This window comes from Nitrosopumilus ureiphilus, from assembly GCF_013407185.1.
Classification (GTDB): domain Archaea; phylum Thermoproteota; class Nitrososphaeria; order Nitrososphaerales; family Nitrosopumilaceae; genus Nitrosopumilus; species Nitrosopumilus ureiphilus.
This window is the reverse complement of record NZ_CP026995.1, coordinates 343,904-459,246: the sequence shown is the minus strand read 5'-3', so window position 1 is coordinate 459,246 and position 115,343 is coordinate 343,904. Positions and strand designations below refer to the sequence as shown.

The 115,343-nt window shown below is 33.7% G+C and carries 107 protein-coding genes, 3 tRNA genes and 1 rRNA gene (1 of these 111 cut by a window edge); 56 read left to right on the top strand and 55 right to left on the bottom strand.

Features of this window, described 5'->3' with window-relative positions; translation table 11 throughout:
• The first annotated feature begins 45 nt into the window (after positions 1-45).
• Positions 46-133: transfer RNA gene (locus tag C5F50_RS02510), tRNA-Gln, on the top strand.
• A gap of 24 nt (positions 134-157) precedes the next feature.
• On the opposite strand, the gene C5F50_RS02505 is transcribed toward C5F50_RS02510, so the two are convergent.
• From C5F50_RS02505 to C5F50_RS02460, 10 genes are all read right to left on the bottom strand, one after another.
• Positions 158-757 carry a 30S ribosomal protein S7 gene (locus tag C5F50_RS02505; RefSeq protein WP_179372132.1) on the bottom strand — a complete coding sequence of 200 codons (600 nt, stop codon included), beginning with the start codon at positions 755-757 and terminating at the stop codon, positions 158-160.
• Positions 758-759: 2 nt separating this feature from the next.
• A complete protein-coding gene (locus C5F50_RS02500; protein ID WP_109876420.1) occupies positions 760-1,197 on the bottom strand; it encodes a 30S ribosomal protein S12 in 438 nt (145 codons plus the stop codon).
• Between the two features lie 3 nt (positions 1,198-1,200).
• Entirely contained in the window at positions 1,201-1,665 is a 465-nt protein-coding gene (locus C5F50_RS02495) for a NusA-like transcription termination signal-binding factor (RefSeq protein WP_179372131.1), read from the bottom strand.
• A gap of 63 nt (positions 1,666-1,728) precedes the next feature.
• Positions 1,729-2,052, bottom strand: coding sequence for a ribosomal L7Ae/L30e/S12e/Gadd45 family protein (locus tag C5F50_RS02490; protein ID WP_179372130.1), 324 nt, complete (start codon positions 2,050-2,052; stop codon positions 1,729-1,731).
• A gap of 73 nt (positions 2,053-2,125) precedes the next feature.
• A complete protein-coding gene (locus tag C5F50_RS02485; protein ID WP_246282113.1) occupies positions 2,126-3,682 on the bottom strand; it encodes a tetratricopeptide repeat protein in 1,557 nt (518 codons plus the stop codon).
• Positions 3,683-3,763: 81 nt separating this feature from the next.
• Positions 3,764-4,945 (bottom strand): hypothetical protein, encoded by a 1,182-nt coding sequence (locus C5F50_RS02480; RefSeq protein WP_246282112.1) that lies wholly within the window; start codon positions 4,943-4,945, stop codon positions 3,764-3,766.
• 44 nt (positions 4,946-4,989) lie between these two features.
• Complete coding sequence (locus C5F50_RS02475; RefSeq protein WP_179372128.1) at positions 4,990-5,220, bottom strand: LSM domain-containing protein; 231 nt, start codon at positions 5,218-5,220, stop codon at positions 4,990-4,992.
• Positions 5,221-5,233: 13 nt separating this feature from the next.
• Positions 5,234-9,025, bottom strand: a complete 3,792-nt coding sequence (locus C5F50_RS02470; protein WP_179372127.1) for a DNA-directed RNA polymerase subunit A' — start codon at positions 9,023-9,025, stop codon at positions 5,234-5,236.
• Positions 9,025-12,372: a DNA-directed RNA polymerase subunit B gene (locus C5F50_RS02465; protein WP_179372126.1), complete on the bottom strand. Its 3,348-nt coding sequence runs from the start codon at positions 12,370-12,372 to the stop codon at positions 9,025-9,027. Before C5F50_RS02465 ends, C5F50_RS02470 begins: the two co-directional genes overlap by 1 nt.
• Positions 12,372-12,623, bottom strand: a complete 252-nt coding sequence (locus C5F50_RS02460; RefSeq protein ID WP_048117695.1) for a DNA-directed RNA polymerase subunit H — start codon at positions 12,621-12,623, stop codon at positions 12,372-12,374. The genes C5F50_RS02465 and C5F50_RS02460 overlap by 1 nt, the downstream gene beginning before the upstream one ends.
• Positions 12,624-12,801: 178 nt before the next feature.
• Between C5F50_RS02460 and C5F50_RS02455 the strand changes: the two genes are divergently transcribed.
• From C5F50_RS02455 to C5F50_RS02440, 4 genes are all read left to right on the top strand, one after another.
• Positions 12,802-13,635 carry a PEFG-CTERM sorting domain-containing protein gene (locus C5F50_RS02455; protein WP_179372125.1) on the top strand — a complete coding sequence of 278 codons (834 nt, stop codon included), beginning with the start codon at positions 12,802-12,804 and terminating at the stop codon, positions 13,633-13,635.
• Positions 13,636-13,698: 63 nt separating this feature from the next.
• Positions 13,699-14,556, top strand: coding sequence for a PEFG-CTERM sorting domain-containing protein (locus tag C5F50_RS02450; RefSeq protein ID WP_179372124.1), 858 nt, complete (start codon positions 13,699-13,701; stop codon positions 14,554-14,556).
• A gap of 124 nt (positions 14,557-14,680) precedes the next feature.
• Complete coding sequence (locus tag C5F50_RS02445) at positions 14,681-15,493, top strand: PEFG-CTERM sorting domain-containing protein (protein WP_179372123.1); 813 nt, start codon at positions 14,681-14,683, stop codon at positions 15,491-15,493.
• Between the two features lie 72 nt (positions 15,494-15,565).
• On the top strand, positions 15,566-16,366 hold the full coding sequence (locus C5F50_RS02440) for a PEFG-CTERM sorting domain-containing protein (RefSeq protein ID WP_179372122.1): 801 nt from the start codon (positions 15,566-15,568) through the stop codon (positions 16,364-16,366).
• On the opposite strand, the gene C5F50_RS02435 is transcribed toward C5F50_RS02440, so the two are convergent.
• From C5F50_RS02435 to larC, 3 genes are read right to left on the bottom strand one after another with little or no spacing between them, the layout of a single operon-like run.
• Entirely contained in the window at positions 16,363-17,529 is a 1,167-nt protein-coding gene (locus tag C5F50_RS02435) for a cysteine desulfurase family protein (protein WP_179372121.1), read from the bottom strand. The genes C5F50_RS02440 and C5F50_RS02435 overlap by 4 nt on opposite strands.
• Positions 17,526-18,323 carry an ATP-dependent sacrificial sulfur transferase LarE gene (larE, locus tag C5F50_RS02430; RefSeq protein WP_179372120.1) on the bottom strand — a complete coding sequence of 266 codons (798 nt, stop codon included), beginning with the start codon at positions 18,321-18,323 and terminating at the stop codon, positions 17,526-17,528. Before larE ends, C5F50_RS02435 begins: the two co-directional genes overlap by 4 nt.
• Positions 18,310-19,545, bottom strand: a complete 1,236-nt coding sequence (gene larC, locus C5F50_RS02425; RefSeq protein ID WP_179372119.1) for a nickel pincer cofactor biosynthesis protein LarC — start codon at positions 19,543-19,545, stop codon at positions 18,310-18,312. Before larC ends, larE begins: the two co-directional genes overlap by 14 nt.
• Positions 19,546-19,634: 89 nt before the next feature.
• Here larC and C5F50_RS02420 point away from each other — a divergent pair, with 89 nt between their 5' ends.
• The 3 genes from C5F50_RS02420 to C5F50_RS02410 all read left to right on the top strand — a co-directional run bounded on the left by C5F50_RS02420 (position 19,635) and on the right by C5F50_RS02410 (position 23,003).
• Positions 19,635-20,549: a malate dehydrogenase gene (locus C5F50_RS02420; RefSeq protein WP_179372118.1), complete on the top strand. Its 915-nt coding sequence runs from the start codon at positions 19,635-19,637 to the stop codon at positions 20,547-20,549.
• Between the two features lie 33 nt (positions 20,550-20,582).
• The gene (gene larB / locus C5F50_RS02415) at positions 20,583-21,359 is read left to right on the top strand and encodes a nickel pincer cofactor biosynthesis protein LarB (RefSeq protein WP_179372117.1); all 777 of its coding nucleotides are present in this window, start codon (positions 20,583-20,585) and stop codon (positions 21,357-21,359) included.
• Positions 21,360-21,422: 63 nt separating this feature from the next.
• Positions 21,423-23,003, top strand: coding sequence for a B12-binding domain-containing radical SAM protein (locus tag C5F50_RS02410; RefSeq protein ID WP_179372116.1), 1,581 nt, complete (start codon positions 21,423-21,425; stop codon positions 23,001-23,003).
• Here C5F50_RS02410 and C5F50_RS02405 read toward each other — a convergent pair.
• From C5F50_RS02405 to C5F50_RS02395, 3 genes are read right to left on the bottom strand one after another with little or no spacing between them, the layout of a single operon-like run.
• A complete protein-coding gene (locus C5F50_RS02405; protein ID WP_179372115.1) occupies positions 22,998-23,321 on the bottom strand; it encodes a hypothetical protein in 324 nt (107 codons plus the stop codon). The two genes, C5F50_RS02410 and C5F50_RS02405, sit on opposite strands and share 6 nt — an antisense overlap.
• A 55-nt stretch (positions 23,322-23,376) precedes the next feature.
• Positions 23,377-24,465, bottom strand: a complete 1,089-nt coding sequence (locus C5F50_RS02400) for a CFI-box-CTERM domain-containing protein (RefSeq protein WP_179372114.1) — start codon at positions 24,463-24,465, stop codon at positions 23,377-23,379.
• Positions 24,466-24,520: 55 nt separating this feature from the next.
• Entirely contained in the window at positions 24,521-27,721 is a 3,201-nt protein-coding gene (locus C5F50_RS02395) for a peptidase (protein WP_246282192.1), read from the bottom strand.
• Between the two features lie 101 nt (positions 27,722-27,822).
• On the opposite strand from C5F50_RS02395, the gene C5F50_RS02390 reads away from it, so the two are divergent.
• Both C5F50_RS02390 and C5F50_RS02385 read left to right on the top strand, forming a co-directional pair.
• Positions 27,823-29,175 carry a cation diffusion facilitator family transporter gene (locus C5F50_RS02390; RefSeq protein ID WP_179372113.1) on the top strand — a complete coding sequence of 451 codons (1,353 nt, stop codon included), beginning with the start codon at positions 27,823-27,825 and terminating at the stop codon, positions 29,173-29,175.
• A 161-nt stretch (positions 29,176-29,336) separates the two neighbouring features.
• Complete coding sequence (locus tag C5F50_RS02385; RefSeq protein ID WP_179372112.1) at positions 29,337-29,840, top strand: hypothetical protein; 504 nt, start codon at positions 29,337-29,339, stop codon at positions 29,838-29,840.
• On the opposite strand, the gene C5F50_RS02380 is transcribed toward C5F50_RS02385, so the two are convergent.
• Positions 29,832-30,143: a hypothetical protein gene (locus tag C5F50_RS02380; RefSeq protein WP_179372111.1), complete on the bottom strand. Its 312-nt coding sequence runs from the start codon at positions 30,141-30,143 to the stop codon at positions 29,832-29,834. The genes C5F50_RS02385 and C5F50_RS02380 overlap by 9 nt on opposite strands.
• Before the next feature lie 365 nt (positions 30,144-30,508).
• Between C5F50_RS02380 and C5F50_RS02375 the strand changes: the two genes are divergently transcribed.
• From C5F50_RS02375 to glmS, 3 genes are read left to right on the top strand one after another with little or no spacing between them, the layout of a single operon-like run.
• A complete protein-coding gene (locus tag C5F50_RS02375; RefSeq protein WP_179372110.1) occupies positions 30,509-31,036 on the top strand; it encodes a 30S ribosomal protein S13 in 528 nt (175 codons plus the stop codon).
• Between the two features lie 9 nt (positions 31,037-31,045).
• Complete coding sequence (locus tag C5F50_RS02370) at positions 31,046-31,618, top strand: 30S ribosomal protein S4 (protein ID WP_179372109.1); 573 nt, start codon at positions 31,046-31,048, stop codon at positions 31,616-31,618.
• 50 nt (positions 31,619-31,668) lie between these two features.
• Complete coding sequence (gene glmS / locus C5F50_RS02365) at positions 31,669-33,429, top strand: glutamine--fructose-6-phosphate transaminase (isomerizing) (protein ID WP_179372108.1); 1,761 nt, start codon at positions 31,669-31,671, stop codon at positions 33,427-33,429.
• Here the strand turns inward: glmS and cobT are convergent.
• Genes cobT through C5F50_RS02350 form a run of 3 tightly spaced genes read right to left on the bottom strand, consistent with a single transcriptional unit; the run spans position 33,416 to position 35,740 of the window.
• The gene (gene cobT, locus C5F50_RS02360) at positions 33,416-34,480 is read right to left on the bottom strand and encodes a nicotinate mononucleotide-dependent phosphoribosyltransferase CobT (protein WP_179372107.1); all 1,065 of its coding nucleotides are present in this window, start codon (positions 34,478-34,480) and stop codon (positions 33,416-33,418) included. The two genes, glmS and cobT, sit on opposite strands and share 14 nt — an antisense overlap.
• A 7-nt stretch (positions 34,481-34,487) precedes the next feature.
• On the bottom strand, positions 34,488-35,096 hold the full coding sequence (locus tag C5F50_RS02355; protein ID WP_179372106.1) for an MBL fold metallo-hydrolase: 609 nt from the start codon (positions 35,094-35,096) through the stop codon (positions 34,488-34,490).
• The gene (locus tag C5F50_RS02350) at positions 35,093-35,740 is read right to left on the bottom strand and encodes an NAD(P)H-hydrate epimerase (RefSeq protein WP_179372105.1); all 648 of its coding nucleotides are present in this window, start codon (positions 35,738-35,740) and stop codon (positions 35,093-35,095) included. The genes C5F50_RS02355 and C5F50_RS02350 overlap by 4 nt, the downstream gene beginning before the upstream one ends.
• Before the next feature lie 446 nt (positions 35,741-36,186).
• Here C5F50_RS02350 and C5F50_RS02345 point away from each other — a divergent pair, with 446 nt between their 5' ends.
• The 5 genes from C5F50_RS02345 (at position 36,187) to C5F50_RS02325 (ending at position 39,800) form a co-directional block, all read left to right on the top strand.
• A complete protein-coding gene (locus tag C5F50_RS02345) occupies positions 36,187-36,699 on the top strand; it encodes a hypothetical protein (RefSeq protein WP_179372104.1) in 513 nt (170 codons plus the stop codon).
• 47 nt (positions 36,700-36,746) lie between these two features.
• Complete coding sequence (locus C5F50_RS02340; protein ID WP_179372103.1) at positions 36,747-37,976, top strand: PKD domain-containing protein; 1,230 nt, start codon at positions 36,747-36,749, stop codon at positions 37,974-37,976.
• A 3-nt stretch (positions 37,977-37,979) separates the two neighbouring features.
• Positions 37,980-38,120: a hypothetical protein gene (locus tag C5F50_RS02335; RefSeq protein WP_179372102.1), complete on the top strand. Its 141-nt coding sequence runs from the start codon at positions 37,980-37,982 to the stop codon at positions 38,118-38,120.
• A 51-nt stretch (positions 38,121-38,171) separates the two neighbouring features.
• Positions 38,172-38,999, top strand: coding sequence for an exonuclease/endonuclease/phosphatase family protein (locus tag C5F50_RS02330; protein WP_179372101.1), 828 nt, complete (start codon positions 38,172-38,174; stop codon positions 38,997-38,999).
• A 186-nt stretch (positions 39,000-39,185) separates the two neighbouring features.
• The gene (locus C5F50_RS02325) at positions 39,186-39,800 is read left to right on the top strand and encodes a translin family protein (protein WP_179372100.1); all 615 of its coding nucleotides are present in this window, start codon (positions 39,186-39,188) and stop codon (positions 39,798-39,800) included.
• A gap of 15 nt (positions 39,801-39,815) precedes the next feature.
• Here C5F50_RS02325 and C5F50_RS02320 read toward each other — a convergent pair.
• Positions 39,816-39,900: transfer RNA gene (locus C5F50_RS02320), tRNA-Leu, on the bottom strand.
• 52 nt (positions 39,901-39,952) lie between these two features.
• On the opposite strand from C5F50_RS02320, the gene C5F50_RS02315 reads away from it, so the two are divergent.
• The 9 genes from C5F50_RS02315 to C5F50_RS02275 are packed head-to-tail and all read left to right on the top strand — an operon-like array spanning position 39,953 to position 48,017.
• Positions 39,953-40,189, top strand: a complete 237-nt coding sequence (locus C5F50_RS02315; protein ID WP_179372099.1) for a DNA-directed RNA polymerase subunit N — start codon at positions 39,953-39,955, stop codon at positions 40,187-40,189.
• Between the two features lies 1 nt (position 40,190).
• The gene (gene eno / locus C5F50_RS02310; RefSeq protein WP_179372098.1) at positions 40,191-41,429 is read left to right on the top strand and encodes a phosphopyruvate hydratase; all 1,239 of its coding nucleotides are present in this window, start codon (positions 40,191-40,193) and stop codon (positions 41,427-41,429) included.
• A gap of 7 nt (positions 41,430-41,436) precedes the next feature.
• A complete protein-coding gene (gene rpsB / locus C5F50_RS02305; protein ID WP_048117790.1) occupies positions 41,437-42,060 on the top strand; it encodes a 30S ribosomal protein S2 in 624 nt (207 codons plus the stop codon).
• 23 nt (positions 42,061-42,083) lie between these two features.
• Positions 42,084-43,025 carry a mevalonate kinase gene (gene mvk, locus C5F50_RS02300; RefSeq protein ID WP_179372097.1) on the top strand — a complete coding sequence of 314 codons (942 nt, stop codon included), beginning with the start codon at positions 42,084-42,086 and terminating at the stop codon, positions 43,023-43,025.
• Between the two features lie 23 nt (positions 43,026-43,048).
• Positions 43,049-43,801: an isopentenyl phosphate kinase gene (locus tag C5F50_RS02295; protein WP_179372096.1), complete on the top strand. Its 753-nt coding sequence runs from the start codon at positions 43,049-43,051 to the stop codon at positions 43,799-43,801.
• Entirely contained in the window at positions 43,794-44,444 is a 651-nt protein-coding gene (gene idi / locus C5F50_RS02290) for an isopentenyl-diphosphate Delta-isomerase (RefSeq protein WP_179372095.1), read from the top strand. Before C5F50_RS02295 ends, idi begins: the two co-directional genes overlap by 8 nt.
• Positions 44,431-45,411, top strand: coding sequence for a polyprenyl synthetase family protein (locus C5F50_RS02285; RefSeq protein ID WP_179372094.1), 981 nt, complete (start codon positions 44,431-44,433; stop codon positions 45,409-45,411). The genes idi and C5F50_RS02285 overlap by 14 nt, the downstream gene beginning before the upstream one ends.
• 20 nt (positions 45,412-45,431) lie before the next feature.
• Positions 45,432-47,141, top strand: a complete 1,710-nt coding sequence (gene gltX, locus C5F50_RS02280; RefSeq protein WP_179372093.1) for a glutamate--tRNA ligase — start codon at positions 45,432-45,434, stop codon at positions 47,139-47,141.
• A gap of 6 nt (positions 47,142-47,147) precedes the next feature.
• Positions 47,148-48,017, top strand: a complete 870-nt coding sequence (locus tag C5F50_RS02275) for a fumarylacetoacetate hydrolase family protein (protein WP_179372092.1) — start codon at positions 47,148-47,150, stop codon at positions 48,015-48,017.
• On the opposite strand, the gene C5F50_RS02270 is transcribed toward C5F50_RS02275, so the two are convergent.
• A complete protein-coding gene (locus tag C5F50_RS02270; RefSeq protein ID WP_179372876.1) occupies positions 48,014-48,790 on the bottom strand; it encodes a GNAT family N-acetyltransferase in 777 nt (258 codons plus the stop codon). The two genes, C5F50_RS02275 and C5F50_RS02270, sit on opposite strands and share 4 nt — an antisense overlap.
• A 51-nt stretch (positions 48,791-48,841) precedes the next feature.
• On the opposite strand from C5F50_RS02270, the gene C5F50_RS02265 reads away from it, so the two are divergent.
• Genes C5F50_RS02265 through C5F50_RS02250 form a run of 4 tightly spaced genes read left to right on the top strand, consistent with a single transcriptional unit; the run spans position 48,842 to position 50,630 of the window.
• Positions 48,842-49,150, top strand: a complete 309-nt coding sequence (locus tag C5F50_RS02265) for a Rieske (2Fe-2S) protein (RefSeq protein WP_179372091.1) — start codon at positions 48,842-48,844, stop codon at positions 49,148-49,150.
• Positions 49,151-49,185: 35 nt separating this feature from the next.
• Positions 49,186-49,455, top strand: coding sequence for a stationary phase-response protein (locus C5F50_RS02260; RefSeq protein ID WP_179372090.1), 270 nt, complete (start codon positions 49,186-49,188; stop codon positions 49,453-49,455).
• A gap of 25 nt (positions 49,456-49,480) precedes the next feature.
• Entirely contained in the window at positions 49,481-50,242 is a 762-nt protein-coding gene (locus C5F50_RS02255) for a class I SAM-dependent methyltransferase (protein ID WP_179372089.1), read from the top strand.
• 40 nt (positions 50,243-50,282) lie between these two features.
• Complete coding sequence (locus C5F50_RS02250; protein WP_179372088.1) at positions 50,283-50,630, top strand: hypothetical protein; 348 nt, start codon at positions 50,283-50,285, stop codon at positions 50,628-50,630.
• Between the two features lie 229 nt (positions 50,631-50,859).
• On the opposite strand, the gene C5F50_RS02245 is transcribed toward C5F50_RS02250, so the two are convergent.
• The 4 genes from C5F50_RS02245 to C5F50_RS02230 all read right to left on the bottom strand — a co-directional run bounded on the left by C5F50_RS02245 (position 50,860) and on the right by C5F50_RS02230 (position 57,812).
• Positions 50,860-55,965 carry a hypothetical protein gene (locus C5F50_RS02245; RefSeq protein WP_179372087.1) on the bottom strand — a complete coding sequence of 1,702 codons (5,106 nt, stop codon included), beginning with the start codon at positions 55,963-55,965 and terminating at the stop codon, positions 50,860-50,862.
• The gene (locus tag C5F50_RS02240; protein ID WP_179372086.1) at positions 55,962-56,180 is read right to left on the bottom strand and encodes a hypothetical protein; all 219 of its coding nucleotides are present in this window, start codon (positions 56,178-56,180) and stop codon (positions 55,962-55,964) included. The genes C5F50_RS02245 and C5F50_RS02240 overlap by 4 nt, the downstream gene beginning before the upstream one ends.
• 78 nt (positions 56,181-56,258) lie before the next feature.
• On the bottom strand, positions 56,259-57,632 hold the full coding sequence (locus C5F50_RS02235) for a hypothetical protein (RefSeq protein ID WP_179372085.1): 1,374 nt from the start codon (positions 57,630-57,632) through the stop codon (positions 56,259-56,261).
• A gap of 24 nt (positions 57,633-57,656) precedes the next feature.
• Complete coding sequence (locus C5F50_RS02230) at positions 57,657-57,812, bottom strand: hypothetical protein (RefSeq protein WP_179372084.1); 156 nt, start codon at positions 57,810-57,812, stop codon at positions 57,657-57,659.
• Between the two features lie 682 nt (positions 57,813-58,494).
• Between C5F50_RS02230 and C5F50_RS02225 the strand changes: the two genes are divergently transcribed.
• On the top strand, positions 58,495-58,803 hold the full coding sequence (locus C5F50_RS02225) for a hypothetical protein (protein WP_179372083.1): 309 nt from the start codon (positions 58,495-58,497) through the stop codon (positions 58,801-58,803).
• A 513-nt stretch (positions 58,804-59,316) separates the two neighbouring features.
• Here C5F50_RS02225 and C5F50_RS02220 read toward each other — a convergent pair.
• The 3 genes from C5F50_RS02220 to C5F50_RS02210 form a co-directional block, all read right to left on the bottom strand.
• Complete coding sequence (locus tag C5F50_RS02220) at positions 59,317-62,130, bottom strand: phospholipase D-like domain-containing protein (RefSeq protein WP_179372082.1); 2,814 nt, start codon at positions 62,128-62,130, stop codon at positions 59,317-59,319.
• Complete coding sequence (locus C5F50_RS02215; RefSeq protein ID WP_179372081.1) at positions 62,127-65,126, bottom strand: fibronectin type III domain-containing protein; 3,000 nt, start codon at positions 65,124-65,126, stop codon at positions 62,127-62,129. The genes C5F50_RS02220 and C5F50_RS02215 overlap by 4 nt, the downstream gene beginning before the upstream one ends.
• 124 nt (positions 65,127-65,250) lie before the next feature.
• Positions 65,251-72,066, bottom strand: coding sequence for a hypothetical protein (locus tag C5F50_RS02210; protein WP_179372080.1), 6,816 nt, complete (start codon positions 72,064-72,066; stop codon positions 65,251-65,253).
• 101 nt (positions 72,067-72,167) lie between these two features.
• On the opposite strand from C5F50_RS02210, the gene C5F50_RS02205 reads away from it, so the two are divergent.
• The gene (locus tag C5F50_RS02205; protein ID WP_179372079.1) at positions 72,168-72,452 is read left to right on the top strand and encodes a hypothetical protein; all 285 of its coding nucleotides are present in this window, start codon (positions 72,168-72,170) and stop codon (positions 72,450-72,452) included.
• A gap of 339 nt (positions 72,453-72,791) precedes the next feature.
• Complete coding sequence (locus C5F50_RS02200) at positions 72,792-73,118, top strand: hypothetical protein (RefSeq protein ID WP_179372078.1); 327 nt, start codon at positions 72,792-72,794, stop codon at positions 73,116-73,118.
• Between the two features lie 259 nt (positions 73,119-73,377).
• Here C5F50_RS02200 and C5F50_RS02195 read toward each other — a convergent pair whose 3' ends face one another.
• On the bottom strand, positions 73,378-73,941 hold the full coding sequence (locus C5F50_RS02195) for an OsmC family protein (RefSeq protein WP_179372077.1): 564 nt from the start codon (positions 73,939-73,941) through the stop codon (positions 73,378-73,380).
• Between the two features lie 91 nt (positions 73,942-74,032).
• On the opposite strand from C5F50_RS02195, the gene C5F50_RS02190 reads away from it, so the two are divergent.
• Entirely contained in the window at positions 74,033-74,692 is a 660-nt protein-coding gene (locus tag C5F50_RS02190; protein ID WP_179372076.1) for a hypothetical protein, read from the top strand.
• A gap of 17 nt (positions 74,693-74,709) precedes the next feature.
• Here C5F50_RS02190 and C5F50_RS13370 read toward each other — a convergent pair whose 3' ends face one another.
• Positions 74,710-74,922 (bottom strand): transposase, encoded by a 213-nt coding sequence (locus C5F50_RS13370; protein WP_425340051.1) that lies wholly within the window; start codon positions 74,920-74,922, stop codon positions 74,710-74,712.
• A gap of 431 nt (positions 74,923-75,353) precedes the next feature.
• Between C5F50_RS13370 and C5F50_RS02185 the strand changes: the two genes are divergently transcribed.
• Positions 75,354-76,160 carry a TIGR02391 family protein gene (locus C5F50_RS02185; protein WP_179372075.1) on the top strand — a complete coding sequence of 269 codons (807 nt, stop codon included), beginning with the start codon at positions 75,354-75,356 and terminating at the stop codon, positions 76,158-76,160.
• Positions 76,153-76,701: a hypothetical protein gene (locus tag C5F50_RS02180; protein WP_179372074.1), complete on the top strand. Its 549-nt coding sequence runs from the start codon at positions 76,153-76,155 to the stop codon at positions 76,699-76,701. Before C5F50_RS02185 ends, C5F50_RS02180 begins: the two co-directional genes overlap by 8 nt.
• A gap of 6 nt (positions 76,702-76,707) precedes the next feature.
• Here C5F50_RS02180 and C5F50_RS02175 read toward each other — a convergent pair whose 3' ends face one another.
• Complete coding sequence (locus C5F50_RS02175; RefSeq protein ID WP_179370586.1) at positions 76,708-76,914, bottom strand: hypothetical protein; 207 nt, start codon at positions 76,912-76,914, stop codon at positions 76,708-76,710.
• 228 nt (positions 76,915-77,142) lie between these two features.
• Here C5F50_RS02175 and C5F50_RS02170 point away from each other — a divergent pair, with 228 nt between their 5' ends.
• Together C5F50_RS02170 and C5F50_RS02165 are read left to right on the top strand one after the other, a co-directional pair.
• A complete protein-coding gene (locus tag C5F50_RS02170) occupies positions 77,143-77,571 on the top strand; it encodes a DUF2971 domain-containing protein (protein ID WP_179372073.1) in 429 nt (142 codons plus the stop codon).
• Complete coding sequence (locus C5F50_RS02165; protein ID WP_179372072.1) at positions 77,568-78,719, top strand: hypothetical protein; 1,152 nt, start codon at positions 77,568-77,570, stop codon at positions 78,717-78,719. The genes C5F50_RS02170 and C5F50_RS02165 overlap by 4 nt, the downstream gene beginning before the upstream one ends.
• A gap of 1,316 nt (positions 78,720-80,035) precedes the next feature.
• Here the strand turns inward: C5F50_RS02165 and C5F50_RS02160 are convergent.
• The 3 genes from C5F50_RS02160 to C5F50_RS02150 form a co-directional block, all read right to left on the bottom strand.
• Positions 80,036-80,383, bottom strand: coding sequence for a hypothetical protein (locus C5F50_RS02160; protein WP_179372071.1), 348 nt, complete (start codon positions 80,381-80,383; stop codon positions 80,036-80,038).
• Positions 80,361-80,816 (bottom strand): hypothetical protein, encoded by a 456-nt coding sequence (locus C5F50_RS02155; protein WP_179372070.1) that lies wholly within the window; start codon positions 80,814-80,816, stop codon positions 80,361-80,363. The genes C5F50_RS02160 and C5F50_RS02155 overlap by 23 nt, the downstream gene beginning before the upstream one ends.
• 156 nt (positions 80,817-80,972) lie before the next feature.
• Positions 80,973-82,001, bottom strand: coding sequence for a hypothetical protein (locus C5F50_RS02150; protein WP_179372069.1), 1,029 nt, complete (start codon positions 81,999-82,001; stop codon positions 80,973-80,975).
• A 126-nt stretch (positions 82,002-82,127) separates the two neighbouring features.
• Here C5F50_RS02150 and C5F50_RS02145 point away from each other — a divergent pair, with 126 nt between their 5' ends.
• Positions 82,128-83,093, top strand: coding sequence for a hypothetical protein (locus C5F50_RS02145; protein WP_179372068.1), 966 nt, complete (start codon positions 82,128-82,130; stop codon positions 83,091-83,093).
• Positions 83,094-83,248: 155 nt separating this feature from the next.
• Here the strand turns inward: C5F50_RS02145 and C5F50_RS02140 are convergent, their stop codons facing one another.
• Both C5F50_RS02140 and C5F50_RS02135 read right to left on the bottom strand, forming a co-directional pair.
• Positions 83,249-83,647, bottom strand: coding sequence for a hypothetical protein (locus C5F50_RS02140; RefSeq protein WP_179372067.1), 399 nt, complete (start codon positions 83,645-83,647; stop codon positions 83,249-83,251).
• Between the two features lie 97 nt (positions 83,648-83,744).
• The gene (locus tag C5F50_RS02135) at positions 83,745-84,653 is read right to left on the bottom strand and encodes a hypothetical protein (protein WP_179372066.1); all 909 of its coding nucleotides are present in this window, start codon (positions 84,651-84,653) and stop codon (positions 83,745-83,747) included.
• A 60-nt stretch (positions 84,654-84,713) separates the two neighbouring features.
• On the opposite strand from C5F50_RS02135, the gene C5F50_RS02130 reads away from it, so the two are divergent.
• Both C5F50_RS02130 and C5F50_RS02125 read left to right on the top strand, forming a co-directional pair.
• On the top strand, positions 84,714-85,451 hold the full coding sequence (locus tag C5F50_RS02130; RefSeq protein ID WP_179372065.1) for a hypothetical protein: 738 nt from the start codon (positions 84,714-84,716) through the stop codon (positions 85,449-85,451).
• Positions 85,452-85,475: 24 nt separating this feature from the next.
• A complete protein-coding gene (locus C5F50_RS02125; protein ID WP_179372064.1) occupies positions 85,476-85,898 on the top strand; it encodes an AAA family ATPase in 423 nt (140 codons plus the stop codon).
• 88 nt (positions 85,899-85,986) lie between these two features.
• Here C5F50_RS02125 and C5F50_RS02120 read toward each other — a convergent pair whose 3' ends face one another.
• Complete coding sequence (locus C5F50_RS02120) at positions 85,987-86,619, bottom strand: tyrosine-type recombinase/integrase (RefSeq protein WP_179372063.1); 633 nt, start codon at positions 86,617-86,619, stop codon at positions 85,987-85,989.
• 67 nt (positions 86,620-86,686) lie between these two features.
• On the opposite strand from C5F50_RS02120, the gene C5F50_RS02115 reads away from it, so the two are divergent.
• Entirely contained in the window at positions 86,687-86,956 is a 270-nt protein-coding gene (locus C5F50_RS02115; RefSeq protein WP_179372062.1) for a hypothetical protein, read from the top strand.
• A gap of 226 nt (positions 86,957-87,182) precedes the next feature.
• On the opposite strand, the gene C5F50_RS02110 is transcribed toward C5F50_RS02115, so the two are convergent.
• The 4 genes from C5F50_RS02110 to C5F50_RS02095 all read right to left on the bottom strand — a co-directional run bounded on the left by C5F50_RS02110 (position 87,183) and on the right by C5F50_RS02095 (position 91,902).
• Positions 87,183-87,404 carry an SHOCT domain-containing protein gene (locus tag C5F50_RS02110; protein WP_179372061.1) on the bottom strand — a complete coding sequence of 74 codons (222 nt, stop codon included), beginning with the start codon at positions 87,402-87,404 and terminating at the stop codon, positions 87,183-87,185.
• A gap of 159 nt (positions 87,405-87,563) precedes the next feature.
• The gene (locus C5F50_RS02105) at positions 87,564-88,085 is read right to left on the bottom strand and encodes a hypothetical protein (RefSeq protein ID WP_179372060.1); all 522 of its coding nucleotides are present in this window, start codon (positions 88,083-88,085) and stop codon (positions 87,564-87,566) included.
• A gap of 263 nt (positions 88,086-88,348) precedes the next feature.
• On the bottom strand, positions 88,349-90,775 hold the full coding sequence (locus C5F50_RS02100; RefSeq protein ID WP_179372059.1) for an AAA family ATPase: 2,427 nt from the start codon (positions 90,773-90,775) through the stop codon (positions 88,349-88,351).
• Positions 90,775-91,902, bottom strand: a complete 1,128-nt coding sequence (locus tag C5F50_RS02095) for a metallophosphoesterase family protein (protein ID WP_179372058.1) — start codon at positions 91,900-91,902, stop codon at positions 90,775-90,777. Before C5F50_RS02095 ends, C5F50_RS02100 begins: the two co-directional genes overlap by 1 nt.
• 163 nt (positions 91,903-92,065) lie before the next feature.
• Between C5F50_RS02095 and C5F50_RS02090 the strand changes: the two genes are divergently transcribed.
• The 3 genes from C5F50_RS02090 to C5F50_RS02080 all read left to right on the top strand — a co-directional run bounded on the left by C5F50_RS02090 (position 92,066) and on the right by C5F50_RS02080 (position 93,411).
• Positions 92,066-92,509 carry a ParB/RepB/Spo0J family partition protein gene (locus C5F50_RS02090; RefSeq protein ID WP_280924481.1) on the top strand — a complete coding sequence of 148 codons (444 nt, stop codon included), beginning with the start codon at positions 92,066-92,068 and terminating at the stop codon, positions 92,507-92,509.
• 86 nt (positions 92,510-92,595) lie between these two features.
• A complete protein-coding gene (locus C5F50_RS02085; protein ID WP_179372056.1) occupies positions 92,596-92,736 on the top strand; it encodes a hypothetical protein in 141 nt (46 codons plus the stop codon).
• A 420-nt stretch (positions 92,737-93,156) separates the two neighbouring features.
• A complete protein-coding gene (locus C5F50_RS02080) occupies positions 93,157-93,411 on the top strand; it encodes a hypothetical protein (protein ID WP_179372055.1) in 255 nt (84 codons plus the stop codon).
• A 188-nt stretch (positions 93,412-93,599) separates the two neighbouring features.
• On the opposite strand, the gene C5F50_RS02075 is transcribed toward C5F50_RS02080, so the two are convergent.
• Complete coding sequence (locus tag C5F50_RS02075; protein WP_179372054.1) at positions 93,600-95,237, bottom strand: hypothetical protein; 1,638 nt, start codon at positions 95,235-95,237, stop codon at positions 93,600-93,602.
• A gap of 68 nt (positions 95,238-95,305) precedes the next feature.
• On the opposite strand from C5F50_RS02075, the gene C5F50_RS02070 reads away from it, so the two are divergent.
• From C5F50_RS02070 to C5F50_RS02050, 5 genes are all read left to right on the top strand, one after another.
• A complete protein-coding gene (locus C5F50_RS02070) occupies positions 95,306-95,476 on the top strand; it encodes an AbrB/MazE/SpoVT family DNA-binding domain-containing protein (RefSeq protein WP_179372053.1) in 171 nt (56 codons plus the stop codon).
• A 517-nt stretch (positions 95,477-95,993) separates the two neighbouring features.
• Positions 95,994-97,766, top strand: a complete 1,773-nt coding sequence (locus tag C5F50_RS02065) for a hypothetical protein (RefSeq protein WP_179372052.1) — start codon at positions 95,994-95,996, stop codon at positions 97,764-97,766.
• Positions 97,767-97,842: 76 nt separating this feature from the next.
• A complete protein-coding gene (locus C5F50_RS02060; protein ID WP_342448759.1) occupies positions 97,843-99,381 on the top strand; it encodes a DNA polymerase in 1,539 nt (512 codons plus the stop codon).
• Positions 99,344-100,573 carry an HD domain-containing protein gene (locus C5F50_RS02055; RefSeq protein ID WP_179372050.1) on the top strand — a complete coding sequence of 410 codons (1,230 nt, stop codon included), beginning with the start codon at positions 99,344-99,346 and terminating at the stop codon, positions 100,571-100,573. Before C5F50_RS02060 ends, C5F50_RS02055 begins: the two co-directional genes overlap by 38 nt.
• Complete coding sequence (locus tag C5F50_RS02050; protein ID WP_179372049.1) at positions 100,570-102,063, top strand: hypothetical protein; 1,494 nt, start codon at positions 100,570-100,572, stop codon at positions 102,061-102,063. The genes C5F50_RS02055 and C5F50_RS02050 overlap by 4 nt, the downstream gene beginning before the upstream one ends.
• Here the strand turns inward: C5F50_RS02050 and C5F50_RS13045 are convergent.
• The 6 genes from C5F50_RS13045 to C5F50_RS02025 form a co-directional block, all read right to left on the bottom strand.
• On the bottom strand, positions 102,031-102,492 hold the full coding sequence (locus tag C5F50_RS13045; RefSeq protein ID WP_246282111.1) for a CRISPR-associated endonuclease Cas1: 462 nt from the start codon (positions 102,490-102,492) through the stop codon (positions 102,031-102,033). The genes C5F50_RS02050 and C5F50_RS13045 overlap by 33 nt on opposite strands.
• The gene (locus tag C5F50_RS13040) at positions 102,486-103,070 is read right to left on the bottom strand and encodes a CRISPR-associated endonuclease Cas1 (RefSeq protein WP_246282110.1); all 585 of its coding nucleotides are present in this window, start codon (positions 103,068-103,070) and stop codon (positions 102,486-102,488) included. The genes C5F50_RS13045 and C5F50_RS13040 overlap by 7 nt, the downstream gene beginning before the upstream one ends.
• Complete coding sequence (locus C5F50_RS02040) at positions 103,067-103,420, bottom strand: hypothetical protein (protein WP_179372048.1); 354 nt, start codon at positions 103,418-103,420, stop codon at positions 103,067-103,069. Before C5F50_RS02040 ends, C5F50_RS13040 begins: the two co-directional genes overlap by 4 nt.
• Positions 103,405-103,749 (bottom strand): hypothetical protein, encoded by a 345-nt coding sequence (locus tag C5F50_RS02035; protein WP_179372047.1) that lies wholly within the window; start codon positions 103,747-103,749, stop codon positions 103,405-103,407. Before C5F50_RS02035 ends, C5F50_RS02040 begins: the two co-directional genes overlap by 16 nt.
• 189 nt (positions 103,750-103,938) lie before the next feature.
• The gene (locus tag C5F50_RS02030; RefSeq protein WP_179372046.1) at positions 103,939-105,303 is read right to left on the bottom strand and encodes a tyrosine-type recombinase/integrase; all 1,365 of its coding nucleotides are present in this window, start codon (positions 105,301-105,303) and stop codon (positions 103,939-103,941) included.
• Between the two features lie 37 nt (positions 105,304-105,340).
• Positions 105,341-105,412, bottom strand: a tRNA-His gene (locus C5F50_RS02025).
• Between the two features lie 271 nt (positions 105,413-105,683).
• On the opposite strand from C5F50_RS02025, the gene C5F50_RS02020 reads away from it, so the two are divergent.
• Entirely contained in the window at positions 105,684-106,709 is a 1,026-nt protein-coding gene (locus tag C5F50_RS02020) for a magnesium transporter CorA family protein (RefSeq protein WP_179372045.1), read from the top strand.
• A 12-nt stretch (positions 106,710-106,721) separates the two neighbouring features.
• Here C5F50_RS02020 and C5F50_RS02015 read toward each other — a convergent pair whose 3' ends face one another.
• Complete coding sequence (locus C5F50_RS02015; RefSeq protein WP_246282109.1) at positions 106,722-107,456, bottom strand: hypothetical protein; 735 nt, start codon at positions 107,454-107,456, stop codon at positions 106,722-106,724.
• 197 nt (positions 107,457-107,653) lie between these two features.
• Here C5F50_RS02015 and C5F50_RS02010 point away from each other — a divergent pair, with 197 nt between their 5' ends.
• Positions 107,654-107,926 (top strand): hypothetical protein, encoded by a 273-nt coding sequence (locus tag C5F50_RS02010; RefSeq protein ID WP_179372044.1) that lies wholly within the window; start codon positions 107,654-107,656, stop codon positions 107,924-107,926.
• 56 nt (positions 107,927-107,982) lie between these two features.
• Here C5F50_RS02010 and fsa read toward each other — a convergent pair whose 3' ends face one another.
• The 3 genes from fsa to C5F50_RS01995 are packed head-to-tail and all read right to left on the bottom strand — an operon-like array spanning position 107,983 to position 111,286.
• Positions 107,983-108,651 (bottom strand): fructose-6-phosphate aldolase, encoded by a 669-nt coding sequence (gene fsa / locus C5F50_RS02005; protein ID WP_179372043.1) that lies wholly within the window; start codon positions 108,649-108,651, stop codon positions 107,983-107,985.
• Positions 108,648-109,622: a transketolase family protein gene (locus tag C5F50_RS02000; RefSeq protein ID WP_179372042.1), complete on the bottom strand. Its 975-nt coding sequence runs from the start codon at positions 109,620-109,622 to the stop codon at positions 108,648-108,650. The genes fsa and C5F50_RS02000 overlap by 4 nt, the downstream gene beginning before the upstream one ends.
• Positions 109,619-111,286 (bottom strand): ribulose-phosphate 3-epimerase, encoded by a 1,668-nt coding sequence (locus C5F50_RS01995; protein ID WP_179372041.1) that lies wholly within the window; start codon positions 111,284-111,286, stop codon positions 109,619-109,621. The genes C5F50_RS02000 and C5F50_RS01995 overlap by 4 nt, the downstream gene beginning before the upstream one ends.
• A 76-nt stretch (positions 111,287-111,362) precedes the next feature.
• On the opposite strand from C5F50_RS01995, the gene C5F50_RS01990 reads away from it, so the two are divergent.
• Positions 111,363-111,740, top strand: a complete 378-nt coding sequence (locus tag C5F50_RS01990) for a thiol-disulfide oxidoreductase DCC family protein (RefSeq protein WP_179372040.1) — start codon at positions 111,363-111,365, stop codon at positions 111,738-111,740.
• A 36-nt stretch (positions 111,741-111,776) separates the two neighbouring features.
• Positions 111,777-113,249, top strand: a complete 1,473-nt coding sequence (locus C5F50_RS01985) for a leucyl aminopeptidase (RefSeq protein ID WP_179372039.1) — start codon at positions 111,777-111,779, stop codon at positions 113,247-113,249.
• A gap of 2 nt (positions 113,250-113,251) precedes the next feature.
• Here the strand turns inward: C5F50_RS01985 and C5F50_RS13170 are convergent, their stop codons facing one another.
• Together C5F50_RS13170 and rrf are read right to left on the bottom strand one after the other, a co-directional pair.
• Positions 113,252-113,380 (bottom strand): hypothetical protein, encoded by a 129-nt coding sequence (locus C5F50_RS13170; protein WP_280924466.1) that lies wholly within the window; start codon positions 113,378-113,380, stop codon positions 113,252-113,254.
• A 54-nt stretch (positions 113,381-113,434) separates the two neighbouring features.
• Positions 113,435-113,554, bottom strand: a 5S ribosomal RNA gene (gene rrf, locus C5F50_RS01980).
• A gap of 93 nt (positions 113,555-113,647) precedes the next feature.
• On the opposite strand from rrf, the gene C5F50_RS01975 reads away from it, so the two are divergent.
• Positions 113,648-115,343 carry the 5' portion of a ribosome biogenesis/translation initiation ATPase RLI gene (locus tag C5F50_RS01975; protein ID WP_179372874.1) on the top strand. It continues 92 nt past the right edge of the window, so the window shows 1,696 of its 1,788 coding nt (coding positions 1-1,696); the start codon lies at positions 113,648-113,650; its stop codon lies beyond the right edge, outside the window.

Sequence of the window (115,343 nt, the reverse complement as noted above, 5' to 3'; positions counted from 1 at the left end):
GAACAACAAATGAATATATTCTAAAACAGCAAAATTTCTTCAAGTAGCCCGATAGTCTAGCGGTCAAGGATTCTGCCCTCTGGATCTCAAGAGTGGATAGGCGGAGACGGCAGTTCGAATCTGCCTCGGGCTACTGAAAAAATGTCTAACTAATTATCTATCTGGATGCTTGTGCTATTCTTTCTAGCTCATTTTTCTTCTTTACAGAAGGAGCATTGGGATCATTTGCTGCTGCAAGCATTAGTTGTTCTGCCATATGTTCTTCGATTGGTTTTGGATTGGAAAATGTTGCCTCTTTGATTGCATCGGCGATGAACTTTAGTGCCAAGTCTACTCTTCTGATTGGGGCAACATCAACGGATACATGATAAACAGTGCCACCATAAACGATTCTAGTAGTGTCCTCGTTTGGTGCAGAAAATTCAATTGCTCTAACTAAAACTTCAACTGGGTTTTGTCCAGTCTTTAGAGCAATAATATCAAAAGAAGTTTTTACAGTGTTTAGAAGCTTGGTTTTCTTACCAGTCATTCTACCTGTGTTCTTTGCATACTTCTTTCCAAAGTGCATTGTTTTGTTGATTAATCTCTCAACAATGTTAACATCTGCTTTGTTGAATCGCTTCAATGCTGAACGACCATAAGTGTAAGGCAAAATTTGTTTTCTCAAAGAGATGGCAGTCTTGAGTCCAGGATCTTTAATTTCAATATCAGATAAATCCCACTTTCTAAATAATAACAAGTTTTTAGTTTGTGCCATTTCTATCTCCTTGGTTTCTCTTTCTTTCCAATTACTAGTTCGTGAAGTGATGTACCGTTAACTTTGAAAACTTTGAATCTAACACCAGGAATATCGCCCATTGCACCACCTTGTGTTGCACCCATTCCTTGAATATGAACTTCGTCGTGTTCATCAATAAAGTTCATTGCGCCGTCTCTTGGCAAGAATGCTGTAACTGTTTTACCGTTTTTAATTAGTTGAACTCTAACACATTTTCGGATAGCAGAGTTTGGCTGTTTTGCTGCAATACCTACTTTTTCTAAAACAATACCTCGTCCTTGTGGAGCCCCTCCAAGTGGATCTGCTTTTTTATCAATTCCGAGTTTTCTCCTCTTGTATGTAGAGATTGCCCATCTCTGTCTTTTCTTTTTAGTAGTTAAAACTCGGCCAGCAAATAATCCAAGTGGTGATTTTCTCATATATTACATCTCCATAGTAGCACGTTCAGGACTGTTAATCAGTACGCTGGTAATATCAAAATATCGTTTTGCAAGAAGTCTTGCTTTCTCAGCATTTCTGCCTTCCCGTCCAACTACGATTCCTTTCTTTCTTGGGTCTACCATAACGATTGCCTGTTTTGTCCCATCTGCTCGTGTATTTATTTTTACTTCAGAAATTAGTTTTGAGTTTAGCAAAGAAGCCAGGAATTTTGCGGGATCTTCGTCAAATTCCACCAATTCTACATTCCTTTTAACAATATTTTGTAATGATTTGATATGAACGCCGCCTTTACCAATTGCTAATCCCATTTTACCAGAATTTACTACAAAAATTACTCTATCTTGTTTTTCATCTTCGACACAATCACGTGCAGTTGCACCAGTTACATTTTGGAAAAGGGACATCATACGCATTTGATCTGTTGTGAGTTTAATTGACTGTGTCATTAGAAATCCTATTTATCTCCGACTAAAATTGTCTCATTTAAACTTTCATTAACAAAAATACAACTAATCATTTTTTTCCTCAGCTTCTGTATCTTTTAAAATTGATTTAATGTTTGCATCAGGTATTGAGGTGAATGAAATTGTTGAAATTCTAAATTGCAAGCCGCACAGTCTTCCTAGTGCGACTGAAGTCCCTTGAAAGTTTACTAGAGGTACTTTTTCTTTTTTTGCATCAGATTCAATTTTCTCAACCATCTCTTTACTCATTGATTGAGATAACACAATTAGCTTGGAATTTTTTATAGAGTTCAAAACTTGTTTTGTACCCATTGTTAATTGATCTTCTTTTCGGGCATCCTTTAATGATTTTTCAAGTAATTTACTCATTTGCGTTTCCTTAAGTCGATCGTCATCACAGGGCTTTATAGGTTTATTGAAAAATTACGCACAATATCAGAAATTAGTTTAGAAAATCAAACATTGAACCCAAAGTAGAAAACACTGCACCAATTTCATCAAAAAAGGTAATTGGTTTTTCCTCCTCTTTATTAATTGGGCTGGTTACTGTAGGTAAAACAGATTCAGAGTAAACTGTTTTTTCAATACTTGGTTCTATTGGCACATCCACTAAAGTTACAATTGGAGTGTTTAGGGATAACACAATTTCAAGATTTTTTATAGCAGAAAGATAGTTTGGATTTTTCTTTAAAATTTCTTCATACAATGAAATAGCACCATTGTAATCTTTCAAATTTGCAAGGGCATTTGCCTTGTTGTTTTTGGCAGGCAGGAATTCAGGATTAATTTTGATAGCATGATCATAATACACTATTGCCTCAGTAAAATATCCCAATTTTCCCAAGGCAGAACCTTTGTTTACAAGAATTTCTATATCGTTTGGATTATCAATTAGGGATTCATTAAAGAAATTCAAAGACCCATCAAATTCACATAATCGATACAATGCAGGCCCCATTCCATCATAGTATGATAGGGTATCAGCAAGCACACTTTTGTCACATTCCAGATTTATTTGGTTTAGCATCAATCCTAATTCGATATCCTCAACAGTGAGATTAGTTTGTTCTTTGATTTCAGTTGGAACAGTTCTTTTTGGATTAATTTTTTCATTTATTTTTTGAGTATCAGGAGTTTTTGTTTTTTGAGGAATTTTTTCTTGAATAGTTTTTTTAACTACCGAAGTATGTTCAGGTTTTGATTCTGGATTTTGCGAAGGTTCTTTGATTGAAGATTCAGCAATGAGATTGGAGTTATCAACTTCTGTTTTAATTGTTTCATCAATTGTTTCATCAATTGTTTCATCAATTGTTTCATCAATTGTTTCTACAGTTACATTTTGAGATTCTTTGTAATAATCAAAAAACGACATGGTTTCAGATTCCCCATAATGAGCTTTAATTGAGTATGTTCCTTCAGTTCTAAAATTGACACCATCTTTTACAAGAAAACTAGTTGAAAATTCCAAATCAGAGTTTATTGTACCAAAATAAAATCCCGCAGGCATTCCATAGGGATCATAAATTCCTATCAATGCAGTAGGAGAACCCAATGCAGAAACAAGACCTGTGATGTATATCACATCATTGTTTGCGTATTGATTTTTGTCCGTGTAAAGAAGAGAAATTTTGGGCTCTTCGTTTATCTGAACAGGAACTTCAGTTTCTTCTGATGTGTCACCTATTGTAAAATAATGATTTTCAGAGATTTGTCCATAGTCTAGTTTTATGTGGTATTTCCCAGTTTTTTCATAAAATGGAGAGTCAAGATGAATAGTCTTTGTGAATGTTTTTTCAGGTAAGATTTCCAGATTGTTTGCAGATAAAATTTTTCCATCAGGATCATATACACTCATAGCGATTACTGGCATTCCAAAATCAAGAATTTCACCTGAAACAGTAAGGGAATCACCGACGTTGTAGGATTGCTTATCAGTATTTACGAGAAATGTTTCTGCAAAAACATCTGAGAAAACGAAAGATGATAGTATGGTTAACACTAACGTTATTCCAAGTAAATGTCCTAACACACAAAAAATTTTGTAATTTTGTATTTAATAATCACGTAGAAATCATACTTTTCATTCAACTGTGATCATAGTGGACATTATTGGTGCCAATACAGTTGGATCTCCAAGAGAGTTCCAGACAAATGTCTCAATTTTGTAAATACCAGATTTTTTTGGAATCCATGATTGTGAAACATCAAGACTTTGTGCTGATGACAATTCACCTTGAACCCAAGAGATCGACTCTACAAAATTATTGTCATTTTTTACTTGAAACAAGTAGACAAATTTCTGATCAAACTCATTTGGATTAACTATAGTTCCAACTATTTGCAATTGATTATTTGGTGAAAATGATTGCAATGAATTTCCAAGTGCGTCAGAGAATTTGATTGGGAGATTGTCTATTCTTTCTATTGGAGGAACAGAAGAGTCAACTAGGGCAAAGGTTTCAATCTGCAGATTGTCTGTAATGGAATACGGTTTTGGTAAAGTATAATCATCATATTTTGCAAAAATTTTATCGCCAGATACTGAATAAAGTCGACTTCCACTAGTAGTTGAAGTCTGAGATAAAGAAATTGTTGCGACAAACATTCCAGAACTTTCTGATGTCTCAATTCCATCAACTTTTATTCCTGCAATATCAGAATCTGAAGAAACTTGAATTGGAATATGATCTAACGTTTCAGGATTCAGATTCATATCAGAATCAATTATGCGAACAGTTACAGCATCATCTAAGAGAAAAATTTCTTGGGTAAATTGAATGGTTCCAACGTTCCAACTTACAGGTGCTGATTCAGTTAAGATTACTCCATCTGCAAATTCAAAGGATATGGTAACTGCTGAATCCCTACCAACTTCTAAAAATCCACTAGTTGGACCAGTACCCATAGTTCTTGGAGTGGTATCAATATTACCATCACCATCTGCATCATGTGCAAATCCTGTAAGGATTACTTCAGCTGTGAATACTCCGGAATTGGCATCAGTTTCTGTAAATCTATATGGTTCAAGCGAATGTTCTCTTGTTGAAATTTTAATTGGATGGTCTTGTGTGTTCCCAATTGAATCAATCAAATTTTTATCAGTATTCCAACTAGGGGCAATGATTGTCATTTTTATTTTGTCAGTCCAAGTGTACAAAGGTTTGTCTGTAAATATTGGAGCATATGGTTTATTATAATCAGGAATTGGTTCACCAAATGCTGGAAGTAAAATCAAGGAAATCATCATGAAAAAAAGATACATACCAAAAATTATCAAAGATTGAATTTAATGTTTGATGTATTAATCTAAGATTTGTCTTCAGGAAGAGAAACTAGTAAAATGTTATCTCCACGTAGTAGGGTTTTGCCAATCTTTTCATGCTTTTCGTCAGTGACATCTTCAGCATCCTCTAATGTCAAATTCATGTGAATATCAAAGTCTTTTAGAATTCCTTGAATCGTTCTTGAGTTTCTTAGTCGAAGTAAGACGACCTTGTCCTTGCTGTTGTTCATTAGAGTAGTAATTTCATCGGCCATAATTATTACCAGTTTATTTTTTCTTGCTTACTTGCATGTATAGATCAACAGTTCCACTTCCAATTGGAATGTTGCTACCGACAATTACATTTTCAGTGATGCCTTTGAGTTGTTCAACTTCCCCTCCAAGTGCAGCATGTGCAATTGTAGGAACTGTAATTTCAAATGCTGCTCTTGCAAGAACACTGTCTTTGGTACCGGCAATTCCGTGTCTACCAATTTGTTGCATGTAACCTCTTGAGCACATCAAGTCAGATACTAACATGATGTATCTATTGTCTACCTCTAATCCTTGGTCGCCCAGAGTATGATTGAGTTCGTTAATCAATGCGTTTCTTGCAGCCTCAATTCCAAGAGTTCCTGCGATTTCAAACACATTGTTTGTTCTGACGTTTGTTTTGTCAATGCCCTTTACTTCAAGTACTTTGGCAATGTTAGAACCAGTTGTTTGAATAACCCATTCATCATCTTTTTGAACAAGGGTCACACGTTCAATGTCTGGAACTCCCTTCACTGTAGTGTTTAGAACTTTATTTCTAATTGCAATAACTGTTGCAGTATCAGACTCTTCAACTAGTTTGAGAGTAATTAGTTCACCAACAGTCTCCATTTTGAATTTCTTGTTTGATGCAAGTGATGCTTCGACTTCAGCAATTGAGCATCCTCTTTCTTTTAGTCTGTTTTCACTTAGAATTAATTTAATTTCGGTAGCATAGTCAGTTTCACTGTTTGCAATTAATGCACTGATTTTAGTTTGCAATACATTTCTTGCAACTTCGATTGCTTTTTCTCTGGATTTCTTTGATTCGTTGTCAAGATAGATATCCATAGTTGGCGTAACTGGCTTCTTTCTTGCATCAACTAGTTCAATTAATCTTGGAAGACCCAAGGTTACGTTTCTTTCTTTAATTCCTGCAAAGTGGAATGTTCTCAAGGTCATCTGAGTACCAGGTTCACCAATTGACTGAGCAGTGATAATTCCTACTGCTTGTCCAGGTTCTACTTTGGCTTTGTTATAAAGTGATAGTCCTTTCTTACAAACTGCCTCTACACCATCTTTACTTAGACTAGATTCATGCAAGGCTTCAGATACAAGTGATATGAGTCTTGGACTGAATGTCTTTGTGTATTTTTTAATCAAAGTATCAATCTCATCTTTTGTTGCCTTTTTACCAGAATCAATCATGGTTTGGGATTCAGCTAATCTATGAGCGTTGAATGCTTCACCATGATCACTTTTTGCAACATCTATTCCATCTTCACCGTAAAGGAATTGTACTATGTGCCCATGTGGATCTCTTACTGTCCCATCATATTCTAATCTAATGTGTTCTAACGCATTGATCAATCTACGCTGCATGTAACCACTTTGTTGTGTTCTAACTGCAGTATCTACAAGTCCTTCACGACCACCCATTGCATGGAAGAAGAATTCTAGTGCAGAGAGACCTTCTCTGTAATTGGATTTTACAAATCCGTGTGCGTCTGGATTATTATCATGTTCTTGGAAATGTGTCAATGCACGATTGTGGTAACCATCATGAAGTCTGTTACCTCTTCTTGACTGTTGTCCTAATGCACCTGCCATCTGACCTACATTAAGTGAGGAGCCTCTAGCACCAGTTGTGGCCATAATTTTACCAGCATTGGAATTATCAAGGGAATGGTTTGCAGTAGAACCAGCTTTGTCTCTTGCTTTACCTAATTCGTTTACGATGTATGCCTCAAGTGCTTCTTCAGGTCTCATACCTCTTGTGAGTTTGAGAGTTCCTTTTTCATATTGATTAGTCAAATCAGAGACAATATCATAAGTTGCTTGAATGTCATCGAGAATCTGTTGTTTTTCTTTTTCTGGCACTTCAAGATCACCGAACCCATAACTGAATCCATAACTTGTGATGAATTGTTTTACCATAATGAGAATAGAGTTTAAGAAATTCTTTCCAACTGCATTTCCATAGTCTTTTGTAATTCGGTGTAAGACACTTTCTGGTTCTTCTGCACCAATTGATGTTTTATCAATTACACCGCTGATTAGTTCACCGTTTTTAATTACAACATCTTTTGCAGGGCCATTTGTTCCCTTTGACCATTTTGATGTAAGGACATAGTTGAAGTCTTTTGGAAGGAATAGTGAGAATAGTTGTTTTCCAGTGTATGCTGGTCCGTCTTTTGTTTTAGTAGCAGGTTTTGGAAGTGTATCTTTGTAACCACCAAGCATTGCAAGGTTTGAGAATTCTTGAACAGAGAGAGTTGTTTCGTCTTTAGTTAGAAGGTATGCACCAGTTACAAAGTCTCTGAGTGCCCCAATAATCGGACCACCGTATCTTGGAGAGATTAATTGATCTTGAACCCTCATCAAAAGAATTGCTTCTGCTCTTGCTTCCTCACTTTGAGGAACATGAAGGTTCATCTCATCTCCATCAAAGTCTGCGTTGTATGGAGGACAAACTGAAGGATGCAATCTGAAAGTTTTACCTGGAAGTACTCTAACATAGTGAGCCATGATAGACATTTGGTGAAGTGAAGGTTGTCTGTTAAACATAACAATATCACCATCTGCAAGATGCCTTTCAATTAGATAACCAATTTCAAGAGTCTCTGCAATGGTAGAACGGTCTTCTACGAAATCTAATCTAATCTTTACACCGTCAGGTCTAACGATATAGTTTACACCTGGGAATTTTTCAGGTCCATTAATTACAAGTTTTCGCATTCTCTCAATGTTCCATTCTGTAACAATTTCAGGAATTGTTAGTTTCATAGCAACTTGTTCAGGAACTCCAACTTCGGACAGATCCAAGTTAGGATCAGGTGAAATTACAGTTCTACTTGAAAAGTCAACTCTCTTTCCAGATAACGAACCTCTAAATCTCCCTTCTTTTCCTTTGAGTCTTTGAGTTAACGTTTTGAGTGGACGTCCAGAACGATGATGTGCTTGAGGAATTCCAGAAACTTCATTATCAAAATATGTTGTAGAGTGATATTGTAGCAAGTCAACTAGGTCTTGTACAATGAGTGGCGGAGTTCCTGCCTCTTTACTTTCTTTTAGTCTCTGATTAACTCTGATGATGTCAACCATTTTGTGTGTCAAGTCATCCTCAGATCTAATTCCTGTCTCAAGAATGATTGATGGTCTTACAGTTACAGGTGGGACAGGTAATGCCTGGAGAATGAACCATTCAGGTCTTGCAGTAACAGGATCATATGACAATAGCAGTAAATCTTCATCAAGAATTTGTGAAAATCTTTCTCTGATAGTAATTGGGAGCAATCTATGTTCACCAATCTCTGTCTTTTCAACGAAGATAGTGGGTTTTGTAAAGACTAGTTCATACTGTGTTTTTCCACAATGAGGACATTCTTTTGCCTTCTTTGCTTTTTCTATAATTTGTTCTGGAATACGTTTTTGGGAAATTACAGTGTATGCAGCATGTTTGTCTTTGATTTTTTTGAATTCATCTAGATCTTCTTGCGGAACTTTGAGTCTTGCACAAGAACGACATGTTGATTGTAATAGTTTGTAGATGTTATCAATGAATGCAATATGCAATATTGGTTCTGCAAGTTCAATGTGACCAAAGTGTCCAGGACATCTAGCAGCTGTATTTCCACAAGTTAGACATTTTTGTCCAGGTTCAAGAGTACCGAGGCGTCCATCCATAAGGCCTCCTTGAACTGGCATTCCATCTTCATCATATGTTTCAGGTGCAGTAATTTCAGCAACAGAGTATTTTCTAACTTCTGTTGGAGACCATACTGAAAAACGAATTCCATCAATTGATTTGATTGCTTGAAGAGACATTAGATTTTCTCCTTGATTAATAGACGTGGTGCAACATTAAGACTCTGCATTTCTTGTAAGAGTAGTTTGAATGCATATGCTACTGATACTGAAGAGACTTTGGCTTTGTCACCACAAACTCTACAGACATATTTTCTTTGTTTAACATCATGATAAGCTACTAATCCACACCTTTCACATACAAAGATATCAGATTTGTCAGATTCGTCCAATAATCTATCTTTTAGGATCATTGAAGCGCCATAAGCAATCAAGCAGTCTCTCTCCATTTCACCAAATCTCAATCCACCACCTCTTGCTCTACCTTCAGTTGGTTGTTTAGTTAGCATCTGAACTTGTCCACGTACTCTTGCATGGATTTTATCTGCAACCATGTGATGGAGTTTTTGATAATACACGACCCCAATAAAGACATCAACTGGGAATGGTTTTCCAGTTATTCCGTCATACATTATTTCTTTACCAGAATATTCGAAACCATGTGCATCCATTACTTCTTTTACTTCATCCATTTTTTCTCCAACAAATGCTGAACCATCAAATCGTTTTCCACGAAATGCAGCAGCTTTGCCACAAATAGATTCCATCATCATTCCAACAGTCATTCTTGATGGGAATGCATGAGGATTAATCAAAACGTCAGGAGACATTCCTTCTGCGGTATATGGCAAATCTTCGGCTTTAGCTAAAATTCCAAGTACACCTTTTTGTCCGTGTCTTGATGCAAACTTGTCACCAATTTCAGGAATCCTCATATCTCTTGCTCGAATCTTGTACATTTTTCCACCTTCATTTGATTGAGTCATAACTACAGTATCTACAACACCAGTTTCAGATGGTCTAACACCAATAGAAGTATCTCTTCTGTATGGGCCAGAGGATTCAAACTCCCTATATTCTTCCATGAATCTAGGAGGACTAGTCTTTCCAATTAAAATATCTCCACCCTTTACTGGAGCTTCTGATGCAACAACACCATCTTCTTCAAGTAATCTGTATGCACGTTCTCCCTTGTAACCTCTAATGTTATCTTCAGCGTTAGGGATTTCAAAAGTATCACGCATTCCACCTGGGTATTGTTTTGCCTCAGCATCATAAATTCTATAGAAGAAAGTTCTTCCCAAGCCCCTATCAACAGATGCTTTACTAAGTACAATTGCATCTTCGATGTTATAACCATCAAATGGAAGTACTGCAACGACACAGTTCTGACCGGCTGGTCTATCTTCCAATCCTAAAAGCTTCATTGCTTTTGTGTTTACAATTGGAACTTGTGGATATAGCATAAAGTGTTGTCTAACATAGGTACTAGTGTTCATCATTGGTGTTGAGAATCCCAAACTTTGTTTTGCCATTGCAGATTCGTATGTATTTCTTGGAGACTGGTTATGTTCAGGATATGGAATGATAGAAGCTCCTGCACCTAAGATTGCTGGAGGAAATACTTCAAGGTGAGTATGTTTCTTTGTATCTTTTTCATCTAAAGTGACATAGCAGTTTTCTTCTTCATTGGCATCAATCATTTCTAAAACACCCATTCTCAATAGATCAGTCCAAGAAAGTAATTTCTTTGAAATTTTATCTAAGAGATCTTGTGTTAACAATGATTTGTTATCCTTGATAATTATTAATGGTCGCAAAACTCGGCCAGCATTGCAATTCACATAAAGCCTTCTTGTTGAACCTTCAATGTCAGATTTATGAAATGATACTCCAACGTGAGGATGAATCTTGGAGTTTCGTCTTAGATCCCTTAGAGATTCAGCTAGTTCTTGTCCATCTTTGAAATATCCAATCAGACGACCATCTACAAATACTCGGGTTCCGTCTTTTTTCAAATCATCTTTTGCATCAAAGAAATGTACAGTTCCAAGATCATAGAGTTTTTCTACAATTTCTTCAGATGGAACATTTACTGAAATAATTCCAGATAGCGCAAGATTTTTTACCAAACCACAGTTTGAGCCTTCTGGAGTTTCACTTGGACAAATTCTTCCAAAGTGAGTTGCATGCAAGTCTCTTGCCTCAAAGTTTGGTTGGGTTCTACTAAGAGGTGATTGAATTCTCCTAAGATGACTGATTGTTGAAAGGTAGTTTGTTCTATCAAGTAATTGGGTAACACCTACACGTCCTCGTCCCCAGTTCCCTGTTGCAATTGCATTGTTTAGTTTATCAGTAATAATTCCCGGACGAATTGCAGCAGCTACTGCGTTGATTCCTCGTTTTTGACCTGATCTTTCTAATTGGTATTTCATATCTCTTACCAAATTTCTAAATGCAGTTCTAAAGAGATCTGCCAACATTTGTCCTGCAAATTTGATCACTTTGTTTCCATAATGATCCTTGTCATCAGGAGTAATCCAACCAAGTTTTAGTTCTAATAATTTACAAGCAGCCTCACCTAAGAATTGTGCTTTCTCTTTTCTGTTCTCTGGATGTTTACCCAAATGTGGTAATAGTCCCCAATCAAGCAAAGTCTCAGCACGTTTGATTTGGAATTCCTCTAACATTCCAGGCGCAATTCTTTTACTGATGTAAACAATAGCATCTTTAGATGTTGGAACATCACCTGCTTTTTCAAAGGAGCCTTCCAATTCATCCTGAAGATCATCTACCAATGAAACTACTGCAGCGATTTCTCTATCAGATTCCAATCCAAGTGCTCTCATTAATGTGACAACTGGAATATCAACTGGAGAACCAGGAATTCTAGCTACAATCAAACCATCATTTTTCATTACAAGTTCTAATTTTGCACGATACCCAACAATTGATGAATATACTTTAGCTTTGAAAACAATGTTTCCACCAACAGTTTCTCTATCAACAATAATTTTGTTGTAAGAAAGATCTTCTAATCCTACAATGACTCTTTCAGAACCATTAATGATAAAGTAACCACCAGGATCATTTGGATCCTCACCATGTTCAATTAATTTTTGAGTAGAGAAATTATGCAAGATGCATGCATTTGATTTTGCCATTACTGGTACGTCACCAACATGAACAAATCTTGATTCTAAAATTTTTCCATCCTCTACAACACTTGCTTCCATCATTACAGGTGCAGAGTATGAAACATTTCTCAGTCTTGCCTCAGCTGGAGTGATATGAGTAATCGAACCATCAAGTTCCATCATTCTTGGTTGTTGAAGTTTGACTTTTCCCAGTTGAATTTTGTAGGGGTATTCAGCGTTTTCAATATCAATTTGTCCCACTTCATTGATAATACTTTGTAGCCCTCTTTCTAGAAATTCATCAAATGAGTTTAGATGTTGACGTGCAATACCCTCACGTTTTAAAATATCTTGAATTACCGGCCAACGTTTTGTAGAGGGATCTGCCATTATACTTCCACCACGTATCTGTAATAGAGACTCTCACCGGCAGTTGGACTTTTTCTGGTAATCTTTATCATATCGCCAGGTTTTATACCAAGTCCTAAAATTGCAGGATCGTTTACAAAGATTAAAGGTAATTCGGTGGGTTTACAATTGTATTTTTTCAAAACTTCTTCAGCTTCTTGTTTTGAAATAATCTCGTGTTTTGGGACATAGATATGATCAGGAACTAGAACTTGATTTTTTTTAGTTGCCATCTACAAACCCCCACTTAGAACATTAAATGTAACTGTAAATAATACACACAAACTGTCAAAATGTCACGCTCGGGTTAATATATATCTAATCTGAAATTCGTCAAAGATTGTGTTTTTTTCTTTTTAGTCAATAAATTTTATCGCAACCTTAAATAGCACAATTTTTCGCCTAAAATTGATGAAAGATCATCTAACGGTGTTTACCTTATCTGCAATTTTGATTGCAAGTATTGGTATGGCGCCAGCATTTGGACAAATACAAAACTTGATTGTTGTTACTACGGACAAATCATCATATTCAGAAGGTGAAATAATTCTAGTAACAGGTGAAGTGAAAGATCTGTATTCTGGCACTCCAGTTAGTGTAATTGTCAAGGCTCCTAATGGAAACTTGGTATCAATTGCACAGGTGACAGTTGGTGTTGACAAAAAATTCAGTACTGAAATTACCGCCGGAGGAGCATTAATGAAAGCAGAAGGATCATACACAATTACAGTTCAATATGGAACTGAAAATCGATCAGCTGAAGCAACATTTGAATTTGGAGGATCTACAACGATCCCACCTAAAGGTGATTCTAATGTAACTGACAAAACAGTTGCAATTCCAGGTTCTTCTGATTTGATCGGATATGAGATCACAGGCGGAAAATTACTTAGTATCATACCTGATGTGGAATCAAATTCACTCATTGTATCTATTGATGCGACAAGTGATGGTTCACTAACCCTGACAATCCCAAGATCTGTGTTGGATGCAACAATGGATGGTAAAGATGACGTTTTCTTCGTCTTAATTGATGGAGAAGAAGTAGACTTTGATGAAACAACATCAGCAACGAACAGAGTCCTTACCATAGCATTTCCAGCAGGAGCTGAAGAGATCGAAATTATCGGTACATTTGTAGTTCCAGAATTTGGTACAATTGCAGCCATGATTCTAGCAGTAGCAATTATCTCAATAATTGCAGTATCTGCAAAGTCAAGACTTAGCATTATGCCAAGATACTAAATTTCATCTTTTTTTCTATTTTTAAATATACATAAATAACAAGATATCTGAAGTTGAATTAGGATGAATTTTAAACGTTCTACAACATCAATGGCGATAGCCCTCATGGTATTGTCATTAATTTCAATGACCTCAATTCAACAAGATGCTTTTGCTCAAAGTCAAGGAATGAGTATTACAGCCAAAGCTGATAGAAACTCAGACACCATCACGGTAACAGGCAAGACAATTTCAAAAATTACAGATGTTACATTTAGAGTAACATCTCCAAGTGGAAATAATGTAGTAGGAATTGCTCAAGTTTCGCCAAATGTCAATGGAGAATTTGCAACTGAATTCAAAATAGGTCCAACATGGACTGAAAATGGATTTTATACAATCAAGGCTATGCAAAGCCCACAGCAAAATTCATTGTACACACTAAAGGTGCTTGTTGAAGTAGCAAATGGAATGGCAAAAAAAACTCTTGTGACTGAAACCAATATGGAATCAGGAATAGTGTATGTCACTCCAAATGTTGCAGTAGATAAAGGAATTGAAATTTATGCAGATGCTGTTATAGGATCTACGACAATCAATATAGAAGGTACAACTGACAGAGTAAGTCAAGATGTTACTTTGACTATAACTGCACCAAACGGAAATGTAGTATCTGTAGCCCAAGTATCACCAATGCTCGATGGAGAATTTACTAAAGCAATTACCACTGGCGGACCACTATGGAAACAAAATGGATTTTATACTGTAAGTGCAAAACAATTTGACGATCCAAAATATACCGCTTCAATTCAAGTGGATATAAAAGACGGAGTCGTAGTACCAGAATTCGGTACAATTGCAGCCATGATTCTAGCAGTAGCAATTATCTCAATAATTGCAGTATCTGCAAAGTCAAGACTTAGCATTATGCCAAGATACTAAGTTCACACAACTTTTTTCTCTTTTTAAATATACATAAATAGAGACAGATTCAATTCGCAACAAGATGAACAGTCGTACGTCGTTCGCGCTACTAGCCATATTGACTGCAGTCGGTACCTTAACTATGTCATCAGCATATGCGGCAGAACTTCCACCAGCATGTGTAGGATGTGCTCAGGATGAGGCCAAAGCATCAGCAAAGAAAATGTTGATGGAGGCAATCCCAATATCTGTTTGGACAGATAAAACAGAGTACAATCACAATGAGATAATTACGGTAATAGGCCAAGTAGCAAATATAGCATCTGGATATCCAGTCACAGTAACTGTTGTGAGTCCGCTTAACTCCATTGTTACAGTTAATCAAATTACTGTAGCAGAAGACAAGAGTTTTGAGACTACATTAAACACAGCAGGTGCAATGTGGAAATACGACGGTACTTACACCATTAAAGTAAACTATGGCAGTGTTGAAAAAAGCAACAGTGCAAAAGTTGAACTAATTGGTGGAGTTGTAAAAACACCAACAACAATGCCAAGTAAATGTGGGGTTAATGAAATAACCGCAGATGGTCAATGCATACCATTTACCATTTCAGGCGGAGTAGTAAAAAGTGCAACTCTCAATACTAATGACAAATCAATTGTCATTAACATCGACGCTAAAAATGACGGAACATTAACAGTAACTCCATCCAAGAAAGTCCAAGACGGTATCTTCATGGTACTTGTTGACGGAGAACAATGGGATGATGTTGAAATTGACGGAAACAAAGTAACAGTCATGTTCCTAGCAGGCGCCGAGAAAATTGAAATTATAGGTACCTTTGTGATACCAGAGTTTGGTACAATTGCAGCCATGATTCTAGCAGTAGCAATTATCTCAATAATTGCAGTATCTGCAAAGTCAAGACTTAGCATTATGCCAAGATACTAAAATCACACAACTTTTTTCATTTTTTCATTTTTTAGTAGTAAAGAAAATATACAAATGAGCATTTGAGACTTTGTGGAGTTTAGAATATTTTATGCATTATTACCACTACTAATAATTTCTACAGGGACTACTTTTGCACAAGAATCTTTGCTATCTATTGAAACTGATGATAACAACTATGATGAAGGAGATACGATTGTAATTTTTGGTAATGTCAATACAATAATTGGAGAGACACCAGTATTAGTACAAATTATTCATGAGGGTGCAATAATAGAGATTGCACAAATTACTGTTGGCCAAGATGGAACATTTACAAAAATAATTATCGCTGAAGGAGGAGTATGGAAAAAAGGCGGGGAATATACAATTAGAGCATTCTATCAAGAACATGTTGCAGAAAGTACGTTTTCATTCATTCCAAAATCAGAAGCAATTGAAATTACAACTAATTTTGAAGTAGATGCAGGGAGTAAGGGAACATTTGATGTAAAATACACCATCAGAGGAGGAGCAGTAAAAAATATGATAGTAGATTCTGAAATGTTTGAATTGATTGTACAAATAGATGCAATAGATGAAGGAATGATCACACTAGATCTACCCAGAGAGTTCATAGGAGCAGAGAAACAAGACGGCAAAGATGAAAAGTTCATTATTCTCATAGACGGTATAGAAGCACTACATCAAGAATCTGTAGTGGGTTCAGATTCAAGAGTAATAACAATTAATTTTGAACAAGAAGATTCAGATATCGAAATTATTGGAACTTATGTAGTTCCAGAATTTAGTACAATTGCAGTTATGATTCTCATAGTAGGAATTATGGCAACAATTGCAATGACTAGAAATAAAATTCAAATAAAGATTTAGTTTAGTCTGAAAGAATATTTTTCTTTGAATGGTGAGACGGATCTAAGTTCTTTGACAACTTTTTTGAGAACCTCAACGGTTTGATCAATTTCTTTCTCATTGTTGAAAATTCCAATAGTTAATCGTAAAGAACCTGTTATTTGTTCTAGTGAAAATCCCATTGCTTCTAAAACATGTGAAGCCTTTTGGGTATTAACAGAGCATGCAGATCCAGTGGATGCTGCAATTCCAAATTCATCAAGTTTGATAATTAGATCCTCTCCATTAACACCAAGAAATGTAAAATGAACATTATTTGGCAGTCTAGATTTAGAATGCCCATTTAGAGTAACTTCAGGTATTTCATCTAGTACTTTTTTAATCATATGATCTCGTAGTTTTTTCATATTGGACATGTTTTCATCTAAATTGATTTTTGCGATTTCACACGCTTTTCCAAATCCGACAATGTTTGCGACATTTTCAGTTCCAGAACGTAAGCCATTTTCTTGACCGCCTCCCAAGATGACAGGATCAATGGAAATTCCATTTTTGATGTATAGTGCACCTACGCCTTTAGGGCCATAGAGTTTATGAGATGAAATAGACAGCAAATCTATGCCTAATTCTTTGACATCAATTGGAATCTTTCCAACTGCTTGAACCGCATCAGTATGAAATGGGATTTTTTTTTCATTGCAGATTTTAGCAATTTCAGAGATTGGTTGGATTGTACCCACTTCGTTATTTCCAAACATAATTGAGACAAGACATGTTTCCTCAGAAATGTGATTTTTAAGTTCCAAATGATCCATCATACCAAATGAATCCACCAGAAGATAATCAATCTCAAATCCGCTTTGAGATAATTTTTTGCAAGGTTCCAAAATTGCATCATGTTCAATTAAAGATGTAATAATCTTACACGGGGGATTTTTCATGGCAATTCCTCTTAATGCAGTATTGTTAGATTCTGTACCCCCAGAGGTGATAAGAATTTCAGAAGGTTCAGCATTGATTAAAGACGCAATTTGTTTTCTGGCCTTTTCAATGGCTTTGCGAGATAATCGACCATAACGATGAATAGATGATGGATTACCATACTGTTCTTTGAGATAAGGTAGCATTGATTCTAAAACATCATCGTGAATTTTAGTGGATGCAGCATTATCAAGATAAATCAATCTGCAATCACATTAATTTTTCCTGGTTTATACCCTTCCGGATCAATTTCAACTGTACTAAATCCAATCAGTTTTAGTTTTTCAGAAATTTGATCCAAAATGGATTTATCAAAAATACATATCATTTCTTTGTCAACTTCAATTTTGGCAGTGCCATTAAGATCTCGAACCCTAACTTGTTTTAGTTTTGTTAGTTGTTTGACAATTGTTTCACCAAATTCTATTCGAGTTAATTTTTCTGCAGTTACTCTTTGTCCCCAAGGGATGCGAGATGCAAGGCAAGAATTAGATGGCTTGTCAAACACAGATAATCCAATTGATTTTGCAGTATCTCTAATTTTGGATTTTGAGAATCCTGTCTCGACAAGTGGACTTCTAATTCCATTCTGTTTTAAGGCCTCAAGTCCAGGCCTATAATCACCTAAATCATCAATATTTGTGCCATCAACAATAATCTGTACATTATACTCTTTTGCCAATTCAATTAGATGATTTCCTAATTCCATTCTACAGTGAAAACATCGATTAGAATCATTTTTTGTAAAATCTTCATTTTCAAGTTCATCATAATCCAAAAAGAGTTGTTGAATTCCTATCTCAGAGCAGACATCTTGGGCAGTCTTTAGTTCTTCTTTAGACAAAGTTTTGTAATCAGCAGTCACTGCAATTGCATATTTTCCTAATTTTTGAAAAGCAGCGTATGCAACTAGTGCACTGTCAACACCCCCAGAAAGTGCAATCATTACTTTATTTTTGTCCTCAAACCAATTTACAAGGTCATCAAGATTTGTCATGGGGATTCTCCAATTTCTCAATTTCTTTTCTTAGTAATGATTCTGTTTCTTTAATGGATTTATCAATGGTGTTTGATATTTTCTTTAGGTCATCAAATTCTATTTTAAAATCAGTTTTTCCTTTAAAGGTAGATTTTTTGTAATTAACTTTGAAAGATTGTCCATGCAATGTTAGAGAAACATCATGAATTGTTCTAGGAACAGTAAATCGATTAGAATCAGAAATTCTAATTCCCAAAGTTCCAGTTTCTAACACCAAGGTATCAACTATATCATCTACATTTTCATCATCACATATGACAGACACAAGATTTGTAGGCCTTCCTTTTTTTGTAATGCCATGATAAATTGAAACGTCTCTTGCGCCCTTATCCATGATTTTTTCAATAAGATTTCCAAGTATTTCTCCGGAGACATCATCCACGTTTGTTTCAAGAATCTTTACTGAATCAATATCAAAATTATTTTGAGAACCACGAATGATTTTCAGAGAATTTGAAAAAGTCTCGAAGTTTTTTTGTCCTGCACCATAACCAATTGAATCAATTTTCATAGATGGGTAATACTCCACAGCATTATTTGCCAAATTTACTAAAATACATGCACCAGTAGGAGTTGTGAGTTCTTCTTTTGCATTATCGCCTTTGATTATTAAATTTGAGTTTTTGAAAATCTCAAGAATTGCACTTGCTGGATTTGACATGGTTCCATGTGAAAAGGTCACAATTCCCCCACCAACAGAAACAGGCAAGCATACAATTTTCTCATCAAATAAACCTAAATCTTCTAATGCAATTGTAACTCCTACAATGTCTACAAGTGTGTCAATACTTGAGGCCTCATGAAAGTGGACAGAATCTTCAGGAATTCCATGAATTTTAGATTCAGAAGAAATTAGAGTATCAATACAAGATTCTGCAAATATTTGTGATTTTTCTAAGAGTCCTATCGCTTTGGTTGAATCAGTAATTGCTTTTTTGATTTCTGAACCTTTTCGTTCATGTGGTTCTTCATTAATTTCTAAAACTAATTGAAGGCATTCAATTCCATGTTTCTGAATTTTTTGAAAATCAATTTTATTAATTGTTGAGTTTGAGAGAAATTTTTCAGATGCCTTAATTCCATCTATTACCCTTTTTTTATCAGCACCCAAATCAACTAATGAAGATAGAAGCATATCTCCAGATATTCCAGCAATCTGTGGATCAATTACTACAACCATGATTAAAAATTATCAAAAATACTTATAAATTCGTCTAAAAGTTTGAGAATTTCATTAGATTTAATTATTGAAAATCAACGATGATTTTCATGATTACGATTATTGGTTCTGGAAAAGTAGGTGGAGATGCAGCGCTATTCTCAGCACTAAAGAGATTAGATGATCAAATTTTGCTACTTGATGTTGCCGAAGGACTTCCACAAGGGGAAGCAATGGATATCAACCACATGCTATCAGAACAAGGAGTTGATGTAGAAGTTAAAGGATCAAACGATTTTGCAGATATGAAAGGCTCAGATGTGGTGGTGGTAGTTGCAGGTTCCGGAAGAAAACCAGGAATGACAAGAATGGATCTTTTGAAAATCAATGCATCAATTGTAAAGAGTGTTGTAGAAAATATCAAAAAATATGCTGATAATTCAGTGATAATTCCAGTTACAAATCCGCTTGACCCAATGGCATACATTACTTACAAAGTTTCAGGATTTGACAGAAGTAGAGTATTTGGAATGGGGGGTATGCTGGATTTGTCAAGGTTTAGGCAATTTATTCATGAGGCAACTGGACATTCTCGTGATTCAATCAGGGCATTAGTAATTGGAGAACATGGTGAAAATATGTTACCACTACCAAGATTTTCATCGGTATCAGGAATTCCATTATCAACATTTCTTCCAAAAGAAAAATTAGATGAATTAGTTCAAAATACAAAACAAGTTGCAGCCAAAGTAATCGAATTGAAAGGAGCAACAGTGCACGCACCAGGAAATGCAATTTCTGCAATTGTAGAATCAGTAGTAAGAGACAGAAAACAAGTCATTCCAGTTGCAACATATCTTGATGGTGAATATGGTCATTCTGATGTGACAATTGGAGTTCCAGCAATAATTGGAAGAAAAGGAGTGGAAAAGATTATCGAATTAGATCTAAATGATGAAGAAAGGCAGGTTTTCGATAAAGGCGTTGAAAGTGTTAAAAGTGCTATTTCAGGTATTGAGATCTAAGCATTTTTTTATCCTAACAAAGAAAAATCATCATTGGAAATTAATGAAATTTTAGAGTCATTAAGCGCAGGAAAAATTTCAATCAACAACGCAAAAAAGCTTCTTTCATTATATTCAATTGAAGAAGTAGAAGGATTTGCAAAAATTGATATCAACAGGAGAAAAAGAAGAGGGATTCCAGAAGTAATTTTTGCAGAAACCAAAGAAATAGACGAGATTAAAAAAATTGTTAAAAAAACTTTAGAAAAATCAAATTCAGTAATAATATCAAGAATTAAGAAAAAGGATTATACAAAGATTTTAGCATTTGCTAAAAAATTAAAAATTACAATAAAAACTGGAAAAAACTCATCAACATTATTACTATTTAAAAAACCAATTACATTCCATGGAGGAAGGGTAGGGATACTTACAGCAGGGACTTCAGATATTGGAGTTGCAGAAGAATCCAGATTAATGTGTGAGGCAATGAATTGTAAATGCATTACAGGTTATGATGTAGGGGTTGCAGGAATTCAAAGAATTTTCCCAATTTTAAAAAAAATGATTAAAGAAGATGTCGATTGTATAATAGTTGCTGCAGGAATGGAGGGGGCTTTGGCCACACTTGTTTCATCCATGGTAGACATTCCAGTCATAGGAATTCCAACATCTGTAGGATATGGGTATGGAGAAAAAGGAATTGCTGCATTAGCATCAATGCTTCAAAGCTGTTCTTTGGGATTATCAGTGGTCAATATCGATAACGGAATTGCTGCAGGTGGAATTGCTGCAAATATTGCAAACAGGTCAATTAGAAAAAAGAATTAAATTACAACCAGTAATAATCTGCCTCGTAAATGATATATAACATACTTTGACGAAGTCTGGTAGTTGGCCGGCAAACGTGTTGTTCTTACTGCTGATCGTAGCTTAATGACAAATTACAGAGGAAATTTCCTTTATGGATTCATTGCATGCGGACCATACGAGGTACTGCCTGAATGGGTATTTGACAAAGTGTTTTGTCCTTCAGTAGAAACAGATCCAATCACAGGAGAGGTCAAAGTTGCGCAAGTAGGATTAAGAAGAATTGAAAGTTCGTTGATTCAAGGAGGATACAAAAGGGAAGATGTTTTCATGGCACATCCTGAAATGCTTCACAAATCAATTGGACCTGATACCAAAGTTGTAGGAATTAATGTAATGGATCCGTTAGGAATGGCTCCCGTAACTACAACAATGTCACCTGAAAAATTATCCTATGTTGCTATGAAGTTTAAAAAAATGTGTGCAAGCATTATTCAACTCAAAAAGAAATATGATTTCAAAGTGGTAGTTGGTGGCAACGGTGCATGGGAATTAGCTAAATCAGATAGAATGAAAATACATGGAATTGACACAGTTGTTGTCGGAGAAGCAGACGAGTTGGCAGTAGATTTATTTCAAGACCTAGAAAAAAATGATGCCCCAGAACTAATGCATTGTTTTGTTAGAAATCTTGAAAATATTCCAGTTATTGAAGGACCCACAATCAATTCATTGATTGAGGCCATGAGAGGTTGCGGAAGAGGTTGCGACTTTTGTGATGTAAATAAAAGATCAAAGAAAGACTTGCCTTTAGAGAGATTACAGCATGAAGCAAAAACAAACTTAGATTATGGATTTGATTCAATTTGGTTACATTCGGATGAAATGCTACTTTATGGATGTGATAATAGGGATTTTGTTCCAAACAGAGATGCCATTGTTGACTTGTGGAAAGGACTCAAAGGATTAGGGGCAAATTTTGTTGGCACTACACACATGACATTTTCAGCAGTTGCAGCAGATCCTACATTAATGCAACAAATTTCACAAATCAATGAGCAAGACAAAACAGGAAGATGGCTTGCAACCAATTTAGGAATTGAAACAGTTGCACCTGCAATGGTAAAGAAGCATCTAGGTGTTAAGACAAAACCATTTTCACCTGAAGAATGGGGAAGCGTAGTTAGGGAGGGAGCAAAAATTCTAAATGAAAACCACTGGTTCCCAGCTGCCACAATCATTATTGGCTGGCCTGATGAAACTCCAGATGATATTCAATATACTATTGATATGATGAGTGATTTTAGAGAGATGGACTTTAGAGGATTAGTAGCGCCATTGCTTTATCAAGACTTTAGTGAAAAGAACTCAATGCACTTTGGTAACTTGAATGAAGCACAATTTACACTATTTTGGAAATGTTGGGAAAACAATCTGCGAGTAATTAACGACATCATTCCAATTATTCTCAGAAATAAGACATATGGACCACCAATGAAGGTATTCATGTACGGAATTCTCAAAGCAGGTACTTGGGCAATTATGAGATATCTAAGAGGATTGTGCAAAGATCTCTTCAATGGTAGAACTCCAGATGAAATAATTGACAAATATGCACGAAATAGATCAGTGTCTGCGCCTAAAATTCAAACTAAGAAATTATAGAGTTTCAATGGCAGAATCTGCCAGAGTATTTCGTTTTGGCGTTAAACAGATAAAGTAAACTTTGTCTGCTCTTTCAATTCCTTCTACTTTTTTGTAAGATTTTGATGAAACGTCAAATTCATAAATTCCCGGTTCAAGGGAACCACTGGCATAAATCATCAGATATGTTTCGCCAGTTGCAGGGCTAAGTGGAATAAATGCCATCACATATCCTTTGTACGAATTAATTGGCATTGTATTTTTCATTGGAGGAGCTGCAGATGCCATATACATGAACATGTCTTCAATATTTTCAAATTCTTCATATTCAGTATGCATTACAATTTGTAAAGCGTCTCAATATAATAAGTTACTAGAAGGGAATGTGATAAAATTATTTTCTGGATTTAAGGTGTTTGTGAACTTTAAATCCAACTAATGCGGGTGCTGCAATATACATTCCCAAGTTGAGAGCAATTACAGAAATTCCAAGTCCTAAAACTTCAACTTCTGAACCAGTGTCAGCTAACGTCATTATTGACAATGTTGAAACCATTGGTGTGATGAATACTTTAACTGATTCTTTGAATATAGGATTTTCTCGCTCCCAATCAGCAACGGTTGGAGCAAATGAGTAGTATAATGTGTTAAATCCAGCCATAAATGTTGAACCAGATGCAGTTGAAAGGACAGTGTTGTCTCTAACTTCTCTAAGTAATTGAATTTGCGGAGCTAATTCAGTTCCATAGGCAGCTGTTGCAATCAAACATGAACCGCCAGGTGGTTCTTTATCATCAGGTTTAGTTGGAATTATTTGGCAAATTCCATTTGCGTCGGGTTCAGTTCCAGGACCACATACAATTTGCTCAGGTTCGTTATCGATACATTGCCCATTCACTAATTGTTGATTAGAGGTACATGTTACTGGTGGTGGTGGTGGCGGAGGCTCGTTATCGATACATTGCCCATTCACTAATTGTTGATTAGAGGTACATGTTACTGGTGGTTCAGATTTCTTATCAATACAAACACCATTTATCAATTGTTGATTAGAGGTACATGTTACTGTACTAACTACTAATTCTCCACCCACATAATCAAGAACAAGTTCACTAGTATTTCCACCATATTTTGTTTCAACAACATAATCTCCACTTAATTTCCATAATTGGCCACCTGCGATGAATGAAAATTCAAAAGTTCCATCAGAATCCGGAACTAATTGTCCTATAGTTACAAGATTATTTTCTGGAGACTTGACTACATAAGTAACTGCGCCAGCAGATGGGGATAATGGATCATAATCTTTTAAGGAACCAGAAATGACAACGTTTGCGCCATTTGCAACAATGTTCATATTTGAAGAAGTGTTAACTGGTAAAAGATCATGGCTATCAGCAAAGATAGAACCATTAACGCCATAAGACAAGACAGATATCGATAGTAATGTAAATACTAAGAATGCAGTTAGTCTCATTTTCATTTTGATTCATGAGTTGAGGGTATTTATGTTTTCAACGAAACAAAAATTGACCAGATTATACTCTAATGATACCTTTTTTGATTAGGAATTGAAGTGATTTAACAAACTCTTCATCAGATATTTTCCCATCAGCCCACCATAATGCATTATTTTTGATCCAATCCGGAATTGTCTGTTTGAAGGTAGAAGCACTTTCAATAGAAGGAATGACAATGATGCCTTCTTCAATTAGATATTCGATTCCATCAATAAATTCAGAATTTGATATAGAAGTAGAAGCCCATGATTTTGCATTATTTTTGATCCAATTGGGAATTTGAGGAGAAATAACTTCAAAGGAGATTGAACCCAAATCAAAATTATTATGAGATAATTGAATTTCATAAAGTCCGGATAAAGAGTTTGCATTAATTGAAATTATAGATCTATAACCTCCACTACTAGAAAGAGTTGCTCCAAAATTCTGGGATTTTCCATCAGGAGAAATGATAGTTACATCCAATGGGATTCCACGTCTATGATTATTTACACTTCCCGAGAGAACAATTTCCTCAGTTTTTCCTGAAAGAGGTTTGATTATTTCATATGAGCTAAGTTGTGGTGAGCTAGAAAAAGAGGCATAAGATTCGCTTCTCAACAAACTAAATGTATTTGCATTCCCAAAACTATCTCGTGAATCATAATATTTTGCATCAAGACTCCCTCCCGCTGAAGAAATTAATGCGGTTCCAGACTTGTTACAAATTTTCGAAGGCATTTTGAATACACCCTCAAAAATACCAGTACTTGGACCAGTTTCAACTAGAGTAAATCCAGTAGAACCAAGACCACCATACTCAACACCATCTACAGTACAACGCTTGTAACGAATGTCTTTAATCAAAACTTCAAGCAAGATAACTCCGTCCTTTCCAACTGTATCAACATTATCAGAATTTGGATCATTAATTACAAAATAAATATCGACTAGATCTTTTTTCAAGTTAAGATCAGGATCTTTGAGAGTAATTGTTACGGGTTGTCCAAATCGAAATGTTTGTGAAGAAGTTGCAACATCACCAGAATGAGTTTTAAAATCAGATTGTACAGAAGTGGTAGTTGCAACACCAGTCACATCAAGATCAGAATAAGATATAGTAATACCAGATTCATCAATAAATCTATTGGTAACAATAATTTTTATCTCATCATCAATAGTTTGTATGGTTTGTATGAAATTAGGATCCAGTATATTCAATTGATTTGTGACAGCATATTCCAAAGTACCTTCAAAAGTTGAAGAGTTATCACTTGTTTCTTCTAATTCAAAACGATAGATAGAATTGGTTATACTTTGACCATTTTTTAATCCAAAAGAAAATAAATCAAAAATAATTGGTTGTTTTTTGGTTTCACTTGAAATATCAATCAAGCCAGAGTCATTATTGGAAGAATCAAAATCAATTACAAGAAATACGTTTCCACTTTCAGCTAAGATAGCATTTACATCAGAATTATCAATTTGGATGAATCCCTGTGCAGATGAAATATCACCTGCGTCAACAATAGTAATTGGTGATGAACCAAGTGCTCCAAAAGTCATATTAAATGAAGTGTCACTAAAATCTGAAACCCCCAAATCTTTTTCAAATGATCTTAAATCATAATTTATCCAGTTTGTGCCACTTGTATTAGATTCAGAATCATCAAGTAAAATTGAAGCAAAGGAAGAGGCAGCAATTCCCAAGTTTACTGAAAAAACTTCGTATGAGGCATTTCCTACAGTTACAGTATCAATATGTAATCGGTCAGAATTAGAGTCAGGCACTGATGAATTTGCATCAAACCCGGCAGGAAATGTAGAGGAGGATGAATGAAATTTGGCAGTATTTGCTTTTTCCAAAGTGATTGGATTTCCAATAGTAATTGTAGGAATGATAGCTGTCTCTCTAAATACATCCAAATCATCATTAGCTCCAGTATTCAGATTTTGATCGGGATCTATCAAAATTACAGGATACTCAGTTCCAGGACGTAGATTATTTCCGTTTCCAATTGTTAGAGATGGACCATCATCATCAAGGGAAACAGAAGCAGTTGAAGATCCAGTCAAGACAGAAACAGATTCTCTATTGTAACTGATTTGTCCAGCTTGTCCACGAGGTGCATTTGTAAGTATACCTATTACAGATTGGTCATTAGAATCAAAGCTTTCAAAAATTCCAGAATTTGGTTGTTGTTCAACTAATGTTACTATTTCTGAAAATGTATTTGCTCCCCCATTATTTACAGAAGAGGTAGGTTGATCATCGTTTGTTTTTAATTTTAGAACATTTCCAAGTACCAGAGAAAGCTTTCCATTATTTTTAAATCCCAAAGTAGAAAGACTAGGTACCAAATCTACTAAACCTGGGCCTTCATTTGCAGAACTTGATCCAGAATTATCAAATGCTTGATAAAATGTGGATGCACTAGAACCAACATCAAATGTCCAAGAATCCTCATCAGTAGGATCCTGATTTAATTGAAAATCATTAACTGTTAGAAATACTTCTGCATTGTTAGGATAAAGATCTCTATCAATATTCAAAGAGATGTTTTGCATTTCATCGTATTCAAGTGAAACCTTTTGCGCGGGACCCCCAGGATTATATTGAATTATCACATCATCAAAGGAATAAAGTTGAACCAATGGCCATGCATTGGAATTCAAACCAATTTGCCCAACAGGAATATTTGAATTAGTGTTAATCGATTTTGCTTTTTTAACCACATTATTCAAATTGGTAGTAGACCCGGGAGTACCAGTACATGCATTAAAAGAAGAATCACCATTGGTGGAACCAACCAAAGAACCTATTCGAGGTACTGCAAATCCATCAGTTTCAGAAAGAGAAATCCCAAACACTGAAGTCGATGTATTTCTACTGCAGAAAACACCAAAGTCTAATCCTTTTCCATCTGAACCAACTGTAGAATCTGCAGCCTTTGCCTTCTCAACATTTGCAAAATACGCATACCAATTACCATCAGTTGCCTGAACCATTCTTAGTATTTTCCCATTGATGGTAACATCAGGTTCACCCTTTCCCTGATCGGTATCATGAAGATTAGGATCATTTACTACAACTTCAATTACCATAGAACCTGAAAAATGATTGGCAAATTGAGAATTTTCAGCAGATACAAACAGATTAGGATTGGTTGCAGCCTCAGCACCCATAATAGGAATTAGAGACATCAGTGAAAGAATTGCCAAAATATAGAAAAATTTCATGCCCAACATTTTAAAAAATCACCTAATCACAAATAACATTGTCGCATCATTTCTTCTTAGAAACTTGTAATACATGTTGAGAATTATCAAAAAATAAGAAAATGTATGTTCAAAGAACCAAGGTATTACAGATTTCACTGTTAGCGATATTTTCAGCATTTTTAGTTGAATTAATTTTTGGCTTAATCTCAAATAGTCTTGCCCTAATTACAGATGGCATTCATGCATTATTGGATAGTGTAGTAACTATGGTCTTGCTTTTGGCTGCAAGAATGGCAATGAAACCAGCGGATGCAGAGCATACCTACGGACATGGAAAAATCGAATCATTAGGAGGAATGATTGGAGGAATTGCAATTTTTTTGATTGCGTGTTTTTTTATTTATGAATCAATTAACAGATTGCAAAGCCCACCTCCAGACATTTTACCGGGATTGTTTGCAATCATTGCAGGATTATACACAATTGGAATTGATATTTTTAGATTAGGCCTATTAAGAAATTCAATTAAGAAAATTGGAGGAGCCACTCTCAAAGCAGATTTTTATCATGCATTCATGGATCTTGGATCTACTTTAGTTGCAATTATTGGGATAGTTTTAGTGTCATATGGATGGTATTTTGGAGATTTTGTTGCAGCATTAATCTTGGGAGTATTATTAGCAGTACTCAGCATTAAACTAGTATACAAAACTGCCCTTGATTTAACAGATATCATTTCGCCGGAACTTGTAGATGATGTTAAGGAAATTGCAGCCTCTACAGAAGGAGTAATTAACGCAGAACCGGTATTAATGAGAAGATCAGGAGATACAATTTTTGCAGACATTACAATATCATTAAGAGCGGACACTAGTTTTGACAAAGCTCACGAAATTAGCAATAATGTTGAGAGAAATATAAAAAATAAAATTTCAAATTCAACCATCACTGTCCATTTCGAACCAAATTGGCAAGATGTTCCACTAGATGCAAAAATTCTAGAAATTGCAAAAAGGGTGAAAGGTGTTAAAGAAGTTCATAATGTAAGTACACATAAAACCAAAGGAAAAACATATTCGAATTTACACGTAATGGTAGATAGAGAGATGAATCTTTTATCTGCCCATAAAATTTCTGAAGTTATTGAGCAAGAAATTCATAATAATATTCCAGAAATAGAGCATGCTACAATCCATTTAGAGCCTTTTGTCAAAATACCTGAAAATTTCAACTTGGAGGATAAAATCACTGAAAATCAAATCAAGACAATATTAGAAAAATATCCAGAAATTAAAAAGATTGGAAGAATAGTGTCTTTGAATTTTGAGAATATTCTAAAAATAGACATCGACTGTTCATTTGATAAAGAATTATCAATTGAGAAAGTTCATGATTTGATATCAGAAATAGAGCACATCATCAGAGCAAAAATTAACAATGCAGTAATTACAATACATCCAGAGCCAGACTAGATCAAAATACTTGTAAGATACATCACTAGCATTCCTACTGCAAATCCAGATACAACTGAAAAACTGGACATATTATTCTCATTTTCTTCTCTCATCCATTGCACAATAACAAAAACTACTTGAAAAATTAGGTTTAAACTAAAGAAAATCAATGCTAGCTTGTGCAAAAATTAGGAATAGTGGTAGTTGGATCAGGAGTTGTAATTATTATAGGATTATTTCTATTAGTTTTAGGAAATCAAGCCATACTAGAAGGAATTATTCAAGATAATGGAAAAGTGAGTTCAGAGCAAACACTATCAATTTCCAATGATTTTGATTCACAAATAACATCTATTGGGATTTTTGCAGTTCAGATAATAGAATTCCAAGAGAATGCATTTTCTGCAAAAATATTGGATCCGTTTGATATCGAAATAGCATCTCAAGAAATTAATGAAGAAAATATTGAAGAAGAGTTCAAAGTTTTAGAGACAGGAACTTACAAACTAATTATTCAAAGTAACAGTAATGATGAAACTCAAGTATTCGCAGCTATTGGACCACTGCCGGATTCAGGGAAGAAAATTTTAGGTTTTATTCCAGTTTATGTGATTGTTGCTGGAATGATAGGTTTAGCAGGAGTTGGAATCCTTGGCATTAAAAATAGAAAAAGGTCAGTTTAGATAACTATCCATTTTTTCAAGACCGCTAATTGTAGCATCAAAATTATCACTGTTTTCAACTATACTATTGAGTTTCTCAGAATTGGCTGAGAGTAGATATTTGCCCCCATCAGAATTTTTAAAAATGAATTCATGTTCAATCAAATAAGAAAGTCTATCAAGAACATCGTGTTCGGATATCGAAGATTGTTGTGCCAAAAATGAACATTCTTTTTCGCCATCTTCAAGATCTGCCAAAATTGAAGAGGTGATAGGATCAAACATACAATCCACAACTTTTTCTCTATCAAAAGCATTACCCATTTGCATATAACATAAAAATTAGAAATTATTAACTTTTTGAATATATTACTCCAATAAGATAATTAAGAAAAAAGAGTTTGTACAATATCATGCAAAAGCTTTGTAGTCAAGATCCATCAGGTAAAGGTGAACACTGTTTTTGTATAGATATCGATGCTCAACGAGGAATCAAAAAATGCTGTAAATGCAACCTATGGAACGTTCAGGGAAATGATTGGACAGAGGATGAAGACTTTAGATAATTTGAATCAAAAATATGCCAAAATAAAGCCGTGAAACTAATTCATATCTAAAAAATATCGAAAAATCATTCAATTTGGTGCCTAGCATAGTTTTTATCGGGGTTTCTTTGAATTTTTGAATACTTGAGTACTCAAGAATATAGACACATTGTAAGGATTGTGGGTAATGATATCCCCGGAGAGCGAAAAATGCTTGTAGGATTGACCCAGATCAAAGGAATAGGATATAATTTTGCCACAGCAATTCTAGATACATTAAAAATTAACACAAATTCCAACATAGGAAATCTTACTGAAGAGAATGTTCAGGCAATTGAAAAATTGATTACAGATCCAGTTGGAGGAAATTTCCCAACATGGTTTCTTAATAGAAGAAAAGATATTGAAACCGGAGCAGATTTGCATTTACTAACATCAGATATTCCATTTACATTAAGAAATGATATTGAAAGAGAAAGAATAACTGCAAGTTGGAGAGGTTATCGTCATCTTAGTGGTCTGAAAGTTAGGGGACAAAGAACTAGAACATCAGGTAGAAAAGGTGGAGCAGTAGGAGTTGCAAAAGGAGGAATGGCAGCACCAGTAAAGAAGGGAGGCGCAGGAGCTCCAGCAGCAGAAGCAACAGCTCCAGCAGCGGAGAAATCAGAGTAGGTGTTTTGAATGGGAGATCCAAAATATCCACGAAGAGTTTGGAGAAAACCCAAGAGACCACTCAATTATGAATTAAAAATGGAAGAGCTCAAAACTCTCGGTACATTTGGATTAAGAACAAAAAGAGAATTATGGAAAGCACACACAGAATTATCACGTGTAAGACATCAAGCAAGATCATTGCTTGCGTTAAGACAAGAAATTAGAGAAGAGAAAGAACCAATTTTAATGAAATCCCTTGCAAGAATTGGATTAGTAAGTAGTGATGCAACATTGGATGATGTACTTAATCTAAATGCTAATGATTTACTTTCACGCAGATTACAAACTATTGTAACAAAGAAGTTAGGATTTAAGACACCATATCAAGCAAGACAAGCAGTTATTCACGGTCACATTATGATTGGAGAAAGAAAAGTAGACATTCCATCATATACCGTAACAGTGGCAGAAGAGGACAGTATTCATTTTACACCAGAATCTAAAATTCCAGAAATGTTAGAGAAGACAAAATCTAAAGAACCTGTAGTAGAGGCTGCTGCTGAAGAAACTGCAAAAGATGAAAGTTCTTCAACAGAATAATCAAAAAAATAGGTTATCAGTAAATAACCCCAATTATCAGAGAGAATAACATGTGCTCAATTATCGGCTACTATGGAAAGATTAACGCAGCACCAATTCTTGTTAAGGGATTAAAAAGAATGGAGTATCGCGGATACGATAGCGTTGGTGTTGCAACAGAATCAGAGAACAAAATTGAACTAAAGAAAGGCATCGGAAAAGTGGATGAAGTAAATTCAAAAATCCAATTAGACATCATGCCAGGAAAAATCGGCATAGGCCATACCAGATGGGCAACTCATGGAAAAGTAACAGATACAAATGCACACCCTCATCCAAGCAATTCTGGAAAAATTGCAATAGTGCATAATGGAATTATAGAAAATTTTGAGGAATTAAAACGACGATTAGAAAATGAAGGGTATAGTTTCAAAAGTGAAACAGATAGTGAAATAATTGCAAATTTGCTTCAAAAAAATTATGAATTAACAGAAGATGTTAAAGAAACAATTATGAAAACAGTTTCAGAAATAAAAGGACATTATGCATTTGTTGCAATGTTTGAAAACGGTCAGCTTGCAGCAGCAAGATATCACGAACCATTAATCATTGGAGTTGGAAAAGATGATTTCTTTTTGTCAAGTGATGTTTTGGGATTCATTGAATATACAGACGATGCAATTTACATGGAAAATGGAACTTTTGTGATTTTAGACAAAGATAGATTTCAAATTTTAGATTTTGATGGTAATCATGCAAAATATGGAATAACTAAAGTATCAAAAGAATTCGGAGATGCTTACAAAGGCGATTATGCACATTTTACGTTAAAAGAAATTTATGAGCAACCTGAAACAATTTTGAAGGCCGGAGAAAAAACGGCAGAAGCAATTGAAAAGACGGCAGATTATCTCAGACATTCAAAAAACATCTACATTACAGGAAGTGGGACAAGTTACAATTCTGCATTAATTGCAAAACAAATACTTTCAAAATATGCAAAAATCAAAGTTGAGCCCATCATGTCAAGTGAACTTCAGTTTTCACCAGACAGTATTGAGGAAAATTCAATCCTGATTGCAATATCTCAAAGTGGTGAAAGTGCAGATGTGTTAGAAGCTGTAAAGATTGCAAAAAAAGCAAATTGTAAAATCATATCTATTGTAAATCTACTCACATCATCACTTGCTCGTGAAGCAGACGTAATTATTGGAATGAATTGTGGGCCAGAAATTGGAGTTGCAGCAACAAAGAGTTTTACAGCACAACTTGGAATAATTTACAAAATAGTAGAGAAACTAAGTAATGATGAAATAAAGATTGATTTTGACAGGATTTCAGAATCAATTTCAAAAACATTGAACAAACCCATAAGAATTCAGATAGTAGCACAAAAATTAAAAAATATTTCAGACATCTATGTTCTAGGAAGAGGAGTACATTATCCAATTGCAATAGAGGCAGCCTTGAAATTAAAAGAGCTCACATACATTCATGCGGAGGGAATTCCTGGCGGAGAATTAAAACACGGACCGCTTGCATTGATGGATGAAAGCGTATTTGTGTTAATTATCAATCCAAATGATTCAACATATTCAGATACTCTAACTAGTGCAAGAGAAATTAAAGCTCGAGGAGCAAAAATTATTGGAATTTCAGACGTAGAAAGTGACGTATATGATTATTGGATAGAGATTTCCAAGGTTGAAGAATCAATGTATCCAATTTCAGAAATAATTCCGATACAATTGCTGTCGTATTATGCAGCACTTGAAAAAGATACAGACCCAGATTATCCTAGAAATTTGGCAAAATCAGTTACAGTGAAGTAAATAATCGACGATATTCTTTTTCCACCAAGTCTAAATATTTTGTAGAATCATTTCCAGTTTTCATCATGGAGGAAATTATGCTTCCACCAGCACCTACTCCTTCTTTTGCAAATCCTTCTGAAAACGCCTTTAGACCGGAATATTTAGAATTTTCTAAACCAGGATTTACAGAAATTGCAGGTATGTCGGCAATTTTTTTAACTAGATTCGTAAAATTTGCACTTTCATCATTTGTAATGTATGAAGTAGTTCCAATTACAGTATTTTCTTCATTGAACCCAATTTTGGATGCAAATGCCAATACGGCAGTCATCTGAGTTCCACCTGCCAGCATAACCTTAGATACATCAGCGGCAGAACTTAACATTCCAGCAACAAAAGGAATCATGGGGTCACCTACTTTTGCCACAATACTGTAAGGATGGTCAGAATCAATTCGTTCAATTGCAGAATCAGCAATGTGATTTTTCAACTCTACAGGGTTGTTTGGGATACTAGAACTGACTTTAGCATCAAACCCCAATCCTCTCAATACAGCCAATGCAGTTGTAGTTCCTCCAGGAATGCTCTCACCAATCACTAGGCAATCAGTAAGCGATGCTAAACTCCTCCCAACTATTCTACCATAATCTACAGCGTGAGATACTTGAGAATCAGTCATTGCATCATTAGTGGAAATATTTTTTCCGAATTGTAAACCTGTTTCAATAAATGGCAATTGCGGCAAAACTTTACTGCCAGCATTAACAGTCAAATGAGGAATACTAGAAGATTCTAATGCAGTTTTAGTAAGTAAACCAGGAGTAGGTTTCCCATCTGGAGTCATTGGAATTTTATCTATAGTTTTACAATATCCATAGTGAAGATATTCTGCATCAGCTGGTGGTGTAAATTGAATGGAGTTCATATCTGCACCAGCAAAAGTAATTCCAGGAATTTCACAAGTTTCAGTATATGATATGACAAATGAAAAAAGAAATCTACCAGATTTCATAGTTTCAATAAAATTATTGGCTTGATCTATATTCCCATGCAGTTCAAAATTTTCCAAGAAATCACTATCCCATCATTTCAACAAATTGTTGTTCAGTTCGTTTTTGCATAACATGATTTGTGATCTTTTCTTGTCCAATAGTAGATACTTCAGAAGGACCATAATTATGACCAGAATACAATACCATATTATCATCTAATGAATACAGAACATCAAATAGACTGTGGTATAGCTCCTTTGCACTACCTCCAGGTAAATCAATTCTTCCGCAATTTCCAACAAATAACGTATCACCTGAAAAAATTTTACCATCACCTACTAGACATATGCTATCTTTAGAGTGACCAGGAGTATGAAATACTTTTAATTTTGAATTGCCAAATTCTATAAAATCACCATCTTTTACAGTAATATCATGCTTCAATTCAGAATATTCATGTTGAATAATTGGAGCATTAGTTGAGTCAGACATTGCTTCATTTCCTAGAGTATGATCAAAATGATGATGAGTATTTACAACGTATTTAATTTTCAGATCATTTCTTTTAATGATCATTTCTAATTCTATCAGATCCCAAGAAGGATCAATAATTATTGCCTCGCTTGTATCTTCATCCACTACAAGATAGGTAAAATTTTGCATATTTCCAACTTGGATTTGATGAACTTTCATAAGATGCCCTCTTCAGCTTCTGGAGGAATTCCAATTTTTTCCACATACAATTCACCGGTCAAATCTTTTCTCTTAGGAATTCCTTGTTTCATTTTATGAAAGGTGACTGTCATGTCACATTTTGTACAAATGTTTGCGGTTTCACCTGTTTGAGGATCTAATCCAGATGGAACATCAACTGCAAATTTGTAACAGTCTATTTCATTGATGAAATTAATTGCAGATGCATATGGTTCTCTAATTTCTCCCGAAATACCTGTTCCCAAAATACCATCTACTATAACGTCGGGTTTAAAATCAAAATTAAAAGAATCGCCAGTCGTCAATTTGACAGAAGGCATTTTCTGCAATATTGACCAATTCCAGTTGCTTTCTTCAGTTTTAATCTTTTCAGGAGTTCCAAGAAGCATGACTGTAACTTTTGCACCATAACCAGCCAAGTGCCTTGCCATCACTAAACCATCACCACCATTGTTTCCCAACCCTACAAAAATCAAAATGTGTTTAGATTCTACACTACCAAGTTTGTCAACTAATCTTCTAACTGATGCTGCACCTGCATTTTCCATCATAAATTTTTTTAAAAATCCCATATCATGACCTTTATTTTCAATTCGGTACATTTGATCTACAGTAATTTCCATACGATAAATGAAAATCATATCCAAAATAAGAGTTTGCAGAAACAGACTGATCAGTTAAATTCTACCCTCCGTCTCAGCATCAGATGATGGTAAAACAGTACTATATTGTATTAGAAGAGTTTGATTCACAAAAAGATTATGGAATCACCATTAGGGAACAGTATGCAAAATGTTTGTCAGTGTTAAAAAAAGGAGAAAAAATCAATTCTGCTGAATTCATAAATGAACATTTCAATGAATTTACTAGAAAACCACGATCTAAGGATACAAATTGTCAACCTAGAAAACACTGTTGATAATCTTAATGCAATAATTACGGAACAAATTAAAGTAATTTATGATTGGATTCTTTCAAAATAGATTATCTTTTAATTTTTTTCTTGTTATGTTCTCATAACTGATATTCATAATTACATCTTTTATTGTTACTTTCATACTATGATAATATGGGAGAAATTCCAGAAAGAGCTAACAAATTGAATCGTGCATTTTTACAAATATTTACCGATGGGATGAATAGCATCAAGCCTGATGATTCGTCTGCACAAGATTTTGGTACACAAGTAAAAGCATGGAATCATGCATTTGCATTTAATGAAAAATTAAAGTATTATGTTAATGATCGAATAAGTAATGTCATAAGTCTTGCAGGACAACCAAAACGAAGCGATGAGTATCAAAAAGACGTAGATAAACTTGTTAAAGAACTCAATGATCAACTCAATTCTAGTGAATTTGAAGAAATGATGAATATTGCAAGACCACGTTTGCCTACTGATGACCCTAACTATAATGAAAAAATGAAAGCGTGGGGAGGTGCATTTACCTTTCCACAAAAGCTAAAAGATTTTGGAGCAGAATTAGAAACATTACTTGTAAAGCATGATGGAAGAATCCCAATTGGCATATTCTATATTTCAGTAGATAGCCTGATTAAAAATCTTGAAAACCAAAATTAATAAAAGATTAAATAATTTGTGAATATATTATAATGTGATACAATTTGGTGACTAAAGAAGACGCAATTGATAAACTTCAACAATTAACTGATGAATTTAATATGAAAACCTCTGAACAACTACTTTCAAAACTTCAACAGGAGGGATTTGACATTGCAAAATTAAGCAAGGAGGAAACTAGATTTATTGAGAATGCCACATCAAAAACTGATAATACATTTGAACTAAAAGAAATTTCAAAAAAATCTAAATATTTTGGAGAGCGATTAAATAATGCAAATTTAGATTCATTTGAAAAAGTTGAATTAATGTATCTTGTAGGATTCTTTACTGGCGTTGTGTTAATTTTATCAGCAATAGGAATTTTTGTTCACAATGCTATAAACGGCGCAACAGGTGAAGCTGCCACCTCTGGAAATATTCTATCAGCAGTTTTTGGCAGTTTGGGCGTAGCAGATATGCTGTTGTTACTCTATACACCAGTTAGAGAACTTCAGAAAAGCAGAGGCAATATATCAAAACTCTCTGCATTGTATAATGAATGGCAATACATTTCAAATTGGACAGGAAAAACTTACAATGTTCTAAATGAAAAATTAAAAACAAATCAAGAATTAGAACCAAAACAGGAAAAACTTATCAACGAAATGAGATGGCTCATTGACCTAAAATCAGACACTACTACTAAACTTGCAAACCTTATGACCCAAATGGTAACACATAGTGAGACAAAAAATCTAGCAGTATCAATTTCATCAAAACCTGAAGCACCAGAAGTAAATTCAAAAGTAGAACTAGAAGCTGATGTTCACGGCATATCCGCATCTGAGGTTGATAAAATTACTTATCTATGGAGTGAGGAATCTGGAAATATCACAATGGATAAAAAAAATAAAAGACAAGCAGAATTCGAGTATGACAAAGCTGGTGAATTTACTTTTAAAATTGATGTAAAGTCTGGAGACAAAACTGGAAGTGCTGAATCAAAAATCACAATCAAGCCTAAAATCTCAGCTATTGCAGAACCTACAAAAGTCCAAAAAAATAACAAAATCAAACTCATTGCCAAAGTAGACGGATTAGATGATGAAGAAGAAAAGAAACTCTCTTACAAATGGAAAGAAACTAGTAAATCATCTACTACCATTTCTTCTGACGATAAAGAAGAAACCGAGATCACCCCTACAAAAGAAGGTAAACTAAAGTTCAAAGTTACAATTACTAAAGATCAAAAAAAATTTGCAGCCAAAGAAGTTGAAGTAGAAGTTACTGCTTAAACTATGCCACCATTTTCTAAACCAAAGAACGTTGATTTTGAATGGGACAATAATGTAGAATTAAAGGCAATAATTGATTTACAAAAGAAAAGTGACTATAAACTCCCAAAACCCAAAAGCAATCAAATTCTATGTGCAACTTAGAATATTGCAAATTTTGATAGTCAAAAAAGACCAGAATCTGCATATGAACTAGTGGCAGAAATTCTAAAACCGTTTGATCTTGTTGCCATTCAGGAGGTTAATTCTGATTTATCTGCAATTTATGCAGTAATGGAGTTCCTGCCTAGTCATGGCATAATTTTCACGGATATTGCTGGAAACAAGGAAAGATTATGCTATATTTTCAAGAAAAGTAAAATCAAACTTACATCCCATGTGGGAGAATTGGATATTCCTCCTTCTGATAGAAGGCATTACAAAATGACTTTTCATGATGATAATGGAGATCCATGCATTCATCGTTTCTCAGGATTTGACAGAAATCCATATGTGATTAGTTGGAAATTCAAAGAGCATACATTTTCAACATATAATTGTCATATCTATTTTGGTGATGAAAAAGAAGATGATGTGTTAAAATTCAGGAGAAGGATTTTAGAAATATTTTCACTTGTAAAATGGGTTACCTCTAAAACCAATCACAAAAATGGATTTGTGTTTTCACCAAACGTTATGCTACTTGGAGATATGAATGTTCCAGCAATGACTAAAGATGATGAGGTTTTCAAACAAATTAACAATAAGACTTTCACAGCTGTTGACTATACTGATTATCTTACTCCGTATTCTAATATTAAAAATGACAAGACATATGATCAATTGGTTATTGCAAAACCATTTGCAGAAAAGATGTTATTAAAAACACATGGGATATTTGCTTGGGATAATGCTATGTTTAATGAATTGTGGCTAGACTTGAAGGAAAGATTTGGCAAAAAAGCAGCATCCAAGTTTCAAGCATATGCTAAATGGGCAATATCTGATCATAGACCGTTATGGTGTCTATTTGAGTTTGATTAAATCAAAAACAGGATACCATAACGAATTTCTTAAAAATAAAATTTGTTGAAATTATTTCAATTTCTTATACGAATTTCGTTTTGTATTGTGCCTGAAAAGCCATACATAGAAATTTTAGTCTTGTTAATATTTAGGACATTAAGAGTTTAGCAAACGGCTTTATCCTAGTTTTTAGATATTTTTAACATGACTTTAAAGAATGTTAAAATATCATTAAATAAAATTTCAAAATCTTTAGGGAGTGTACAGGACGCAAGAGAATTTTTATTAAAAAATACAAGAGAAATCATCATTCTCTGTAGCAAATCAATTATCGCTGTTCATAAAGGAGAACTAGAGACAGGAAAAAACAATTTAAAACAGGCAGATATTCTCTTAAAAAAATACAAGAAAAAAGCAACTGGCGGTCTTGAGAGATACCTAATTACCCCAGAGCAAGAATTTGTAGAGGCAGCATGTCTTATTGCAATTGTTGAAAAAAAAGAAATTCCTTCTGACAAAAAATTATCAGTCATGCCAGAATCATATGTCTTAGGATTACTTGATTGTATTGGAGAACTAAAAAGAATGGTATTTGACAAAATTCGAATTGGAAAAATAGATGAAGCTACGCGAATTTTTGATGTAATGGAGAATTTGTATCTAAATTTGTACACTTTTTCATTGTATGACAAAGTAGTCAAAGAGGCTAGAAGAAAGATAGATGTCAATAGAATTCTAGTAGATGATGTTAGATCAGCAATTACAGAAGAGAAAAGACGTAGTGAATTGATCAAAACTTTACAAAAACTAGAAAAATAATTTTCAAAATTCTAGTGCGGGCGATGGGATTTGAACCCACGAACTCCTAAGAGACTAGCCCCTCAAGCTAGCGCCTTTGGCCAGGCTGGGCGACGCCCGCAAAGGAACTTCCTTGCATGGTTTTTATAATCCTTGATTGCTTTTTCGTTCGTATGTTAATACCTGTTAGATGTTTTACTTGTGGAAATCTAGTTGCAGATAAGTTTGAGGATTATCAAAATAAAATTAAAGCAGGAGAAGATCCAGTTAAAACTCTGGATTCTTTAGGAATTGAGAGATATTGTTGCAGAAGAATGCTTTTGACGACTGTAGAAACAATTCAACAAGTAATTCCATTTTATGAAGCAATTCAGAGAAGAAAACAAGAAGTTCAATCTGAGTTAGAGTAACTTGGCCAAAATATCCTCAATTGAGGGACGTGTTCTATACAATAGCAGAGGAACAAAAACTATCGAGGTAGATATAGAATCTGATGGAAAATTTCTAGGCAGAGTCTGTGCACCTTCAGGAGCAAGTGTAGGAAAATATGAAGCAGTTAGTTTTCCCAATGGAAAACCAGAAGTGAGCCTAAAAATTCTAAAGGAAAATGCTCAAAAATTCATTGGTTTAGAGTCCTCAGATCTTAAGGAAATTCATGATGCTCTGAAAAGTTTGGATAGTTCTTCAAATTATTCGAGTATAGGTGGAGCATTAGCTTTTGCAGTTACAATTGCATCAATGGAATCAGCATCAAAAGCTTTAGGTCAGGAACTGTTTCAAACATTATCATCAGAATCATCATTCAAATTTCCATTTCCAATAGGAAATATTCTAGGTGGCGGAGCACATGCAGGTCCTGGAACACCTGATATTCAAGAGATTCTGATTTGTGCTACAGGTTCAAAAACAATCGAAGATGCAATTGAAACAAATTTGTTAGTTCACAAAGAACTACGTAGTGTTTTAGAAAAAGAAGATCCTCATTTTACAAATGGGAGAGGAGATGAAGGAGGATGGGCACCAAAATTAGAAAATATAAAAGCATTAGAAGTTTCTACAAAAGCTTGTGAGAATTTAGGATTCACATTAGGTAAAGAAGTATCATTAGGAGTAGATTTTGCATCATCCACACAATGGAACGAAGAAAAAGGAAAATATGTTTATGATAGAGCAGGATTCGAAAATTCTCCTGGAGAACAAATAGATTTTGCAGCAGGCATTATTGAAAAATTCAAACTGATTTATGCAGAGGATGCAGTTCATGAAGAGGCGTTTGAGGATATGGCAGAATTGACAGCAAAATTCCCAGACATGTTGGTTACAGGAGATGATTTAACAGTTACAAATAAAGACATTTTGACAAAAGCAATTGGCTTAAAATCATGTAATGCTGCAATTCTCAAAGTAAACCAAGCAGGTAGTCTTTATGATGCACTTGAATTTGCCAGTGTTGCAAATCAAAACAATATCAAATTAATCACATCACATAGATCGGGTGAATCTAATGATTCACAGATTTCCCACATTGGTCTTGCTACAAAGTCAAAAATGCTCAAAGTAGGAGTGGTGGGAGGAGAAAGAGTGGCAAAATTAAATGAATTATTGCGCCTCTCAGAGCATGATTTAATACGCGGTATGGTAGAGATTTAAAATCGTCATGAGCCAACAAGCAGAGACAACTGACATTAAAAAGAAGATCCTAGCTACTGGAATCAGAGTAGGAACTCAAGTAAAGACAAAATTCATGAAATCATTCATCACCAAAGCCAGTCCTGAAGGACTTTACATGCTTGATTTAGACATCACGTTGGAGAAAATTAAAACTGCAGCCAAATTCATCAACAGATTAGGAGCAGATAATCTCATAGTTTGCTCAGGCAGGCAATATGCAGAAACACCAATTGAGAAATTCTGTGAGATGTTAAATTCAAAGAAACTTCTTGGAAGATTTATGCCTGGAACATTAACAAATCCATCATTACCATATTACATTGAACCAAAATTAGTCTTAATTTCAGATCCTCAAGTTGATGAACAAGCCATTATTGAAGCAACCAATGCAGGAATTCCAATCATAGGAATTGCAAATACAGATAACATTACATCGAATCTAGATGTAATTATTCCTGCAAACAATAGAGGAAGAAAAGCTCTTGCTACAGTTTACTGGTTACTTGTACGTCAAGTTCTCATTGAAAGAGGAGAGTTAAAGGAAGACGAATCAATGAAATATGAAATTGATGATTTTGAAACAAAGATTACCGAAGAGGAAATCGAATAATTCAATCAGAATTTAGTATTCACTTGAAATCTAAAGCTTCTGCACCAGGAAAAGTAATTCTTTTTGGAGAACATTTTGTAGTATATGGAATCAAAGCTATTCTTTGTGCCATAGATAAAAGAATCACAGTTACTGCAGAAAAAACAAAAGAGAGAAAAATTTCTATCAAATCGAACATTGGGAAATTAGAATTAGAGAAAAACATATCACTTTCAGAAATTAATTCTCCACTAAAACCATTTTATTATTTAGCAAATAAAATAATAAAAAATCATGACATAGGAATTGAGATCATAATAGAATCAGAGATCCCATTAGGGGTAGGTTTAGGTTCGTCATCTGCTTGTTGTGTTGCAGGAGCTGCAGCAATTTCTAGATTATTTGCAGATACAACCAAAGAAGAAATCCTAAAACTGGCAATTGAAGCTGAAAAAACAATTTTTCAGAATACTTCAGGGGCAGATTGTACTGTTTGCACATATGGTGGGATAATGGAGTATGATAAAGAGAGTGGATTTACTACAATAGAATCTCAACCTAATTTCCATTTAGTAATTGCAAATTCAAACATCGAACATTCAACAGAAACCATTGTTGCAGCAGTAAAGGAATTCAAAGCAAAAAACGAAGAAGAGTTTTCCACATTATGTAGGAATGAATCCGAATTGATTGAGGATGTTTTGAAGGAATTAAAAGATAACAATATCAAAGAAATAGGGAATAAAGTCATTCAGAATCAAGAATATCTTGAAAAAATAGGAATTTCAAACGATAAATTAAGAGACATGGTCAAAATAGGTAAAAACAGATCTTTTGGAGCAAAAATCACGGGTGCAGGTGGAGGAGGATGTATTTTTGCTTTAACAGATAAATCAAATTTAGATAATACGATCAAACAATTCAAAGACAACAATTATGATTGCTTTTCAGTGAAAATTGATTTCAAAGGACTGGATACTTTTTAATTGACTAAATAATTTCGAACATCATGATTCTAATAAAACTAGGAGGTTCAATCATCACAAATAAAGAAAAACCATTATCGCCTAGGAAAAAAACAATCAGTAATCTTTCAAAGAGTTTAAAGAAAATCAGTGAGCCGATAATTATTGTTCATGGTGGTGGCTCTTATGGACATTATTGGTCTGTAAAATATGACATGCACACTAAAGGTGGGAAATATGATCCAAGAGGAGTTGCAATTGTTAAAAATTCGATGATTGAATTAAATAAAATAATTTTAGATTCATTGTTACAAAATAAATTAAATCCATATTGTTTGCCACCAACAGATTTTATGTCAGGAAATAAACCAATTATAAAAAAAATCAAAGAGATTGAAAAAATTGCCAAGGCAGAATTAATTCCAGTTACATACGGAGATGCCTTGTGGTACGGTCAGAATAAAACATTCATTTTATCAGGAGATAAGATTATGACTCATCTTGCAAAAATACTAAAACCTAGACTCTGTATTTTTGCATTAAATGAAGATGGATTGTATTCAGATCTAAAATCAAAAAAATTAATTTATGAATTACATGATGAGATACCTTCAATTTCAGAAAATAAGATGGATGTGACAGGAGGCATGACTAGAAAGGTGGAGGAAGCAACAAAAATTTCAAAAATGGGAATCAATGTGTTCTTCGTAAATGGAAACAAGCCGGAAAGAATTGTAAAAGCGGTTAAAAATAGGAAATTTGAAGGGACATTGTTTAGGAGTAAAAGAAATGTCTGAAGAATTTGTGATTTTAGTTGATGAAAACGATAACCCAATAGGTAATGAAGAAAAAGTAAAGTGTCATTTACCAGATGGAAAACTTCACAGAGCATTTACTGCATTATTATTTGATAGGGATGGAAGACTCGTTCTTACAAGACGTGCAAAGGAAAAAATGCTCTGGCCAAACGATTGGGACGGAACATTTGCAAGCCATCCAAGAGAATCAGAGACATATGTATCATCAGGTGAAAGAAGAATGCCTGAAGAATTAGGAATTACAGGAAAGCTGGACTATCTCCACAAATTTGAGTATCATGTCCCCTACAAAGACATAGGTTCTGAAAATGAAATTTGCGGAACATTGATTGGGATAATTGACAAATCCACAGAGTTAAAAGAGATTGAGGGAGAGATAGATGAAATTAAGTGGATTTCAACAAAAGAGCTACTCTCAGAATTAAACACAAACCCTCAAAATTATTGTCCATGGATGCTTATCGCATTAGAATTACTTGAGAAATCTGAACAATCAATGCTTGAAAAGTATGCAAATGTCTTATCTACATGGATGAATAGTGAAACTCATGAAGGATTGCAGAAAGCAATCAAGAGTCATTTACCAAAGGAAAAATGGAGATTAGTAAATGAAAAAAACTAAACAAATTGAAAAAAATGCTAAAACAATAAACAAGTATCTTAATTCAAAGCTAAAAGGAAATCCAAAAAAACTCTATGATGCAGCAGGACACCTAATTGTAAATGGAGGAAAAAGACTTAGACCATACATGGTTATTAGAAGTTGTCAAATTTTAGGTGGAAAAAGTTTCAAGGCCATGCCAGCTGCAAGTGCCGTAGAAATGGTTCATAACTTTACTTTAGTTCACGATGATATTATGGATAATGATGAAATGCGTCATGGAGTTCCTACAGTCCACAAAAAATTTGGAATGCCTATCGCAATTCTTGCAGGAGATGTTTTATTTTCAAAAGCATTTCAATTAATCACAGATTCTAAATTATCATCAAGTGCTATAACTCATTTAGTTTCCAGACTTGCTAAAGCATGTGTGGATGTATGTGAAGGTCAGTTACTTGATGTAAAAATGGCAGAGGAAGGAAAAATTCCAACACAAGCAGATTACATCACAATGGTTAGCAAAAAAACAGCTGCATTGTTTGATGTATCATGTGCAATGGGGGCAATATGTGCAACAAACAATGCTGATGACATATCAAATCTATCATCATTTGGAAGAAATTTAGGAATTGCATTCCAGATTACAGATGATCTTATTGGAGTAATGGGAGATCCTAAGATTACAAAGAAACCTGTGGGAAATGATCTAAGAGAGGGTAAAAAATCACTTCCAATTTTAATGGCAATAAAGTCAGCAAAGGGTAATGATAAAAAAGTAATTTTAAAGGCATTTGGAAATTCAAAAATTTCAAAAAATGATCTCAGCAAGGCCGTAGATGTAATTCGTTCTCTAAATATCGAGAAAAATGTAAGAAAACAGGCTCTAAAATATGCAGACAAGGCTGAAAAATCTCTATCAAAATACTCGGGCCCTGCTAAAGCAGAACTCATATCATTATTGGATTTTGTAGTTAAAAGAAGTGTATAGTTGCAATAAGGAAAACAGGCATGGATGAAGAATTAAGAAAAGAAGTTAGAAAATTATCACTTCAAAATGCATATGAGCACGGAGGAAAAACTCAAGATAAAATAATTTTGGGAAAAATTCTGGGGACAAAACCAGAATATCGAAGTAAAGTAAAAGAAATCACAAAAGATATTTCTGAAATTGTTAATTCAATTAACCAATTATCATCTGAAGAACAAGAAAAAGAAATTAATGAAAATTTTCCAGAACTTTTGACACCTAAGGAAAAAATTGAGGAGAGAGAAGGACTTCCAGAATTAAAAGGAGCAGTTCAAGGAAAAGTTGTTACAAGATTCCCTCCAGAACCTAATGGCTACCCACACATAGGACATGCAAAAGCTGCTATAATTAATTCAGAATATGCAAAGATGTATGGTGGAAAATTTATCCTAAGAATGGATGATACCAATCCTGAAGCAGAACGAATGGAATACCATGCAGCCATCAAAGTTGGACTAGAATGGTTAGGCATAGAATTTGATATAGTAAAAAATACTTCAGATGATATGGAGATATTTTATGAGAAAGGTTTGGAGTTATTAAATTCTGGAAAGGCGTATGTTTGTACTTGTAAAAGAGAGGACATCAGTAAGAACAGAAGAGAAAGAAAAGATTGCAAATGCAGTATGAGTGATATTGATAAAAATAATAAAAATTGGGAAAAAATGAATACAAAATACAAAGCAGGTGAGGCTATTGTTAGATTTCGTGGAGATATGAAAGCAGACAATGCAGTTATGAGAGATCCAGTATTATTCAGAATAATTGATGGGAAGCATTACACATTAGGTGAAAAATTTAGAATTTGGCCTAGCTATGATATGGCAGTAGCAATTGAAGACAGTGTTGACGGTGTCACACATGCTTTTCGTTCAAAAGAATTCGAACTTAGAAAAGAATTGATTGATGAGATTTTAGATGCCCTAAACATGCGTAAACCGCAACAAGGATTTTTCTCAAGATTAGAATTCAAAGGAATGCCAATTTCAAAAAGAATTATCAAGCCATTGATTGAGGAAGGAAAGGTTTCATGGTACGATGATCCAAGATTACCAACTCTTGAAGCATTAAGAAGAAGAGGAATAAAACCTGAAGCCATTAGAAAATTTATCATGTCATTAGGACTAACAAAAGCAAATACTCTTGCTCCATTTGATGCTCTCGAAGCATTCAATCGAAAGTTTGTAGATGCCAAAAGCATAAGGCTGTTCATGGTAAGTGATGTAAAAAAGTTAGTAGTCAAAAATCTGCCTATGTCATCAGTAGAAATTCCAAATCATCCAATTAACGACATGGGTAAGAGAAAAATTGTGATCGATGAAAATTTCTATATTTCTGGAGAGGATGCTAAGAATTTCAAAGAGGGAACCAAAATAAGGCTTTTAGGATTAGGAAATATAATTATTAAAAAAATTGGTTCAGAATTTGAAGGAGAGTTAATCAATGATGGCGATACAAAAGGCATTACAAAAATACAATGGGTCCCTCAAAAAACTGCACATGAAATTAAGATGATCATTCCAAAGACATTATTCATTGAAGATGAGTTTAACGAAGAAAGTTTGGAGGAATTAGATGTCTATACAGAACCACATTATCTACAATTAAAAGAAGGAGAAGAAATTCAATTTGTTAGATTTGGATATTGTAGAAAAGATTCACAGAATCAATCAATTTTCACACACAAGTGATTAATTATGAAAATAGCACGATTATCATATGAGAATAATGAAACATATGGTTTTGTAAATGGGGATAAAGTATCTACAAAAGACGAGATCACTTACCTAACAGGGGTTCCAATTCCACAAAATGTGAAAGATTTTCTTTTTGATGGTTGGTATGATGAAATTAAAAATAAAATTAACGATTTACCATATACAGAAAATATTTCAAAATACAAGTTGTTGTCTCCAATACCAAATCCAAATAAAATTATCTGTTTGGCATTTAATTATGTAGATCATGCAAAAGAACAAGGATTGGAAGCGCCAGAAGATCCTGCCATTGTAATAAAACCAAGAACAGCACTCAACAGCACTGAATCAGACATTATATGCCCAGATTTTGTAAAACAATTAGATTATGAAATAGAATTAGCCTTGATAATTGGAAAAAACTGCAAAAATATTAGCGTGAAAGATGCATCAAGTGCAATATTTGGATACATGATTTTCAATGATGTGTCTGCCAGAGATATTCAATTCAAAGATAGACAATTCACTAGAGGCAAAAGTTTTGATTCATTTGCACCTTGTGGACCATGGATTACAACAGTAGACGAAGTCAAAGACGCACAAAATCTAAAGTTAACAACTAAAATTAACGGAGAATTAAGACAGAATTCTTCTACAAGCAATATGTTCATTAAAATTCCAGAAATTGTTTCAAAAATCTCCAAGGTAATGACTTTAGAAAAAGGAGATATTATTTCCACAGGGACTCCAGCTGGAGTAATGCTAAACAAACCAAATGCAGTATTTTTGAAAGATGGTGATAAAGTAGCGATGGAGATAGAAGGTCTTGGAATTTTAAACAACACGATTAAGTTTGTCAAGTCAGATTAAACTAAAGATTTTTTCATCAAATGAAATGAAATTTTATGTTCTAACGAATCAAATGCTGGTAAGTGTTCTTTTGTTAAAATTTGTATTCTTTCATAATTTTTTTCAATTGCATGGTTTTGTAAAAATGAAATTATTTCCAAAACAGAATTCTCTGAACCTGAAAATAATGTAACAATCAAAGTTTTATCAAAATGTTCTGAATCAGTAATAATTGCAATTGAATCATTATCGAAACTAGAAGATTTGATAATTTTTTTGTCCTCATAAAATTGAGAAAGAGTGTAATCATCAATCGGAAGCCATCTCCAAGATTTTACATAATGATGGTAAAATTTGGGATTGAGTGATTTTTCAAATTGTATTTTATGACTAAGGCTTCTTTTTGGAGACAGTGAATAAAAATTCCAGGTTTGAAATATTTCATAATCTAAAGAATGTGCCATGTTCAAAGATGAAAAATTTTGGGTGTCAATTAGCATATACGAAAGGGAAGCATTCTTTTCTTTACCTACTAATTCAGCATTCATTACTAGTTCTGAGGCAATTTTTTGTCGCCGGAAATTAGGATCAATGCGAATACCTTCAATCCAAATCTGGTCTTTTGAGTAAAATGCATGACAGATTCCAACAGGTAACTGTTTTTCAAATACGAAAAGATTGCCTTCAGATAGCCAAGAATCCCAAACTTGTTCAATATAGTCACCCCAAGAAAAAGTATTTTTACAAAATTTTAGAATTGGAATTTTATCTTTAGTTTTAGCCTCTCTGATCATCATTTTCACCGTATACGAAAAAATATTAAGAATTGTTAGATAATAACTGCAATGGGGAAAATTATAGCTGGAAAAACATCAGATATTCCTCCTGGAAAGATGATCAAAGTCTCTATTGATGGAAGAGATATTTTAGTTGCAAATATTGATGGGGACTATTGTGCCACAGATGATTCTTGTACTCATTCTGGTTCAAGTTTATCTGAAGGAAAATTAGATGGATGCGTAATTACATGTGGCTGGCATGCAGCACAGTTTGATTGTAAAACAGGAAAACTGGTAAAATTCCCAGCAAAAATAAGAGATTTAACATCATACAATGTTGTTGTAGAATCAGATAGCATATTTGTAGAGATGTAACTATATACCTCTAATTTTTAATAAAATGTAATAAAATGGTCGATAATACTCAGAATAAAGAATCTATGAAAGAAGCTATTGATACACTAAATCAAATTGTTGTTAGCAATTCAACTCCAAAGACAATAAAAAAGTCAATAACAGATTTAATTACAGATTTGAATAACGAAGAATATTCATTATCAGTAAGAGCTGCAAATACAATTAGTCTATTAGATGATGTTACACAAGATCCGAACATGCCATCATATGTTAGAACTCAATTATGGCAAGCAGTTTCAAAATTAGAAAGCATAAGGGAATAAATTCTCGTTTGCATCATACTTAATATTGAAAATTGAAGAATATTTAGAAACACTTCCTGAGAACATACTCAGTGGTGAAGATGTTCAGCTCCCAGAAAAATCTTTTAGAGAGATTTTTAAGTTTGTGGGTTTAGGGAAAAATGATGTTTTTTATCATTTAGGTTGCGGTAATGAAAAAGGAATTGAGATTGCAATTAAAGAATTTAATGTAAAAAAAGCTGTTGGGATAGATAACAATTCTGAAAAAATTCAAGATGCCAGAGTTCATCTCAAAGAGAGGAATCTTCAAGGACAACTCATTTGCAGTAATATCGAAGATTCAGATATTTCAGAAGCATCAGTTATTTTATTTTGGTTTACAGATGAAAACATAATAAATAAAATGATGGAGAAATTTGAAACTCTTAAACCAGAAACAAAAATAATTACAATTTGGGGGCCGCTTCCAGATTGCCTTCCAGATAAAGTTAATTTTCCATACATTATCAATAAGACCCCACTCAAAAGAGCTGAAAACATGCAAGAGCAACTATTATCTATTTTTGGTGTAAAATGCATAGATTTCGTCACCGCATGGGAATTTGCAGAAAGATATACAAAATCTATTGGAACACCAGAGATTCGAAATGATCGATTTTTGACAATTATTCAAACTTTGATGATTTGGATAAATGCAAAAAAGTTAGGAGTTGCGTGTGGTGAAGAAATTCCAGAATCAATTCAAACATACATCAAATTAATGAAAATGAATTTCGATATTGATTTTGAACATCTATTAAATGAGTAATTCATGCAATCTTTTTATTTTGTTTTTACATGAATTAAGCATGGAAGGCAAAATTAACATCAACGTTTCTGCAGTAGATTACGATAAAACTAGTAAAGCGTTAACTCATCAACTATCACTTTTAGAAGAAATGGTTCATGGTGAAGAGGACTTTGTAATGACAGATTCAGAATTTGCCTTTGGTTGGCACTTTTTTGTACTTAGTGTGAATAGATCACTTGTGCAAAAATTGGTAGAGATGATGGGCTCAGATTTTGAAAAATTAAAAGGAAAGGGAATGGAAAAAAAGTTTCTTACTTGGTTAACAAAGAATCTGGAGAGTAAATCGCCTAGATTCAAAATTGCCATAAAAGAAGAGATGGAATCAAGTAAATTCGGAATATTCTAAAAGTATGTGTTCCTTAGGTGATTTGTCAAATTAGTTCAAGACCCTTCCAGTTTTAAGCATAAAAATAGACGATCTAATTTACTATCCTGTTGCCACAGAATAACTAACGGTAAATGCATGTCATTCATTGTATGAAGTGCTACCGGCATTTACAGTAACATTTAGCCATTTAACACATGGTTTGGCTTCAATTACCTGAAACAGATTCTGAATCAGAGATCATGAGAAACTAGATTACATTAATGGTAAATTCAACTACAGGGCTAAGAGCAATTGGATTATCTAAGCTATTCCAAACAAAAACTGTTGTGGAGTAGTTTCCAGCATTTGCAGGAATCCACGATACAGAAGGTGAAAAAGATTGTTCTTTTTCAAGATTACCAGAAATCCATGATAAGGAAGTCACAGTGTTTGATGAATCACGAATTTGAATCAGATAAGTGAAAGGCTGGTTTGTAATATTGTTGTTTGATATATCAGCAGTAATCTGAATCTGTTGATCTACTTTAACTTGATTGATCATACTACCAAATGAATCAACAATTCTAGGATTAAAAATAGGTACACGCTCCAATGAGGGGACGACAGGACCAACAATTGTATTTGATGAAATTTTAAGTTCGTCAGCTCTTGTATAGGGTTTTGGCAAAGTGTGATCTTCGTATCTTGCAGTAACATAATCACCCTCATTTACTCGTAATCGACTACCTGATGATTGATCGTTTGTACTGAATGTAACATACCCTTCAAAGATACCGGTAGCTTGTCCAGTTTCTGTTACTGTAAGATCAATTCCACCAAGATCTGAATCAGACCATACATCTATTGAAAAGTTGTTTACTGTTTCAGGGTTGAGATTCATATCAGGATCAATCACTCGAATTATGCCATCTCCATTAGCAGAAGTTATTCCTTGAACCCATTCTATAGTACCAATATTCCATCTAATCAAAGCTGAAGATGTGGTGGTTTTTTTATCACTATATTGAAACGACACAGTTAACCCATCGTCATTTTTTGATTCTAAGAATCCATTAGTTGGTCCACCGTTACTTTTTGGTTCGGTTCTGGGCATTGTGTCCATACCATCAATATCACCTGTTCTGGGATTACCATCAGCATCGTGTTTGAATCCTGTCATTATTATTTCACCTGTAAATATTCCAGTGTCTGTACCAGTTTCTACAAGTTTGTATTGTGAAAGTTTGTTTGATCTAGTAGATATTTTGATTTCATTTGTGGATTTTGTCCCTATTTCATCAATTTTATTCACATCAAAATTATGATCGGGGGCTACAATTGTAACATATACTTTGTCCGTCCAAGAATACACTTTCTTATCTAATGTGATCAAAGATTGAAAATTAGAGGTATAGAATTTCAATTCTATTTTTTGATCATTTTGCCCAACAAAATCAGAACCTGCTGTTCCCCAATCAGTATATGTGATTTCAATCGTCTCATCTCTATCAAGAGGTTTGCCATCTATCTGTGAAGGAATTTCAATGATAGTTTGAAATATTCCAGTTGAGTCCCCAGTCTCACGTAATCCAAAGGGGCGTGAATCAAAAATCTTGCCATTTTGTGTTATAGTGCCGCCAAGATTTCCCATTGTAACTCTTACATTATCTGAATCCCATTCTAATACATCAAGTGAATGGGTTTCTGCCTTTTTAGCATCAAAGTTAAGATCTGGATCAATTAATGTAATCAAAGCATCACGTCCGATAATGTAAGACTGTCTATCAGATTGTAATGTTCCAATTCTAAGATCAAATGCAGCTGAACTAGTCACAGTTCTTTGAGAACCTGATGCATCTGTTTGATCAGAATATTCTACAGTAATCACATCACCTTGCATTATACAATAACTACCACTAGATGGAGATAAATCAAATCGCGAGAGAATACCAGTTTTTGTTTTGTCTAGTTTTGTGAATCCAGAATCAGGGGTAACTGGACATTTTGTAGAAGCTGGACCATCCACATATCTTATTGGTAAATTAAACTGAAATATTCCAGAACCAGGAGCAGTTTCTACAATTGGACCCAGTTCCCGGGTGACTCCGCTTTTTATGCTCTTGCCAATGGTGATGACTCCTTGTTTGACTTCTTCACCACCAGCAGTAGCCAAAAGTACGCTAGAAGAACCTCTATTCACTAATACTTTTACTGGCCCATTAGACCCTACAATGTTTTGTGAGATTTTGTCTTCTCCATTAGGAGACAAGTTATAGTCAGCATCATGAATTTGAACATAAAGAATTGTATCTTTAGGTCCTATCTCTTCTCCAGAATCTATTGACTTTGTATCACCATTTTTTGTAATTGCTGTTAGATGATATGGAAAAATGGAACGCCCATCAGGTCCAGTTGATGAAGATTTACCTGAATTAAAAAAGTCTGAAACAGAACCTATCGGTACAGGATAACTAGTTCTATCTAGTTTAACAATTCCACTTGTTGCACCAACAGATGCACTGGCACTAGTAATTGCAGCTTGACTTGATTGCCCCCTAAAATCATAATATCTGGCACCAATATCAACTCCAGTGGTAGATTTTACTATGCCACCGTCATTTCGAGAACAGTATTGAGCGGGAATCTTGAAATTTCCTACAAACTCTCCTGTCTGTCTTCCAGTTTCAACAAGTGTAAAACCAGTTGATGCTAATCCATCACTTTTAGATATTGGGAGACAGGATTTGCCATTGTGTAATATAGTGGATTTTAACCAACGTTCATCATCAAATGTTATTTCTAACAATCTTCCAAATGGCTCATTTTTAATCTGTCCCAAATTTGGCAGCCCTATAGTATCAGCTGCTAAATCACCAGGGAATTTTGCAGGGTCAACTACCGTGTAAATATCTACAAGGTCAGAATCGACATTAAGATCCTTATCAAATAGATTCACACCAACTGTATCACCGGGCTTGAATGTTTTTACTGAAAGTACTACAATTCCCATGTGAGTAAGTACATCTTGTTGATCTGAAACTGCAGTTTGTACTCCATCAGTTCCTAAATCATCATAATTAATTCTTGGAGCATCATTACCTTTTAATTCATCAATCATAAGAAAGACAGGTTCATCATCAATAGGAATTATTTTTTCGTATGTTGTTGAATCAAAAATATTCAACTGGTTTAACATAATGTACTCAAGGCTTCCTCTAAACTTTCCAGAGTTTTTTGTCAATTCCTCCATCTCTACACGTACAATTTGATTTGCAATTCGATCTTGCTTTGAGAGACCATCATTTAGAATACCATATGAAAAGAAATCAGCAACAATAGGTCTTGTTTGCGTACCAATATTTTGGATGGGTGTAAAAGTAAATAGCAGTCCTATTGGTTCGTTTCCAGTAAATGATTGAGAGAATAGATTAGAATGCAATGTTTGTGGATTAGAAACTTGTTTTGTAGAATTGAGATTGATCAAATTCTGAAGACGGTTATCGGATACAATTTTTATTGCGGATAAATTATTTGTTGGATTGCCAGAAGAATCAAGTATGCCAGAAGAAGATTCATCTACTAATAAGTAAATATCCACATTATCTATGGTACTATTCAAAGAACGAATGTCATAGTTAAACATGTTTAATCCTCTAAAATTTTTTGAAGAGTCAAACGGATTGTTAATAGAATTATAAAGTTCTTTGAGAGGTGCTTTAAGATCAATTACAAGTGCATTAATGTTAGCTGTTGTTATCGGATCAATTCTTGCTCTATCGCTAAATTTCTCTACTGATGTTTTTGTGTTAGTGCCTAAATTTGAAGACGTCAAAGTAAACTTGTCAGATACAGGAGTAAGAGTGAATCCAGAAAGAAATGATGATTGGATTTTTGATGCATCTCCAACTCCACTTTCGCCTAACGTAAATGGATCACCTGTACTCAAAGCTGGAATTGCCTTGTATGCAGGATTAAACAGATCAAGATCTTCTTTTTCTAGATTATTTTTGTTTGAATCAGAATCAACTAAGATAACGGGCATTTCTTCGCCAGAATTCCATTCAGTTCCTTTTAGTTTTTCATCAAGGGATATTGTACCCTTGCCAAATCCAATTAGTAGTGTTATTGGTTTTTTATTATAGTCTATAGTTGCAGATGTGCCTCTTTGTGCATTCTGAGTTGTGATTAGAACAGAATCATTATTCGGATCATAGGTAGTGAAAATACCACTGTTAGGTGTTGTTTCGGTAATTGTCACGGGTTGTTTACCTGCTCCAATTGAGCCGGATGCAGTTGAAATAAGAGAGATGTCAATTTCACCATCCCCATTCGTTTCAGAATTATCATTGTCTTTGATAGTTATTACATTTGTTTGTCCCTGTGTATTAGGATTGATCTTTAGAACTCCATTATCTTTGAACATCATAGAATTCAGATAAGGTACCAAGTTGACAGCCCCCGCAGTTCCATCAGAATCAAGTTTTCCAGATTCTTCATAAAGCAAATAGTAAGTGGATGGATTTGAAGAAGAAGTTCCAAATGACCATGAATCCTCATCGGTAGGATCAATGTTAAGAGTAAGATCAGTTATTTTGAGATTAACGTCAGATGATCTAGGATAAATTGATCTGTCAAGTTCATGTTTGACTAACTTTTCTGCAGTATCAAATGTAAGTATAGTCTGTTGAGGCCCACCTCCCCTATTGTATTGAATGATCACATTTCCACCTTTTGAAAAATCATAGAGTTGGATAAATGGCCATAGATCTTGAGAGACCAGACCAATTTGTCCAAGTTTAACATTTCCAGTTCCTGGATTCATGGCCTTTGCTTGTCTCACCACATTAATCGAGTTTTTTGAGTATGGAGAAGACAAAGAACAGTCCTGCAAAATTTGATTCGGAGGATTGATGCCATTTTCCCCTCCAATACCAGAACCGCTTACAGGTATTGCAATTCCCTCAGTATCAGAAACAGAAACACCGAGGATGGAGGTATTTCGAGAACAGAATGTTCCAAAGTCAAGCCCTTTTCCGGTCATACCAACTGTGCTATCAGCAATCTGGGCTTGTTTTCTATCTGAAAAATAACCATACCAATTACCATCAGTTGCCTGAATCATTCGTAGATCTTTTCCATTAATTGTTACATCAGGTTCTCCCTTTCCCTCATCAGTATCACTAATGTTTTGATCACGAATTACAACCTCAATGACTTGTGGACCAGATACTCTATTTTGAAACTGAGAATTTTCAGCAGATACATAGAGGTTAGGGTTTTGTGCATGGACATTAGAAAAATTATTAGTGACAACACTGCCAGCAAGAATTAGAACAAAAAGAAATATTGAATTTATTTTAACATGTTTTTTCATTTGGCAACTACCTCTTCAAATATTTCGACGAATGTGTTGTTAGGATTTTTCGCAAAGATTTGTGTTTTATAATTTATGTAATCATATTGTGCAGTTGATACACCTTGTCCCTTCAATGTATTAGCTGACTGAATCAAATTCAGTGATCCTGTAACTGTACCTAGTGATAATAGAGACATAATGAAAAATACTACAAAAATTATTTTGTTTGTCATGGCTATTTTCCTGTGACTATCATACTTAAGGAATGATTATTAAAAAAGATTCTTTGCATAAAAATCAACATTATTGATTTATAGAGTCTTGTAAATCTCATACATGATTCCATACATTTTGAATTTAGCATCATTGATTTCATTTCTCAATTTAATTATCTTGTTTGAAAGATCTGTTACTTTTTGTTCATAGCCCACAGGTTTTTCAGATTGTACAACTAGTTTGTTTAGTTCCACTTGTAATGTTCTTTGTTCAGCAGAGAGTGTTTCTATCATTTTGTCAAGTTCGACTATTTTGGCAGAAATATCAGATCTGTTTGCAATCTCTAGTGTTATGGATTTGGTATCTTTGGCATTTATTTTGACAGTTGACATTTGGCAAGAGTTGGCAATTATTTTTTCAGCAATTCTGATTACTTTTTCTTCATTGTCAGATGTCACTTTAACCTCAGGTGCTCGTAAAACATCATTTCCCGTACATGCCTCAAAGACTACATTGTATAATTTCAAACCTGTTGTCGTATCAGGTTTGTCTGTGTTTCCGGGGGTCTGTCTGGAAATACTCATTATATTGGTAGTGGTGTCTTTTAGTGGAACTCCAGTAAATGTCAAAACTTGTTTGGTAAAGTCTGATGGCTTTAATTGTGGTGGAGCATTTAGTGCAAATAGATACTTGTTTAGTTCGCCCTTTGCTTGATTAAGTTGGGTTCTCAATGTGCTAATTTCATTTGTTGTATCTGATATTTTCTTTCTTGCATCATCATCAAGTGTCATAGGATCTTTTTTTGCTACATCTGAAAGACTCTTTTTCAAAACAGATAATTTTTGCTGCAAATCTGCAACATTTATCTCCAGTTCAGTTATTTTGTCAGTCACCATTCCCTTGTTTGTAAGTGATGCAGATATAGAATCTGAATTCGTTGCTTTTATAATTGCAGTACTTGTATAACATGTGTTTGCTACAATCTTTTGTGCAAGTTTTACAGTCTTTGCTTCACTATCTGATTTGATCAGTACTTCAGGTGCTCTTATGGTTTTATCATTTGCACAAACCTCAAAGACATAAAGATAGGATATTACCCTAGGATTACTGGATAATTTTCCTTCTGAACCATATTGTTTCACAGTGGATAGTCCAGTTACAGTTCCAAGGGAAGGATTTTGCCTAAATGAGTTTTTTGCGTCAAGTTTATCTTTTGGAATATCTTTAGTGATTCCCATTTTAATTAATTTTTCAGCAGTTGAGGGAGTAAAACAGTCAAAACTATCTGCATTAGTTCTGTATACTTTGACTAAATTTGCCTTGCAAATAATATCAATGTGATTAATTCCAATTTTAGTTTGTTTTTTTGGAGAAATTACATCTGCAAATGCATCTGATGGCATTTGTGAAATAAGCAGTACGGTTAATGACGCGATTGTAAGTATTAGAAATGTTGATTTATTGTTCATTGTTATTTTTCCATCATCAATTTTTTAAACATTTTCATTATTATCTTGAAAAATCCATGTCAGACCAACGATATCTGTTGCAGTAATTCTGATTGGAAGAGCGTTTTTGGCATCACTTTCAATCAGAGAAACTGTCTTGGTCGGGGCAGGGTTATGTTTGTACAGTATTATAGTTGACATGACATATAACAGATGGAGAGTTATATGTTCATACCACTTGATTTGTGGCATGCTTTTTTCAATGGTCCGAATTAAAATAACTAAGATAAATCAATTTAGATTCATATCATATTATCAACTGTTTTTGAATAGTATTGTGGTTCCATTTTTATTTCCAAAATAGTTCTAGCCATATAGGAATGGGGATTAGGCTGTCAAAGGATCTTGAAAAATTTTGATGGGCCCTCGAGGGACACAGATGATTTACCTTTATTCTCTCGCTTTTCAAAGAATTTAGAGCATCAGTAATTTGTTCAAACGTAATTTTATTTTTAATCATAATGCAAACAGAACTGAACCAGTTTTTCTGTTTGAAATTTTGATGTTCTGAGAAATAATTGCTTGATTCATTTTGTAAAATAACTTTTTGTTTCAATGATTCTATAACAACAAACTTTGATTTTAATCTTATGCTAATTAGAAATTATAACTAATACATTCAAACAAGTTGTTTGTTTTTTATTTTAAAAATTTTTTTAAAGTTTTTAAAAAACTCATGTCTAATAAAAAAATGTAGATGTAATTAAGTTCTTGATTATTTTATAAAACAGAATTTTTTTGATTAGAAGCATTAAAAAAATAATTTATGTTGAAAAAATAAAAAGAACAAGATTTAACTATTACAAAGTGCAATAATATGCTGATGAAAGATTCAGATACCCCAGTAAGAGATGGTCTACGAGATTTGAGAGCTCGTGCAAATAAGAGATTTGGCAATATCTTTATTGACAGAAGTAACTACATACAACAATCAATTGAGAAAAATATGACAAACAGTTCTCAGATCTCATCTAAAAAAATCAATCCCTTCAATGAGATTAATAAATTAGATATGCCAACCAAACAAGAAAATACAACAGAAAATTCTGAACATCAAAATTTTGATTCTGATAAGTTCAAATTGAAATCTACAGAAGAACAAGACCCTAACATTAGTGAAACAGAAAAATAAATCTGAATATTTCTAATTTTTTTTACAATTATCAGCGTTAACTTCATTATTACATGAAAACAAAAAGCAAATCTGAACAGGAATATTCAAAGTTTAATTTACTAACAAATGTCATTTTTATAAAAAAGGACGATAACAGATAGGTCCACGTGAATTTTACTATTTTTATAGTGAGTATTTTGAATGCAATTACGCTTAAAACAACGAAATTCTAAATTTTGATGAATTATACATTTGAGAATATCAAACTAGTTCTAGATACCACAAGAGGATTAGAGTATTTATCTGACGCCATAATCGAATCCAGAAATAGCATCCGTATAGAACTAAGTCTTATTGGATTCAAGTTATTTTTTAATTTAAGCGCCCTCGGCGGGATTTGTCAAACTAGTTTAACACTCCTTCGCAAAAATGCTCAAAATCTCAATTTGACCAGTATTCTGAATTAAATAGTTACGAAAAGTACACATATTTTTTGTTGCAGGGAGTCTCCAGACGTAACAAAATATCGGTTTAAAATTGGGGTAGAAATTCAAGGATTCTATCAGGGGAGATCAATTGCCCATCTGGATTGAGAAGATAATCATTGGTTGCAGAGTCTGGCTCGCTTTTCCAAAATCGTTTAATCTTGCCTAGTCCACCTGCAACCAACATTTCTCGTATTACATAAAATGATTCTACACCATCATGTAATCTCACAAGATTCGAGCTAGAATCATCTATCCCCAACCTACTGCTCAAAAGTTTTTTTCTAAAACTGCATATGCTTGAGGAACGACCATTTTCAATTTGGGTGTCAGTAAGTACTATATCGCTACTTCCATCAAAGGTAAGACCACGTCTCCTAAACGTACTTGAGCCAACAAGCATCCACAGATCATCTACAATAATTGTAGTTGTCTCTAAGCTAGAAAATTTACCTGGAAATCCAATGGGATGAAATGCAACAACTTGTTCTTGATGATTCAGTGAATTCATTTTCATTGTTCTATCTTTGATTTCAAAATTAATCATGGGTGCATAGGATTGTGGATAGTCAGGTAATTTCGGAATGCAAAAAATAACATGCAGTCCAGGCATTTCATCAAGTCTTTCTTTTAAAATATTGAAAAGATCAACAGAAAAAGATGCGGGATCACCATACATGGTAGAAGCAAGTGAAGGAGATTCTATGTAAATAAAATTTCTTGCATTAGATATTGCATGTTCCAGTGCCCATTGTGTGTCCCTTCTACCAAAACACGATGTTATAACTTCATCATGAATTTCAGAATAAATTCTATCTCTAGTTTCATCATCATAAGAAGGAAGTGTCAAGTTTGGATGGATTAAACTAACCAAGTCATTCAAGTTGTCTGGTAGATCATTGCTTTCCAGATATTCTCTAAATGTTCCAAACGTGGGTGTTTCACACAAAGGAGAAATATTACGAAGTAGTGAACATGCAAATTGTCCTGTACCAAATGCAGGTTCTCTCCAAACAGAGTCGGATAAAACTAAAAGCCTTTCATTGATATCAGAATTAGTTCGTTTTAGTGCCATTCTTGCAACATCATATGCCAAGAGTCCATTTTCTGTAAATACGCCAACTGCTTGTGTTTCTTTTCCGCTTGGTCGACCCGGACTGCCAAATCTTTGGTCAGCATTTATCATCTCTCCTGCAAGTAATCCACCTGCAATGGTTGCCTTCCAGTGTTCAGAGATTCTTTCTGCCATTAGTAGATCGCGACGAGTCATGGTTGGAAGTCGTGGAGATTCAGTTACATCATCAAAAACCATGACATTGTTAAGTAGTTCACCAGTATCTGGTGGAGGTGTAGGATCAGTACCCAAACCTAAGATATTTGCCTTTGATTCACCTTTGAAATCAATTTCAGCAAATTTGTTGTCAGTAGTTGTCATAAACTCTTCATTTGAATTCTGAATGATGCAAGAAAGATTGCCAAAAATTCGTGATTTGTTATCTCTTGTGACAATAACCAAATCAAACAAAAGTTTTGGAGAATTATTTACAATAGAAGTTTGATTTGTTTTTCTGATATCTAGTGGATCAATCAAATATACTGAGAGTTGTCCAGCTGCATTAACTAGACTTCCAAAACCATCACCACGAACTACACTATTATCAATTATTTTACGAGGAAAGATGCATACCCAAGAGTTTTTAGATAAACCATCAATGGTCAAATGTACATCGCCCTGCTCTTCGGAATTATTCAAGACAAAATTTGCATTGATTTGTTGAATTTGTGATGGTATTTCATTTTCTATAATGCCCGAAGATATAGGAAAATTTGGCCAGCGTATGTTAGCATTTCCTGGAACATCAAAAGTAGTAGAAATCATAGGAGATGTACATAGTGTTATGTCAGCTGAATCGGTCTCAAATAAGCTTGCAAGAATTTCATTTCCATTATTAAGGAATGAAATATTTTCATCGGTACGGATTTTGGGCCGGTATTCTAATTGTGAGCCTCTAAAGTCCACATTTGGAGTTCCCGGTAGATATGTATCTAATCTAACAACTCGCAATCTAAAAAAATCACATATGTCAGATAGGAGCATAGATACGATTACAGCAGGAATATTAAATTCTTCAGATAGCACTCCATTAGTTGAGGGCCCCATCAGAGTTTGCAAGTTACTACTATCAAAACTTATTGGAATGTTTGGATCATCTAACGTAAACAATCCTGAAGCATTATGTGGTGTAACATTTGTCAGGTCATCTCTGTCGTATGGACTTCCATCCGGATGTGTAATTGCAACTCTCACCAAACTGCTGTCAAGTAATCCATTAACCATTTCTTGAAGGTCGTTGCGTTCATTTTTATTCAAAATTTCATGTGCATTAATAATTAGATTAAATGCGGATGCAACTGCCAGTGGATCAATTATCATTCCATCATTATCAAAGATTTTTAGAACAAGCTCGTCAGAACTTTCTATCAGATCATTTGCTTTGATGATTCCCGACGAAGTTACATCACCGCTGAAAAGAAAGTATCTCGGTACGGGCCTTACAGGCAAAGAAGTGGTATTTTCAATAACAAAACTATAGAGTTTTTGAAGCTTTAGATATGATTCTTCAGAAATTATTAACAGGGAACCTGTGAAAGTTGTTTGTTGTCCATCCAGTTCAAGCAAGGTAATTTTTGTAGAATGATCAAAATCTTGCATTATGCCAGACATAGGAGATCTCCAATTAGTAGAGCTAAGACTAAGATCATTTTCATTAAATGATATATTTTCTAGCTCAGACCACACTCCGGACATAACTGGAATGTTTATTCCAAATGCCTCAAGCGCAAAATCATCTAAGCTCATTCTACCACCACATCAATTAATTCATTACAAGTTCGTCTCAAAGAATCGGTTACTTGTATGTGCAGTTTGTCAATTTGTTCATTTAGCTGTATTACAAATTCTGATCTTGTATGAGATACAAGTTTTTTTGTAATTGGACTAGAGTTATTTGGATAATATGGGATTGTATCAGTGTCTTTGGTAAGAATATGTTCAAACTTTGAATTGGATTTTTTGAATAATGTAATTTTTGCTATACCAACAGTTGTATTTTTTACTGGAATATTAGATTCGAATGATATTATAGGCATTGAATTGTTTGAGTCATCATAATTGATTCTTACATTAGAAATTGAGGGACCGTGTTTGGGGAGATTGAATCCTTCCACTACGGCAGAGGGTTTTGACTCCGTACCAAAGTAACCAGCAACAGAATTAGTTTTTCCTAACGCAGTTAGTTGATAATAGTACGGATACCAGCTAGTCTCTACAACATCCTCAACTTCACTATATTTTCGGAGTGTCTCCGAAATTTCTGCATCTTCTGAATCTCCAAATTTTGCAACCCACCACGGATCCTCCACATCAGATATTGTTGTCCAGTTTGGATCATCGACATCACATATTGGAGGTCCAGTTAATCCGGGAACACGCATAAGATCTGGATTTCTTACTCTAAAGAGTCGATATCCTTCAAGTGTGGTTTCATCTCCGGGAATAGCAGTAAGTCTAATGTTTGTCGAAGATTCGGAATTTGCATCTATATTTTTAAGAACAAGTTTTGGCGGTGCCGGTTTTGAAACTTTGGGAACTGCATAAAGCAATGCATTAGATTTTGAAGACTCTAAATTGTTGTTGTTGATCGCAGACACCTTGTATGCATATATTATATCTGAATTTCCAGAAATTTCAATTTCATATCTATTTTCTGGAATCAAGGTTGAGTTTATTCTTGAAAATTCTGAAATACATTTTGTAGAATTGACTTCAGAGATTAAGCTGTTTGCACGTTCAATGATTGAATCACCGTTGAGAGAAACACCTTCTACATTTTTGAGTGCAGACTCATTGCTTGTCCATATGGCATAACCTACTGCTCCAGCAATTGGTTGCCATTTCAAAAGTGCTCTAGCTTTTTTGGTCGCGTCAGGAGGAGTTGTCCAAAGTAATGAGGTATTTAGTTCAGGAGGGGACGGAGGATTTGGATTTAGAATTTGGGCCCTCAAGGGATTCGTAAAGTCACTTTTTTGTCCAGGACGAATTTTTTCTTCTCCACATGCATAGACAACATAAGATATTTCTGATTGGTTATCAAAGGTGCAATCAATCTCCAAAGATAGTTTATACCTGATATTTCTTTCAGGCATTGATTCCTCTATATCCTCAGGATTCAGTATCTCAACAATACCAACTGAGGAATGTACGTATGGCATATCTTCAGAAAAGGTAATTTTAAGATCAATTGTGGATGACAAATCAGTATTGGATGTTTGAAAGCCCGAAGTGACAGAAGGTGGTGCCATATCAGAAGGAAAGAATTTTCCAAAAAATTCAATTGATTCAGGAGAACGAGTAGACCAGTCCCATGAAAAATCAATCTCCATCAGAAATTTTGATGGTTCGTTGGGTTTTGGTTCTACAACAACAGAAAACAATCCGGGTTTCAATACAGGAGGTAAAACAGGGGCATATCTTTTGGCAATCCAGTTTGTCCATTTACCAAAAACATCTACTCCTATTACCATAAAATCAACATCAGCTTGGTTGTTTAGTGGTAGATTGAAATCAGAAACCACATAAGATATCTGGCTGTTATCACCAATATCAGATGGAACCCAAAGCGATGGAGAGCCAACAACTCTTGGATTGATGAAATACTCATTTCGATTAGATTGAACTGCAAGATAGGAATATGGATTAGCTGGAGTATTCCATCTCAGATCTAAGGTTTCAGATAGCATTCCATCTCTGTGTAATGGAGGAGTTTGGAATTTTTTAGTAACAGTGAGATTTGATATGCGCTGAGAGAGATTTTCAGTGTTTCCAAGAGCTGCAATTTCAAATTTATTTCCAAATACTGAAAATGTTCCCACCACCATGTAATCATGCTCTAGATTGGTTTTCTTTGTTGAGGGGAAAACATCTATTGTTCCATATCCCAATGCAGTAGATGCAAAAGGATCCAAACCAATCATTGCCAGAGTTAATTGTACCACAGGAATATCCACAGATGAAGTATCAGATGAAGAATCAAATGTTGTACCTTGCTGATAAATTCCATCCATGTTTAGATGATGCAAATAATCTCTTTGCATAGTGGTAGCATTATCTGCCGCATCCATGCATTTGAAAATCATATAAAGTATGGAATTTTTCGCATACTCGTTTTGATGTTCATTCCCTAGAAACTGCAAATATCTTTCTGGGATAGGATAGTTCCAACTAATAGGCATAGAAGCAATTGGAGAAGATGGCATTGTTGGCAAAGACGATTTTGCTATTGCAAGTCGCAATAGTGCTGCATCATATCCGTTAAGTGGTGCACTAGGGAAGGACTGTTTACCACCAAAATAAGTATTTGAGCGGAATTGTGAATCAACTGGAAATCCAACACTTTCTATCATTTCCCAATCACTCAAATTTGCATAATCATGAGAAGTAATTCCTTGTATTGATAAATTTGCAGGAGTACCGCTCATTCTCAAGGCTTTGATTCCAGATTTTACGAATCTGTAGATGTTTTCCCGGTTTAGTGTTTCTTGTTTTAATACAACATCGTTTTCATCTAAAAATTCCACTTGAATCGGAGCAGATGAAAACATCTTCAACTCCACAGCATACATGTCTGCATCAAACTGGATAACATTATTGCTAAGTCTGTAGGGTAATCTTTTCCACATTTTTTCATAGTTTTTTTGTCTGCGGTAGACTTTGAATGGCATTACTGGAAATCCCAAAATGGGTTCTGAAAGCCATCGTAACACCACAGGATTAGTGTTAATGTCGGTTAGTGGCATTATCTTTGATTTTTGTTTTAGAGTTTTATAGAATGAGTAAATATCGGCAAGAATTCTTTTTTGTTGATGGGGAGGAATTTGAAGACTCGAGTGCAAAAGCTGAAAAAGTTCAGGAAATACTAATCTAGTCAACTGAATCATCTTCCCATGGTGCATTAAATGGCAATCTTATCTCCAATGGCTCTTCAGTTGTAGAGATATCAAACAGATTGCTTGGAGGCGATACAAATTTCAAGAAAAGTACTCTAGATACTTTTTGAATAAAATCTTCAGAAAGAATCACGATGGTTCTTGTTCCACTTGGTGAACATATGAATTTGGAAACATATCCGTTGGATTCTTGAATTTGTAAGGAAGGTACTTTTTCATCTATAGCTCTCTTGAAGGTAGGATCATCCTGATTTGGAACAGTCTCCAGTCTTAGCTCCAATCTATTTCTCCATGCAGGTTCTACAGAATCAATTAAAATTATACATGGCACATATTTTTCATCTTGCTGCATCCAGAAAACAGTAATATTATTTTCTTCAGGAGGAGTAATTACCTTGCCTACAGATTCTAATAATTTTTCTTGAATTTCCTGATCAGACAATGTCATTACAGGATCATCGCCAGTTACTGAAAACTGACTTTTTAGCATACCATGTTGTATTTGAGATGGGAAATCATCTACAAAGTCTTTCAAAGTTTCATATCTAGATGTGACAAAATTGCGACGAAATAATGGTTCTATTACGCTTGAACTCTGAGAACCTGCAGAATCATTAGCACTTTGATTATTTCCTGATGAAGTTGCAACAATATCAAAAGTGTATGACATTGATGGCTTGAGGGAGAAATCCAAAGTGTGTCTTGCATATGCAGAGTTATTGATTGGCGGAATACATGTGAGTCTTCTTCCTGCAAGTCTTGTTATAGACTCTCTAAAAGGAGAAGTTATTATGGCATCGTTTACCGGTTCTGGCTCAGATAGTGTTGTTCTGATTATCTCAGTACCATCATCTGGTCCATTACCGGGATGGAGCTCAGCATCGAGTCTTTTGCCGTATTTTTCATAAAGATCCAAAACATAGCCATCATTAAAGACAATCTTTATTGGCTCACCATAGAAGTGGTATTGTTCTTCTTGAACTGGCACAGTGCCAAGCATAAACTGATTTAGATTTTTTGGAGCGATGTTGTCTGTCTTGAACTTGAAAGTTTGTGTAATGTCAGAGGTTTGTGTGTTTGAATCTTTTTTGATATCAGCGGTATATCCTACATTCAACTGATATACAGTATCGGGCTCCAAGAGCTGTATGGATGGATTATTAAGATATTCTTCTAATGCATCTTGTCTGTCTTGGTTTATTCTTTCTGCAGTAGTTACGCGTTCAACGTCAGTCGTTGAGAGGCTTTCAATAGCACCGATAAATGTATCATATTCTCCTGGAATGTATTCATTTACTATCTCTATGATTCTACAATCTGAATGAGGCGTAAATGTTACAAGTAGTTTTTGAAGGTTCTCAAAATTCATTATTGATTCTAACATAGAAGTAATTTTAGATGACAATGAAGAATCAAGCCAGTGTTGTGGTAGATCTCTGTAGCTTGAAACTGGAGTTTGAGTTATTTCTGATTCTGAAATATGTTTGGAGGAAAGTAATTGTTCAGAAGCATCAAGTTGATTAATGTAAACATATTTGTTGCTAGTTGCCAAAAGTATTGCGACACTTGATGATCTTCCAACATGAAACCTTAGCCAATTATTTTCACCACGAATTATTTTTGGTATTTTAAAGTCAAAACTATTATTTTTTTGTACTGTCTTTGTTTTTGGTAATTGAAGTAATTTATTACAGAGTGGTTTTTTCTTTATCTTTTTAGAAAAATCGGGTTTCATGTTTACAATTATTCTGGCAGGAACTGTAAATTGTCCACTGCGTCTTCTGTCAATGACATTGTATAGCAGTTCCTGTGTTGAAGGTGATGGTTCTTCTACATATAGAATAGGGCCGGTGTCATTGTTATTTTGTTCATTTAGGTAAGAGCCATTGACATTCCAACCGCTGCCAGATAATCCGTATGGTTGTCCACAAAACATCCAAAGAGTTGGAACAGCCTGTTGGATTGAATCACAGATATTGCCCCATCCTTCATTAACTACATTATCTAGTGATTCTGATCTTTCTAGTGCCTTCTCAATTGCAACGGGTACCGTTGTGAACAATGCAAGCTCTACGTTGGTATTAGAACCTGGTTGCCCTGGTGGATAATCTCGTCGCCAGACAGCCGAAGCTTCCATTGGGGCCACACTAGGAGTGATTTGTAAACTTGTAAGCGAATATCGGACTTTGGTGTCACCGCCCATTTCCAGCCATCCAATACCTTCAGATGTAACAGAAAGACTTGGAGGCGTGCGTAGTGTGGAAGTAAAAGTTGCAACATTATTGACAAGTGGTGAAGCAATCATTTGGATTACTGGGACAGAATCAATTGGGACTACAGGCAAAGTTTCACCGCTATCTCCTGCAACTGCATTTCCAAGGCTTGCATCAATTGGTCTTTCAGATCCCTGTCCTTCAGAGATTGCAGGAGAGCGACTCTGTAGATACACATTTGTTACAAGGTTGCTTGGAGAAAGTTCTCGTTCAGGATCTCCGATACTTAGTTTTACACATCCTTCAATTGTAAAAAATAGCAATCTGATTTTTCCACATATTCTGCCTTCGATGTATGTTGGTTTTGGAGCAAGAACTGAAAGATCACTTTGAACACCAATGCTGATTATTATGAGACGTAGCTCACCTTCAAGATGAATATAACCTGCAATAAGGAATGGGGAAGATGAGATGCCCAGATGTGCACCTGCGGACACTTTGAGATATATTCCGATACGTTCATTGCCAATTATTACTGAAGCTTCAATTCCGGTTGCAAGTGCAATCCCAGGTAAAGTAATGCGTTGATCTCTTGATATTGGAAAATTTTCGATATCTTTTCCATCTGCCATAAAGTATGCCGAACCCTTTACAATGTTGAGTATTCTTGCTTGAGCAGGATGTGAAATAGTTCCAATGTAGAGGTGCCAGTTTTTCATATTATCTAGTTTAAAGAACAACTCAACTGGAAGCTCTATTGAGATTAGCTTTTCAACGTCATAGTTTACAAGCAGCCCTACAGTTAACGTGTTTTCGTTAAAATCTAGATCAACAACACCAAGAATTCCAACATCAATATCTCCATCATCAGGTTTTGGAAGTTTTTTGAGAAAAGACATTTTTACAAAAATCAAAAGTCTTGGACCCGGAAGTTCTAACATGAATGTTCCATGAAGGTTACAAGTAACGCCAGAATCCAAAGTGCCAAGTATTATTCCTACACCAAAACTCCATTTATCAAGCTCAGGCTTCCACAAAGATGAAGATATAGTAGTAGGCTTTCCGCCTGCTTCTTTTAGCCACAATAACGCAGGACTGACACTGCTTCCAGGAGGACGAGTCTTTTCAGCCCGTTTGTAGTGCATAGCAAAAAGACCGCTGAATCCATATATTCCAAGTCCAGAAGCAGGAAGAATTATCGGAGAACCAAACTCCAAATCCATTCCAACAAGCACTGCAGTTGACTTTCGTTGCTCTGATTCAGGTACTGTTTCTGGTCCTCTTACTGGTTCAGTCATCACTCCAGCTGAAATCCTAAGTTTTGCTGGAATCACAGTAAGATCAATAGAGCCGGAAATTTTCTTTCCACCATCTACGTCTTTAATTGAAAGACTGCCTTTCCCAACAATTGTTTTTGGGATATCAATTTTAACGGTGGTTGGTAAAATTACAGTCGATTTAGAAGGATCATTCAATGGAATCATGACCTTGAACTTGTCAACTGAAATCACTCCAGTATCTCCCTTTAATGCCAGATCAAAATTGATTGTAGAAGGATTGTATCTAATAACATTTACTGCAATAATTTGAATTATATCGCCTAATGGACCGGCGATGTTAAACAGACCGGGATCTGTCAGGTTTAATTCATAGCCTTTTGAAGAATCAAAAACCGTGTTGTACTCAAAGCCATTATCAAAATTAAGATTAAATCCCATTGCATTGTAGCGAACCTTAAGTGGTTCTGACGATGAAATTCCCAATGCAGGAATATCAATATCAAACAAAACACTGTAATCAAAAAACAATGCGGCATTTGAAAATGATTCTCCACGTATGTGTTGCAATATCAACTCCAAACCATGAAGAGTGATTTTTTTAGTTTTTACAAGTTCCAATAACCCACTAACAACTGCCATAGCGCCACCTAATGCGGCTCTTCTAATACGTTCATTCGTTTCTGCATTAGGATCATCAAGTAATGGAGCAGCAATTAGTAAAGAACCTAAAATATTTTTAAATTCAGTATATTCATCATCAACACTATTTTCTAATTGAAGTAATCCGTTATGATCATCGGATCTTAACGATCCGGTTTCTGTAAAAGTTTTTGTGATATAGTCATAAGAAATTCCAAACTTTATTTCAAATACCCCATCAGTTCCAAATCCGGAAGGAGGTGCTGATAAGTCATCAGATGAACGAATTTTTTTTTCAAGTTCTGTTAGAAAATCAAGTTTTAATAATAATTCACCAAAGATGTAGTTGTCTTTTCTAGCACTAAATTTTACTCCTATTCTTTTTATTGCACTTGGGGCCTTTGGTGTTCTTGGAGGAACAGGTGTGGGAAGCAGAGATAAATCAGATTCATGAAGATTGGCTGAATTATCTCTTTCAATTGTGGCACTGATATTTGTTTGAGGGTAATGAACTGCTGCCTGTACTTCTAGCTTTCCAAAATAATTATTTTCATGGTTAGATGGAATTTCATGGTAGGAGTCTTTTACCACATTATGAAATTCAATAAATAAATTGCCGCCAGAGAAATTAATCATAGAGTTATGTATGGCTATTTTTCTTAGAAAATTTCTGTTTCTTATTATTGAAAATAATCCTTTTAAAATACGTGAGGGATAACTAGACAAACCATCTAGTTTTTCTTCATCATTTTCTGAATCATAATATGTATCATCTGAAGGATTATCACCGAATAACAGATTATTACCAGGAAAATATCGAGAACTAAGAGATACCAGAACTTGGTGTTCATTATCCTGTAAATCTGGGTCTTGTTCAAGAGTTCTAATTTCTTCTATGAAATCTTCAAGATTATCTGGGTATGCATCATATGCGGTTATAATAAATTCTGCAATTCCATTTGTTGTTTTAACATTAGTTAGCCAAAACTTAAAGGAATTGATTCCTTTATAGCCACCATACGATGATGAATAATTCTGAAAAATATCTGACGATACTGTATCATAATCGACGTATGCACTAATATTAACTATGTTCGGTTTGTCATTTTTAAAATAAAATTCAAAGGTTTCATTATCATTTTTTTCTGGAAAATCTATGATTATGGTATATCTTTGATTTTCTTGTACCTCAAATGAAAATAATCGATTTAATTCATCAAGTTCAATTCCATCGATTAATTCATTGTCATTATTGTAAATTTTTACTATAGGATTTTTTCCTCCAAGAACCTTAAAGGTTTCAACGCCATTACCATTTGATTTCAAATGAGTTATAGCATATCCAGATATTGGTTCAGAATTTATTGTGATGTTTATTGGAAGAAGCTTTGCTGGTCTATCATACTCCGTACCATCATTTTCATTAACTAGTTTCTCAGTTATGTTTATGTCATATGTTCTTGAGAAACTTTTTTTTGGTTCTGAAATGTCTTCTACACTAATAGTAAATTTTGAAGAATTTGTTTTTCCAGCAAAGGATACTTCTTTTGTAACATCATCCCAATGATTTGTACTGTCATTATCAAAAGTTATGTTAATGTCATATGGAGGTGTTCCACCAGAAATTTCAAGCTGAAGAATAGAAGAATCGGGTATTTCTGTGACTTCATTTTCTTTTAGTAAGAGTTTTCTTCCACCATCGTAAATGAGAGGAATAACTTCCAAGTTTCCTTCATTAATGTATACGTCCCCAGAAACATCAATTAAGAAATCATTCCGAGGGATAGTAAAGAGTAATTTTTCAAGAGATAGTTGAAAACCAAAACTCAGAGATTGATTTTCCCAGTAGAATCTACCTCCTCTTATGTAAAGGCCCTTAAATCCCTCACCTATACCAAATTCTTCTAAGATATCTGGCGGAGTGTATTCTGAGCTTAAATCCAATATTATGTTTTCAATTCCAAACCCCCATCGTCCTGTATGATGTACTGCAATTGGAGGAATCATCCGTACCAAGTCGCCAGATTCAAGGTCATTATCGTCTAATGAACGGCTACCCCAAGACTTAAGATCAAAATCAAAATCAAAATAATCATCCATGCTTCTTTCAATAACAAAGGATATTTTTGGCAATACGATTTTTACCCGACCTTCAAATTCTGGACTAGTATTTTCAATTAGTTTATTATCATCGGTTAGTTTGCCAGGTTTCCACAAATCTGGAAGTTGAAATGTAAGTGTATTCATTAACAGTTCCAACTTGAATTGAATTGAGGGTTTATCGTTTGTTTCTGGTGCAGAATCAAACACTGCAAAAAGATCACTTACTGCAGTTGAAGAAGTTCTGTCTTCCATTTCTTCTATAATGTCATCAACAAATGCTGAACCCATTCTAGGAATTGTGAATCTAAAGTCAGTTTCAAATCCTTCAAAACTAAATTTAGTGTTACCTTTTGAAATTATAGGATCAGAACCGAGTTTTACTAATGCAGTCCCAGAATAAACTATAGATTCATCATCATGTGCAGAATGGAGTTTTTTAATTTCAAAACTATCTAAAAAATTCTGTATTTCTTCTGGTAGTGTAAATCCTGCCAAAAAATAAGGGGCAAGAAAAGAAATAAAGCTTACATTAGAATCTCTCTCAGATACCAACATATTATCATTGTTTTGTAATAACTTCTTAATAGGTAATTATCATGTGCTTTTTAAATTGCGATCAACAATAAAGTTATTTTCCACGCAATTACGATAAGATTATGTCTTTTTCCTTAATGCCCAACTTTCCAAGAAAGTTTTTTACAATTGATTTTAATGATTCATGGGAGCAATTTGAATATCTCAGTAATGCAAATTATGTAGGATATAGAGCAATTCCTAGTACATCTGATGAGCCACGTGATGCCCCATCCATAGAAATTCGTGATTCAGAATCTGCGTCAACTTCAGAAACAATCTGCTTTAGGGATGATGTCATGGTGTTGGTAATAGGCAAGACATTATGGTATGATAAAAAAACAGTAATTGATTGTCCTGAGTCATGAAATTTAGTTATTTAGTGGATTCAAACGTTGAGTTCACATCGCTAGTATATTCAATAATAATTTACTTGACATGTTTAGCATAAGTATAAGGCTTTGAAGTTTTAGTTAAACACACTATTCTAAAAAACATGTGCAAACCTGTCAAGATTTGAACATTGAATCTTTTAAAGAGATATGAAGAATTAGTTCAACACCCTACCAACAACCAAATCCATTAGGATTTGAATGGGTAATCTTACTATGATTATCTTGTGTAATCTATAGTTGAATTATACAATAGGTTTAACAAATTAACTCCAAATGCTGATATTCATTTATGTGATTACGTGAATTAGAATTATGGTTGGAAAAAAGCCCGTAAATGTAATACTACAGATGATTTTTGCTGTGATTCCGATTCTAAATTTCTATGCAAGTTACAAGATTCAAAAATTAAGATTATGGTTTTTGATTTTTGGGGTAGGAGGGTTTATCTTTGAACTCGTTCAAACACGTTTCTTTTTTGGAGAAGAATATTATATTTCATTTGGATCATTTGAAGGTCGCTTACCTGAAAGTGTCATTCTATTCACGATTATCTTTGTCATCCTTCAAGTGTTTGTTATGAGAATATGGTCAAAGAAATGGAATGAATCATTCATAGATGAGAATAAAATTTCTCAATAAATTAAGAATTACGTGATCTATACAGGATTATGATGTTCAAACCTATTGGGATTTGAACATTGGGGATTCGAATTAGTATTTCAAATCCTTCGGCGGGATTTGTGAAAATAGTTCAACTCCCTTCAGTTTTAGGCCAAAATAGACCCAAAAATGGCTCACAGATTCAACTCTACGAGGACTCGCCTACCAAATTGGGGATAAAATTGACGCAGAATAAACATTAAAGTAAATTTTAAAATAAAAAGAGGAAAATTCCATCTTATCTTATCAATTTTACATTTACAGGAGTTGGTCTTGATATTGTATTTGCAACCGGAGAGGCCTTCTTTGCAAGCTCAATCAATTCCTGCAAGATTTCATCAGATGTATCAGACTTTATCTTAAAAGAGATGTTGATTCCTTGATATCCAGGATTCGTATCATCTAACTGAAGTAATCCATGAAGATCAATATTCCCCTCTAGAGTTGATTCAATTGAATCAATCTTCACCCCTCTTGCTGCTGCATGAGCAACTAAACTAGTCGTTACACACCCAGCTAATCCTGCTAAAAGGTATTCAACAGGATTTGCTCCTCTATCTTTTCCTAAGAGAACTGGTGGTTCATCTTTGACAAATGTATGGGGTTTACTTCTGGTGTGAGTCTTGCATGCACCATAGTAATCATTGACAGTTGTGTGATTTTCTGTTCCGCCAACCCACTTGTTTTGGACACGAAAGTTGAATTTTGCAATCTCACCATTTTCTTTGATGCTGTCAATCGTTTCAAAAAGTTGAGTGACATTAACACCATTTACCATTTTTGCTCGGGTTTGAACATTCATGTTAGTGATATCATGATATCATTATATTAATTTATCTATTTATGATATCATGATATCATAATTTATATAATCATGATTAGGAATGATATCATTGACAAAAGATATTCTGATTAGAGGATTCGACGATTCAACTCATTTTGAACTTGGAAAAAAATCAGATCAGATGGGGGTTTCAATTAATTCTATAGTAAAAGATGCTGTAGAACAGTGGCTTGATAAAAAAATACATGTTCCTCACGTACATGATTTACTAATTTACTCTGATGAAAAATCAATGAATGGGTTTCTAAATTCTTTGGACAGAATGACAAGCAGTACAGAATGGTTCAAGTCATTTGCTGCACCCCCAAAACACCATACAGAAAAAGTTTTATCCAAACTTAATTGGTATAATGGAACGGTTAAACCATACAAACCACATGGAGAAGATGGTTCAAAATATTGTGGTAAAGTAATTCAAAACATTACAAAAGCATCAACGAAAAAACCATTGTGTTGTGTTGACTTTGTAATTACAGATGTTGCAAATAATTCATTTACTCAGGCAATGAAGCTTGAAAAACAATATGATGATGCTAGGCTTCCAGGATTAATGTTTTGTCCATACAAAGCGAGTGATTTGATGAATTCTGACATTACAGATATGATTGAGTTATTTTTGATGCATGATAGAATCTTTGTTCTAAAAAATGATGATATTTACAAACTACATATTACAAAAGAGAGCATTCATAAGATATTTTTGAATTAAATTAAGATTCTAACTAATCAAGTCGGCTTCCTAGAAATCATCCACAATAAAGCAGAAATCACACACATCCTGTGACAGTTGTAAGCCAGTACACGATACAACAATTCCTTCTCCTTCATATCATTGTGATATGATTTTGTCTCTGAACCAAATCTTCTCTTGATGACAGAAAATATCGTCTCACACTTGTTTCTCTGATGGTACAGCGTATAATCAAACTCCCTTCTCATCATTTTTCTGTATCTCCCGCATGGACGATCTGATCTGCCATCATTACATAATTTATTTTCCATTGATAATTTTGAAACATTGTGCGCATTAAATAACTTCCAACAAATCCCATTCTCAAAAATCATATGAGTTACTTGACCTCTCTCAAAAATTACCTTTTATTATTCAACAATATTATGACAACACGTTAGATCCATACGTATTATCTGAAATAAGTAATCGTCTTTTAGAGATTCAAAAAATCAATCCAGAGAGGTACGCTGTCTTGGTGAATGAATTTGCGTGATCCAGATTTGATCGATACAGAAGACAGTTTCAGAAAATTTTGTAACGAAATAGTTGTTAAACTGGCAAATTATTTCAAGAATCAAAATGAAATTACGGTTAACAGAAAAGATCAATTTTAATAAAATATCGCAACAGTTCATTTGTGAAAAGAATATCCGTTTCAGATTTGATGGAAGTTGTCTGTGATTTGCAGGAACTTTATGATTACATTGACTTGATGAAAAGTGATAGCAAAATCGAAGAAGTGTTAGAAATACAAGTGAAAGGAAGAGGGGAGCATCCAGTATTGTTGCCTATTTTGAAGAAATGTCACAGAATTATTGATGAAAATGATTCAAACTTTGATATCTTTGAGCCGCTTCATGACGAAATGAATGTCTGTATTGATTATCTGGAGAAAAACTATTCCACAAAATCAAGAATACTAAAAATTCCTGAAAAACTCAGATCAAAAGACTATGACAAGATGCTTGAGCATATAAGCAGAATGATTGACATTCTTGTTGGATATTCTGACAAGCTTACAGTTACAAATTCTACATCTAAAAAAACTATACTACCAAATGAAATGAAATTACATCCAAAAATCATCAAAGCAAGCAAGAATCTTTTTCATGACAAACATTACTCTCAGGCAATTTTTGAGGCAGTCAAAGTTTTAGAAAAAGAACTCAAATCTAAAAGCAAAGTAAAAGACAAGATTGGTGTAAACTTAGCAAATATTGTCTTTAACAAAGAAAATCCAATCATAAAGATTGTAGAAGGTGATGATCAAGAACAGATTGATGAAAGAGAAGGATTTAGATTTTTGTACATGGGAGCATTTTTGGGAATAAAAAATCCAAAATCACATTCTATTCAACATCTAAAAGATCCTGAAAAAGCAAAAGAGTATCTTTCTTTTATCAGCCTCTTAATGAAAAGATTGGATGAAGCAGTAAATGAGTGAAAAACAGGCATTAAACAGAAAAATTTCTAATAACACAATTAGTGTAACTGCATCATTTGTGTTCTTTTTACTTACAATAACAGTTCCACAACCATTTCTACAGCCAATATTGATTTATGATTATGAGCCATCTACAACAAATATTTGGATTAAAAACAATGGTTTTCAACCAGCCACAGATGTAATAATCGAAGTAATTCCGCTAAAGGATATCAAACTCACAAACGCAACAGCAGCACTAGTATCAGATGGCATATTAATTTCAGAATATCTAAAGAATGACAATAAAATATTTCATGTTCAACAGTTATACAATAAAGATAACTTGGGAATAACTTTAAGCAGTGAACAGAAAATAAGTGATGAGGACATAAAAATCATCATAAGATCAAATGAAGTAATAGGAATTGAAGCAGAGGGTTTCTGGCAAGATTTGATCACCAATCTTCAAATAATGTTATTAGGAATTGCAATTGTTTTTGGAATTGTGGTATACTTTTTTGTTTCATGGGTACTTCAAAAATATCAAAACAATAACTAATATGGATTACATACGGCAATTCTGTAATTTTTCTAAAATCTTATCATAAATCTTTATCTTGTCTTTTGACATTACATTCTTTTTAAGATACCACAACGTGCTCTTGTTGATTTCCAGTTTCTTTCTTTCCTCATTACTCATTGACAAAATTCTGTTTCTCAACTCTAAACCATCATCTCTGTTAATCTTAATTGGCGGAACTTTAATCTCCAATGTCTTTTTCCTATCCTCAACAAACTGTTAGATCCCTATGAAGGAATAAGGCCAGATTTTGATCTAATAAAAGAAAAGTAGGATTACATAAAACAGAAAGAGATTTGGGGAGAACACACAGACATCATCATTGGAAATGCATCAGAAGAAAGAAATGAATTTCTTTCAGATCTTCGAAAAAATAGTGTCGTTAACTGTTGGCACGTAAGCGAATACGAATCAGCACATATGTGGAAGATGTATGCAGATGATAATTTAGGAATAGCAATACAATCCTCTGTTAAGAGACTCAAAGATGCGTTCAATAAATCTGATGACTACATAAGAATAGGTCAGGTGATTTATTTGGATACTACAAAAGAAGGAATTGGGAGAGATTGGATTTATAACAAACATTTCTTTGTCAAAAGGAAATCGTTTTCTGCTGAAAATGAACTAAGGGCATGTATTTCAAAAAATGTTAAGTATTCCGGAAGTAGTGAAGTAGAATTTGAAGAATACGGAAAATATGTTGATGTAGATGTAGATACATTGATTGAAAAAATATACTTGGCACCACTTTCAAAACCATACTTTCAAAAAGCGGTAAAATCAATCATGAATAAATATGGATTGGAAAAAGAAATTATCAAATCGGAACTATTTTCTCTGAAATGAACTACCAAGAACTATTCTCTGAAATTTTTAGTCATCATAAAGAAAGAATGAAAAGAAATTATCATAAAGAGGATCCAGAAGAAATTTCTCCAAATGAAAAGGCAATATTGACAGGATTTTCAAAATTACCTTGCAAATTAGACATAATCGAAGTCAATTTGGATGAAAACAATCCAAGTAAAAGAGGCTGTTTACTAAAATATGATTTGACAAGTCTGGAAGAGTCAAAAATAACAATTCACGATATAATTGAATGCAATACAGAAGAGTTGAAAAAGGCTCTCCAGAAAAATTTTTGTCTTTCTGAAAATCGTTCTGAAGTATTATCAACAGAGATAAACAAAGCAAAGTCAACAGCGGGATTTCCGTTAGAAGATGCTTATGTGCATTTTTTGGATTATGACATAAAAGAGAATTTTGACAAGTTCAAAGATGAGATGACTTCACCGTTCTATCCATTTTTTACAGATTATTTTGCTCAAAAATACAATACAGTAGAAAAAATAGATTTCAATAAACTGTATGAACTTTTACCAGAAAAAACAATCCCAATATCAGAATATCTAAAGCCAGACCTTAGAGGTTCTGCCTATACAATTGAGGAACTACAAAAGCAAGTAAGTTCTTTGAGTTTAATTCCGAAGGTACCAGATACTGTCAAAAGTATGTTTAAAACTGCAAAAGATCTGTATGTTTTATCATTTTTCAACTATCAATTGTTTACAGTTGCAAGTCATTACAGCCTGTTATCATTCGACACCGCTTTGGAATACAGATTCATTACAGATATTGGCAATAAAGCTCAAATACATTATGAAGATGAAATTCAAGAGTTAACTAATCCAACATATTCAAAAATATTTAGCCGTTTGCAAAACCAAAAAAGAAAACAAAATTGGAAATTGTACAAGGTTCGTGTTAATGGAAAAAAATTTCCAATGTCATCAAATGAATTAATTTCGTATCTTATGGCAAATGGAATCATTCCAAAATGGCAAGCAAACATATTTCAAGCAATTAAAAAACTCAGAAATTCCATGACACATATCGATCATACATCCACATTTGCTCCAAGTATGGCATATGGTATGCTAGAAAGTCTATGTTATAGCATAAACATTATGTTTCATAATGACAAAAATCACTAAAAATTAAAAGGCAAGATAAAGTCTTATGTATAGAATCAATGCTACTCGGTAAACAGACACATTATGCCTAACAAAAATGTGATTTCAGCATCCTAGTATCGCACATGAAATATGCAGTGTCGTGCACGATACATCAAGTATCGCAAGCAAAACAGCAGTATTGCAAAGTATCGCGTCTGACCTAGGTAGGTGTGTGAAGTATCAAGAATAGTGGTAGGACTTTGCAGGAAAAAAATATTCGAACCTTGTTTTTCTAGCGATCATGTATATTATTTTACCTTGATCGCCCCTAAATGATCGCAAGACACAGCTCAATTTTGGCAAGAATCCCTTTAGACTCAATATCGCTTTAGGATTAATCTAGACCCTCAATAACATGGATCATTGATCTAAACAAATGATTCATGAACATTATAAACAAATTTTGCATAACAAATATCAAAGATTATAATAATAATTTAAATCCATCATGGGAAGAAGTTAGAAGTCTAGCTTGGATATTTGTAGAAGAGTAACTCTGAATCCATACAGATTCATAATTACTGAATAATAATTTTCGAGGAATTGCCGATTAGAAGCTTCCAATAATGATGCGATTCAAGTTAACCTAAATGTAACATCGGGTATTCCTACAGCCCAAATGAATACTGTTATGTCCCCTAGGACCCCCACCCTTTATCTGATGGAGAGTTTTGTAATCATTTATCGCCTCTTATTGCTGATTTCTTCTCAATACGGCATTTACTGGCGATAAAATGACGGCAATATACCGGTGATGGTGCCATGATTTTTTCGCCATAGCCCTAGATCATAAGTTGTATTGTCTGGTTTTATGTTCCAGTCTGTCAGAGTGTTCTGAAAATAGCAAAAAACAGTCGGTAAATCTTAGTAGATTTCCATATTGTGTTTTATCAACTCATAATTTTTGTGTGATATGAACATGAAAAGTAGGCTAGTTCAAAGAGGTTAGAGCCTGCAATTATTTGCTGTAAAACTATTTCAAATCTCTTAAGGGGAGTATCTATTTGGTTAAACCCTCTGGAAGTTCAAATCGGGTTCCCCGCGTAATTAGTATGTGTGTATAGTTGATGCCTAGGATTTTGCACTGATTCCTTCTGAAAATATCGGGATGTCTATCTTTTATTGAGAAAAAGATGTTTTCTATTTTAAATAAAAGATATGATAAATAAATACAATGAATTTTATTTTATAAAAAAAGTATGCTGTGTTGTGCGTAAATAAACCTGATAACTCATGTTAAAAAATAAAATTAATACACAATTTGTCATTAACTGTTTAAGATTTTCTTCAGTTTTTTAATATCTGAAAGAATAATACAATTGTATTTTTTGTATAATTTTTGTTTTAAAGCTAAATTTGCAAACATTTTTTTCTGTAACTACCACATCACAATAAGGTATGGCTCCTGATAAGTGATTGATATCTACTGCATCATTAGGTTTGATTTTTCGCTCAGGTGATTCATTATCTCTAGTAAAAATAAGCCGAATAAAAGTATCAATTGATGGTAATAATTCAAAAAAAGATTCTATATCGGATTTCTTTTTAAATAGATAGATAATTTTATCTTTAAAATTATTTTTTAACGCAAATTCAGAAAGATGAGGAATTATAGTTCCATTAAAAAAATGCATGGATTTCATTGTCCCATATTCGAGTTTTAGACCAATTCTTTCTGTGGTTTCTATTTCCTTCTAACTTTAATGCTTGTGCTTTTAGGTTGTTTGTAGTTTGATTTACTATCTTACAAAATTCTTCGTTTTTTAAGCAGAATTTCATAACTTCGATACTATCAAGATGTTTTTTTAATTCATCTCCATTTTTTAAAAGCCAAAGTTTTCCATAAACGGTACTTGATGTAATATGATATTCATCTCCTGCTGTATATGAAATTCCCTTGTCAATTATTTGTGATTTTATATCGTGAATTGGTTTTTTACCTATTTTGATTAATACTGCATTTTCAATTTCTTTTTTATGGAATAATGTATGTGATTTTAAAATCCACCCCTTAGATATATCTACAATACAATCGATTACATCATTTCTTTGTTTAGTTTTTTTATTTTTTAACAAATCCTGTAGATGAAAGAGAGAAAATGGGAATATGATTTGTCCTGTATCTGATTTTTTTTTATTTTGTTGTATATTTCTAATAACTCATGATCATCTTCGCTACCAATTCTTACTTTTGTTAATGTAATCCAATGATTGGTATCTAGAAAAACTCGTTTAATTATCTGTATCTCTATTAAATTTATTTTCAGGATACAAAATTAGATTTTTGTAATATTCGGGAACATCAGGATAAAGATAAGTCATTGCAAAATAGTGTTCTAATTCTTTTTGTGCATCTCTGATAAACGATATTGTATCTGGAAGCTCTCCAATTTCATTAATTCTTTCATGAGCTGCATTGAAGTAAATGTAGAGATTATAAAATGCCAAGTGAGTTAAAATCTTGAAAAATCTTGGACTCCATTCAGGATCATATCGGATTAGAGATCTAACCCGTGCAAAATTAGCATGAGAATTCATGCTAAAAGAAGCATATGATGTATTCTGTAATGCTAAAGATTCTTCTGTGTAAATTTTATTGCGAAACCAATCATTATTGAATTTTCCCTTAAAACTTTTGTAAGCACTTTTGGTAACTTTTGGTTTCCCATCTATGATTTTCAACATTTTTACTTTTTCTTCAATTTTTCTTCCTTCGTCATTATGATTAAGATAACATTTTAAATACAAATATTCATAGTCAGATGGGTTTGCATTTGGGTTTTTTTGTAGAAATCCTTTAGAGATACCAACTTGATTAATCTCATCAAAATATCGGCGTTGGGATAACCATAATCCAAATTCTTCTCGTAGAAATATTTCGTGAATATCTTCAGGATGAGTTAATGCATAAAACATCTTTGGAATGGATTCAAAAACTGGTCTAATAACATTAGAACAATTTTGAATTGAGTTTTGTTCTAAAGGTCGTAAAGCGTGCCAAATTGAATGAAGATTCAATCCACATAACCCTACAATAGCTCCTTCTGCGATCAGTTTGTTAGAAGTATTATGACTTTTTGGCTCCTCAATCTTTTCAAGAACTTTGTCATATGCTGAAAACATCAATTCATTTAATGAAAATGTAAAACCTAACAATTTTTCAAACAAAGGATAAGAATCTATTTGTTTTTTAATAAAGGATAAAACTTGTTGCTGAGAGCTTAGACATAAATTCCTATAACCCGAACCAAAATCAATCATAGTTCATTTCACACCAATCCAATAATTCCATATTTCTAACAGTTATTCGAAATGATTTTCTGAGTTTACAAATAGATAACATGTGTTGTTATTTAATTTAAAATATAAAGACATAGATAATATTTTATGCCAGATACTCTTCTTTCTGATTCCACAAAATCTCTTAATCAAAGTGGCATGTTTTTACAATCTCTCATCTCAAAAGAATTAGATTTTGATGGTTGGTCTGTTGATACTGAATATCCAGTACAAGTATCTCCATTCACAGTAGATCCAATCAAACATGGAAATTATTCCATTGATGAATATACCAAAAAACCAGTGTATCATCCACAAGACATTATTCGATCTATGGAAGAATGTAAAAACAAAATAGAGTTAGAAGAGACATCAATTGATGTTGTAGGAACAATTGGTAAGGATCCTACCATCACATTATGTGTAGAATGCAAAAAATTAGATCCAATCTATTCTGATTGGATTTTCTTTGATGTGTCAAAACCAAAACCAATGAATGTAATAATCAAAAGTTTTCAAAGTAAAGGACATGTTTCATTATTTAAGATTCCAGAAACATCCTCTTGTGGTAATGAAGTATTTGTCGATTTACACAAATGGGAAGATAGCAACGCACTTAGAAATCCTGTGTCAAATACATCCATTGCACTCACAAATAATAAAATTGATAGAAAAACATACCAATCCAACAAATCTTTGATAGATAATGCATCACGACAGATCATAAAAGGCACTTATGGATTTATTCTAGACAAACTACAGAGTAACATCTTGCAAGGATTTATTGATTCTACTCTTGATACAATCATTCCAATAATAGTTACTACAGCAAATTTGCAAAAATGTATCATTAATCCAAAAGATATAGATCTTGATTCTGGTTATGTCACAAAAGAACCTGTATATGAAAAAATAGATTCTATCATCTATGAATGTCCAGCACCAAAAAGTGTTAGATTCCCACAGCCTAACTTCAACAGATTATCACCAGAAACAAGAAAAGAAATTTCTAAATGGCAAGTTTTGATTACATCTCCGAAAGGATTTATTGATTTTATGAAACAAATCTGTTGAGACTTCAAAACTAACTTAGAGAAAATCATAATAGCTTGAATCAGAATTTAGAAAACTTTTCAATTCTCTTCTTGTACCCTCAAAGATTCTATCATTTTCTATTGTACTTTTAAAATCCTGATAAACTCGGATTCCTTCTTTCTCAAATTGCTTTTTTACATCATTTGTAATGGTTGTATATAATACCAAGTTTGCATTGATTCTTCTTTTGAAATTTGTTTGTTTGCAACAATGTTTTTTTCACGCAAACTTTCATACATTGTTACAATTTTGGATATTTCTGCACTTTGGATGTCTTCAAAACTCTTTGCTCGTCTTATCTTTTTGCTTTGCTTCCAAATATTTTTCAGCACTGTTGTTTTTTCACAGCTGTTTGGAATATCATTGATATTTTTTCCCATAAACTCTGCACGTGTTAGTTTTTCATCATCTTTGAGATTGAATGGATCAAATGATATCAGGTTGTTGATAAGATACATGTAAGATACAGTTTGAATGTATTTGTATCCTTCCAAAAATTCTTGATGTTGTTCAATATTGTGGTATTCTAACAACCAATTCTGGTATTTTCTTGAATCCTATAAAATACGCAGTATCTCTAAAAAAGCAAAGGTGCTGTCATAATTTGGCTCACGTTCTTCATCTGTCATTTTAACTCTTCACCAATTCCTTGATTTTATTTTCAGTTCTAAACAGTTCTAATGATACAAAATGCTGTTCACTTAATCTTTTTTTAAGCATCTCTTTAGTATTATTGGATTTTTGGATATCTTCTCTGAAAAGATTAAGCATTACAACTAAACAGATATCTGTGATTGTATGAAGTAATTCCAGATATTCTGTAAGATATTCAGGCATGATTTCACGCTTTTTGAATAGTTCTCTATTTGTATTTAGTCGACGTCCAATGTCTATATTGTTGTGAGAAACATGTACATCTGAAGATAATCTCTCATAAATTCCATAAATCAAGTTCTTTGCATCATCAATCCCTTCTAGCATTCCCCAGTCAATTATTTGTCTTAGCATCAATTTTGTTGATAAAACATTTTTCCTTTGTGACAAATACGAATCCAGTTCATCAAAAATTGATATTGAAATCTTTTCAAATTCATCAGTTATGTTGGGATCTTTTTGTATTCTCTCACTTAGAAATAATTTTAGATTAATACCTGTGTTTGCTTGTTCTATTGTTTTTGCATCATCTCGAAATTTTTTATGTGAAAGACAATCGTAGAATGTCCCTTTGATTAAAAGCTCCACTACAGTTCTTAGCAAAACAAATGCAGAATTGTAAAATGTTGATAATGCTTCAATATTTGATCTTGTCATTTGATCAAACAATTCCCAATTGTAAATAAAATAAACTGAATTTGTCTTGAATGAATAGTTGTCTAAATTCTCTGCAATATTTGCTTCCATTAACATTAGTTGATGAGTAGAATCATGAGCTTGCTGGGCTTTTTTAAAATCTATGCCTAAAGATGGTTTAATCTTGTCTAATAGTAATTCTTGTATTATGTGATCATATGCTAATTTGATCTCGTCTGTATCTGTCAATGACTATCTCTAATCTTTGTATGATAAAACCTATCTTCTAGTATTTCGTATATTGTATGCATGATTGATTTGCGTACACTCAAGTTTGAATTTTCTGGTACTGATGGTCCAGTGTCTCGTATGAAGTTTGACTTTGCGCCAGATGGTGATGTTTATTGGATATTTCCTGAAACTGGATACAAGATTAGCTTTCACAAGAGCGGTGTTGCACACATCAAAAATAACTATGACCGTAATTATTATGAGAAACTTGATCTCAGCCCTGATGCAATAACTCAATCAATAAAACAAAACTTGCCTGCATACAAGGAGTTCTTCCAGCAACTTGAAGGTAAGCCATTCAAGCCTGAAGGAAAGACTCTGTACGCATGGAATGTGCCTGATTTTAAGGGTCGTGAACAGCAAATCATGAATGATTTTGTAACAATTCGAGGCCGAAATGCAGTTTTGTCTATGGATGTACACAAACTGTTTCATGCAATGGCAGAAGCATCACCTACCTTGTATGAAACAACGGATACAAAACTAGCCAATCTTATAGACTCACAGAATTTTATGACCTTTGATACAGACGGAAATTTCTTTAACATCAACAACCAACGAGTTTTTGATTTTGCTGGATTGTCTAATTTTACGATGGATGATTTATCCTCTCTTCTTGGTCCTATAGGGAAAATATTTGAATTTATGAATATGGAAACTGAGGAAGATGAAGAATATGACGAGGATGAGGATGAATATGAAGAAGATAATGAGCTTGCTTATTTGTTTGATAATTTGAAACTAAAGAAACTTTGATGTGATCTGTATGTGAAAATAATTATGCTAATTGGTATTCCTGGATGTGGAAAAACTACGTTTTGTAGAAAATTCTTTCCAGAAATGATGAGAATCTCCCGTGATGATATTGGAGACACAAAAAAAGAACATAGAATAATTTTAGAAAGACTAGAGCAAAACAATGATTTTGTGATTGATGACATTAACCACACTAAAGACGTACGTCAGAAACTATTTGAAATGGCAAAATCATTTGATGCCAAAGTCACTGGAATATTTTTTGACGTTAGTACTGATAGGTGTATTGCCCAAAACTTTAAACGAGAAAAACCATTGCCTGATGCTGCAATTGGGATTACAATAGATGAAACACCTTTTGGTAGCCAAAATTCATCGTTAGTACGAACAAATTTGGTGATTGTAAGTAGTATCAGAATCCCAGTAATGATGGTAGCATCAATCTGAATTATTGCAAAAGGATCAATTTCCATTATAACTTGAAAAAGTTTTATTCATAAATTAACATATACGACCATAAAAATACCAAATATCGCTAGTTTGATTCCATGAATTTAAAGAATTTTTCATTTTCCCATGCAAGTAAAATATTGAGTTTATCCTTTGATAAACGATTTATGGATTTTGGAGATTTTTTTCGTAGTTTTCTATTAACTAATTCAGTATTAGCATCAAGTTCAAACATTCTTTTTGAACACGATACCCTGAATATCGAAGTCCAAATTCCCTTAATTTCTCTTTTTTCATATGTTTGAGATATTTTAAAACCTGCTAACCTACCTGCTTGTTTTGCATATAACCATGCAATATTACGATCTATTGGAAATAGTTTCTCAGATTTGGAATGAGTCTCAGACATTTTCTCTAACATGGGAATATCATACGGTAAAATAGTAGTTAGCGAATATTCGTTGATTTTAGAATTTCTAATATTTACAGTATGTTTATCTAAATTAAAATCTCGTATTTCTAATTCTAATCCTTCTGAAATTCTTAGCCCACAGCCATATAGAATTCTATAAAATCTAACAAAATCATCTGCGCTTATTGGGGGTCTGCCAGTTTCATTAATGAACGGTTGTAATCGAATTAACCAGAATAGAAATTTATTGTAAAAAGTAGTTGAGGTCATGTAGGACATATCTTTCTCACCTGTTTTGTTAGTCATTATGGAATAAACTAATGAGGGGTGCAGATTATGTTAATGTTATAATCTAATCTAACTAAAAAAAAGAGTGTACGAAAGATCTAAACATCCACGTAAGGGCAAATATTTAAACTATGAAAAAATAATTTTAGAATTTCTAATTAAACAAGAAGATGACGTTACCGCAGTTACAATTAGAATTCATACCAAGATTTCAAAATCATCCTTTTACGAAGTTTTAGGAAGATTACGATATTATGGATACGTGGATTGGATTGGGGAACCACAAGACTGGACAAGTTTTGTAGGAATTACACAAAAAGGGAAAAATTATTTAAAGAAATTCCTTCTGGGTTGATTTTTTTGAAAAAAATCCATCATATGACAAATTTTGTGGACAACATCTGTCCGAGTTATTTAATTTTTAAAAACTAGTTTTAGAGAAGGAGACATACTAATTGTTAATTCAAAGGAATCTAAATAATACCCAAACATGTTTCAACTACGTACTTATTCTATAAAAAATTATTGTTTGCTCTTCTAATTTTTTAATGATACATTATAAGAAACAAAATCATAACCTTTTACTCAAATTCCCCTTTGAGTTTGTCATATTCTTCTTTAGTGATTTCTCCTTTTGCTAATCTGTCCTTCAATAAATCTAGCCTTTTTTTATCTCCTATAGGTACTCGTTTAGAAATGGATTTAATCACTGCAATGAATCCAATCACAGCTAAGATAATTATTGGAATTATAATCATCATCCATTCCTGACCTGCAATGAAATTGGATAGAGTAGAAAACATTTCCATAGTTGATTTTATTTCATTTTTTATAAGCAGTTCTGTAGGATTGTTTCATTTTTTAGTGTAAAATCTAAAACTTGATAATTTGTGACATTTCTAGGACTCTGTCTATCTAAAATTCATTCTATTTTTTCCAAATTATTTTAAAATCACATAGATCTAAAAATCCCTCCATTTCATATCATCAAAATTTGGAAAATCTTCTTTTGGATCAGGCATTTCTTTTAATTCTGAAAATTCAGTAAAAATATCATTCGACATGTTTGAAATCCCTTTTACACGGCACATCTTTACGGGAATGGGTGTCTTTGATTTTGCTTTGAGTTGTGCTTTGCTTGGAATACTGTTTCCTGCTTTAACTTCTATCCATAAAAAATCATCTTCTCTAGGATCATCTAGAAATCTTGATTGGTTGGATGCAACTTTGCAAGCAAGAAAATCATAATCAAAGTATGGTGTAAAAATACTACCATGAGGTTTACAAATTTGCTCTATCTCCAATTGAAATTCTTCGGGTATTGAGATTAGAATTCTCTTAGTATTCAGCTTGAATTCTATTTTGTCATAATTTTTGCCTCTAAAAATTTGCTCAGATAATGCATATGCCCAATCTCTTTTGGTAAGCCATTCTTTTGCAAAACATTCCCTCAACATCCTTATTCTTGAAATTTTGTTGTTCATTTTGCATCAGCGTGTGATTAACTACCATATCTTGTAAATTTCCTCATGGATATGTCAAATAGATTGATTGGGATGGAGTTAGTGCAAAATCTTTGCCCCTAACTATATCCCCTTACATGCTGTGCTCCCAAGAGAATTTGAACCAACATATTTTAGATCTTAAACATTACGACAAAGCGTCATAAAATCACTCACAAAACAGGGGATACCATTTTTACTGATTATCGATAATTTCTTTTGTAAAAAAAACTCTCATAGCGATTTCATTCAATTGGTATCGGTAAAGTACCTTCTTCTTCAATACTTACAGTATTATCTGGATTCTCCGTTATATTGAGCACATAAGGTAAAGCATCCTTAACATCTTCAACATGGGTGATGAGCAATATTTGTCTAAATTTACTAGTTAATTCATGCAATGCTTGAAGGATGCTTGCTTTCCTTCTTTCATCCTGACTACCAAAAATTTCATCTAGTATTATAATTTGAGTACCTGAACCTCCAGATCTTTGAGATAATTCTTCAGAAATTGCAATTCGAAGACACAAATTTACAAGATCCGTTTCTCCACCTGAAAATCGTTTAATATTATGATTTATTCCTTCATCATTAATCTTCAACGTAAAGTCATCATCAAAATCAACAGAAGTATATCTGCCATTGGTAATTTGTTTGAGAAGAGAGGAAGTTTTTGCAGCTAGTTGTGGTTTTATTCTAACCATTAAATCTGATTTAAAATCAATCATTAATTTTTTGAGTGTAGATAATTCTTGTAATGTTGATTGTATTTTTTTGATTTCATCTTGCTTTTGTTTTTCTTCTTTAATCGTATTTTCTTGTTGTTGAATTTGATCCTTAACTTGAAGTAATTCTTGTTCTTCTTTAATTAAATTCTCACGATTAGTTTGATGTTCTATATTGGCCTCATATTTTTTTCCTTTGACTTTTTGATATTCTGTTTCATTAAAATTTATTGTAGTTAATTCTGTATTTTTGGAATGTAGTTGTTTAGTAGATGTGTCAATATCTTTACCGACTAAATCAACTTGAGAATTTAATATGTCGATTTGTTTTACATGTTCATTTAAAGCAATTGAATTTTGATATATTTTTTCTAGTTTTTGAAATTCAGATTTGATTTCTTCATGTTTGGCTTTATCGTAATTTATCCCCTTAAAATTAAATAAATTGTTTTGAATAGTTTTTTCTTCATCTTGATATGATTCTAATATCTTTGTATTTTCTCCTATTTTTGTCAACAAATTATTTTTAATCTGGATTTGATTCTCAATTTCTTCTCTTTCTTGTTTTTTTAGAGTAATTTGTTTTCCAACATTGTCAGTATGTTTTAGTATAATTTCTTGTTCTTTTGTAAAAGAATCAATTTCTTTTGTGATCGATTGAATATTTTGTGTTATAATTCCAACTAATTTTTCTACTGTATCTTCAAGGGGTCTTTTGCATTTTGGGCATTCGCTTTTATCTCCAAGTTCTTGAATTTCAATTAATTCTGCATTTAGTTCATTTTTACGACTAGCTTTTTCAAAGATTTTGCTGTCAATTTGATTTTGCTGTTGTTTTTGATTATTCAAATCATCTTCTAATTTTCTTAATTCTTCATTCATAAGATTAATTTTGGAATCTAAATTTCCATAGGATTTTATTGATTCATGAAAACTAGATATTTTTGTTTGCATGTCTGATATCTTATTCTTACAATTTTTAAGTTGATCCTCTAAAGAAGATTTTTCTGTAAATTTTAATTCTAAAGAATCTAATTCTACTTTTATTTTTTTAATTTTTTCAAATTTATCAAGTTTTGGTTTTAATTTATTTAATACTTTTTTTGCTTCAAGTGATTCGTCAAGCTTTTTTGTTAATGTGATCTTTTCTTGGTTATGTCCTTGTATTAGTCCTTTGAGACCTTCTATTTTTGTATTAATCTCTTGATGTTTGACATATTTTTCTTCTAATATTGAAAATCTATGTTCGTGTTCTTCTAATGATTTTTTAAGAATATTTACTTTCTTTTGGTTAATTGTAATTGATTTTTGTCTAATTTGTACTTGTGTTTGCATATTTTGTAATTCTTTTTCCAATATAGATACATCTTTGACATATTTTTCTATTTGTTGAATTTGTAGTTCATTTTGTTTACTGTCTTCCTTTATCATTTTGATTGCATCTTCAATTTGATCAATTCGTAATAATCTTAGAATTGTTTTTCTTCTTGTAGCTCCAGTCATTCCAGTTAATCCATCTAAGTCTTTTTGTCGTGCAAAAATTGATGTGATAAATGCAACATAATCCATTTTAGTTCTATGTGTGATGTAATCGGTAACAGCTTTTGTACCACTTACATGAGGATTTGGATTGCCATTAAGATACAAATTTGCAGATGGAGTGAAATTTTTTCCGCTCAGAATTCGTTCTATCTTTAAAGCATCCGACTCAAAAGTCAATTCAATAATGACTCTGCATTTTTCCCGCTCCTTTGCTTGACTACGTTTGATTTCATCTTGCTTGGTTCGTGCAGCATCAGAACCATAAAGACACCATGCTAGAGCCTCCACCAAAGTCGATTTTCCAACACCATTTCGCCCAACAATTCCTATCAATCCCGTAGGAAACTCAATAATTTCCTCTTTGTAACGCCTAAAATTTTCTAGTTCTATGCTATTAATTTGCATTATTCTATTATTCCCTTATCCTCAACTTTACTAAGATAGTCCAAACCCATATTTTTCATCAAATCAAATCTTTCATCAGACAAATCTTGTTTTTTTAGAAAGGTTTCAAATTCTTCACTTAAGCTACCCATTGAGGAAGTGATGGTTTGCCCATTTGAAATTTCATTTATAAAATTGAAATTGTGATCAACATGAATTGCATCTTTAGTTAATTCAGCAATTTTTTGTCGATCAAGATTTGAATATGTCTCTCTAGAAATATTGTCAAATTTTAATCGAATAATGCTGTCTTTTGTTTTGTCATCAACCAAAGTTTGTACAGATTTAATAATTTGATCTGGAGTTAATTTTTCACAATCAATACTTTGATAATCAATCATCATACGTGTTTGTGTAGGGACTTTCTTTATTGATTTAGTATCTAGATCTATTTCGAGAAAATATTTTTCTTGTTTTACTTCATTAAAACTTAATCGTTCAGGAGACCCACAATAATATGCATTATCTCTAATTTTTTGTAAAGAGTGGAAATGTCCCAATGCAATATAATCAAAACCATATTCGAATACAGAATTTGGAATAATTTGTTCTTTAAATTCTATCCAAGAATTATCACTAATATCTTGAACCGTACCATGAGTCACAAAAATGTTGTATTTGCATTTAGTATCCATTTCCAGTTGAAATAAATTCTCTTGTAATTCTAATTGTGAGTATGTGTGAGGAATTGCATGAACCGCACAATCACCAATAATGTTTTTGCTATATTTTCCACCATATATAGGAAAAACATATGGAATAAAATCAAAAATTCTAAAAATTGTTTCTTTGGTTTTTTGTCGTGGAGTAGAATGATTTCCTGCAATAATCACTGATGGAATTTTTGCTTCAGATAATCTATGAAATTGTTGTAGTGCCTCAGAAATTGCTTTATTGGATGGACGTACCATATCAAAAAGATCTCCTGCATGAACAACCAAATCTGGTTTAGATTCTAGTATGTAGTCAATTATTTCTCGAAAAACTGTGTAGATATCTACCTCTCTTTGATTTAATCCTGTTTCTTGATCAATCGAAGAATAATCTCCATGTCCTAAATGAGTATCTGAAAAATGTACTATTCTCATACTTCAGAAATTAATTAAATCATTTAAATCACTATATCTTAATTTCGTATGTGGATATCAAAGAGTTAAGTCTTGATGAAATTGACATATGTAAATTTAACACTAGAAAGGATTTAGGTGTAGGTACCTAAGAAGCAAGTTTGGATGATTTAGCAAAAACAGTATTCGGGAAAAAGGACTTCTAAATCCAATCATGGTGAGAAAAAACAAATATGGAAAATATGATTTAATTGCGGGGCAAAGAATATTTCTTGCTAGTAAAAAAATTGGTTTAAACACAATTCCTGCAATCATAAGATCTGATCTAAATGATACAGATGCGACAATAATTTCTCTTATTGAAAATGTTCAACGTGCAGATATGAATCCACTTGATAAAGATAAAGCCTATAAAACAATTTATGAAGAATATAATGATTATACAAAAGTTGCACAAGAAACTGAAGTTTCTATTTCTACGATAAAAAAATATTTGACTCTTCTGAATCTTTCTTCCACATTACAAGATAAACTAACAACATCAGATGGGCCAACAGGATTGGGGCTTTATCAAAACTTGCAGAAACATTTTCACCTGATGAATAGAAAAAAGATTACGAGGAAATAGGATGATTTAAGCAAAGCATTTAACTTGAAATTCTAAAACGAAGTGAAGGAGATTTACACCAACTTACTGAATTACGAAGCGAATCTATGGAAGGTGCTTTTGACACAAAATTATGTACTGAAGGTCTTTGTTTTTCAATGTCCGATGATCTCAAAGAACAAATAAAGAAAATGTTAGATGAGCAAGAAATTATTTCATTAAAAGAATTGGTAAAAAAATTAAAATGATAAGTTAGAATTAATTCATCCTCGAGCGAGAGGTATAAAATCAGTTTAACCTCCTAAGATATTCTTACACCCTGTGTTTAATCGATGGTTCTTTTCTTGTTTTACGAGAATTTTTTGATGATATTTTTCATAAATCGATTAAACTGTATAGAGAAATAATTTTTGAAGATTGATTTCTTTTGTGTACTTTTAATTAACAATAAGACATCAACAAGGTTATTATCTAATTACCTGTATATGATGCCCTACAAGTTTTTTCGTAATAGTGTGATAAACTTTGGATCAATTGATCTCACAAAAAGGTTAAGAGAATTGATCGATCCGATACTTGAGGAGCCAAAAGAAAAGAATGGGTCTTATGAATAAAACAACATCAAATAGAAGCAGATCAGATAAAAAACATCTAGAAGGTATTATATTATGAATTTGAGTAAAAAAGATGTTTTTATTTCATATAATCAGGCGGATGAAGAGATTGGGGGGGAAATTGGAGAATATTTAGAAAATGAAAAAATTAGTGAAGAAATTCTAACTCTAACAAAATTAAATTGGAATAATGCAGATTTCGCAAGCAATCAACCTATTACATTACAATTCTCAAGACAAGTAGGAAGAATTCTACGAGAAATGCCATCTGAATCAACACCAAAAAATAAGTACATGTATTACATGTAATGTTTATGAGCAAAGATCCATTAGAATGGATTAATACATTCCATCAAGAATTTCAAAAACCATCTTTGTTGGTTTGATGTTATTTTTTGACAACATGTCAAATTGGTTGATTCTCTCATAGAGATTTTATGAATTGGCTCAATACTCTAATTTGTAATCGTTTTATTAAAAATGGTGGCAATCTAGATTCAAATTTGAATTATTCCCTGCTCTACTAAAAATTCTATTCCTTTTGCAAAATCTTCATCGGAGATCAATCCTTGAGACCACCAATCTGCGTTAGTTTTTACCCACTCTGGGATGTTTTTATCGTTTGACTGGATTTCTGGAATCTCTTTGATTCTGACAATGTCTTCTTTTATCAGAAACTCCATTCCCTTTGTAAATTCATCATCGCTGATTTGGTCTTCAGACCACCATTTTGCATTGGTTCTTATCCAATCTGGTATGGAAACAGGTTCTTGAAGTACAAATCTAGATTGAGAAACATCATCACCAAAGGTTACAATTACTGTGTACGCCCCCTCATATTCCCATAGTGGCCCTTGAGCCATAACTGTATAAGAAAAATCCCCACTGTCAGATGGTTTTAGCTGGGATACAAAGACGGTATTGTCTTGGGGATTGATTATACTGATTGCAATCTCTGATTTGATCGTAGGATTCTCAACTGTTCCATCTAGAATAACAGAGTCACCCTTTTTGTAAACATGCTTGCCTAACACAAGATCAATCCCACTTGGCACTAGGGATGGCTCTGTTAATGATTTATCATGCAATGGTACATCTCCATTTGTATCTTTTATTATCTGAAAGGAGATAGTCTCTGTAACATCTTTGTATTTTACTTTTATTTTGTATGATCCCTGAATGTCATTGTAGCGTGCACTCCAAAACCCATCCGAAAAACTTCCATCTGGAAGCAATGATCCAAAACTTGTCCCCAAAATCATTCCAGTTGGATCAATTAGGGATACAAAAATTTGCTCATCCTCAAAATATGGAAAGACAGAGCCAAGAACTTGAACCAGTTCAGATGAGTCATAGACGGGCTTTGTTGTTTCAACATTAATCTCAATTTGTGGCTCTTCCACTACAGCACTAGTTGAAAATGTACCATGTTTGTCTGAAAACGTTATGACTATTTTGTCAGAGACTGCCAGCCTGCCATCATTTGGTCCATCTCCTCCAGTTTTACCATTTGAACCAGTAAGCATTATCTTTCCTACAAAAATCCCTGTATCTGTTCCAGTCTCAACAAGCAAATAACCATCTATTGTACCCAAATCTGAGGAAATTGTAATCTTGTCGTCTTTCTGATCACCAATAAGATCCAAAAGGTCGGAATTAAGATTATGCTGTAAAGATTCAACTGTGATAGAGACTATATCGCTTGGGCTATACGATGCCTTGTCAGCAGTTACGATAATTTTGGTCACGGGTTCATTTGCAAAGTCAAATGTTATAGTTGCAGCAGCGTCTAGACCATACTGTACTGTAACGGTATATCTTCCATCTTGCCATGCTCCACCACCTGCCACAAATTCTGTCTGAAATGTCTTGTCCGCTTGAGGTCTTAGTTGCTCAATACTTGCAATGTTTCCAGCTGGATTTTTAACCACTATTGAGATGACTTCGTTTTCTGCCATCTCGCTGAGAGTGCCAGAGATTCTTATTGTATCGCCTTCACGGTAGGACAATCTATCCGTTGAAACTGCAATGGTAATCTCTTTTGCCTTATCTTCAAGGGCAGAAACTTCAATGATAGATACTGAGAATAGAAATAAGTACAGTAGAAATACGTATGATATGTCTTTATTTTCCAAGGTTTCTTTACTTCCTTTGGTCTAATTAATGAATATTACTACTTCTTTACAAGTAAGGAGAGTTTGAATTGAGTATAAAATCAAAGAAAGAAATACTTGGAATAAGTCCGATTAGTCACAAGTATCAGATAACAGTACCAAAAGAAGTCAGAGACAGTAAAAACTGGAAGGAAGGAGACAGAATTGTTTTTGTCAAGGAAGATGAAAGAATTTACCTGAGCTCAAGCACAGAAGTGTAAGAAAACTTTCTTGATTAATGTGATCACTAAATCAAAAGAATTTCCAGCCTTTTGGCTCTATATCATAACCTAACTTGTAGCAAATTTTTTTAGAAGGATCAGATGATAACGTGTTTTACAAAATGGCATTTATGGATTCAATTGGAAATGGAAAAAGAGAGGCACTGGGAATTTAGGGAATCATCAAATTGAACATCTTGATACTATAGAAAAAGATGGTTCTCCATACCAAGTGATGAAAGTGTCAGGGTTAATCGGTTAAGGACTGCCATACGGAATAATTCAATTGATCAGAGGGGAAATTCAAAACTGTTGAGAGATGGGTAATTTGAATGTAGATAGAAAGCGATTGTGGTTTGAAGAATTAGTATATGTTAATGATAGAGTAATGATTGATTCAATGTCTATTTCTCTGAATTTTATCCTGTAATGGTCTAATCAACATCTGACAAAATGTTGATAAAGACTTTAATCAAGAAACAAAATGCATAAATCACATTGTATCATATTTATGAAGTTGGGAAAAGATGCAAAGGCAATAATCACATTAGTGCTGATTAGTGTATTGATATCCTCGTCAGTATCTGCATTCTTACAATCAGCTGATGCCGTAAAAGGTAATGGTGTATCAAACACAAAATACGGTCAGGCAACAAAGAACTTAGTTTGTGGAGATAGATTATGTAGTGAACCAGAACCAAAACAAGCAGAGGGTGGGGAGTCTGATAAGTGTAAGAGCAATTCTGCCGAAGAAATCCTAAGACAAGTAACAACAGGTCTAGTAGGTGCTGGGGCACCACCCCCCTATGATGTAATTGGTGTAGCATTACTTGAAGCTGCTTGGCCATCAGGAGGAGATTGTGCCACTCTTACTGCTGACGATCTTGCTAAACAATTACATGAAGTTGTTATAACATTAGAGGAATTTTACATCAAACACCCATACTTTGTAGCTGTTGGGACAATGAATGAGGATCAACAAAGGTACGAAAACCGAAAAAATTCTGGCACTTATACCAATAGTAGCCTGCACGGTATACTTTCTGGATACCTTGACGATAGTAGGCTTTTCCCTGATGCAATAATATCTCTAGAAGATAGCACAAATAATCTGGATGTCAAAAGTTTATTTAATTACTTTTTGTCAGCAAATATGTTTTTTGGAATAGAGCAAGAATTAGCTCTACTTTCGTCTAATTCCACTGTTTCTCCCAATAAAACAATGGATGCGTTGGATTTGAAAAATCCTTATGTTCCAAACCGGATAAAACATGTATGGGAAGTTTTTCCCAAGGTATCTCCAATTAGGCTTACTACAATAAGTGATGTTAAAAGTGAACCAGTTAACAATTGTAATGCTGATGTATGTACAAAATATTATTTTGATGATACAGCAACTAATTTTCATTATGAAGATATTATGGGGTGGGATTATCCTGAACACTCAGCACCAAAATGTACGATAAATTGTGATGCTGAATCAAATGTAAATGAACATCATTCGAGATACATTGAAGGTGTTAAACAAGACGTCGAAACATCATTAAGACCATATAAGAACATGGCAATTTGTTGGCAAGATCTTTTAACAAATCCTGTTCCACAAAATGCTTCACCATCTGATTCTAATTGTAAACCAGAGCCAAACAGCATTGTAGGAATTGGAACACCTCCTAAAGGTGGTGTTTTTGTGTACTATGATAATGAATCTTATGTTAGAGATGCAGCATCAAATGATTTTAACAGTGGAATATTATCACGATACACACTTACCACAAGTTCTAATAATAAGGTAACAGGACAACCGTACCAACCAAGTGACATTGTAGGAATTGGAACACCTCCTAAAGGTGGTGTTTTTGTGTACTATAACGATGGATATTATTCCAGAGATGCAGCATCAAATGATTTTAACAGTGGAATATATGCATCCTATACACTTACCACAGATTATGTAAATAAGGTAACAGGACAACCGTACCAACCAAGTGACATTGTAGGAATTGGAACACCTCCTAAAGGTGGTGTTTTTGTGTACTATAACGATGGATATTATTCCAGAGATGCAGCATCAAATGATTTTAACAGTGGAATATATGCATCCTATACACTTACCACAGATTATGTAAATAAGGTAACAGGACAACCGTACCAACCAAGTGACATTGTAGGAATTGGAACACCTCCTAAAGGTGGTGTTTTTGTGTACTATAACGATGGATATTATTCCAGAGATGCAGCATCAAATGATTTTAACAGTGGAATATATGCATCCTATACACTTGACTAATTATTATAATTCCAAAAATAATCTCTTAGAAAAATTCTTTTAAGTATTTCTTGATTTTAATTGTGTGAATTAACTAATTCCAACTACAAACGCTACAATCTCAAAAAAACAGTTGACAATTAGAAAAGGCAATCATTCTATTTCATGTTATGATATTGCACAATACTATGATAACAAACCTCTAAAAGTTGCATATTCAGAACACATCAAAAAACCTCTTGATCAGAGATACATTGATACAAAAAACCAACGAAAGAATTTCTCTTTGAGGTATTTTTTGAGAAACAAGAAAAAGATCAGAGATTACTGCCTAATGGATTGTATTATGACCAGGGAATTGGCAGACTATTGGCTTGATACATTTTTCAATGCATACAAGTTTTACACTGCAAACTGGGTAAGCTCAGGATATTTGGCAGAAAAAGTTCTCATATACAACGATGTGGACATTCCAAGATTTGTGGATTCTGCCTATGAAATTCAGGATTTGGCTTGGAAATCGTTCTATGGAGGCCGATTTGAGCTAATTCAGCGCGGATTCATTGGAGAGTGCTATATCTATGATATCAATTCAGCATATCCCTATGCATTGACATTTCTTCCAGATATCACTAATGGTAAATGGATTCATTCTACTAGAATTAACCCAAAGGCATCCATAGGATTCTTTCACATCAGAGCATTTGTATCTGATCAAGTCAAGATATCTCCATTTCCATTTAGAACAAAAAATAACAGAATCATTTATCCATCAGGAGAGTTTGAAACATTTGTAACACTAGAAGAACTCAAAGCAGTAGTAGATGATCCTAGAATTAAATACAAAATTATAGAGTCACAACAATTCATTGCAAATCAAAATACTACATATCCATTTAAAGACTTTATCAATTCACAATATCAAAAAAGACTACAATTACAAAAAGAACAAAATGTATTAGAGAGGGCAATCAAAATAATTCTAAACTCTGTATATGGCAAGATGGCTCAGAGAACAAACGGCGTCATGGGAAATTTGTTTAATCCAATAATGTCATCTTATATTACTGGTTTTGCAAGAGCACAACTATACAAGTTTGTCAGAGATAATGATTTAGAAAAAGATGTTGTGGCCTTTGCAACTGATTCAGTTGCATGTAGAAAAAAGATTCAAAATTTGAACAGCAAGAAATTAGGAGAAATGAAACTAGACAAATATGGCAATGACACATTTTTTCTATCAAATGGATTTTATTTTATCAATGGAGTTTGGAAAAATCGTGGAATTGGATATGATACTGAAAGAAAAATAGAGATTGAGCATTTGGGGGTTAAAATTAACAAAAAAGGACAACTCTACATTACAGTACAGACTACCAAAACAACTCACATCAAAGGTGGTATTAGATATGACAAAATTACTGATGTTGGGAAAATTGAAATTTATGATAAAAAAATTGGGTTAAATTCCGACAGAAAGAGAATGTGGTTTTCTGAATTAGAATCACTAAATGAGAAGAAATTCTGTGATTCCGTGCCTATTCCTATTGATTTGGTAGGTGATATTATCTCAAAAAATAATGTTATTTGGAATAGATATGACGAAAATGAACATTTTCATGAAAGTAAGTTATGAAAAGTCTTATAGTATCAAAATAGGATTTTGTTTGTTGGGTATGGCACATCCATTAGAAAAAAAACTAAAAGATTGCGGAGACAGTTCTGTTTGCAAATACTCTAAATTCGAAGTGATAAAAGAAGTACTTGAAAAAGTTGTGACAAGTCAAATACCATTTGAAAAAAGCGTTCTAAATGTACAGGGGGCATATTATAATGATCATGGTAAAGAACATTTTGAAAGAATTGAAAATAATTATTCAAAAATGATTGAAGAATCTGGAATAGAACTATCCTGTTGTGAAATTTATCTTGCACTTTTATCCATTTGGTTTCATGACATTGGATTGTGGTTGGGAAGAAAAGAAGATGAATCTCCAGAAGATGCCAGAAACCATCACCATGCACGAGTTAAAGACGTAATTGAAAAACTAGTAGAAAAAGGTCAAATTAGTAAAATGGATAATTCTGAAGAAACCCTTCTGGTCAGTATTTGTGCAGGACATAGTAGGAAAATTGATTTAGAAAGTATTGCAAAAGAGAGTTCATTAAATGGAGAAGGTATAAAATCTCGTTTATTATCTGCGATATTGAGAATAGCAGATTCATTAGATATTGATCATAGACGAGCACCAGAAACAATATTTGAATTATTTGATGATGTTATTCCTGAAAAATCACGAGAGCATTGGGAAAAACATACATTCGTTAATGCAGTAGAATTTAATCGTACATACGCTTCTATTGATATTGTTACAACGTTTGGACAGAGATTGGAAGAATTGATAGAACAATACAAACTTGTTCATTGGGTACAAGAGGAAATAAAAAATGAATTACAGTCAGTAAAATCCATTTTTGATGATTATAGAATGCCATTTTCACACGTACAACTAAAAGACTATGCATCTGGAATGTACATTAAATCAGATATAGAACCATCAGGAATAGTAAGAATAGAATGTGATGAAGATCATCTAGATTCAAAAACATTACTAGAACTATCGGAATTATTTAAAGTACATACTGGGGAATTGAAAGTGTATATTGAAATTATTCTAAACAAAGGAGGTAGAATTACAATCCCACTTCCAATACAATATAATGTTACTAGTTCAGAAACATTGGAAGAATCTATCAAGAAAATTTGTAATCCTCTACTGATAGATGTTAAGGTTGATCCTACAAGTGTGAGGGTGATAAAAAAATGAAAATAGGCATACCAAAATACGATCATCTGGATTTTGAGAGAGATGTTTGGAAAACTCTTTCAGCTATTAATAGCATTCAAAAATCTTTCAATAAAACCAAAGTGTCTCAAAAATTCTTAACGTCGATCTTATTGTTGGATTCTAAAAATAGTTTTGGTAAACAACCCCAACCATTAACCGTTGAAGAAATTAAAATACATAATGACACAATAACAAACCATCTAGACATTCTAATACAAAATAATTTAATTGAGGGAGATGTAGAATTTACAATTCCTTCTGAACATGATAATCTGTCATCATATTTGATAAATCATGTGTATCTTAACATACATTTGCCATTAGAATCCATATTTTTCTATGATATCTTGATTCCACAAAGTGGATCGCCTAGAGGCACATACACAAATTATGATGATTCTTTCACCTCCCTCTCCAAAGGAATGTATACACCAAAAGGATTCTTCATCAAAACATGGATTGAAGATAATGTATATTCATGCATTATGGAAGTAACTGATAATTCTGATAAAATTTATGATTATTTAAAAAATATTCAAAAAGAGTTACAAAACATTGGGATTTGCATAAGTGTTTTAGAACGTATTCCAATAGCACCGATACCACTTTTCCCACTTTTTACTGAAGCCAGTAATCTGAAAGAATCTATAAAAAAGAAAACAATACCTGAGTCTACACAATCCGTTGACGATTCTAAACAATTGTTACAAAAATGGTATGAAGATTATATTGATGCTAATCATGAAATTTTAAAACAAATTCCAAGAATAGAGTTAGCTGATTCAACTTGGAATAAACCTAAACATTATCTGATTTTAATCAACCGTAAATTAGATATGATATTAACAGCACAGTATTTGTCAGAAGATAAAGATAAAGTTGAGATTAGAATTATGGATAAAATTCCAATGATTGAAAACTTGTATAACGAAATAAAGAATCTTCCAGAACGATACAACCTTTTACGAACATCTTTTAGTTGGAGTAAAAATATTTTGTCAACATTAAAACATCCATTTTATTCTGCATTACAAAATGTTGAAAGGATAATAAATGAATTTAATAAAAAAGCACATTGTCCAATGTTTGACGCAAGTAATCTTACCGATGAAGAAATTAGAACGTGGGTTAAAGAAGAAATTGAGTCTAAACGATATCTGATCAAAAAATTTAACATTGAAGATAAGTATGTACAAAAATGGTTATCTCCAGTATCTGTTTTAGTGAGATATTCATTAGATGATCCGAAACCTAATTGGAGGAGAAGTGGACATTTATTCACAGAATATAGGTCATCAGATACAGACGATATCAAAATTTTCAAAGTAGATAAAGAAGAATATAAAAATGAAAAATTATCTACATTAAAAAAATATGAACATGATGAAAAATTACTCCAGTGGTCTAGTGGCGATTTATTACATCATATGATGAAATCAAGAGGAGAACACACTAGTGTAAATTTGTGAGTGAGTGGAATTGTTTAAACAAAATTCAGCCAATCTCTGAATCATAATCTTCACAATTGTAATCTCTTGAACCGATTTCAATCCATCTTCAGTTTTCTTTCCGTGCCTAAAATCATACTTTCTTTCTTGCCGAATCTGCCTATCCAATATTTCTAAAAATCGTCTTATCAAAGAACCATCCATCACAACATTTCCTTCTCTTGTATGGACAAATTCTTTGAGTTTGATTCTGTGTCTTTTGCTTGAATTATTTGCTATTTGGAATACCGTATAATCCACCATCCATCTAAATGGTTCTATTATATCATAAACTAGTGGTTGAAATCCCGTATGAGATTTATGCATGAATCCAAAGTAAGGGTCTAATCCAAACCCACAAACAAATTTTGAAATTTCCCCTGCTAGAACGGAATACCCATAATTTAACAAAGCATTGATGATATCAGTTGCATTGTTCTTGGAATTACGTATGAATGATTATTTCTGGAATTAAACCCGTACCTTTCAGGAATGAATTTACCAAATTCTTTGAAATAGACTCGTCCTGCAGAGTTTTCTTTTTCAGGTAGAGAGGTAATGTCACTACCAATTAATCGTAATAACTTTAGTTGTGATTCTTTTTTTGCTGTTAGAATTTGCTTCGTCAGATACTCACATTTTTCAGGGTCTCTAAACGTATCGTATTGTGCAATTCTATATTTTGTTCCAGTTAGAGAATCCATCATAGAGTTGCAATAAGTCACAGGTTTACCATAAGTGTCAACTAGAATTACATTTCGATTATTTTGAGAAAGTAGTGATAATGCTTCTGTGGATACATACCCTTTACCTGATAGAATTATTTTTTCATATGGCATGTTTTTGACAAACCATGATTCGGATTCTTGTTCACCAGTAATGTCCTGTCTGCCATTCTTTAGAATTAATTTTGAATTTTTTACAGAAATAGAATGACCATAACCTCGTAGTTTTATGTTGTAATGATTATTTTTTCCTTGGATTGTCAAACTTTTTCTAAAATCTCAGTTCCAATAATGTGATCTTTTGAAAACAATGATGTGTCTATGGCATTAATACTTCTTTTTGATTGCTGAATAATGAAATCCATATTTTCTTTACCCATATTCCTTTCTTTGAGTAAATTACGTACAGTACTTACAGAAGCATATAGTTCAGGTTCCATTAATTTTCCAAATTGTGAAATTCTTTCATTCAAAACATCTGCCATGTTATGAAGGGATTGATACTCATCTAACTCGATTGCTTTCTTACCATTAGGCCAAGTAATAGTACGAATCGGTTTATTTTGACTAATATTATATGCCGAATTTAAAATACTAATTAAATTACCAAACATGATTCATGAAGGAATTGTTTCCGTGAACTTTGTAATTTGTTTTGTTCTGCAATCACACGGTCTAGTTTTTCTGTAATTTCATGAATATTTGAAATTAAATTTTTGGTTTTTGTTTGTTCATTTCTTGTATAATACCACACTGCAATAATAATTCCTAATGCTATGCCAATTTCAACTACTAATCCCACCCAATTGAAAATATCTTTGCCATCAGTAAATTGCCATTCAAAAAAAACATGTATAACATAAAAAGTCATTAAAATACCCACTCCTGATAGTAAAAAGATTAATGAGATTGTAGAGATATAATCAAAGATTGATTTAGTCATACTGTTTTCTCATGATCTTATTTTCTTAAGCATTACGACAAAGCGTCATAAATTTACGAATAAAACGGGGGGATACTGTTTTTACTGATTATCGATAAAGTCTTTTGCTCCCAATCCGCAAAAAAGATCCATTAAAGGTAATTTTTGATTCATCTGTTTGGATTTTGCATGTAGTTTATGGAAATAACTTTATGATGGGTATGGGTATGGGTATAGTGTTGCCAGTTTTTCTTCAGCTTTTTTGTGTATCTCTTCGTAACCCATGAATTTTAAAACCTGGGATATAAGATAGCCTTCATCATTGTTTGGAAACTTGGGAGGAGAAGATGCAAATAACTTGGAAAAATGCATCATCACTAGTTTGTTTTCCTCAACTGTCTTTGACAATGATTCAAGTTTTTCATCAATCTTTTGTTCCCGTACATCAAGTTCTAGTGCGGTTTTGAGGTTCAATGGCCTTCCACATTTTGAGCATGTCACAGAGTGAGAAGAGTTGCGGGTCTCACAAATATGACAGGTTTTTGGCAGGTCGTTTTGGTCATCATCTTTTTTAATTATACCGTAATGTGACAGGATCTTCTCCTCTACATCAGAGTCTACTAAATGAACATACTTTGAGGTCATGTTGGAGCTGTTTGTCCATCCGTGTCTTTTTCTCATCTCTGATTCTGTCAAAAACTTTGCAGTGGCAGTGGCCTCAGAATGTCGAAACAGTTTGAGGTTGACCCTTTTTGTAATGTGAGCTATTTTGCATCGTCTTGAGATCATTTCAGTAGCTGCAGGATATGTCATGGGATTACCATAGTTATCCTTGTCCAATAAAATCCACAAGGGAGCTTCAGGATCATCTCTTAGTGGATGAGAATTTATCCAAGCAGAAAGATTTGGCGTTGACGTTACCAGTCGTATGGGTCTTGCTCCGGTCTTGCCATCCACATGAATTATTGCTCCATACTCATCAAACTTTACATGTCCAAGACGTAATGAAAGAATCTCGCCAGGCCTTGTACCGGCTTCAGAGTGGACATCGATAAATGCCTTGTCTCGCAGGTTCTCGCCGCATGCATGAAGAAGTCTTGTCCTGTCATCTTCATCTAGCAGGTTTTCTCTTGCAATCTTGTCTTTTGGTTTTTTTAATCGAATCCGTGCAGTCTCTGGAGGGTCGCCAACTTCTTTGTATTCGCGTGAGCCAAGCTTGTGCCACCTAAAAAATATCTTTAGAACTTTCTTAAAGTCTCGTGATGATTCAGTTTCAGCTCCGTTTGCATCGCCGTACGTATCCATTATTTTCTTGACAAGACTTGAGATGTCATTTACGGTCATCTTGTTCCAGTTTTTGATGGTTCGTCTTGATAATGAGAGAAGTACCTTCAAATGCTTGAGCCTTGTTGCCTTGCCCAATCCGACATTTACCATCTCAGTATCATAATCATCTAACAGCTTGGTGTCTTGTTTTGATAGTTCTGATCTTATCTGGCCCCAGATCCGATCCAACTGCCTGTCAAGCTTGTAAAGATCCATAGATGGGCCGGCGTTTTGTTTCAATCTGGCCATATCATAACCTCTTGGGGGAATTAAGGTTAATGATGTAGGCCCTCGAGGGGAATCGAACTCCTGTCCGAGGATCCACAATCCTCTATACTAACCACTGTACTACGAAGGCCACAAGGAAGAAACTTTGTTTATCCTGTAATAATCTTTTAGCTGGTAATTAGACTGTAGATTTATTATTGACTAGGTAAAATTTGTAGTATGAGATTATGGTGGGTCGCAATGGCAATAGCAATTGGATTAACATGGGTTGGAATGAACTATTTACTTCCATTCAAGTAGAGGCTCAATTTTAAAACATTTCTTGTTTGCAGCCAAGTGTTAGTTTTTCAACAAAATAAAGCCGATCGCTTTAAATTTGTTGTATTAGGGTGTTTTTCAACTTGAAAAAAGGATTCATCACCAAAAAATTGCGAACAGGAAAAAGACCCCAAGAAGAGGATGTCAATGCAAGAAAAATGGAGAAAATCCAAGGAGGAAAATTTACTTGGCTAGATCTTCAGAATCCAGATAGAGGACATATGGAACAAATTGCAAAAGATCACAATCTAAATACACTTAATGTGGAAGACTGTTTGACAAAATTTGAACTTCCAAAACTAGACAGTTATGATAATCATTTCTTTGTAATTTTACATTTTCCACCACTTTCACAAAAAGTAGGAATATCTAAAAACAGTCAATTATCCATTTTTGTAGGCAAAGACTTTCTAATCACTGTACATCAGGGAGATCTAAATCCACTAGTTGAATTAGTGGAGTTATGTATTAGTGATTCAGATCTAGAAAGAAAAAGGAGACTTTTAGGAAAGTCCCCAGGACATTTACTTCATGAAATAATAGATGTGTTAGTAGATGATCTTTTACATACATCTAGAAAAATTATTGCAAATCTAGATGAGATGGAAGACAGAGTATTTGATGAAAGAAAATCCGTAGCAAGAAGTATTTCATTATTAAGAAGAGAAATCAACAGATTGAGAAGAATAGCCAACCCGTTAAAGAAATTTGTATTAGAAATTGCAAAGAATATTGACAGATATTCAGACAGAGAGATCGAGGAACTTACATTGTATTTTGATGATGTAATTGATCACATAGACAAGGTAATTGAAACATTAGAAGAATCAAGAGAAACTATGGAAATTTACAAAGATACAGACTTTGTTTTAAGCACTGAAAAAACAAACAAAGTGTTAGGAGTATTAACGATTATTTTCACATTAGCGATTCCAGCTACAGTAATTGGTACATTTTATGGAATGAACGTAAACTTGCCAGGTGGAATTGGAGACAACCCTATGTTTCTAGGTCCTTTTACAACATTCATAATAGTCATACTCGCATCAGCAATTCCAGCAATTCTGATGTTTGCATATTTTAGAAAGTTAGGCTGGATAAGTAGCTAAAATTAAATCATTTCAGATTTTTTCATGTAGATTTACTTTAACCTTAGTCAAAGATTGATTCAAAATATCAGGAATTATTACTAAAAGACCAGAATCCTTTCCAACATTTTCACAAACTCCGCTAAAACTTTGATAAAAATTTGCAGAGCATCCTTCATCAAGATAATAATCAAAATTTTCAGAATTCAGATAACTATCAAGTTGTTCTTTAGAAGGTACAAAGTAAACATGAAACCAAAGATTTTGGTCATTAGTCGATACAGAATATTCGTAAGATGTGTATTCTTGACTAGTACAAAGAGGGATAAATTGAGCATATGATGCAGTTTCTATTTGATTTTCAAGTGGCGTATTTGGTAAAATTGAGATATATGGATCATCATTTAGTTGATTTCCTTGAGCAAATTGAATTTTATTACGAAGAATGTCAATAGCGTATCTATAGAGCATAGGTTTCCAACTTGATTCACAATTACTAAATTCATGTTTTAGTTCAACATAGGATTTTTCATGTTGGGATTGTAATTCATTGGAATTGTATTGTATAAGGGAAGAGACATCTGAAGGATCTGCAGAATAGTTTTTTTGAGGAGGATTTGAATTGGACCAAACATTAGTAATATCAAAGAGAATATTTCCAGGATAACTATTCCATTCGTCTTGCAGATGAACATAGATGGAATATTTGTTAATATCCTGATCATAAGGAGAGTTATAGATCAAATGCCCAAAAAAAGCATTAGACAAAATTACTACAAATGCAAATACCGGAATTATAAAATATAGTATTCTTTTCGTAATCAACAAAAATTATGTTCTATGCATCATAATATTTTATTCGAAAATATATGAAACTTGTTAGAAAAATATCAACCAATAATGAAAAATATGCACAGGTCTGAAAAAAGAAGCTTAGATAAATATGAGATGTTTTAAACTAAATTATGGGGAAAATCAGAATACGAACTGGGCGAGGCACAGGAACCATTGAAGTTGACGACGATCCTACTAAATGGTCAGGAGATCAATACAGGAAAATCCAAGAAGCAAGAAAAAAAGCAGCAGCAAACAGAATGGTTCATACAGGTAGAGGAACGGGTTCAAGAAAGTTAGGAGATATGCCTGATCCAAAAGCAAGACCTTCAACAGAAGGAAGAACTAGAGTCACAGGTAGAGGAACTAGTTCAAGAAAGAGTAGAAACAAAGGTTCAGAATAACAAAGCCTCAATTTTTCATTTTTAGATTTTTCCTCAGATGCTTTTATCTAATTTTATTAGATTTCAATGTCAGGATTTCCAGCTTTGAGTTTTTCCCAATCTGCAAGAAAGTTTTCCAAACCAATTTTTGTCAATGGATGTTGCAACATCTTATCCAGTACTGCTGGAGGTAAAGTTACTACATCTGCTCCAATTTTTGCAGCATCGATTACATGTACTGGATGACGAACACTTGCAACAAGTATCTGAGTTTTAAGATTAGGATAATTCTTAAAAATTTCTTTAATTTCTTTAATTAGATTCATTCCATCTTGACCAACATCATCCAATCTTCCAATGAACGGACTAACATATTTTGCACCAGATTTTGCTGCAAGTAAAGCCTGATTTGCAGAAAAGATCAATGTAACATTAACAGGAATTCCTTCAGATGAAAGTGACTTACATGCTTTTAGTCCATCAGGAGTCATGGGAACTTTAACTACAACATTGTCTCCGTATTCACGAAGTCGTTTACCCTCTTCAATCATTCCTGAATATTCAGTACTTACAACTTCTAAACTCACATCACCTTTGATAATTTTTGTAATTTCCTCCATTGCATCCTTTGGATTTCCACCCTCCTTTGACATTAAAGAAGGATTGGTGGTGATTCCATCGAGTAATCCCATGTCATTGAATTTTTTAATTGAATCTAAATTAGCAGTATCAAGAAAAATTTTCATAATTTTTTGCTCCTAATTTCTTTGACTTGTTTTGCTATATTAAAAGATGTTATTCCGTGTTTTTCCAAGAGCAAAGGAACCTCGTTATCCCTAGCAGATTCCCCAAACATATCTTGAGCACCAATTCTCTTTATACGAACAGGATAAGATTCAGAAACAGATTCTGCAACTGCAGAGCCCATTCCAGCGAAGACATTATGCTCTTCAGTAGTTACAATGCAGCCTGTTTCTCGTGCGGCTTTTTCTAATAGCTCATTATCAATTGGTTTTATTGAAAACATATCCAAAACTCTACAAGAGATACCTTCCTGTTGCAATGAATCAGCGGCCTCTAAAGCCATTCGGACTGTAATTCCACAAGATGCAATAGTACAGTCAGAGCCATCTCGTAGTGTTATACCTTTTCCAATTTGGAAATCTTGAGATTCTGAATGAACTAATGGAGTTTTAGATCTTGCCATTCTCATGTAAAATGGACCATATTCTTTTGCCATCAATTGAGTTAATTTAGAAACTGCAACAGTGTCAGCAGGAATTAAAACTCTGAAATTTGGAATTGCTCTCATAATTGCAATATCTTCTATTTGCTGATGAGAGCCCCCATCAGGTCCAACAGATAAACCACCATGTGATGAAACTAATTTTACATTTAGACCCTTTTTACCAGGCGGAGAGGGATATGCAATGTTATTTCGAATTTGATCAACTGCCCTTCCTGGTAAAAAAATAGCATATGTACTTGCAAAAGAGATCTTTCCGGAAGCTGCCAATCCGGCAGAAATTGTAACTAGATTTGCTTCAGCAATCCCCACATTGAAAAATCTATCAGGAAACTCCTTTCCAAAAGCAGAAGTTTTCAGAGAATCAGTCGTATCAGCGCCTAAAACTACAACGTTTGGATTTTCTTTTCCAAGATGCACTAGTGATTTTGAATATTCTGAACGCATGTCAGTCATTACTGGATCATTCAAAGATATCCGGCCTCCTGTGCAATTTTTTGAATTTGATCTTGTTTTTCTCCTACGACATGCAAACCAATCCATTTTCTCACCAAATCACCACCACCCAACTCATTTGCTTTATCAAGCAAAATACGTCTTCTAGATTTTAAAATCTCAGTTCTAAAATCTCTTATAGCCGTTCGCACATCTTGTTGTCCTATAATTGCCCCACCTCCAACAAATACACGTGCACCATCTGCAAATACTGAACCAATATTTTCAAGACTTACTCCACCATCAGCCTCAATGTAACCTGAGAAATTGTGTTCTTTGAGAACAGAGTTCAATCTAGTCATCTTTGTGTGTGTTTCTTCAATGTATTTTTGGCCGGATTTTCCGGGTACAACTGACATCACAATTAGTTGATCAAGTGAGGATAGGAATTTGTAAGACCATTCAGGTAATTCAGTGTCAGGGTTTATTGCAAACCCCACACCAACTTGATTTTGTTTTAGTAAATCATGAATTTCCCCGAAACTAGATTCATCTGTTACTTCAGCATGTACTGTTATAATGTCACTACCTGCATCAATGTAATCCTTAACATGTTTTACAGGTTCATTAATCATCAAGTGAGAATCAAATGGAATTACAGTCAGAGATCTTAGTTCTTTGATTTTATTATGATCAAAAGTTTTGGTCGGTACAAATCGGCCATCCATTACATCAAGATGAATATAGTCTGCTCTACCAGACACGCATCTTTTAATTTCATTTTCCAAATTTGTCATATCTCCTGCAATAATTGATGGTGCAATCATGAATTGAGAATCCAATTCAAGATTAATGATTGGAACGACGTCAGAGTCAGGAGCTTTACCATGCCATTGTGGATTATCTTCCATATGTTCAACAGACTTGCCCTTTATTGTTCTAGAAATTATCATTGTAGGGACTCCTTTTGTTGCATTAGCCTTAGCTATTGCAGCGTTGATTTGTTCAACTCTATGACCATCAATTTCAATTACATTCCAACCAAAAGATCTCCATTTATCACCTATCTTCCAACGTGATGCATCTTTCCACATTTCAGAAAGATCGTCACCTTCTAATTTTTCATCAAGCGGCATAATTTTTTCAGTGTAAGAATCTTGTTGAATGAAATTTCGATCAAGAAAAGCAGTGAGATTATCAACTTTGTATTTTGCAGCAGTCATCGCAGCCTCCCAAACTTGACCTTCATCTGATTCTCCATCCCCAATTATCGTGTAAACATGGTAATCTTTAGAATCAATTTTTGCTGCAAGTGCAATTCCAATAGAGTATGATAATCCAGTTCCCAATGAACCTCCACAAAATTCTACACCAGGACATTTGAGATCAGGATGTCCCTGCAATTTACTGCCAAATTTTCTTAGAGTTTCAAGTTCAGATTCTGGAAAATAACCGGCTACTGCCATGTTTGAAAATAAGCCGGGAGCTGCATGACCTTTAGAAAGAACCAGACGATCCCGGTCTTCCCATTGAGGGTTTTGAGGATCAAATTTCAAATATTTGTTAAATAAGCATCCCATGATTTCTGCCATTGAGAAGGAACCACCAGGATGGCCAGAACCTGCAGCGTTGGTTGCCTTAATCACCAATTTTCTGGCTCTTAGAATGTTTTTCTTTATTTGATAATAATTAAGTCCCATCTCGAACGTTATCTTTGTAAATTGAATAAAAATCTACTTCTGCAATATTTTAATTTGATCGGGATTATGTAATTATATGGAAATTAAAGAAAACACACCAATTGTAGTTTTTGATAATCAATGTTACTTGTGTGTGAAATTTGCAAAAGTTGTTGAATTTTTTGCAAGAGGTAAAATTACAATGATAGGTCATTATTCAGATTTTGGAAAAAAGATAAGAGACGACATTCTAGATGAGTCTGCGTTGGATATGTTCTGGTTCATTGATGAAAAAAGAGCATATGGAGGAAGGGCAGCATTAGTTCCTTTATTCAAATCATTTTTTTCTAAAAGAACAAAAAAATTTATTTCAAGTAAAATTGACGATAATTGTGGACAAGACTGCAAAACTGTCAAAGCAGTTTTTCTCAGATCATCTAGTTTGCTAACTAATAGCAAAAAAATTGATTTCTAGTAAATCTAAATAACACTTTAAAAACTATCAATTACAATGAAAATAAAAACTGAAAGTTCTATAAAAAAGAAAACAGAACTTCTTTGTGGATTCGTCTTAGAAAATTCAAACAAAGTCTTAGGATTAACAAAAATCGATGGAAAAACAGCATCATCAATTAATCAATCTCTAAAAGATATGGATGGAAAGTTGGGAAAACTGAACATAATCCCATCTCCAGGAGACAAATATGCCCACAGAATTCTTCTTGCAGGATTAGGAAAAAAAGAAGATCTGACAAATGACACTATAAGATATGTTTCAGGGAAAATCGCACAAAAAGCACGAGAGTTAAAGTTGAAAGAATTTTCAATAATTTTCCCTCCAAGTTTTGTAAGTGAATCAATTTCATCGATTTCTCAGATTGTGGAAGGCTCCAAAATGGCCCTATACAAATTCGATAAATTCAAGTCAGAAAAAGCAGAGAAGACACCAGATCTTACAATCATCGTTTCTAAATCAAACAACATTTCAAAGACCATCAGAACTTCTGAAATTGTTGCAGATGGCACAATATTTACTAAAAGTATTGCAAATTTACCTCCAAACGAATGTACTCCAACTACTTTAGCAAATTTTGCAAAAATGGTTTCAAAAAAGAATAAAATGAAATGCCATATCATTTCGAAACTTGAATTAAAAAAGAAAGGTTTTGGCGGAATTTCAGCAGTAGGACAGGGAAGTAAAAATGAACCTAAACTAATTGTTTTAGAACACAGTAATGGACCAAGAAATGAAAAACCCATTGTTCTAGTTGGCAAAGCTGTGACATTTGACACAGGAGGAATTTCATTGAAACCTGGAGATAAAATGGATGAAATGAAATTTGACAAATGTGGTGGGTGTACAGTTCTAGGTATAATGAAAGCAGTTTCAGAATTAAAATTACCAATCAATGTTGTAGGAATTATTCCTTCAGTTGAAAACATGCCTGGTGGGGAATCATACAGACCTGGAGACATCATAAAATTGTATGGTGGAAAAACTGCAGAAATTCTAAATACAGATGCAGAAGGTAGATTGATTTTAGCTGATGCGTTATCATATGGAGAAAAGCAATATTCACCAAAGGCAATGATTGATTTTGCAACTCTGACAGGTGCATGCATTGTAGCATTAGGAACAAATGTTGCAGCAATAATATCAAACAATAAAAAGTTAACAAAGAAGATCAATGATGCCTCAAAGAATACAAGCGAGGAAGTTTGGGAACTTCCACTCAATCAAGATTATATGGACATGATAAAATCAGATGTTGCAGATATGAAAAATGTAGGAATAGGCAGAGCTGCGGGAACTATCACGGCTGCAGCATTTTTGAGAAATGCAATTACTGATACACCATGGATACACTTTGATATTGCAGGAGTGGCATGGACTCAGACAGCTACTAAGGAAAAATCATACAATCCAAAAGGGGCAACAGGTTTTGGTGTAAGATTAATTTTAGATTATTTACAAAAATTGTAGAATTAGTAGCCTCTACTATTTCTATCAGGTGTTCCCACATTTGGATTTCTAAAACCATGTTTTTCCATCATATGATTTAAAAATCGAATATCATCTGAAAAGAATTCACCGCATACGGTACAATTTGTCATAGAAATCACGTCATTTCAGATAATTGGATATTAAAAGATTGATTGTAAATTAGAAAATGCCAGCACTGTTGCTTCCCAAAGGCTCTCGCATTTTAGTAGCACAACAGCGACGTCAGGTTTGACTTCCAAGTTCGGAATGGGATTGGGTCGCACCCTAACGCTATGGCCGGCTTGAAAAATGATGCTGAATTCTCATCTATTAACGTAACGCCGGATTTCAAATACGCTCAAAATAGGTATAAAGCAAAGAAAATACGGGATTACAACATGACTCACAGGGTAGCCGTTTTAGATCAAGACCTATGCCAACCAAAAAAATGTGGTTTGGAGTGCATCAAATACTGCCCAGTTAACAAATCAGGAGCAGAATGTATTGTTCTAAATGAGGAATCAAAGAAAGCCCAGATAGATGAAGACATCTGTAATGGATGTGGAATATGTGTCAAAGTATGCCCCTTTGATGCAATAACTATTGTAAATCTAGCAAGTGAGTTGGCTACAGATAAAATACACCAATATGGAGCAAATTCATTTAGATTATTCAAATTACCTACTCCAAAAAAAGGCGAAGTGGTAGGACTATTAGGAAGAAATGGCATGGGGAAAAGTACTGTAGTCAATATTCTATCAGGGAATTTAAAACCAAACCTTGGAAGATATGAAAATCCACCAGAGTGGAATGAAATCTTAAAGCATTATAGTGGAACTGAACTTAAACAGCATTTTGAAAAAATTGAGCAAAAGCAAATTCGTGCATCAATAAAACCACAACAGGTTCATCATATTGCACAGGCATTTGATGGAACAGGAAAGGAACTTCTCGACAAGTATGATGAAAGAGGAGTTTCAAGAGAGTTAATCAAAGAATTAGGATTGGAAAATTCCATGGAACAGAATCTAAAGGAATTAAGCGGAGGGGAGTTACAAAGAATTGCAGTAGCTGCTGCTGCATCAAAAGATGCAGAATTTTATTTCTTTGATGAACCATCATCATACAATGACGTTTTTCAAAGAACAGGTGTTGCTCGCGTAATTCAGAACTTGGCAAAAATTGGAAAGAGTGTGATGGTTGTAGAACATGATCTTACATTGCTTGATTTTCTTAGTGACTATATCGAAGTTCTATATGGTGAACCTGGGGCGTATGGAATTGTTTCAACTATACTATCTACAAAAATTGGAATCAATGTCTTTCTTGATGGTTATCTGCCAAATGAAAATGTAAGATTTAGAGACAAGAAATTTTCTTTTGATGTATCATCATCTACTACAGATATTTTTGAAGAAGGAAGCACAATTGTCACATATCCAAAATTAGTAAAAAAATATCCGACATTTTCAGTGACAATTGAAGCAGGGGAAGTAAGAAAAGGCGAAGTTCTAGGCATAATGGGAGCAAATGCTCTAGGTAAAACAACCATGATGAAGATGATTGCAGGAGTTGAAAGTCCAGATTCAGGAAGCATTAATAAAAAAATCAAGATTGCATACAAACCTCAATATCTTCAAAATGACATTGATGTAGAAGTCATATCAGTATTAGATAAAGCAAATGGCAATCCAGTAGAAGGAAGTATGGAAGAAGAACAAATACTAGAACCACTAAAAATCAAAAAACTATACAATAAATCTATCAAAAATCTTTCAGGAGGAGAATTGCAAAAGGTTGCAGTTGCGTCTTGTTTATTACAAAAAGTAGATTTGTATGCCTTAGATGAACCATCAGCATTTTTAGATGTCGAAGACAGAATTGCAGTTGCAAAATTCATTCAGAAATTTGTTCGTTCTTTTGGAAAATCAGCAATAATTATTGATCATGATTTGCAGTTGATGGATTTAATTTCAGATTCAATAGTAATTTTTGAGGGAGAATCAGGAGTTGCAGGAAGAGCTACGACTCCAATGCGAAAGGCCGAAGCAATGAACAGATTTCTAAAATCCCTTGACATCTCATTTAGAAGAG

What these genes read in the sequence shown, in the direction of transcription:
- C5F50_RS02335 (WP_179372102.1), top strand. Translation starts at nt 37,980, where the DNA reads ATGCCACCATTTTCTAAACCAAAGAACGTTGATTTTGAATGGGACAAT.
- C5F50_RS02245 (WP_179372087.1), bottom strand. Translation starts at nt 55,965, where the DNA reads ATGAAAAAACATGTTAAAATAAATTCAATATTTCTTTTTGTTCTAATT.
- C5F50_RS02030 (WP_179372046.1), bottom strand. Translation starts at nt 105,303, where the DNA reads ATGGCCAGATTGAAACAAAACGCCGGCCCATCTATGGATCTTTACAAG.
- C5F50_RS02085 (WP_179372056.1), top strand. Translation starts at nt 92,596, where the DNA reads ATGGAAGGTGCTTTTGACACAAAATTATGTACTGAAGGTCTTTGTTTT.
- C5F50_RS02455 (WP_179372125.1), top strand. Translation starts at nt 12,802, where the DNA reads ATGAAAGATCATCTAACGGTGTTTACCTTATCTGCAATTTTGATTGCA.
- C5F50_RS02095 (WP_179372058.1), bottom strand. Translation starts at nt 91,902, where the DNA reads ATGAGAATAGTACATTTTTCAGATACTCATTTAGGACATGGAGATTAT.
- C5F50_RS02395 (WP_246282192.1), bottom strand. Translation starts at nt 27,721, where the DNA reads ATGAAATTTTTCTATATTTTGGCAATTCTTTCACTGATGTCTCTAATT.
- C5F50_RS02130 (WP_179372065.1), top strand. Translation starts at nt 84,714, where the DNA reads ATGATTGATTTGCGTACACTCAAGTTTGAATTTTCTGGTACTGATGGT.
- C5F50_RS02450 (WP_179372124.1), top strand. Translation starts at nt 13,699, where the DNA reads ATGAATTTTAAACGTTCTACAACATCAATGGCGATAGCCCTCATGGTA.
- C5F50_RS01985 (WP_179372039.1), top strand. Translation starts at nt 111,777, where the DNA reads ATGAAAATAAAAACTGAAAGTTCTATAAAAAAGAAAACAGAACTTCTT.
- C5F50_RS02480 (WP_246282112.1), bottom strand. Translation starts at nt 4,945, where the DNA reads ATGTATCTTTTTTTCATGATGATTTCCTTGATTTTACTTCCAGCATTT.
- C5F50_RS01990 (WP_179372040.1), top strand. Translation starts at nt 111,363, where the DNA reads ATGGAAATTAAAGAAAACACACCAATTGTAGTTTTTGATAATCAATGT.
- C5F50_RS02100 (WP_179372059.1), bottom strand. Translation starts at nt 90,775, where the DNA reads ATGCAAATTAATAGCATAGAACTAGAAAATTTTAGGCGTTACAAAGAG.
- C5F50_RS02120 (WP_179372063.1), bottom strand. Translation starts at nt 86,619, where the DNA reads ATGACTAACAAAACAGGTGAGAAAGATATGTCCTACATGACCTCAACT.
- C5F50_RS02465 (WP_179372126.1), bottom strand. Translation starts at nt 12,372, where the DNA reads ATGGCAGATCCCTCTACAAAACGTTGGCCGGTAATTCAAGATATTTTA.
- C5F50_RS02215 (WP_179372081.1), bottom strand. Translation starts at nt 65,126, where the DNA reads ATGCCACTAACCGACATTAACACTAATCCTGTGGTGTTACGATGGCTT.
- C5F50_RS02230 (WP_179372084.1), bottom strand. Translation starts at nt 57,812, where the DNA reads ATGTCAACTATAATACTGTACAAACATAACCCTGCCCCGACCAAGACA.
- C5F50_RS02285 (WP_179372094.1), top strand. Translation starts at nt 44,431, where the DNA reads ATGAAAAAAACTAAACAAATTGAAAAAAATGCTAAAACAATAAACAAG.
- C5F50_RS02390 (WP_179372113.1), top strand. Translation starts at nt 27,823, where the DNA reads ATGTATGTTCAAAGAACCAAGGTATTACAGATTTCACTGTTAGCGATA.
- C5F50_RS02265 (WP_179372091.1), top strand. Translation starts at nt 48,842, where the DNA reads ATGGGGAAAATTATAGCTGGAAAAACATCAGATATTCCTCCTGGAAAG.
- C5F50_RS02210 (WP_179372080.1), bottom strand. Translation starts at nt 72,066, where the DNA reads ATGTTGGTATCTGAGAGAGATTCTAATGTAAGCTTTATTTCTTTTCTT.
- rpsB (WP_048117790.1), top strand. Translation starts at nt 41,437, where the DNA reads ATGAGCCAACAAGCAGAGACAACTGACATTAAAAAGAAGATCCTAGCT.
- C5F50_RS02150 (WP_179372069.1), bottom strand. Translation starts at nt 82,001, where the DNA reads ATGATTGATTTTGGTTCGGGTTATAGGAATTTATGTCTAAGCTCTCAG.
- fsa (WP_179372043.1), bottom strand. Translation starts at nt 108,651, where the DNA reads ATGAAAATTTTTCTTGATACTGCTAATTTAGATTCAATTAAAAAATTC.
- gltX (WP_179372093.1), top strand. Translation starts at nt 45,432, where the DNA reads ATGGATGAAGAATTAAGAAAAGAAGTTAGAAAATTATCACTTCAAAAT.
- C5F50_RS02220 (WP_179372082.1), bottom strand. Translation starts at nt 62,130, where the DNA reads ATGAGCTTAGATGATTTTGCGCTTGAGGCATTTGGAATAAACATTCCA.
- C5F50_RS02010 (WP_179372044.1), top strand. Translation starts at nt 107,654, where the DNA reads ATGGGGAAAATCAGAATACGAACTGGGCGAGGCACAGGAACCATTGAA.
- C5F50_RS01995 (WP_179372041.1), bottom strand. Translation starts at nt 111,286, where the DNA reads ATGGGACTTAATTATTATCAAATAAAGAAAAACATTCTAAGAGCCAGA.
- C5F50_RS02270 (WP_179372876.1), bottom strand. Translation starts at nt 48,790, where the DNA reads ATGATCAGAGAGGCTAAAACTAAAGATAAAATTCCAATTCTAAAATTT.
- C5F50_RS02105 (WP_179372060.1), bottom strand. Translation starts at nt 88,085, where the DNA reads ATGAACAACAAAATTTCAAGAATAAGGATGTTGAGGGAATGTTTTGCA.
- C5F50_RS02110 (WP_179372061.1), bottom strand. Translation starts at nt 87,404, where the DNA reads ATGTTTTCTACTCTATCCAATTTCATTGCAGGTCAGGAATGGATGATG.
- C5F50_RS02200 (WP_179372078.1), top strand. Translation starts at nt 72,792, where the DNA reads ATGGTTGGAAAAAAGCCCGTAAATGTAATACTACAGATGATTTTTGCT.
- C5F50_RS02355 (WP_179372106.1), bottom strand. Translation starts at nt 35,096, where the DNA reads ATGAAAGTTCATCAAATCCAAGTTGGAAATATGCAAAATTTTACCTAT.
- glmS (WP_179372108.1), top strand. Translation starts at nt 31,669, where the DNA reads ATGTGCTCAATTATCGGCTACTATGGAAAGATTAACGCAGCACCAATT.
- C5F50_RS02035 (WP_179372047.1), bottom strand. Translation starts at nt 103,749, where the DNA reads ATGACTAAATCAATCTTTGATTATATCTCTACAATCTCATTAATCTTT.
- C5F50_RS02205 (WP_179372079.1), top strand. Translation starts at nt 72,168, where the DNA reads ATGTCTTTTTCCTTAATGCCCAACTTTCCAAGAAAGTTTTTTACAATT.
- C5F50_RS02405 (WP_179372115.1), bottom strand. Translation starts at nt 23,321, where the DNA reads ATGCATACTGAATATGAAGAATTTGAAAATATTGAAGACATGTTCATG.
- C5F50_RS02040 (WP_179372048.1), bottom strand. Translation starts at nt 103,420, where the DNA reads ATGTTTGGTAATTTAATTAGTATTTTAAATTCGGCATATAATATTAGT.
- C5F50_RS02350 (WP_179372105.1), bottom strand. Translation starts at nt 35,740, where the DNA reads ATGGAAATTACTGTAGATCAAATGTACCGAATTGAAAATAAAGGTCAT.
- C5F50_RS02240 (WP_179372086.1), bottom strand. Translation starts at nt 56,180, where the DNA reads ATGACAAACAAAATAATTTTTGTAGTATTTTTCATTATGTCTCTATTA.
- C5F50_RS02420 (WP_179372118.1), top strand. Translation starts at nt 19,635, where the DNA reads ATGATTACGATTATTGGTTCTGGAAAAGTAGGTGGAGATGCAGCGCTA.
- C5F50_RS02260 (WP_179372090.1), top strand. Translation starts at nt 49,186, where the DNA reads ATGGTCGATAATACTCAGAATAAAGAATCTATGAAAGAAGCTATTGAT.
- C5F50_RS13370 (WP_425340051.1), bottom strand. Translation starts at nt 74,922, where the DNA reads ATGAGAAGGGAGTTTGATTATACGCTGTACCATCAGAGAAACAAGTGT.
- C5F50_RS13170 (WP_280924466.1), bottom strand. Translation starts at nt 113,380, where the DNA reads ATGACAAATTGTACCGTATGCGGTGAATTCTTTTCAGATGATATTCGA.
- C5F50_RS02490 (WP_179372130.1), bottom strand. Translation starts at nt 2,052, where the DNA reads ATGAGTAAATTACTTGAAAAATCATTAAAGGATGCCCGAAAAGAAGAT.
- C5F50_RS02235 (WP_179372085.1), bottom strand. Translation starts at nt 57,632, where the DNA reads ATGAACAATAAATCAACATTTCTAATACTTACAATCGCGTCATTAACC.
- C5F50_RS02345 (WP_179372104.1), top strand. Translation starts at nt 36,187, where the DNA reads ATGGGAGAAATTCCAGAAAGAGCTAACAAATTGAATCGTGCATTTTTA.
- C5F50_RS02370 (WP_179372109.1), top strand. Translation starts at nt 31,046, where the DNA reads ATGGGAGATCCAAAATATCCACGAAGAGTTTGGAGAAAACCCAAGAGA.
- C5F50_RS02275 (WP_179372092.1), top strand. Translation starts at nt 47,148, where the DNA reads ATGAAAATAGCACGATTATCATATGAGAATAATGAAACATATGGTTTT.
- C5F50_RS02500 (WP_109876420.1), bottom strand. Translation starts at nt 1,197, where the DNA reads ATGAGAAAATCACCACTTGGATTATTTGCTGGCCGAGTTTTAACTACT.
- C5F50_RS02495 (WP_179372131.1), bottom strand. Translation starts at nt 1,665, where the DNA reads ATGACACAGTCAATTAAACTCACAACAGATCAAATGCGTATGATGTCC.
- larE (WP_179372120.1), bottom strand. Translation starts at nt 18,323, where the DNA reads ATGACAAATCTTGATGACCTTGTAAATTGGTTTGAGGACAAAAATAAA.
- C5F50_RS02160 (WP_179372071.1), bottom strand. Translation starts at nt 80,383, where the DNA reads ATGAAATCCATGCATTTTTTTAATGGAACTATAATTCCTCATCTTTCT.
- C5F50_RS02145 (WP_179372068.1), top strand. Translation starts at nt 82,128, where the DNA reads ATGCCAGATACTCTTCTTTCTGATTCCACAAAATCTCTTAATCAAAGT.
- C5F50_RS02295 (WP_179372096.1), top strand. Translation starts at nt 43,049, where the DNA reads ATGATTCTAATAAAACTAGGAGGTTCAATCATCACAAATAAAGAAAAA.
- C5F50_RS02400 (WP_179372114.1), bottom strand. Translation starts at nt 24,465, where the DNA reads ATGAAAATGAGACTAACTGCATTCTTAGTATTTACATTACTATCGATA.
- C5F50_RS02470 (WP_179372127.1), bottom strand. Translation starts at nt 9,025, where the DNA reads ATGTCTCTTCAAGCAATCAAATCAATTGATGGAATTCGTTTTTCAGTA.
- C5F50_RS02050 (WP_179372049.1), top strand. Translation starts at nt 100,570, where the DNA reads ATGAAAATAGGCATACCAAAATACGATCATCTGGATTTTGAGAGAGAT.
- C5F50_RS02055 (WP_179372050.1), top strand. Translation starts at nt 99,344, where the DNA reads ATGACGAAAATGAACATTTTCATGAAAGTAAGTTATGAAAAGTCTTAT.
- larC (WP_179372119.1), bottom strand. Translation starts at nt 19,545, where the DNA reads ATGGTTGTAGTAATTGATCCACAGATTGCTGGAATATCTGGAGATATG.
- C5F50_RS02195 (WP_179372077.1), bottom strand. Translation starts at nt 73,941, where the DNA reads ATGAATGTTCAAACCCGAGCAAAAATGGTAAATGGTGTTAATGTCACT.
- idi (WP_179372095.1), top strand. Translation starts at nt 43,794, where the DNA reads ATGTCTGAAGAATTTGTGATTTTAGTTGATGAAAACGATAACCCAATA.
- C5F50_RS02180 (WP_179372074.1), top strand. Translation starts at nt 76,153, where the DNA reads ATGAGTGAAAAACAGGCATTAAACAGAAAAATTTCTAATAACACAATT.
- C5F50_RS02250 (WP_179372088.1), top strand. Translation starts at nt 50,283, where the DNA reads ATGGAAGGCAAAATTAACATCAACGTTTCTGCAGTAGATTACGATAAA.
- C5F50_RS02460 (WP_048117695.1), bottom strand. Translation starts at nt 12,623, where the DNA reads ATGGCAACTAAAAAAAATCAAGTTCTAGTTCCTGATCATATCTATGTC.
- C5F50_RS02475 (WP_179372128.1), bottom strand. Translation starts at nt 5,220, where the DNA reads ATGGCCGATGAAATTACTACTCTAATGAACAACAGCAAGGACAAGGTC.
- C5F50_RS02170 (WP_179372073.1), top strand. Translation starts at nt 77,143, where the DNA reads ATGTGGAAGATGTATGCAGATGATAATTTAGGAATAGCAATACAATCC.
- C5F50_RS02445 (WP_179372123.1), top strand. Translation starts at nt 14,681, where the DNA reads ATGTCATCAGCATATGCGGCAGAACTTCCACCAGCATGTGTAGGATGT.
- C5F50_RS02505 (WP_179372132.1), bottom strand. Translation starts at nt 757, where the DNA reads ATGGCACAAACTAAAAACTTGTTATTATTTAGAAAGTGGGATTTATCT.
- C5F50_RS02325 (WP_179372100.1), top strand. Translation starts at nt 39,186, where the DNA reads ATGACTTTAAAGAATGTTAAAATATCATTAAATAAAATTTCAAAATCT.
- C5F50_RS02225 (WP_179372083.1), top strand. Translation starts at nt 58,495, where the DNA reads ATGAAAGATTCAGATACCCCAGTAAGAGATGGTCTACGAGATTTGAGA.
- C5F50_RS02380 (WP_179372111.1), bottom strand. Translation starts at nt 30,143, where the DNA reads ATGGGTAATGCTTTTGATAGAGAAAAAGTTGTGGATTGTATGTTTGAT.
- C5F50_RS02125 (WP_179372064.1), top strand. Translation starts at nt 85,476, where the DNA reads ATGCTAATTGGTATTCCTGGATGTGGAAAAACTACGTTTTGTAGAAAA.
- C5F50_RS02165 (WP_179372072.1), top strand. Translation starts at nt 77,568, where the DNA reads ATGAACTACCAAGAACTATTCTCTGAAATTTTTAGTCATCATAAAGAA.
- C5F50_RS02315 (WP_179372099.1), top strand. Translation starts at nt 39,953, where the DNA reads ATGTTAATACCTGTTAGATGTTTTACTTGTGGAAATCTAGTTGCAGAT.
- C5F50_RS02080 (WP_179372055.1), top strand. Translation starts at nt 93,157, where the DNA reads ATGAATTTGAGTAAAAAAGATGTTTTTATTTCATATAATCAGGCGGAT.